This window comes from Pseudomonas sp. CMR5c (assembly GCF_003850545.1).
Lineage (GTDB): Bacteria > Pseudomonadota > Gammaproteobacteria > Pseudomonadales > Pseudomonadaceae > Aquipseudomonas > Aquipseudomonas piscis.
The window spans coordinates 4,174,994-4,290,336 of record NZ_CP027705.1; the positions used below are offsets into that span (position 1 = coordinate 4,174,994).

Sequence of the window (115,343 nt, forward strand, 5' to 3'; positions counted from 1 at the left end):
TCGCGGCACGCTGCAGGGCCACCTGACCGACAATTTCGGCCTGCTCGGCAGCTTCAGCCAGAAGCGCTCGACGATCCCGCTGGGTTTCTACTCCTATAACAACGTCGAGGAAATGGGCTTTCACGAGGAGAAGCAGGAACGGCGTATCGACAACTACTTCCTCAAGTCGGTCTGGCGGGCCAGCGACCAACTCACCGTCGAGACCAGCGTGACCCATGCGCCTGAGGAGAGTCACTACTTTCGCGCCAACGTGGCCAACTCGGGTTACGACAACAAGGCCGGCGGCACCCAACTGAACCTGCGCACCATCTGGGATGGCGACCTGGCGCGGGTCGAACAGAACCTGGCGTGGAGCGGCCAGGAACAGAGCCGCCAGTCGGATTCGGCCGACTACTGGACCTGGCGCAAATCGAGCACCAAGGACTGGGGCATCGGCAGCAAGGCCACCGCCAATACCCTTGAAGGCGGTTGGGGAGATATCGAGCAGCAACAACGTACCTGGCAATACAAGCTCAATGCCGACTGGCGCAGCGTCAACTGGCTGGGCATGACTCATCGCCCGCAAACCGGCTTCGAATTCTCCCGCCAGTACGTGCGCTATGAGCGCCTGACCGATAGCAGCACCTATGTTGCTCCCGCGGCCACCAAAACCTGCACCAACAGCGCCGGGGTTACCGACAACGTCGCCTGCAACATGGGCCAGACCCTGAACGGCTGGGCGGGGCAATACATGAAAAGCCGTACCCGCTACGCCACCGGCGAATTCGACTTCACCACCACCTCCTGGGGCAGCTGGTTGCAGGACGAGATCACCATCGGCCAACTGACCTTGCGCCCGGGCGTGCGCATGGACAACGACGACTACATGGACAAGACCACCTGGGCGCCGCGCTTCTCCCTCGAATATGACCTGTTCGGTGACCGCACCACCCTGCTCAATGCCGGCGTCAACCGTTACTACGGGCGCAGCGTCAGCAGTTGGCAACTGCAGGACGGGCGCAACCGCCTGCGCTTCAACGAAACCCGCGACAGCCTGGACCAGCCCTGGGTGGTCAAGTCCAACGCCGCCAACCAGGTGCGTTTCAATCAGCTGGACATCCCCTACGACGATGAACTGATGCTGGGCGTGGTGCAGCAATGGGCCGGGATCGAATACGCCCTCAAGTATGTCAATCGCAAGGGCCGCGACCAGGTGGTGCAGGTATCCGGCAGGACCTTGGGCGAGCCGTCCACAGACCCGACGCTGGCGAGCAACTACACCACTTACACCAACGACGGCAAGAGCGAGACCGACACCTACACCCTGACGGTCACGCCGTTGCAGCGCTGGACACTGCTGGGCACCCAGACCGGGGGGCAACTGGCGCTCAACTGGACCGACAGCAAGGCCTCGGCACCGACCTACGTCGCCGCTGAAAACCTGTACTACCAGAACAACGTCATCCAGTACCAAGGCAGCTTCATCAACTATGACGACCGACCTGCCAGCAACTTCAACCGGCCCTGGACGGCCCGCCTGACAACCATCACCGAGATCCCCCAAGCCAACCTGCAGTGGAGCAATTTCTGGCGCTATCGCGCCGGCTACAAGCGCATTGGCGACACGGGGCGCAATGTGGACTACATGGGGACCTCGGTGGATGTCTGGGAAGAACAGAAGTTCCAGGCCGCGCTGACCTGGGACACCCGCCTGGGCTGGCGTATTCCCACCGCCAGGGACCAGGCGGTGTTCATCAATGTCGACGTGTTCAACGTGCTCGACAAGAAGTCGGTCAATGCCAACCAGACGATCAACAGCAACTCGGTCTCGACCTATGAGGTGGGCCGCCAGTACTGGCTCGAAGTCGGGTACGCGTTCTGAGATGCGCCGCCACCTGAAGAGTCTTGTGGCCTTGATCGGCATCCTGCTGGTGATTGAATCGGAGCCAGGGCTTGCCTGCGCACTGAGCGAAGTGGCGTGCCTGCGCGAGGCGTACAGCCGCCCCTTCGCGCAGTGGCCGGCGCCCCAGGTGGATGCCGGCGTGGCCTGGCAAGAGCTGGGCCCCTTGCCCGAGCGTGCGCCGTCGCCGGAGCACAACCCCTACACGCAGCAGAAAGCCGATCTGGGCCGTCGGCTGTTCTTCGACCCGCGCCTGTCGCGCTCGGGGCAGATTGCCTGCGCCTCTTGCCATGAGCCGGACCTGGCATTCGCCGATGGGCGTCGCGTTTCCTTCGGGCATGACCGTGCAGCGGGCCGGCGCAATGCGCCGAGCCTGGTGGCCAGCGGCCTGGCCGAGCAGCTGTTCTGGGATGGGCGCGCCGCCAGCCTGGAGATGCAGGCCCTGATGCCGATCGTCGACCCGAAGGAGATGGCTTTCAGCGTGACGCAGCTGGTGGCCCGGCTGCGAGACAGCACGGACTATCCGGCGCAATTCGCCAAGGCCTTTCCCGGACAGGCGTTGGGTGCCGAGCAGGTGGCGGCGGCACTGGCGACTTACCAGCGCGACCTGCTGCGGGTTGCCCAACGTACCCCCTTCGAGCGTTTTCTGCGGGGGCAGGCGAAGGCGCTCAGTGACCAGCAGTTACAGGGCTTGCACCTGTTTCGCACCAAGGCGCGCTGCATGAATTGCCACTTCGGTCCGGCACTGCAGGACAACCGCTTCCACAATGCCGGCCTGACCTTCTATGGGCGTCGCCGCGAAGACCTCGGCCGCTATGAGGTCACCGGGCTGGCGCAAGATGTCGGGCGCTTTCGCACACCATCCCTGCGGCTCGTGAGCCATACCGGCCCCTGGTTTCACAATGGGCTGGCCAGCAGCCTCGATCAGGTGCTGTTGTTCTACAACGCAGGCATGCCTAGACCTGTGCCCAAGGGTGGGCAGTTGCAGGACCCTCTGTTTCCCGTGACGTCGGCGCAATTCGAGGTTTTGGGACTGGACCGGGTCGAACTGAAGGCGCTGAAGGCGTTCCTGGAGGCCCTGTGAAAACCACAAAGAACTTGGGGTGTGCAAATGCTCTGTGCAGGACAGGGCTATCGATGCCTGATGAACGCTTTCAGGTAGCGCTGACATGGTTCAAGAGAACCACCGCTTCTCCCAAAGCACGTTGATACCTGGATTACTTGTTTACCGGGATCGGAAAGGTGCCAGCCACTCGGGAACCTAAAGACTTCGTAAAAACTGCCGCACCCTGGCTGCCAGCCGGCCGTGAATACGCTTGAATGGAAGCTGAGTCGGGCCGCTGGCGCCCGCCTGTCCTGGAGAAGCCCATGGGTAACTTGGCCATGCACCTGCAGGAGGAGGACATCCTCCTTGCCGTCAATCCGTCGAACAAGCACCGGTTGTTCCAGCAGATCGGCCAGCATATGCAACATACCTGGCAGTTGCCGGGCGACTGGGTGGCCGCGAGCCTGGCCCGTCGCGAGGAGGCCGGCAGTACCGCCATCGGCGCCGGCGTGGCCCTGCCCCATGCGCGGCTGGAGGAACTGGACGCGATCCACGTCCTGTATCTGCGCCCCCAGGCGCCCATGGCCTTCGCCGCCCCCGACCAGCAGCCGGTGCGCGACATCCTGGTGCTGCTGGTACCGGCCCCTGCCGAGCAGTCGCACCTGGATCTCTTGGCCGAAACCGCCCGGCTGTTCGCCGACCAGCGCTTCCGCCAGGCCCTGCACGACTGCCGTGAGGCGCGCCAGGTCAAGCAGCTGTTCGACCGCTGGTAGCCTGCCAGGCGCTAAGGTCCGGCGAGCCTACCGGCGGGTGTCTCAGGCCGGTACGCCGAGGATGATGTGCGAGGCCTTGATCACTGCGGTGGCGCTGACGCCCGGGGCCAGGCCCAGTTCGTCCACGGCATCGCGGGTGACGATGGAGTAGACGCGGCTGCCACCGCTGAGCTCGAGCACCACCTCGGCATTGACCGCACCGTCGGTGACGCTGATCACCCGGCCTTGCAGGCAGTTACGGGCAGACAGGCGAATGCCTTCGGCGTCGGTCATCAGCATCACCCACGGTGCCTTGACCAGGGCCAGGGCATCGGTACCTGGCGCGATCCCAAGGCTGCGCAGGCTTTGCAGGGTCACCACCGCCACCAGTTGCTCGCCGCCTTCGAGCGACAGCACCACCTCGGCATTCACCGAACCCTCTTCGACCTGGCTGACCCGGCCTTTGAACACGTTGCGCGCACTGACTTTCATCGAGACTTTCCTTGCTTGATTTCCAGGGTGGATGTTGGCCAGGAATGATCCGCGGCCCGTTGTGTAGAAACAACCATAGCGCGCTGTCATCCAGACCTTACCCCGCTTATCTGCCTGGCTTCAGCCTTGCTCCTGCAAGTGCTCCATGAAGGTGCTGGCGCTATAGCGCTCGCGGAACAGCCCGGCCTGGACCAGCAGCGGTACAACTTGCTCAAGGAAGATCTGCATCGAGCGGATCGAGCCGCCCGGGGCAGCGATGAAACCGTCCATGGCGCCGGCCTCGGCCCAGTCGGCGATCTGTTCGAAGGCATCCTCGGCGGTGCCGATCACTTGCCAGTGGGCTGCGGAAATCACCTCCGGACGCAGCAACAGCTCGTCCAGGCGCAAGGTCTCGCGCTCGATCAAGCGCCGCAGCAGGTTGGTATGGGTACGACTGCCGGGGTTGGACGACGGCGGCGGCAGGTCCGCCGCGCTCACCAGGCGATCCAGTGGCCAGTCGCTGAGGTCCAGGCCGATGGTCTGCTTGATGGAGGCGAACTTGCGGCTGTTGTCCGGGTTGCCGTGGGTCTGCATGAACAGCTGGCGCGCCTCTTCCCGGGTCGGCGCCAGGTACAGGCTCAGGCCCGGCAGCAAGCGGATATCGCGCGGGTCCCGGCCATGGCTCAACGCCCGTCGGGACAGGTCGTGGCGCAGTTCCAGGGCGGCTTCCTTGTCCGGTGTCGGGGCGAACACCAGGTCGGCCACCGAAGCGGCGAAATCACGGCCGGTGTCCGAGGCGCCAGCCTGTACCAGCGGGATTCGCGGCCCGGGATAGGCCGGCAGGTTCAGCGGGCCACGCACCTTGAAATGCGTCCCCTCATGCTCCACCGGATGCACCTGGGAGCGATCGGCGTAGCGACCGTTCTCGCGGTCGATCAACAGCGCGGCGGACGGGTAGCTGGCCCAGAGCTCATGCACCAGGCTGGTGAACTCCGCGGCCCGGGCGTAGCGCTCGTCGGCGCCGGGCATGGCCTCCAGGCCGAAGTTCTCGTGGCCTTGCAGCGCGGTGACAATGTTCCAGCCCGCGCGGCCATTGCTCACCCAGTGCAGCGATTGCAACTGGCGCGCCACCACGTAGGGCGGGAAAAAGGTGGTGGACACGGTGGAAACCAGGCCGATATGCCGGGTCTCCCGAGCCACTGCCGCCAGCAGCACGGTGGGGTCGAGGCTGGCGAAACCCGAGCCGCTTTCCAGGCCGTCCATGTTCAGGTAGCTGACGTCCGGGCGAAACACGAAATCCAGGTGGGCGGCCTCCGAGCGCTTGGCGATGTCCACGGCGAAATCGCAGCTGTAGATGCCCTCGATGTTGCTGTCCGGCTGGCGCCAGGCATCGCCGCTGAGCCAGGTGGGCGCCAGGGACATGCCGATGTGCAGGCGTTTGCGGTTACTCATCTGTTGCCAATCTCCTGTAGGGGAATGAGGCCGGCGGCCCGGGCAGGCGCCGCCGGGGCCGGGTCAGAAAGCGCCCTTGATACCGATACCGAGGGTGCGAGGCTGGGTCATGCTGGCTTCGGTGCCGCCGATGCCGCGGTTCTCTTGCATGTAGGTCGGGGAACGGTCGTCGAACACATTCTTGACGTAGCCGTAGAGCTGGACCTGGTCGTTGAAGCGATAGCTCATGCGGGCGTCGGTGAGGGTGTAGGGCTTGACCGAGTAGCTGGAGGTGTTGGCCACGTCGGAGTAGTAGCCGTCCAGGTAGCGCACCTGGGCATTGAGGTTCAGGCGCTCGGTGATGTCCCAGCTGGGACCAAAGCTCAGGGTGTAGCCCGGCGAGCGGGCGAACTCGTTGTGGGCGTAACCGGCGTTGCTGGAGATCTTGTCGATGCGGGTGCGCAAGGTACCGGCACTGGCCTTGAGTCGCAGGTTGTCCAGCAGGCGGTAGTCGAAGTCCAATTCCAGGCCGTAGGCATGGGCCTTCTCGGCGTTGATGGTGTAGGACTGCGCCACGCCCGGGGAGATCACCACCGGGATGTTGTACTGGGCATCCTTGAAATCCATGTAGAACAGGTTGGTGTTGATCAGCAGCCGGTCGTCCAGCAGGCTGGCTCGGCTGAACAGCTCATAGTTCCAGATCGACTCTTCCTTGAAGTACGCCCATTGCCGGGTACTCAGGTTCAGCGACACGCCGCCGGGATTGTAGCCACGGCTGACCATGGCGCCCACGGTCCACTGCGCGGTCGCGGCGTAGGCCAGCGACACCTTGGGCAGTAGCGCCGAGAAGGTCTTGTCGTAGTTCAACGCCCGTGGCGCCAGCACCGAGTTGCCGTCGCGCTCGACATGGTCCTGCTGGTAGCGCAAGCCTGTGCTCAGGGTCCACAAATCGCTCAGGCGGTAATGCAGCTCGCCGAAGATCCCGAGGTTGGTCTTGGTGTCATCGAACACCGAGCGGCCACGCAGGTTCAGGCTTTCATCGGTACGGGTGCGAGCGTAGTAGACACCGCCCATGCCGCTGAACACATCCTGCTGCTCGCCGAAGCTCAGGCGGGTTTCGTTGGAGCCGTTCCTCTGGCGGATATCCGCATCGCCCTCGCCTGCCGCCCCGGTCACCCGGTGCACCGAAGACAGCGAGTACTGCGCCTGGTTGTGCAGCTTGAGGCCGCCGCCCAGCTCATAGGACACATCGAGGATGCTGGTGTTGGTGTCCTGCTCCCAGGACGGCATGGTGGTGGAGCGGTGGTTGAGCTTGTGGAACGGCGCGGTGGCCGCTTCCTGGGTCGGTCGGTTGCTGTCGGTGTGGGAGAAGGTGAACTTGCTTTCCAGGCCGGGGATGTCCGTGGGCAACCACAACAGCTTGGCCCGGGCATTGAGATTACGAAAATCCTGGTCGGTCTTGCTGCCCTGGAAACGCGGGTTGTCGTAGTCGATGAAAGTATCGCGAGCCGAGTAGTCCACCGCCAGGCGCCCGGCGAAATCCTCGGCCAATGGCCCGGACACCGCCACCGAGCTGCGACGCGAATGGTAGCTGCCGATCTCGGCCTGGTAGGCCGCCTCGGGGACGAAGGTCGGGTCCTTGGTGTTGACGATGATCGCCCCAGCGATGGCGTTGGCGCCCTGGGAAGTGGTCTGCGGCCCGCGGAAGACTTCGATGCTGTCCACGTCCCAGACCGAGGTCGCGCCGAAGAACATCTCGTTGTAGTTCAGGTAGTGGCCATCGAGGTTGATGGTGGCCCGTGGCACGGTGCCGCCCCAGAACACGTTCTGCCCGTTGTTCGGGCCCTGGGTGTCCTGGCCACGAATGATCGGCGCCCCCACCGAGTCGGTGTAGATCACGTTGGGCGTGCCGTTGATCACCTCTGCCACCGACGCATCGCCGGTCTTGCTGCGTTCGATATCACGGTCGGTGATCACCGAAACCGACGACGCGGTGTTCTTCAGGTCTCGCTCGAGTTTTTCCCCCGTGACCACCAGCGACTCCAGGGCCAGGCTGCCCTTCTGTTCGCCCTTGGTCTCTGTCTCGGCCAGCGCCGAGGGCGCCGCCAGCAGGCTCGACAGGGTGAGAACGCCAATACCGTGACTCAATGTGCGATGCGTAAGGGCCATCAAGGCCTCCCTCCAAATGAGAATGATCCTCTTTCACGATTAGGCTATCACGCTGATATCAAATTCCTCAATACAGAATTAATTCTGCAAAACGGAATAGGTTGTGTTCGATGTGCAGGCACAACCCGCCCCAGCAACGCCAGGGAACCGCTATCATGGGCACCGCCGCGCGGCCCCGATCCGCGCAACACCCGCAGCCGGACAGTGGTGAGGAGACCAAGCCGTTGAACACTTCGCAGAACCCGCTGGATGACACCCAGGACCCGCCCTCGGAGAAACGCTCCGGGGTGATCCAGTCGGTTTCCATTGCCGCGCGCTTTCTCAATACCCTGGCCAACGCCGAGGGCGAGCTGGCCCTGGGGGAAGTCGCGCGCCGCACCGGCACCGGCGGTTCCACCGCGCACCGCTACCTGCAGAGCCTGGTCAAGGAGGGCCTGGCCAAGCAGGACCCGGCCAGTGGCCTGTACGACCTGGGGCCGGCGGCCTTGAGCATCGGCATCGGCGCACTCAAGCGCATCGACGCGGTGGATATCGCCGCCCGGCACATGAAGGCCCTGGCCCAGCAACATGCGGCCAGCGGTGGCGTGGCGATCTGGACCGATCGCGGGCCGACCCTGGTGCGCTGGCATCGCAGTGCCTACTTCTCCATCAACCCCCTGGCCCTGGGGGACATCCTGCCCATCGATAACACTGCCTGCGGCCTGGTGTTCCAGGCCTTCCTGCCCAAGGCCGTGATCGATGCCGCGCGCAAGCAGCAGCCGGCGCACTTTCGCGGCACGCCGCCCACTGCCGCGGTGCTGGAGCAAGTGCGCCAGGCGCACTGGGCCGAGATGACCAGCCACCTGCTGTCCAACGTCACCGGGCAGGCCGCGCCGGTATTCGATGCCCAGCAGGAAATCGTCTGCGTGATGACCACCGTCACTGACCTGGGGCAACTGCAGGCCCCCGAAGACCGCCAGGCGCTGTTCCACGAAGCCGCGCTGGTGAACCAGGCCACCGGTGGCCGCATGGTGCCCCAGGTACCGCCCGCCCCTCGGCGCTGAAGCCGCCTCAGGCTCCGGACGAACCCGGGGCCGCTGCCCGGCCCAGGGGTACCATCAGCGGCGTGCCGCTGACCGGGTCGGCGATGATCAGCGCAGGCAATCCGAACACCTCCTGCACCAGCGCCTCGGTGAAGATTCGTGCCGGTGCGCCCTGGGCGACGATGGCGCCGTCACGCAGGGCGATCAGGTGGCTGGCATAGCGGCAGGCCTGGTTCAGGTCGTGCAGCACCGCGACGATGGTGCGGCCCTGGCGATTGAGTTCGGCCAACAGTTCCAGCAGCTCGATCTGGTGGACGATGTCCAGGTAGGTGGTGGGCTCGTCCAGCAGCAGGATCGGGGTTTCCTGGGCCAGGACCATGGCGATCCATACTCGCTGGCGCTGGCCGCCGGACAACTCGTCGAGCAAACGTTCGGCCAGGGTCTCGACCCGGGTCGCGGCCATGGCCGCCAGTACCGCCCGCTCATCTTCCGGCGACCACTGGCGCAAGAACGACTGGTGCGGATAACGCCCCCGGGCCACCAGCTCGGCCACGGTGATGCCATCCGGCGCCATGGCGCTCTGCGGCAGCAGGCCCAGGCGCCGGGCGACCTCCCGGGCCGGCAGTTGGCGGATGTCCTTGCCGTCGAGCACCACCTGGCCCTTGGCCGGGGCCAGCAAGCGCGACAACGCCGCCAGCAGGGTGGACTTGCCGCAGGCGTTGGGGCCGACGATGACGGTGAACGAACCATCGGGGATGGCCAGGGAAAGGTCCTGGGAAATGATTCGCGCGGCGTGGCGCAAGGTCACGGCATCGGCATGCAAGCGGTGGGTCATGGACGAGAAGATTCCTTGGGTGCCTGGGGCGTGAAAAGTTGATTTTGCAGAATTGATTCTACAATATGGAATGCATTGCATGAGAAGCATTATCATATGCCCCATGCAATCCGGGTCCCGCAAGCTCCACCGAAGGCCCTGCCACTGCCAACCCATCACCCGACGGACCCATGATGAATCCACGTTTCGCCACCCGGCTGCTCAGCGCGGCAGTCCTGGCCCTTTGCAGCCAACTGGCCTGCGCCGCTGCCCCCACGCCTGTGCGCATCGTCTCCACCAGCCCCAGCGTCACCGGGATCCTGCTGGCCATGGAGGCACCCCTGGTGGCCAGCGCCGCCACCACCCCCAGCCGCCTCACCGACTCGCGCGGGTTCTTTTCCCAATGGGCGCAAGTGGCCGAGCAACGGGGAGTCCAGGTGCTGTATCGGAACCTGCAGTTCGACATCGAGGCGGTGATCGCCAGCGATCCCGACCTGCTGGTGCTCTCCGCCACCGGAGCCGACAGCGTGATCGCCCAGCGTGGCGAACTCCAGGCACAGGGCATCCGTACCCTGGTGGTGGACTACTCGAACCAGAGCTGGCAGGACATCGCCACCGAGCTGGGCCGGCACACCGGGCTTGAGCGACAGGCCCAGGCCGCGATCCAGCGCTTCGACCAGTACGCCGCGCAAACCGCCGCCGCCATCAAGCCGCCAGCGGGGCCGGTCAGCGTGGTGGGCTACAACATCGCGGGCAGCTACTCCATCGGCCGCCTGAACAGCCCCCAGGCGCGCCTGCTCGGCGCCCTGGGGTTCAAGGTCGCGCCGCTGCCCGAGGCCTTGGCGGCAAGCGTCACCCGCGCCTCGGACTTCCAGTTCATCTCCCGGGAGAACCTGCCTGCCGCCATCACTGGCGACAGCGTGTTCCTGCTCAGCGCCGATGAACAGGATGTGCAGGCGTTTCTTGCCGATCCGGTGCTGGCCAACCTGCCGGCGGTGATCCACAAGCGCGTGTATGCCCTGGGCCCGAGTTCCTTTCGTATCGACTACTACTCCGGGCGCCAGATGATCGATACCGTCGCCGCGCAGTTTCGCTGAGCCATGGACCTGCTCGCCCAGGGCGCTGCTCCAGCGCTGGCGCTTTCACGGCGCCACAAGACTCGTCGCTGGGGCCTGCTGGTCGGGCTGGCGGTCCTCGCCGGCCTGGCCCTGCTGAGCCTGGCCAGCGGCTCGCGCAGCATCGCCCTGGAGGTCGTCTGGCAGGCCCTGTCCGCCGCCGATCCAGGCAACGACCAGCACCTGATCCTGCGTGAGCTGCGCCTGCCGCGAACCCTGGTCGCCCTCCTGGCCGGAATGGCCCTGGGTACCGCCGGGGCGCTGATGCAAGCCGTGACCCGCAATCCCCTGGCCGAACCCGGGCTGCTGGGCATCAATGCCGGCGCGGCCCTGGCGGTGATCAGCGGCGTGGCGCTGGGGCAGTTGACCAGCATGCTCCAATCGCTATGGCTGGCCTTCTGCGGAGCCGGGCTGGCCGGGGCCCTGGTGTTCCTGCTGGGCCGGGCCCATGAGACCGGGACCAACCCGGTGCGCCTGGTGCTGGCCGGAGCGGGGTTATCGGTGATGCTGGCCTCGCTGACGGGGATCATCGTGCTCAACTGCCCACCGGAGGTGTTCGATCATTTTCGCCATTGGGCCTCGGGCTCCCTGGCCAGCACCGGCCTGGCCCTGTTGCCGCTGCCGGCCATGGCCGTCGCCTGCGGGCTGGGGCTGTCCCTGGCCATCGGCCCGCGGCTCAATGCCCTGGCCCTGGGCCACGAGCTCGGCCGGGCCCTGGGCGTGAACCTGCGCCTGACGTGGCTGCTGGCCTGCCTGGCGGTGATGCTGCTGGCCGGCGCGGCCACCGCCATGGCCGGCCCCATAGGCTTCATCGGCTTGGTGGCACCGCATCTGGCGCGGATGCTGGCGGGCCCGGACTATCGCTGGATCCTGCCCTACTCGGCGCTGCTGGCGGCGAGCCTGCTGCTGGCGGCCGACATGCTCGGCCGCGTGCTGGTGGCGCCACAGGAACTGGCCGCCGGGATCATCACCCTGTTGCTGGGTGGCCCGTGCTTCATCGTCCTGGTCAGGCGCTTTCGCCTGAGCCGCCTGTGATGCGCCGCCACGCCCTGCGCCTGGGCTCGCTGTCGGTGGCTTGGCAACCGCGTACGCTGCTGGTCTGTTGCGTCCTGGTGCTGCTGGCCCTGCTGCTCTGGGCACTGTTGCTGGGCAGCGGCAGCCTGGCGCTGTCCCCCGGCGAAGTGCTGGCCAGCCTCCTGGGCCAGGGCCAGGACGCCACCGCTCAACGCGTCATCCAGCGGGTGCGCCTGCCCCGGACCCTGACGGCCACCCTGGTGGGCATGGCCCTGGGCATGGCCGGGGCGATCTTCCAGTCCATTTCCCGCAATGCCCTGGGCTCGCCGGATGTGATCGGCTTCACCACCGGTGCCGCCAGCGGCGCCATCGTGCAGATCATGCTGTTCGACTCCGGCCCCCTGGCCACCGCGCTGGCGGCCCTGGCAGCCGGGCTGTGCACCGCATTGGCGGTGGTGCTACTGGCGCGCAAGGCCGGAACCGCCGGGGGTTACCGCCTGGTACTGGTGGGGATCGGCGTCGGCGCCAGCCTCTCGGGGCTGAACAGCCTGCTGCTGGTGACCGGCAACCTGGACCAGGCGATGTTCGCCCAGCTGTGGCTGGCCGGCTCGCTCAACACCCGCACCTGGTCCCATGTGGTGCCCGCCGCCATCGGCCTGCTGGCGATCGCGCCGATCGCGCTATACCACGCCCGCCAAGTCGACCTGCTGGAGATGGGCGATGCCAGCGCGACCCAACTGGGAATCGCGGTGGAACGCACGCGGCTGACGATGGTGCTGGTGGCCGTCGGCCTGACCGCCATCGCCACCGCCGCCGCTGGCCCCATCGCCTTCATCGCCCTGGCCGGCCCGCAGCTGGCCAGGCGCCTGACCCGTGGCTGCGGGGTACCATTGCTGTCCGGTGCCTTGATGGGTGCGGTATTGCTCCTGATGGCCGATCTGCTGAGCCAGCGCCTGGCTGCCCGTGTCAACCTGCCCATCGGCCTGATGACCGGCCTGCTGGGCGGCTTCTACCTGCTCTGGCTGCTGGTGCGCAGCCGGCGCATCTGAGGAATGCGCCAGCAGGCAATACCCAGGATCACTTGGCCTTGGCGCGCACGAACCGCAGGTTGCGCGCCAGGCTGCTGGTCAGCACCTGGCCATCCTGCTCGAAGCGGATCACCCCCAGGTCCTGGGCGCTGAATCGCTCTGCCGCCAGCGGCTGCATGGGATAGGTGTGCTTGCCGATGCGAATGTAGAGCTTGCCTTGCTTGGGGTAGACCTTGAGCTGTCCGGATGAGGTCTGCAACTTGTAGATCCCCACATACCGCTGGATATCCTGGGGCTTCCAGGGGGCGGCCAGGGTGTAGGTCGAGGCCGGGTTGGTGGACACGATGCGAGCTCCCGAAGTCGCAGCCAGGTAGATCGGCGAGCCGTCGTTATCGGCCGCCATCAGGTGCTCGCTCAGTCGGGATAACGCCAGCGTGTCGGGGAAGGTATTGAGGGTGAAACTGTTGTCGCTGCGTTGCAGCTGGAACTGATGCCCCGAGTCGTCGAGGTAGGTACCGGCCACCAGGGTGTTCAACGGAGCCGGTGAAACGGCCCTGATGCTGGGTACCGGTGGCGGGATATCGTGATCCGGGGACGGACCGTGCGAGCCCAGCACCGCGTCCATCAGCGCATAGCCACGCGCCGAAGCATCCGGGACCGGCGAATTGCACAGCACCACTGTGGCCAGATCCATCTTCGGGTACCAGGCCACATGGGTGTTATAGCCGGCCCAACCACCGCTGTGGGACACCTCATCGAACCCGCGGTAACGCGAGATGCCGACGCCCATGGCGTAGTAGCCGGGGTCGCCGTCGGCCAGCGGTTCGGTCTGGCGCATCTTCTGCGACAGGGCCGGGCCTCCGACCTTCCCCATGGACAAATTACGCATCCAGCGCATTACATCCACCACGGTGCTGTGCACCTGGCCATCGCCGGTCTGCTCCCAGCGCACATCCGCGAACTGGTAGGCCTTGGTCTTGGGGTCCTGCTCGTAGCTCTCGGCCAGGTTCGGCAATTGCAGCGGGTACTGGTCGACGATGCTCGTGCGGGTCATGCCCAGGGGCTTGAAGATATGGACCTGGGAGAAGTTCTTCAGCGACATGCCCGAAACCCGCTCGACGATGCTGGACAGCAGCATGTAGCCGCTGTTGCTGTAGCTGAACTCGACCCCGGACGGGAACATAGCGGTGTTCTGCTTGAACAGCATCTGCAGCGCCTGCTGCTGGGTGAAGCGCTGGGAGTAGCCGATACCGGCCAGCTCGGCCAGGAACATGTAGTCCTGCAGGCCCGAGGTGTGGTGCAGCAGGTGGCGGATCTTGATGTCCTGGGCGTATACCGGCAACTCGGGGAAGAAGCGCCGGACCGAATCGTCCAGGCTCAGGCGCCCCTGGGCCTCGAGCTGGAGAATGGCGAAGGCGGTGAACTGCTTGGACACCGAGGCCAGGTTGAAGAGAGTATCGGTCCTGATCGGCGCACCGGTCTGCAGGTTGGCGATGCCGTAACCGGCACTCCAGATAACCTTGCCATCACGCATGACCCCCGCGGCGCAGCCGGGCTGGTCCGGCTTCAAAGCGCGGAACACCTGGTCAAACGCCGGGGTCGCCGCGGCATTGGCCAGCGTCGTGCTCCCCAGGGAGAGCAACAAGGTTGCAAGCATTGAACGCATGGATGTCTTCCTCTTCTCACGTGGCGGTCCTTCATGCTCTTTCGGAGCCTGGCCAGTATCCCCAGGGCATCCGTTGCAATCTGTCGCAACTCAGTGATTTTCTGTGAAGAAGAGTGCATCGATGCGCAGGCCAGACACCCGTGCCAGGAACGGCCGCTCCCGGTCACGCCTGGGCCTCAGCGCAACAGGCGCCGCAGGCCGGCCTCGAAGGCCCCGGCAAGCGGTGGCGCGCCCTCCCCGGCCAAGGCCAGCGCCAGGGCGTGGCCGTGGGTGTAGTCCACCAGCAGATCGAACAGCAGCTCGGGCTCGGCGTCGAAGCGCTGCACTTCAACACGCAGTTGGTCGCTGAAGGCTGCCAGCGAGCCGCCGAACAGCTGCGGATCGCCGAGGACACACAACGTCAGCGCCGGGTGCCGGCGCACCCGGTCCATGTAGTGCCCGAGCAGCCATCGGACCCGCTCCATCGGCGCGGCCTGCGCCGCCGGCTCGGGCAGCGGCACGCCATGCACCCGCTCCACCAGCAGGCGCAGCAATTGCTGCTGGTCGCCCACGTGGTAAGCCACCGACATCGGGGTGATGCCCAGTTGCCGGGCCAGGGCGCGGATCCCGAAGCCTTGGGGGCCCAGTTCCTCGAGCAGTACCAGGGCGCAGTCCAGCACCTGGTCCAGGTTCAGGGCCCGGCCGGCAGCCGGGCGCCCGCTGCGCTTGCGTACCTCAATCATGGCGATCGCCCCGGGATGGGGATTGCACGCGGTAGCGGCTGCTGACCAGGCCATTGGCGTATTGCCGGGTATCGAGGCAGTGCAGGCGCAGGTCCTGCTCCAGGGGACCGAACAACGGCCGGCCACTGCCGATCAGCACCGGCACCCGGGTCAGGACCATCTCGCCGATCAGTCCCGCCCGGAGAAAAGCCCGGATCAGCGTACCGCCATCGATATAGGCCTGGCGCCAGCCCTCGGCCTGCAACTGCGCCACCAGTTGCACCGGTTCGGCACCACTGATGCGCAGCCGATCGGCCAGGTGCGCCGGCACATCGGCGGGCCCCAGGGTACGGCTCATCACCACCACCGGCTTGGTGAACGGCCAGGGCTCGAACCCCAGCACCGTGTCGTAGGTGCTGCGCCCCATGACGATGCCATCCACCGAGTCGATGAAGGCCGCATAACCATGGTCTTCCCCGGGTTCACCAGGCGGCAGCCAGTCGATGCTGCCATCGTCGCGGGCGATGAAGCCGTCCACCGAAGTGGCGATGAATACCTTGCCGAATGCCATGTCGCGGTGCCTCTGGGGAATAAACATACGGCGCATGATAATTCACTCCCGGGGCATCCTGGCAAGCAGAGACCTCAATTCAAGCTGTAGGACTGCAACACGCCTTGCTTGAAGTACAGCTGCAGCATGTGCGCCGGGCCAGTGGGCTTGCCCATGAGCTGGTTGGTCATGCCGGCCACCACTCCATTGCCCCCCGTGGCCAGGTTGTATTCGTTGGCCGCGGCGCCGGTCACCTCATTGGACGGCACATGGCTCCAGGCCTTGGCGAGCATCTGCTGCATGGTCGAGCGTCCGGGTGCATAGCCGCCGCTGTTCACATCGCTGCGGTAGGTCCAGTACTCGCTGCCATCGGAGGCATAGCGCTTTTCCGGGGTATCGCCGCACAGGCGTTGCACATCGTCCAGCGACGTCTTGCCGACCACGAAGTTGCGCTTGGCGAACGATGCATCGTAGATCTGCGCCTGGGGTCCGGTGCCCTGGGCCATGCCAGGGATATTCAGGCCGCCATTGCCATTGCATGCAGAGACCAGGGCCAGGGTGGCGATGCACATCAGTCGAAGTTTCATAACATCCTCTTCACGTATCCAGGAGCCTTCATGTCCCATGAACGGCTCACCTAGGGGATTCCTTTCGCGGTCGGCCGCACGGCGCGGCCCGGCCTGGGGAATGGGCGAAAAAGATGCTATCAGCGGCCCTCGGGGCCGATTGTCCTGTGGGTCTCCAACACTGTGCTCAGCGTCTCAAACGCACCTGGGTGTCGAGTCGATCAAGTACCTCGAGCAGCGATCCCGGGCCTTCGACGCTCACGGCTCCAGCCTTGGCAGGTAGCGTGGCCGGGCGCCGGTCGCGGGCATCCCGGGGGGAATAGCCGAAGGCCTGGCGAAACACCCGGCTGAAGTGCGACTCACTCTTGAAGCCATGGTCGAAGGCCAGGGCCGAGATACGCTGGTGGGCGCCAAGGGGGCTTTCCAGAATCCGCCGCACCCGGTCCAGGCGGCACTGCTGGATATAGGCGACCACGCCCGACTCCTCGGCGAACAGCCGGTACAACTGGGCCCGGGAAATGCCCACCTCGCGACAGATCAGCTGCGGGCTCAGCTCGGCCGAGCGCAGGTGCGCCTCGATGAACCGCCGCACCCGCTGCAACAACGTGCGATTGATCGGTCCCTCCGCCTCCGCCAGGCTCTGGGCACTGGGCGCCAGCGCCGCTGTGACCATGGCCAGGGTCGCCTGCTCGACGGCGGCCAGCTCTTCACCATGGAACGACGGCAGTTGCCGGCGCAGGCTGCGCATGTAGTCGCCGAGCAGACCGCCCAGTGCGCCCCGGACCAGGCTGCCATGCAGGTTGGCGGCGCGGATGCGTGGGCTCAGCAGGTCCCGGGCCAGGGTCAGGATCACCGTGTCGCCTGCAATGATCTGCGAGTCCAGCTCCCGGGCCAGGTCCAGCACATAGATGCTCGAAGGCCCGGCCTGCAATGGGGTCCGGCCAGCCATGCCGTGCAACGAATGGTTCAATCCCAGGCAGAGGTACAGGTGGTCCAGGCCATCGCGGCGAATCATCTGCTGCGGGCGGCGGACACCATAGGCCACCGGCTCGCCAGCCCCGACCCAGGAGCCGCAACCGATCAGGATCGAGCCCGCGTAGCCGGTGCTCAACTGGTAGTTGAAGCGCGGCGCCAGCGCCTGCTCGATACCGATCTGGAAGATCGCGTTGACCTCGTCGCGCCACACTTCGAAGCGTTGCGCCGGCGGATAGGCCTGGCTGGAGAAATGAAAAAGATGGGGGTTCAAGGCCGCTGTCCCTGGCTGGAGGCTCAGGCTGCCGGACCCGGGCGGGTCCAGCGCCGTCGCACACCATAAACCAGGACCGCGGCCCTTGCCGACTGGTCGCGACGTACGGCCTGTGGCACCGGCCCGCCTAGAGCCGACGCAACAAGGCCTGGTTCCAGCTTATGGATTGGCCAGCAATCCTGAGGCCGGCCGCGGCTGTTCGCGGGCATCGTGGATACAGGCGACGAAGTCTTCCTGGCGCAGGATCACCAGGGCCAGCAGCGAAGCGACCCCGGTCGCCACGTAGAAGTACCAGGGCGCACTGATGTCGCCGGTGACCTTGATCAGCCAGGTGGAAATCAGCGGTGCACTGCCGCCGAACGCCGCCACCGGGATGTTGTAGGCCACCGCGATGCCGGTGGAACGGACGCGCGTCGGCAGCAACTCGCTCATCAGCGCGTAGGTCGAGGAGGCATACAACCCGAACAGGATAGCCACCGCCATCAACGGCCAGAACAGCGTGGCCGGGGTCGCCGTAGGCGCGGCCTTGAAGAACCAGTACATGGCCAGGGTCGCCAGCACGCCGATCACCATCAGGAACGGCTTGCGACCGTAGCGGTCGGTGAAGGCGCCGCCGAAAGGCATCACCAGCGCCGCTGCAAGGCTGGCGACGAACACGTAGAGCAAGGTGGTGCCGCTGTCGAACTTCAAGGTGTTGGACATGTAGGTCGAGGCGAACGTCAGCACCAGGTAGAAGATCGAGCTGTGCAGGGTGATGATGAAGAACACCAGGGCGATGGCCCGCTTCCACTGCCAGACCTCGCGCAGTGGCGCCTTGGACGTCTGCCCCGCTTCGACCAGGGCCAGGAACTCCGGGCTGTCCTCCAGCTTCAGGCGGATGTACAGCGAGATCACGCCCAAGGGCCCGGCGATCAGGAACGGGATGCGCCAGCCCCAGTCCTGCATCACCTCGGCGCCCAGGGTCCAGGTCATGCCATTGGCCACGGCACCGCCCAGCAACAGCCCGAGCACGGCGGTGACCATCAGCCAGCAGGTGGCGAAACCCCGGCGGCCCGGGCCGGCGTACTCGGAAATGAAGCTGGTGATGGTGCCGATCTCGCCCCCGGCGGAGAAGCCCTGCACGCAGCGGATCAGGATCAGGAGGATCGGTGCGGCGATACCGATGCTGGCGTAGGTCGGCAGCAGGCCCAGCAGGCAGGTGGAAGCGGACATCAGCACCAGCACGGTGATCAGGGTCTTGCGCCGGCCGATCTTGTCGGCCAGCGGCCCGAAGCACAGGCCGCCCAGGGGCCGGATGAAGAAACTCAGGGCAAAGGCGGCGAAGCTCGCCAGCAGGCTGCTGGTGGGATCGTCGGAGACAAAGAAGGCCTTGCCGATGTACAGGGCGAGGAAACCGTAGACGCCGTAGTCGTACCACTCGATCAAGTGGCCGGAAGTGGCGCCGATGAAGGCCCGGCGCCGCTGGCGCCGGGAGTTGGAAGGTGGCACGCCCATGTCGGGGACTCCTGTCGTGGTGCTATCCATGGAAAAAAGTTATGTCAGAGCTCGGCCAGTGCCTGTGCAGGGTCCTTGAGCCACTGGCGCAGGCGGGTCTTGAGGATCTTGCCGTAGCTGTTCTTCGGCAGCTCGGCGCAGAACAGGTACTTGCGCGGTTTCTTGAACGAGGCCATGCGCTCCACGAACCACTGGCCGAGGGCCTGTTCATCGAGGCTCGCCGATGAGCGTGCGACCACGAAGGCCACCACCGACTCGCCCCACTCGGCGTCGGCCTCGCCCACCACGCAGACCTCGAACACGCCGGGGTGCTGCATCAGCACTTCCTCGACTTCCCGCGGGTAGATGTTGCTGCCACCGGAAATGATCACGTCCTTGCAGCGGTCGGTCAGGGTCAGGTAGCCCTGCCCATCGAGGAAACCCACATCGCCGGTACGCAGCCAACCGTCCACCAGGGCCGCCTGGGTGGCTTGCGGATTGTTCCAGTAGCCCTGCATCACCGGCGCCCCGCGCACGGCGATTTCTCCCGGTTCGCCGGGCGCCAGGGGCTGGCCCGAGGCATCCAGGACCTGCACTTCGACGCAGGCCTGGGCCCGCCCGACCGAAGCGGCGATGGCCGGCCAGTCGGCCTGGTCACGGTCGGCGATGGTCTCCCGGGACAAGGCGGTGATGGTCATCGGGCATTCGCCCTGGCCGTATATCTGCACCAGCCGTGGGCCGAAGGTATCCAGGGCCGCAGTCAGGTCCGCCAGGTACATCGGGCCGCCGCCGTAGACGATGGTCTTGATTCCCTGCCCGGCGTAACCCTGCTGCCGCGCCTGCTCCACCATGCGCTTGACCATGGTCGGCGCGGCGAACAGGCTGACCTGTCCCAGCTCCTGCGCCAGCTCGAACAGCTCCCGTGCCTGGAAGCCCCGGGACGTCGGCACCACGTGCCGGGCGCCACAGCGTACGTGGATGAAGTTGTACAACCCGGCGCCATGGGACAGCGGCGCGGCATAGACCACCGCGTCGTCCGCCGAGACCGGGTCGACATCCAGCGGGTAGCACAGGGACATGGCCAGCAGGTTGCCATGGGACAGCATCACCCCCTTGGAGCGCCCGGTGGTGCCGGAGGTATAGAACAGCCAGGCCAGGTCGCTGTCCTGTCGCGGGCAGGGCTCCAGGAGCTCGGCACCTGGCGCCTCCCCAGGCAGGGCCGCCGCTACCGCCAGTTCGCGACAGCCCTCTGGCAGCGCCGTACCGTCGAAGACCCGGCCATCGTCGGTGTAGATCAACCGTGCCCCGGCATTACCGGCGATCCAGGCGGCCTCCAGGGCGTGCAGCTTGTGGTTGATCGGCACCGCCACCGCCCCGCTCCACCAGATGGCGTACAGCAGCTCGAGATAGGCGCAGCTGTTCTTCAACAGCAGCGCCACCCGTTCGCCGGGGACGATGCCATGCTGTTGGCGCAGCTCCAGGGCCCGCGACCGGGCTCTGGCGGCAAACGCCTGGTAGTCGGCAACCTGCCGGCTACCCTCGAACAGCGCCGCGCGCTGCGGCCAGCGCTGGGCCGCATCGAGCAGCCATTGGGCGATATTCATCCTCAGGTCCTGACCGCTTGCAGCACGCTGGCATAGTTGGCCACGGCCATGCCGCCCATGTTGAACAGCAGGCCGAATTCGGCGCCGGGCACGCCCAGGCCAATGGGCTCGCCGACCAGCTGGGCAAAGCCCAGGGCATGCATCGATACTCCGGTGGCCCCCACCGGGTGCCCCTTGGCCTTGAGCCCGCCGGACAGGTTCACCGGCAGGCGTCCGCCCTGGCGCACGATGCCGTCGTCGATGGCGCGGTGCCCCTCGCCCTTGGGCGCCAGGCCCATGGCCTCGTAGATCAGCAGTTCGGCGATGGTGAAGCAGTCGTGGACCTCGGCGAAGCTCAGGTCGCCCAGGGTCACCCCGGACTCACGCAGCGCACCATGGATCGCCCGCTGCGGGCCTTCGAAGGCCAGCACGTCGCGGCTGGCCATGGGCAGCAGGTCGTTGACCTGGACCATGGCGCGGATCGCTACCTGGCGCCGCATCGAGCGGGCGCGATGGGACGAGGCCAGGACGATCGCCGCCGCGCCGTCGCTGATCAGCGAGCAGTCGGTCAGGCGCAGCGGCGGCGCGATCAGCGGGTTGCTCTGGGAGACGCTGTTGCAGTGCTCGAAATCCATCAACCGGTGCATCTGCGCCAGGGGGTTGGCCATGGCGTTGGCGTGGTTCTTCACCGCGATCGCCGCCATCGAGGCCAGCGGGCTGTGATAGCGCTCGGTGTACTGCTGCGCCACCTGGCCGAACAACTGGGCGAAGCTCAGGCCGGCCTCCCGCGTATCGTTCTGGTAGCCGGCGCCAGCCAGGGCCCGGGTGACCTCGGCGGTGCTGTTGCTGGTCATTTTCTCCGCGCCCACCACCAGCACCAGTTCGGCGGCGCCACTGCGGATCGCGTTGATCCCGGCCTGGATCGCCGCCGAACCGGAAGCGCAGGCGTTCTCGCAACGGGTGGCAGGCTTGAAGCGCAGTTTGGGATCGGCCTGGAGCATCAGCGAGGCGGGAAAACCATCGGACACCAGGCCGGAGTTGAAGTGGCCGAGAAACAGTGCGTCGATCTCGGCAGCATCGATCGCAGCGTCCGCCAGGGCTTCGCGCGTGACCTTGACGATCAGGTCTTCGAGATTCAGGCCGTCCAGGCGACCGAAAGGGCTATGGGCGGCAGCGACGATGGATACGGAATCGTGGGTCATGGTGATTTTCTTCTGTCCTTGAAGCGGGGATTCCATAGAATGATCCAGCGCCCGAATCCCAAGCTAGTTGGGGCAACTACCTACTCCTGTAAGTAGTGCCCGCCTCCTGGCAAGTGCGCCGACCACCTCGAGGCAGGATGCCCAATGACCCTACATACCCAGCGATTCCAGGACCTCGAGCGCCTGGCGTTCCAGGTTTCCCCCGCACCGCAGTTGATCACCGGGCACCGACGGATACTCGACTGCAACCAGGCCTTCGTCCGCCTGTTCGGTTATGAGCGCGAGCACCTGCGCGACCACCTGACCCTGCTGCTGTACCCCTCGCACGCCGACTACCAGAGCATTGGCGAACGCAGCGAACACTGGCTGCGCAGCGGCCCCAGCGATTCCTACAGCGACGAACGCTTCATGCAGCATCGCAATGGCGAGGTGTTCTGGGCCCGGGCCCAGGGGTTCTCCCTGACCCCGCTGGACCCGTTCGAGCTGATGGTCTGGCACTTCGAGCGCCTGGACCGCCAGACAGCGCCGTCGATCCGACTGACCCCGCGCGAACGAGAGATATCCCTGCATATCGTCAACGGCCTGACCTGCAAGGAGGTGGCGCGCAGGCTGGGCATCTCCCATCGCACCGTGGAAGTGCACCGCGCCCGGCTGATGAAGAAACTTCAGGCCAAGAACAGTGCGGAGCTGGTGTCGAAGATCATCTTCATCGGTTGAGGAGCTAGGCCAGCATCTCGCTGGCACTGATGCGCAGCAATTGCAACGGGCCGACCGTGGCCCCCTGCACACTGCCACCCTCGTGCAGGATCTGGTTCACGGCATCCATCTCGGCGCTGCGGCCGGCGACCAGCTGGTAAGTGCTGCTGGGCAACTCGGCGGTGAAGCCCTGCTCGACGGTCCGGTAGGCCAGGGTCAGCGCGGCGGTGAAGTAATGCTGGCTGGCAACCGGTACCTGTACCTCTTCGTCGTTGTCGTCATAGACGATGAAATGCCCGACGAAGGATGCCACCCCCAGGCGCTTGAGCATGGGCCAGCTCAGGGCCGCAGGCACGAAGGCATTGAGCTTTTCGGCAACGATCGGCGAATAGCCCCGCTCCTGCAGCAGCTCGACGATCCGGTCCTCGTCGGCCTCGGGGTGGGCTCCCATGACTTGCAAGGCATCGAGCACGGCGCGGTGGGCGGTTTCATGATCGACGTCGGGAGAACAATGGGCACAGTCTGGCGGGCAGGTATCGCTCATGGCAGGTCGAAGGTCCATATCGGTGGTGGAAAACGCGCGGCAGGGTAACCCCATGCCTGCTCGAGATGCCAGCGATGCGTCAGCCGGCTACATCGGCCAGCAGGTCACCGGCGCGGATGCGCAACAACTTCAATGGCCCAAGGCTGCCGCCCTCCACGCTCACGTCCTGGGCCAGGGCCTTGTTCACCGCGTTGATCTCGGCACTGCGCCCGATCACACGTTCGTAGGCCTGAAGCGACAGTTCTTCGCTGAAACCCTGCTCCAGGGTGCGCTGGGCCAGTTGCAACGCGGCGATGAAATAGTGCTGGCCGGCAACCGGTATCTGCACTTCCTCATCGTTGTCGTCATAGGCGATGAAATATCCGCTGCAAAGCTCCACGCCCAGGCGCTTGAGTACCGGCCAGCCCAAGGCGGTGGGCACGAAGACATTGAGTTTTTCCGCAGCGATCCGCGAGTGGCCGCGTTCTTGCAGCAGCTCGACGATCCGATCTTCATCGGCCTCGGGATGGGCCGCGATGATCTGCAGGGTCTCGAGTACCGCTCGCTGGGCGCTTTGGTGATCGAGGGAAGAACAATAGACACAGTCTGGCGAGGAGGTATCGGTCACGGGAGGTCGAAGGTCCATATCGGTGGTGGAAACGGGCGGCAGGGTAAACCCTTGGCCGCCCGGACTCCAGCACCCTGGCTGGCGCTACTTGATCACCACCGGGTTCACCGGGGCGCCGCTGCCGCCGACGATCTTCAACGGCGCGGCGGTGTAGAGGAAGGTCCACTGGCCATCGGCCGCGCAGTCCTCGGCCAGCTCCTCGAGCAGCACGATCTCGGTGAAGGCGATGCCCAGGTTGCGCATCAGTGCGCAATGCAGCGGGATCTGCACCCCCGACGCCGGATCGGTGATCACCTCGTTGGCAATGGTATCGGTCACCAGGTTGGGGATCTCCATCTGGTCGAACCACTCCACCAGCTCGCGGCTGTAGGTCAGCCCCGGCTCCACCAGGTCCTTGAAGAACTCGGTCTTGCCGTACTCATAGAAAGCCCCCATGGAGCCGGTGCGGATGATCAGGATGTCGCGCTTTTCGATGACAACGCCCTGGGCCTTGGCCGCGGCCAGCAGGTCCTGGTGATCGAAGGTCTCGCCACGGCCCAGGTACTTCTTGCCCCGGTGGCGGGCCATGTCGATCAGTACCGCACGCCCCACGATCCCGCGTTCGGCGATCGGCAGCACGCTGGCCTTGGCCATGCCACCCACCGTAGTGCTGGCGTCGTAGCCGTTCCACAACTGGTTGTCATACCAGGCATGGCCCAAGGCGTCGTACTGGGTCGAGCCCTGCAACTGCATGAAGATCACGTCGTCGCAATACTCGGCACCGCCGCCCATCGAGGGCTGCTTGCCGGCCTGGTAGTGACTGCGGTCCAGGGTGTTGAAGCGCATGGATGGGCTGCGCGCCGGCCACATCGGATCGCCGCCCGGATGGCCGATCTGCACCTGCAGGGTGAAGGTCTTGCCCTGGCGCACCGCGGCAACGCCACGCAGCACCTCGGCCTGCTGCAGGTAGTTGAGGGCGCCGACCTCGTCGTCTGGCCCCCATTTGCCCCAGTTCCTGGGCAGTCCCTCGAGGAGCCTGGCGATATCGGGCTGGTTGTTGTGGTCGATCCCGCACATATCGATTGCACTCCTTAGCTTGGGTTGGAACAGCCGGACGCCTTCTATACACAACGAGCGCAGTCCAGAGCAAGGTAAGAGTTGCCAGCGCAAGAGCCTCCCGAGCCGTGCCTGCCCGGGGTCCTTTGCGCAACCTCAACGCCCGGAAAAACGCAGGCGCGAGAGCTGGCGCAAGTCGCCTTCCAGGTAGTAGTCGTCGCTCCAGCTATCGTTGGTGGCCAGGGGCTGGACCTGCTTGAGCGCCAATTGCCGGGCGAAGTAACGGAACCGGTAGTGCTCGTAGAAGCGCAGCAGTTCCAGGCCATAGCGGTCCGCCAGGTCGGTATCGCCACGGATGATCAGGAAGTTCTCGTCGTTGCCCTGGCTGGCGCCGACGCTGAGGTTGTGGCTGCCGCTGATGATCACCGGCGCATCGCTGGTGAAATCGGTGACCACCGCCTTGGTGTGCACCAGCAAGTTGCCCTTCTGCCCCTTGAGGCCTTCCTTGAGCCAGCCTTCCAGGCCGTTGTTGAGCAAGGCCGTAGCGGCGAACTCCGCCGTGCGGTCGGCATGGAAACCGGTGATGCGGCTGGCGGTATTCTGCAGGCCATAGCGCAGCACGTCGTCGTGGGGCTGGCCGAGCAAGGCATCGAGGATCCGGTCGGGCAAGGCAAAGGCGGTGACGAACAGCAAGTCACGGCGGGCGCCGTTGATGATCCGCACGAACTCGTCGAGGTCGCCCTGCCCGGTCCGCGGCGAGAAACCGGCGAACAGCGCTGCCGCAGGCTGCATGGGGTTGTGCTGGGTCAACCATTTGCGGGTGGCACCGACATCCGTCGGCGCTGCCCAGATCTGCTCGAACACTTGCAGGTAGCGGCTGGCGATGTCCGTGTTGTCCAGGCAGTGCACCACGTTGGCCTGGCGGTACACGCCATTGGCGGTGAAGTTGGTGCTGCCGCACAGGACCGCGATGTCCTGGCGCTGCCCGCCGGCATCCAGGCGACCGAGGACGATGAACTTGTCGTGGAAAATGGCGTGGGTCACTCGCCCGCGCTTACAAGCCTCGGGCAAGTGCTGCAGGCTGGCCTGGTTCTGCGCCGTGTCATCGTCCCCGGGACCTGCGTGATACAGCACCCGCACCTGCACGCCCCGGTCGAAAGCGGCATTGACCGCAGCGACAATGGCCGGCAACTGGTACTCGTAGATGGCGATATCCAGGCACCAGCTGGCATCGGCGGCCCGCTGGATGAACCCCAGCAGTTGCCCCAGCAGGCCGTTTTCCAGCCATTGCCGGGGCGCGTCCGGCCAGGCTTCGACGGGCAGGTTCTTGTTGGCGCTGAGCAAAGCGTCCAGCTCGGGAAACTTGCGCGAGAACGCCTGGCTGGCAGCCACTGCCCGATTGAAGATCACCCGTTGCCCGGCAGGCAGGCCGTTATCGGCGGTGATGCCAAGTTGCAGCATTTCTCCCAATTGCGGCGCAGCGGCGCTGCCATAGACCAGGTACACCCGGTAATTGAGGGTGGCACCGGGGTGGACGGCGTAGTCGGCCCAACGGAATTTCTGCAACGGCGCCTGGTTGCTGGGCGTGGCGTTGTACTGGGGGAAGGTGTGGGTCTTGCCGGGGAAAGTCAGGCTGTTGAACAGGAACAGCCAGGGCTTGTCGCCGGTCTGTTTCTCGATGGCGAAACCCAGCAAGCCCTGGCGCCGGCTGGCATCCAGGTCCATGGCCAGGAGCACGCCATTGGTGCCAGCGTAGGCCTTGACCCGAAAATCGTCCTTGTCGTTGTGCACCAGTACCCGCATGGCATCGCTCCACTGATTGGCGCAGGCAGTGTAGCTGCCGCTACCGGCCGTGCATGGCTCGATATGAGCCCTGGGACAGCGCTCTTGGAGCAACAGGTAGATCGCGCTACCAAGCCTTGCGGCCACTGCGCGCCCGTACGCAGCCTCGGCACGAGCCACGGGGCTTGGGGTGCTACAGGTCGATATGGTGGTAGTCGGCGCCCAGGCGCTGGGCCAGTTCCCGGGCGCGACCGAGGCGGATCGGGCTGCGCTCGATGTCCAGCAACAGGGTCGGACAATTCAGAGCGTCGACCGGCGGCAGGGTCTTCAAGCGCCCGTCGGTGATCAGCAACACCCGCTGCTGTTCTGCCGGCCAGCGCCGTTGCCGCTGCTCCAGCCACTGCCGGGCCTCGGCCAGGGCCTGGGGCAATGGCGTACCGCCGCCGGCGCCCAGGCCATCGAGCCAGTGCCGCAGGTCCTTGGAAGCCTTGAGCCCCTGGACCTGCCAATGTGGCGCCCGACCGCTGGCGGTGAGCAAGGCCAGGCGCGCCCGCTGCCGGTAGGCATCGTCGAACAGCTGCGCCAGCAGGCCCTTGGCATCGCTCAAGGCGTGATGCCGGCGCGTCGAGGCCGAGGCGTCGACGATCACCAGCCACAACTCATGGGGCGTGCGACTGCGCAGTTGCCACAGCAGGTCCTCGACCACCCGTGGGCGGCCCTTGAGCAAGGTGCCTGGCCAGTTGATACGACCGCAACTCGCCGCCCGGCTGCGGCCTTGTCGTCCCTGGTCCAGGCGCCCCGGCCGGGGCTTGGCATCCGCCCCCAGGCCAGAGCGGGAACGGATGCCTAGGGCTTTTTTGGCCAGCTGGGTACCTCGCGCCGGGCGCCGGTGGGCAGTGCCTGGGCCGGCATGTCACCCCATTGGCCCGCGCCTTCGCGGGCCTCGCGCTGCGCCCCGGACTGCTGCGGTGCCGGCGACTGGGGCTGCTGCGCCGGTGCGGCGGGCGCCTGCCCGCGCCGATGGCGCAAGGCGAATTCCGCCACCGCGTCGATATCCTCCTCGGCGATGGCCGAAGCGCCACGCCAGGCGGCATGGGCCCGGGCGGCCCGCAGCCAGACCAGGTCGGCACGCAAGCCGTCGACCCCGGCGGCGAAACAACGCTCGGTGATCTGCGCCAGGGCCTGGTCATCCAGGGCGATACGCTCCAGCAGCGTCCGCGCCTGCTGGCAGCGCTGGCGCAGTTCGGCCTGGGCCTGGGCCCATTGGTTGCAGAAGCCCTGCGGGTCGCTATCGAAATCCAGGCGCCGACGGATGATCTGCCCGCGTTCCAGAGGCAGGACCTGGCCGCTCAAAGCCACGTTGAGACCGAAGCGGTCCAGCAGTTGCGGGCGCAACTCGCCCTCCTCCGGGTTCATGGTGCCGATCAGCACGAACTTCGCCGAATGCCGATGGGAAATGCCATCGCGCTCGATGAGGTTGGTGCCACTGGCCGCCACGTCCAGCAGCAAGTCCACCAGGTGGTCGGGCAGCAGGTTGACCTCATCGACATACAACACCCCGCCGTCGGCCTTGGCCAGAACGCCCGGGGAGAACTGCGCCCGCCCCTCGCCCAGGGCTGCATCCAGGTCCAGGGTACCCACCAGCCGCTCTTCGCTGGCCCCCAGGGGCAAGGTGACGAACTGCCCGCTGGCCAGCAAATCCGCCAACCCCCGGGCCAGGGTCGACTTGGCCATGCCCCGTGGCCCCTCGATCAACACGCCACCGATCTTCGGGTCGATGGCGGTCAGGCACAGGGCCAGCTTCAGGGCATCGGCGCCGACCACGGCCGACAAGGGGAAATGCGGGGTGTCGCTCATCTGGGGTTCTCGCTTGGGTCTGGGTGTCCCGAAGGACGATTTCGCGAGCCGTCTCGCGATCGAGTGCGCAGCATTCGCCGCCTCAGGGCACCTCTAAAAAACGTAGGCGAGGCAGTCAGCGCAAGGCAAAAACAGGCGAAAAAGCGCAGTTTACAAGGGGTAAATGTGCATTTTGACCGGGCTGGCGCACCAGCCTGTTTTTAACGCAGCGATGACAACGCAGGTAGTTTTCAGAGGTGCCCTCAGGAGTCTTCTTCTATATCCAGCAGCAGATGCTCCAGGGCCTCGCGATAGGCTCCGGGCTCCTGCCACAGGCCGCGCTGCTGGGCCTCCAGCAAACGCTCGGTCATATCGCGCAAGGCGTGGGGATTATGCTGGCGAACGAACTCGCGGGTCGAGTCGTCCAGCAGGTAGGCATCGGCCAGCAAGGCGTACTGATGGTCGTCGATCAGCTCGGTGGTGGCATCGAAGGCGAACAGGTTGTCCAGGGTCGCGGCCATTTCGAAGGCACCCTTGTAACCGTGGCGCTTGACCCCCTCGATCCATTTCGGGTTGACCGCCCGGGAACGGATCACCCGGTTGAGCTCTTCCTTGAGGCTGCGGATCTTCGGCAGGTCGGGCTGGCTGTGATCGCCGTGGTAGCTGGCGACCTTGGCCCCGCCCAGGCTCTCCACCGCCGCCAGCATGCCGCCCTGGAACTGGTAGTAGTCGTTGGAATCCAGCAGGTCGTGCTCGCGGTTGTCCTGGTTCTGCACCACCGCCTGGACCCGGCCCAGGCGAGCGGCGAACTGCTCGCGGGCGGCGGTGCCTTCATCGCTGCCGCCGTAGGCGTAGCCTCCCCAGTTGAGGTAGACCTCGGCCAGGTCCTCGCGGCTCTGCCACAGCCGACCGTCGATGGCGCCCTGGACCCCGGCGCCATAGGCCCCGGGCTTGGCCCCGAAGATCCGCCAGCCAGCCTGGCGCGCCGCTGCTTCCGGGTCCAGGCCGCCAGCCTGCAAGGCTTCGCGTTCGGCACGGACCCTGGCCGCCAGGGGGTTCATGTCGGCCGGCTCGTCCAGGGCCGCCACCGCCTGCACCGCAGCGTCGAACAGGCGGATGAGGTTGGCGAAGGCATCGCGGAAGAACCCGGAAATCCGCAGGGTCACGTCGACCCGGGGCCGGTCCAGCAGGCTCAGGGGCAGGATCTCGAAGTCGTCGACCCGCTGGCTGCCGGTGGCCCAGACGGGCCGCACGCCCATCAGCGCCATGGCCTGGGCGATATCGTCGCCACCGGTGCGCATGGTGGCCGTGCCCCAGACCGACAGGCCCAGTTGCAGCAGGTGATCGCCGTGATCCTGCAGGTGGCGCTCGAGGATCAGGTTGGCCGACTGAAAGCCGATGCGCCAGGCAGTGGTGGTGGGCAGGTTGCGCACATCCACCGAATAGAAATTGCGCCCGGTGGGCAACACGTCCAGGCGTCCGCGACTGGGCGCGCCGCTGGGGCCCGCCGGCACGAAGCGGCCTTGCAGGGCATCGAGCAGGCCGCGCATCTCCGCCGGGCCGCAGGCATCCAGGCGCGGCGCCACCACCTCGCGCAAGCCTTCGATGATACTGCGCACCGGCTCCCAACCGGCTTCGTCCAGTTGCGCCACCGGGCCTTGCAAGGCCGCCTCGATCAGGCGCCCGGCGTAGATTTCCAGGCGCTCGCGCACATCCCCGGCGGTACGCCACAAGGCATCGCTGAGCTGTTGCAGGGCCTGCGGCCGCCGCCCGGTCCAGGGCTCGGCCAGGGCGCAGTCCAGCGGGTCGAACCCCAACTCGAAGGCCTTGGCCAGGGCCCGCAGCAGGCTGGCGTGGGCGCCCTTGCCGTCGCCCCGGGGGATGCGCATCAGGGCCAGCAACGTATCGATGCGCAAGCGCCCTTCTGGCGACTCGCCGAACACATGCAGGCCGTCGCGGATCTGCGATTCCTTGAGATCGCACAGGTAGGTGTCCAGCCGTGGCAGCCAGAGCGCCGCATCGGCTTCGCCTTCCAGTGGTCCGTCCAGTTGCAGCTCGCGGTCGATCTGGGTCTCGCGCACCAGGCGCAAGATGTCCCGTTGCAGCTCCCGCGCGCGGCGCGGGTCGAGCAACTGGGCCTCGTAATACTCGTCGGCCAACAGCTCCAGGTTACGCAGCGGGCCATAGGTTTCGGCGCGGGTCAGGGGCGGCATCAGGTGATCGATGATCACCGCCTGGGTCCGGCGCTTGGCCTGGGCGCCCTCCCCTGGGTCGTTGACGATGAACGGGTAGATATTCGGCAGCGGCCCCAGCAAGGCGTCCGGCCAGCACTGGGCCGACAGGCCAACGCCCTTGCCCGGCAGCCACTCGAGGTTGCCGTGCTTGCCGACGTGGATCACTGCGTGGGCGCCGTAGACCTGGCGCAGCCAGAAATAGAACGCCAGGTAGGCATGGGGCGGCACCAGGTCCGGGTCGTGGTACACCGCGCTGGGGTCGACCTGGTAACCCCGGGCCGGCTGGATGCCGATGAAGGTCAGGCCCAGGCGCAGGCCAGCGACCATCAGCCGCCCGTTGCGGAACATCGGGTCCTGCTCCGGGGCGCCCCAGCGCTCCAGCACCGCTTGGCGGTTGGCCTCGGGCAATGCCTGGAACAGGCGCTGGTAGTCGTCCAGGGCCAGGCTCTGCTGGCAAGGGCGCAGGTCGAGGCTGTCCAGATCGTTGCTGACGCCACCGAGCAATTGCTGGATCAGCTCGGTGCCGCTGGCCGGCAGCTCGCCAGGCAGCGGATAACCCTCGGCCTGCAAGGCCTTGAGAATGTTCAGCGCCGCCGCCGGGGTATCCAGGCCCACGCCGTTGCCGATGCGCCCGTCGCGGGTCGGGTAGTTGGCCAGGACCAGGGCGATGCGCTTCTGGTGGTTGTCCAGGCGGCCCAGCTCGACCCAGTTGCTTGCCAGCCGGGCGACGAAGTCCATGCGCTCGGGCTGGCCGCGGTAGCAGACCACGTCCGACTGGCTGCGCTCGCTGCGCCAGGCCAGGTCCTTGAAGCTGATAGGCCGGCTGATGATGCGTCCATCCAGTTCGGGCAAGGCGATGTGCATGGCCAGGTCCCGTGGGCCCAGGCCCTGTTCGCTGGCCTGCCAGCCCGGCTCGTTGTCCTGGGCGCAGATGGCCTGGATCACCGGGATGTCGCGGCGAAACGGTCGCAGGTGCGGCGCCTCGGGGCTGGACTGGGCGAAACCGGTGGTGTTGAGGATCACTCCGGCACCGGTCTCATCCAGCCAGTCTTGCACCTGCGCCAGGCAGCCGGGCTCCTTGAGGCTGGCCACGGCGATCGGCAAGGGGTTGAGACCGGCAGCCACAAGGCGCTGGCAGAACAGGTCGATGAATGCGGTGTTGGCCGCCTGCAAGTGCGAGCGATAGAACAGCAGCGCCGCCACCGCCTGGCCGGGCTGCCAGTGGGCCTGCCAATCCGCCAGGCTGGCCTGGCTCCTGGCCGGGTGATAGAGCGCGGTGCGCGGCAGCACCTGCGGTTCGCTCCAGGGGTAATCGCGCCCCAGCAAGCCGCTCAGGCAGCGGTAGAAATTCAACGCATTTTCTCGCCCGCCCTGTCGCAGGAACTGCCACAGGCGGTCGCGCTCCACGGCCGACACCGTGCTCAGGTCGCTGAGCTCCGGGTCGGGCCGGTCGTCCCCCGGCACCAGGATCAGCTGCACCCCGCGCCGGGACAGCTCCACCAGTTGCTCGACGCCATAACGCCAGTAGGCGATGCCACCGTGCAGGGAAATCAGGATGACCTTGGCATGGCGCAGCACCTGGTCGACGTAAAGGTCCACCGAGGCGTGGTTCTGCACCTGCATCGGGTTGGCCAGGCGAAAGCTGGGGTAGTCCGCTGGCAGTTGCTCGGCGGCCTCGGCCAGCAGCGCCAGGCTGGAGTCGCCGCTGCACAGGACCACCAGCTCGGCGGGGGTTTGTCCAAGGTCGGCGATGTTGTCATCCGACACGAATCCGCCGGGCTGGGTCCTGAGCAGGTGCATGGGTCAGGCGCCCAGGGCGGCGCGCAGTTGCGCTTCCAGCTGGGTTGCATCCAGTTCCTGGCCGATCAGCACCAGGCGGGTGATGCGTTTCTCATCAGCGCCCCACTTGCGGTCGAAGTGCTTGTCGAAGCGGGTGCCCACGCCCTGGAGCAGCAGGCGCATCGGCTTGCCGGGGATCGCCGCAAAACCCTTGACCCGCAGGATGCCGTGCTTGACCACCAGTTGGGTCAGGGCATCGAGCAGCAGGCTTTCGTCGGCCTCGGGCAGCTCGATGGAGATCGAGTCGAAGGCGTCGTGGTCATGGTCGTCATGATCGTCGCCGTCATGGTGGTGGTCATGGTGGCTGTGACGGCTGTCGATGTGCTCCTCGGAACCGGCACCCACGCCCAGCAGTACGTCCAGGGGCAGGCGCCCGCTGCTGGCCTCGATCACCTTGACCGCCGGCGGCAGCTCCTCGGCCACTTCCTGGCGGACCCTGGCCAGGTCGGCCGGGTCGATCAGGTCGGTCTTGTTGAGGATCACCAGGTCGGCGCTGGACAACTGGTCGGCGAACAGCTCGTGCAGTGGCGACTCGTGGTCCAGGTTGGGGTCGAGCTTGCGCTGGGCGTCCACCTGGTCCGGGAAGGCGGCGAAGGTGCCGGCGGCCACGGCCGGGCTGTCGACCACGGTGATCACCGCATCGACGGTGCAGGCGCTGCGGATTTCCGGCCACTGGAAGGCTTGCACCAGGGGCTTGGGCAGGGCCAGGCCGCTGGTTTCGATGAGGATATGGTCCAGGTCGCCACGGCGGGCCACTAGTTCACGCATCACCGGGAAGAATTCTTCCTGCACGGTGCAGCACAGACAGCCGTTGGCCAATTCGAAGACCCGGCCGCTGGCCTCTTCCTCGGTGCAGCCGATGGAGCACTGCTTGAGGATCTCGCCGTCGATGCCCAGTTCGCCGAACTCGTTGACGATCACCGCGATACGACGGCCCTGGGCGTTGTCCAGCATGTGCCGCAGCAAGGTGGTCTTGCCCGAGCCCAGGAAGCCGGTGACGATGGTGACGGGAAGTTTGGCCAGTGTTTTCATCGGATGCCCTTTTGGCGAAGGAGGCGGGCATACGGGACGACAGGCACGGCGCGGGCCAGGTGCTGATTTCGCCACCGGATCACCCCGCCCGGTTGTAGTGAGAATCTGGGTCGAGGCAGGTCTCCTGGCTGGGGGCTTGCCAGTCCAGGACTGACGCTTCCTGTGCCTTCCCGCCGGCGTCATGGACGCCAGGCAGTGGCCGTGCAGGAATGGAACCCTTCACAGTTGCGGGGGCAGCCGCGGCTTCTACCGCGTTCCCGTCTTAGCTTCGACCGCTGGCCGAAGAACCTCGAAGGCGCAAGGCTACGCAGAGCGCGGAGGACGGTCAATGCACATATGCGGCGGCTTCCCGTGCCAACCGGCGATTGACGGCGCTCCCTTGCCCATGATTTGCTACACAACTTGTTACGGGTGCCCTTCACAGGGTGAAACGGGAAACCGGTGAATCACGCGCTTGCCAGCGGTGACCAGTCCGGTGCTGCCCCCGCAACGGTAAGCGAGCGAAGTGTCAGATCCACTGTGCCCCCGGGCATGGGAAGGCGACACTTGCCGGCATGGCATGACCCGCCCTGCCCCTCGCGAGCCCGGAGACCGGCCCGCAATACACGAATAACAAACCCGCGGTGGGCGGGCGCTGTTGCAAACCCTGCGTGAACGCCACGCGGGGTTTTCCTGCGCCGCTTCCCGCTGACAAACCCAAGGGAACGCGCCATGTCGACCATCAGCAGCACCAGCCATTCCGCCAGCAGCACCGCCACCCTGAGCCAGCGCCTGGTAGCCGCCATCGGTGCCTCGATCCTTGGCGCCTGCCTGGTGTACTTCGCCGGCTTCTCGCATATCGAGGCGGTGCATAACGCCGCCCACGACACCCGCCACAGCGCCGCCTTCCCTTGCCACTGAGACCCGTCCGATGATCAAGCGTATCGCGCAAACCGCGGGCTTCACCGGGCTGCTGGCCGCCCTGCTGCTGACCTTGCTGCAAAGCTTCTGGGTCGCGCCATTGATTCTCCAGGCGGAAACCTACGAAAAGGCCCCGGCCACCGAGGCAGTCCATGAACACGCCCCGGGCGCCATGGCCGGGCACGTCCACGATGAAGAAGCCTGGGAACCGGAGGACGGCTGGCAGCGAGTGCTGTCCACCACCGGCGGCAACCTGGTGGTCGCCGTGGGCTTCGCCCTGATGCTGGCAGGCCTCTACACCCTGCGCGCACCGAGCCGCACTTCCCAGGGCCTGCTCTGGGGCCTGGCCGGCTACGCCACCTTCTGCCTGGCGCCCACCCTGGGCCTGCCGCCGGAGCTGCCGGGCACCGCCGCGGCCGACCTGGTGCAGCGCCAGACCTGGTGGGTCGGTGCCGCCGCGTCCACTGCCGTGGGCCTGGCACTGATCGTGTTCGCCGGCAACTGGCTGCTGAAGTTGCTGGGCGCGGCCATCATCGCCGTGCCCCATGTGATCGGCGCTCCCCAACCGGAAGTGCATTCGATGCTGGCCCCCGAAGCACTGGAGGCACAGTTCAAGATCGCCTCGCAATTGACCAATGCCGCCTTCTGGCTGGCCCTGGGCTTGATCAGCGCCTGGCTGTTCCGGCGCAAGGGCGAGGATGGCCAGCGGGCATGATCACCGAGCCGGCCCTGGTGGTCGGCCTGGGTTGTCGCAAGGGCTGCCCGGCCAGCGCCCTGCGCGCCCTGCTGGACCAGGTGCTGCGGGCCCATGGCCTGGACCTGGGCCAGGTACAGGCCCTGGCCAGCATCGACCTGAAGCAGGATGAACCGGGCCTGCTGGAGCTGGCGCAGCAGTTGTCGCTGCCATTGACCTTCTTCAGCAGTGCCCAACTGGCGCCCTACGACTCCCGCCTGAGCCACAGGTCGCAGGCCGCATTCGAACGCACCGGCTGTCATGGCGTCGCCGAAAGCGCCGCCCTGGCCATGGCCGAATGCCTGCAAGCAGGCTCGGCGCAACTGCTGGTGCCCCGGCAAAAATCCGCCGAAGCCACCCTGGCATTGGCTGTTTGCCCGTAGAATCACCGATAATCCCCGCCCTCGATCATGAGCGATCTTCATCATGAAGCCCGCTCGCCCCCTTTTTCACAGGACATTGCCATGACTGTCTACTTCATCGGCGCCGGCCCCGGCGACCCGGAACTGATCACCGTCAAGGGCCAGCGCCTGATCCATCGCTGCCCGGTGATCATCTACGCCGGCTCCCTGGTGCCCCAGGCGGTGCTCGAGGGACATAGCGCAGTACGGGTGATCAACAGCGCCGAGCTGCATCTGGAACAGATCATCGAGGTCATCCGCGAAGCCCATGCCCAGGGCCAGGATGTAGCCCGGGTGCACTCCGGCGATCCGAGCCTGTACGGCGCCATCGGCGAGCAGATCCGTTGCCTGCGGGAGCTGGGGATTGCTTTCGAGATCGTCCCCGGAGTCACCGCCACCGCCGCCTGCGCCGCATTGCTGGGAGCGGAGCTGACCTTGCCCGATGTCTCCCAGAGCGTGATCCTCACCCGCTACGCGGACAAGACCAGCATGCCGGCCGGGGAAGAGTTCGCCAGCCTGGCGGCCCATGGCGCCACCATGGCCATCCACCTGGGGGTCAACCACCTGGAGCGCATCGTCGCCGAACTGCTGCCCCACTACGGTGCCGACTGCCCGATCGCGGTGGTGCACCGGGCCACCTGGCCGGACCAGGACTGGGTCCAGGGGACCCTGGCGGATATCGCAGCCAAGGTAGCCGCCAAGGGCTTCCGGCGCACCGCGCTGATCCTGGTGGGCCGGGTATTGGCCGCCGATGCCTTCAGTGAGTCGTCGCTGTACCGCGCCGGCCACGCCCACCTCTATCGGCCCTGACCCACTTGTTCACGCCCAGGGGCCTGGTTCCAGGCATAAAAAAACGGCGCTCACGGGGCGCCGTTTTTTTGTGTCGCAGCGAACGCCTTAGTAGTAGGCGTTTTCTTTCTGCGTATGGTCAGTGACGTCACGCACGCCCTTGAGCTCAGGAATACGCTCGAGCAGGGTGCGCTCGATGCCGTCCTTCAAGGTCACGTCGGCCTGGCCACAACCCTGGCAGCCGCCACCGAACTGCAGCACGGCGATGCCGTCTTCGACCACGTCGATCAGGCTGACCTGGCCGCCGTGGCTGGCCAGCCCGGGGTTGATCTCGGTTTGCAGGTAGTAGTTGATGCGCTCGTTGATCGGGCTATCGGCGTTGACCATGGGCACCTTGGCGTTGGGAGCCTTGATGGTCAGCTGGCCGCCCATGCGATCGGTGGCGTAGTCGACGACTGCATCATCGAGGAAACCTTCACTGAAGGCATCGATGTAGGCAGTGAAGCTCTTGAGGCCCAGGGCCTTGTCCTCGGGCTTTTCTTCGCCTGGCTTGCAATAGGCGATGCAAGTCTCGGCGTACTGGGTACCTGGTTGGGTGATGAAGATGCGGATGCCGATCCCCGGGGTGTTCTGCTTGGATAGCAGATCAGCCAGATAATCGTGGGCGGCGTCGGTAATGGTTATGGCGCTCATGATGGTTCCTCGCAGACGTGGGCGCAGTTTACGCCAATCGATGTCGCTGAAAAAGTCCTAGTGTTTTTGTCAGGATAGACCTTGGTCTGAGACGCCCCCGCAGGCTTCTGCGCATCCGGGGGCGGCGACCGCTCTATCTCAGAGGTTTTCGTAGCGGTTCATATCCATGACCCCGGCCTCGACCGGATCGGTTTCCTGCAAGAAGCGGGTCTGGTCATGGAAGTACTGCCAGAACTGCGGATGGCTGCGGCGGATGCCCCAGCGCTCGACGATCTTCTCGAAGCTTTCGGCATCGCGGGCTTCCTGCATGGCCGTGACGAACTCCGGCACCTCGGCGGACGGGATGTCGAACATGAAGTTCGGATAACTGCTGAGAATGCCGGGGAAGATGGTCAGGGTATCCAGCCCCGGCTGGTAGCGCAGCGATTCGCCGAGCATGAAGGCCACGTTGCTGTGGGCCCGGTTGCGCAGCATGCTGTAGAACTGGCGCTTGCCGCCGGGCGTCTGGACCCGTAGCAAGGTGGCCTCAGGCAACTGCTCGATGACCTTGAGCCCGGCCGCCGGCCGCGATGCCAGACCGCTCAGGGCCTGTTCGGCATCCTGCAGGGCCGGGTCGATGTTGGGTCGCGAGCAATAGGCGCTGTCGCAGCGGTTGATCGGGTCCGGCTTGGCATTGAGCTCGCCGTAGCGCGCCAGCAACTGGTTGGCGAAATCCTTCTTCGGATCCTTGGCGTCCAGCTTCAGGGCGCTGCGCTTGCTGTCGTCGATGGACTCGTAGTCCAGCCACATCTTGAACTTGCCGCTGTTCTGGTACCAGTCGTCGAGGAAGTCCTCGCGGGTGCCGGCGGGCATCAGGCGCAGGAAGTTCTGCTCGGCGCCATTGCGGATCAGGTCGAAGTACAGCCGGGTCTGGGCCTGGTGCGAGACGTTGCCGAACACGTCGAAGTTCACTGCCAGCTGGTAATAGGTGCGCTCCAGCAATGGATAGTCGAACAGCCACATCGTCTGCGGAATCTCACCGATCAGGCCCTTGGTCACCGAGGCGCTGTCGAAGTGCCGGAAGATGCTCAACAGCGCGTTGTCGTTGCCGGCCCACAGGGTCGACCAACTGGGCGCCGGGGCCTCGGCGTAGGAATCACGACGCAGGACCTCGTACTCGTTGCGCTTGTCGCGGTAGGCCAGCCACAGGCTGAGCACGCTGCCGACATCGTCGTTCTGCCCCGGCATCGCCAGCAGGGGCGTAGCCTGGCCGCGATAGGCCGGGTCGGTGATGTACAGGTCATGTTCCGGGGCCTGGAACAGCGCCCAGAAGTTGTCGCGGATCACATCGGTGGCGATCTGTCCGCGGCATACCGGGCCCCGGATGAAGGTACGCACGAAGTACTCGGCGTTATCCAGCATGAACTGGTAGCGGGCCTTGGCCGGAATCGCCTCGAAGGTCTCGAACGGGTTGGCCCGGCGCGCCGGCCCATAACCGGGCAAAGCGTTGACCTGCCAGTCGCCGCTGTAGAACAGGGTCTTGACCCGGGCCAGCTTCGCCGCGCCCAACGGGTAAGTGATGTGGGTCTTGTGCACGATCACCCCTTGCACCGGCCACAGGCGGTAGTACACCTGGGTGCCCGGGTCGTCGTTGGGGCGTCGGGTATTGATCAGGTCGATGGGCTGGCCAGTGGGGGTACGCGAACGCACCCACTGGAAGAAATGCCCCGGCTCACCGCCTTCGAAATAGATGTGCGCCAGGAACCAATGCTCGTAGAGCCAGCGCGCCACCAGGCTTTCCCGGGCGCCAGGGGCGTTGAGCAGGTTTTCCCATTGGACCACCTGCAGGCTTTCCCGGGCGCTGGGGGCCAGGCCCTGTTCATCGATCGGCGCGCCGGAAGCCAGCCAGCGCTGTAGCGTCTGGTACTGCTGGCTGGTCAGGCCGGTGACCGCCAGGGGCATGCCTTCCTTGGGATGGGCGCCGGCATACCCGTCGAACTCGGCCGGCTGCGGGCACATGTTTTCCCGGTTCAGGCCCAGGACGATCTCACTGGGCAGCTTGGCATTGGGTTGCAGCGGCGTACGGTGCCCCAATTCCAGCATGCGCGCCATCAGTGCCGCCTGGCTGCCCTGGGCGTCGAGCACCGAATAGAACCCGCGGCTCTGCCAGGCCGCCTTGCCGCTGGCGTCGTAGAACAACCGGGTCGGATCCTGGGCCTTGCTCCGCTCACCGTCGTATACCGGCGCCTTCGACGCGCCACGGGCGGCACCTTCGCCACTGCCCAGGTTGAGCTGGCAAGCCGAGTCGTAGCAGGCATGGCAAGCCACGCATTTCTCGGTGAAGATCGGCTGGATATCGCGGGTATAGGAAATCGCCGGCGCCGGACCTTGCGCCATGCACAGTGAACTCAATAGCAGCAGCACGCTGCTGACGGCAAAACGATACGGCATGTCCCTGGTCCCGAAAGTAAAAACGTCGCGATTCTACCGGTCCGCCCGGCGAACCAACATGAACGATATTCATGCAAAACCGGCACATGCCGCAAAACCATGCAGGTTTGCTATTCTCCACGCCCTCCGTAATGGCCTTTCCAGGTAGCTCCCATGTCTGACCGCAGTGCTCGCCTCCACGCTCTCCAACAAGCCCTCAAGGAGCGCATCCTGATCCTCGATGGCGGCATGGGGACCATGATCCAGAGCTACAAGCTCGAGGAGCGGGACTACCGTGGCGAACGCTTTGCCGACTGGCCCAGCGACGTCAAGGGCAACAACGACCTGCTGGTACTGACCCGTCCGGACGTGATCGGCGCGATCGAGAAAGCCTACCTGGACGCCGGGGCCGACATCCTCGAGACCAACACTTTCAACGCCACCCAGGTGTCCCAGGCCGACTACGGCATGGAAGCGCTGGTCTACGAACTGAACGTAGAAGGTGCCCGCGTGGCTCGCAAGGTGGCCGACGCGAAAACCCTGGAAACCCCGGATAAGCCGCGCTTCGTCGCCGGCGTCCTGGGCCCGACCAGCCGCACCTGTTCGATCTCCCCGGACGTCAACGATCCGGGCTATCGCAACGTCACTTTCGACGAACTGGTGAGCAACTACACCGAGGCCACTCGTGGCCTGATCGAGGGCGGCGCCGACCTGATCCTGATCGAGACCATCTTCGACACCCTCAACGCCAAGGCGGCGATCTTCGCCGTGCAGCAGGTGTTCGAGGAGGACAACGTCGAACTGCCGATCATGATCTCCGGCACCATCACCGACGCCTCCGGCCGCACGTTGTCGGGCCAGACCACCGAAGCGTTCTGGAACTCCGTGCGCCATGCCAACCCGATCTCGGTGGGCCTGAACTGCGCCCTGGGCGCCAAGGACCTGCGTCCCTACCTGGAAGAGCTGTCGACCAAGGCCGACACTCATGTTTCGGCCCACCCCAACGCCGGCCTGCCCAACGCCTTCGGCGAATACGACGAAACCCCGGCGGAAATGGCCGCGGTGGTCGAGGAGTTCGCCGCCAGCGGCTTCCTCAACATCATCGGCGGCTGCTGCGGCACCACTCCGCCGCATATCCGGGCCATCGCCGAGGCCGTGGCCAAACACAAGCCACGGGTCATCCCGGAGATTCCCAAGGCTTGCCGACTGTCGGGCCTGGAGCCGTTCACCATCGATCGCCAGTCGTTGTTCGTCAACGTCGGCGAACGCACCAACATCACCGGCTCCGCCAAGTTCGCCCGGCTGATCCGCGAAGAAAACTACACCGAGGCCCTGGAAGTCGCCCTGCAGCAGGTCGAGGCTGGCGCCCAGGTGATCGACATCAACATGGACGAAGGGATGCTCGATTCCCAGGCCGCCATGGTCCGCTTCCTCAACCTGATCGCCGGTGAGCCGGACATCTCCCGCGTGCCGATCATGATCGACTCCTCCAAGTGGGAAGTGATCGAGGCGGGCCTCAAGTGCATCCAGGGCAAGGGCATCGTCAACTCGATCTCGATGAAGGAAGGCGTCGAGCAGTTCAAGCATCACGCGCGCCTGTGCAAGCGCTACGGCGCGGCCGTGGTGGTCATGGCCTTCGACGAGGTCGGCCAGGCCGACACCGCCGCGCGCAAGCGCGAGATCTGCCAGCGCAGCTACGACATCCTGGTCAATGAAGTGGGCTTCCCGCCGGAAGACATCATCTTCGACCCGAACATCTTCGCCGTGGCCACCGGCATCGAAGAGCACAACAACTACGCCGTGGACTTCATCGAAGCCTGCGCCTACATCCGCGACCACCTGCCCTACGCCCTGTCGAGCGGCGGGGTCTCCAACGTGTCGTTCTCGTTCCGTGGCAACAACCCGGTGCGCGAGGCGATCCACTCGGTGTTCCTCTACCACGCGATCCAGAACGGCCTGACCATGGGTATCGTCAACGCCGGCCAACTGGAGATCTACGACGAGATCCCGCCGGCCCTGCGCGACAAGGTCGAGGACGTGGTGCTCAACCGCACTCCGGAAGGCACCGACGCGCTGCTGGCCATCGCCGACGACTACAAGGGTGGCGGCGCCAGCAAGGAAGTCGAGGACGAGGCCTGGCGTTCACTGCCAGTGGGCAAGCGCCTGGAACACGCGCTGGTCAAGGGCATCACCGCCCATATCGTCGAGGACACCGAGGAGTGCCGCCAGCAGTGCGCGCGGCCGATCGAGGTCATCGAAGGCCCGCTGATGAGCGGCATGAACGTGGTTGGCGACCTGTTCGGCGCCGGCAAGATGTTCCTGCCCCAGGTGGTCAAGTCGGCCCGGGTGATGAAGCAGGCCGTGGCCCACCTGATCCCGTTCATCGAAGCCGAGAAAGGCGACAAGCCCGAGGCCAAGGGCAAGATCCTCATGGCCACGGTCAAGGGCGATGTGCATGACATCGGCAAGAACATCGTCGGCGTGGTGCTGGGCTGCAACGGCTACGACATCGTCGACCTGGGCGTGATGGTGCCGGCCGAGAAGATCCTGCAGACCGCCCGCGACGAGAAGTGCGACATCATCGGCCTGTCCGGCCTGATCACCCCGTCGCTGGACGAGATGGTCCATGTCGCCCGCGAGATGCAGCGCCAGGATTTCCACCTGCCGCTCATGATCGGTGGCGCCACCACCTCCAAGGCCCACACCGCGGTGAAGATCGAACCCAAGTACAACAACGACGCGGTGATCTACGTCACTGACGCCTCCCGCGCCGTGGGCGTGGCCACCCAGCTGCTGTCCAAGGAACTCAAGCCCGGTTTCGTCGACAAGACCCGCCAGGAATACGTGGAAGTGCGCGAGCGCACCGCCAACCGCAGCGCCCGTACCGAGCGCTTGAGCTACCCGCAGGCGATCGCGGCCAAGCCGCAATATGACTGGGCGGCCTACCAGGCCACGACCCCATCCTTCACTGGCGTGAAGATGCTCGACAACATCGACCTGCGCGAGCTGGCCGAGTACATCGACTGGACGCCGTTCTTCATCTCCTGGGACCTGGCCGGGAAATTCCCGCGCATCCTCACCGACGAAGTGGTCGGCGAGGCAGCCACGGCGCTGTACAAGGATGCCCGCGAGATGCTCGACAAACTGATCGACGAGAAGCTCATCAGCGCCCGGGCGGTATTCGGCTTCTGGCCGGCCAACCAGGTCAACCATGACGACATCGAAGTCTACGGCGACCACGGCCAGACCCTGGCCACCCTGCACCACCTGCGCCAGCAGACCATCAAGCCCGACGGCAAGCCCAACCTGTCCCTGGCCGACTTCGTGGCGCCCAAGGACAGCGGCGTGACCGACTACGTCGGCGGCTTCATCACCACCGCCGGCATCGGCGCCGAGGAAGTGGCCAAGGCCTACCAGGACAAGGGCGACGACTACAGCTCGATCATGGTCAAGGCCCTGGCCGACCGCCTGGCCGAAGCCTGCGCCGAATGGCTGCACGAACAGGTGCGCAAGGAGCACTGGGGTTACGCCAGGGACGAACACCTGGACAACGAGGCACTGATCAAGGAGCAGTACAGCGGTATCCGCCCTGCCCCGGGCTATCCGGCGTGCCCGGACCACACCGAGAAGAGCACCCTGTTCGCCCTGCTCGACCCCGAGGCCAGCGAAGGCAAGGCCGGGCGCAGCGGCGTGTTCCTCACCGAACACTTCGCCATGTTCCCGGCGGCGGCGGTCAGCGGCTGGTACTTCGCCCATCCGCAGGCGCAGTACTTCGCCGTGGGCAAGGTCGACAAGGACCAGGTGCAGAGCTACACCCAGCGCAAGGGCCAGGACCTGGCCGTAAGCGAACGCTGGCTGGCGCCGAACCTGGGTTACGACGACTGATCGCAGCCGCTTGTGCAGGGGGTGCCAAGCACCCCCTGATGCCCGCCGGTATTGTCTATGCTCTGTTGACACCCAACCGTGTCGAGGGATTTATGGACGATCCAAGCAACAACCAGCCACCGACCTTCCTGCAAATGCTGCAAAGCGTCCTGGCGGCAGCCTTCGGCGTACAAAGCGGGAAGAATCGCGCCCGCGACTTCACCCACGGCAAGCCCAGCCACTTCATCGCGCTGGGCATCCTGTTCACCACCTTGTTCGTCCTGGTGCTGCTGGGCATCGCCAAGCTGGCGATGCACCTCGCGGGAGTCTGAAGCGCTAGTGCAGCAGCAACTGCAACCCGAAGGGGTAGCGATAGGCGTCCGGCTTGCCCTGGGCGGACAAGGCGCGGAAATTCACCCCGCTCCCGGCACGGTCTCCCAGGCGCAGCAATTGCTGCGCCTGGCCCGGGGTCAGCGGCTGCAATAGCGGCAAGCGCCAATCCGGCCCGCCCTGGCGCCGGGTGTCGAGGCCCAGCGCGTCGTCGTGGAGCGTCACCAAGGCCCAGCCGCCCAGGGTGAAGTGCCCGGCGACCAGGACCGACAATTGCCCATCGATCAAGGCCTGCAGCGCTTGCGGCGAGCTGTTGAGGCCGCTGAACAGCACGTCCTTGCCGGGCTTCAGGCCCAGCTCGCGGGCCGCACTCATGGCCCCCAGGGCCATCTCATCATTGGCCGACCAGACCAGCCGGGCCTGCGGGTAACGCCGCAGCAACTGCTGGGCCTGGCGGTAGGCACGCTCACGGTTCCATTCGCCATAGACCAGCTGGCGCAGATGCACCTGCGGGAATTCGGCCAAGGCCCGGCGCAGGCCTTGCTCGCGCAATTGCGCCGAGGGCGTGACCTTGAGACCGGAAAACGCCAGCAACTCGACGCTCTGCCCCGCAGGCACCGGGCCATGCTGGCGCAGCAATTCCTTGAGCATCAGGTAGCCGGCCTCTTCGTCGTTGCCGAGCATGCTGCCGATCCAGTCTGAATACTTGTGCCGGCTCTGGCCGATCAGCTCACGCTGATCCTGGGTCAATGCGCTGTTGACGATGAACAGCTTGATCCCGGTGCCTTGGGACAAGCGCAGGATCTGCGGGGCGATGTACTGCTCGTTCACCAGCACCAGGTAGTCCGGTCGATGTTCGCCCTGGATCACCTGCCGCGCCTGCTCCAGGGTCCGGCCGGCGTCGCGCTCGGCATAGAGGATGCGCAAGTCCATGCCCAGGTCGCGAGCGGCGGCCTGCATGAAATGCGAATAGCTGACCCAGAAGGTTTCGGTCGAGTTGCCGGGATTGAGGAAGACCACCGAGGTCGCCTGAGCCATGCTCCAGAACGGCAGGCTCAGCCACACCACGCACTTGCACAACAGCTTGAACATCACGAAAAGAGCCCCAGAATGATCCCAGCAGTATAACTGGCAAGATGCTGGCCAATAGCGGTAAATTGTCGTGATTGTCCGACAATCCAGGCTCTGTAAGGCCTCTCTACTACTGGTGGCTGACCCAGAACACGGCCGTACCCACGACCAGTATGATCAGAAAGAGAATGGCCCAAGCATCGACACTGCTGTCACTTTTCCTGGCTTTGGTTGGATGGCTCATAGCATCGCCTCTAGTGGATTTTATCGGTGACTGCTCAAAGACACGCCCACAGTTAAGACCAGGATTTCCCACACCACAAATGTGGATACTGAGAAAGCCCTACCGTTAGTCGTTTTGGTTCTTTGCATATACTCAAACATCACTTTTGCGCATAACCGCAAACTGGTATCGTTCGGCGGCTCCGATCGGAGTGCGCGGCCGTGCGCGCAGATTTGCTTACGTAGGTGGTGTTGAGCGTCAACGAAGGCAAGACGAGGTGGATGCGGTGACAGACCGCGATCGACTCCAGTCAAAGCGCCCTGAGCACCTGTTCACCGCAGTATTTGCCGAGTGCGCCTGCAAGCCACCTGTAGCCTGAGAACTGGACCTATATGTACGTATACGACGAGTACGATCAGCGGATCATCGAGGACCGCGTCAAGCAGTTCCGTGATCAGACCCGACGCTATCTGGCAGGCGAGCTGAGCGAAGAAGAATTCCGCCCCCTGCGCCTGCAGAACGGGCTTTATATCCAACGCTTCGCCCCGATGCTGCGGGTCGCCGTGCCTTATGGCCAGCTGAACTCGCGCCAGGCGCGAATGATGGCCAAGATCGCCCGTGACTACGACAAGGGCTACGCGCACATCAGTACCCGGCAGAACGTGCAGTTCAACTGGCCGGCCCTGGAAGACGTGCCGGAGATCCTGGCCGAGCTGGCCACCGTGCAGATGCATGCCATCCAGACCAGCGGCAACTGCCTGCGCAACGTCACCACCGACCAGTTCGCCGGCGTCGCTGCAGATGAACTGGTAGACCCGCGCCCGTGGTGCGAGATCGTCCGCCAGTGGACCACCTTCCACCCCGAATTCGCCTACCTGCCGCGCAAGTTCAAGATCGCCATCAATGGCTCGACCGCGGACCGCGCGGCCATCGAGGTGCACGACATCGGCCTGGAGCCGCACTACAACGCCGCCGGCGAGCTGGGCTTCCGGGTCCTGGTGGGCGGTGGCCTGGGCCGGACCCCGGTGGTCGGCGCCTTCATCAACGAGTTCCTGCCCTGGCAGGACCTTCTGAGCTACCTCGACGCCATCCTGCGGGTCTACAACCGCTACGGCCGGCGCGACAACAAGTACAAGGCGCGGATCAAGATCCTGGTCAAGGCCCTGACTCCCGAAGTGTTCGCCGAGAAGGTCGAGGCCGAGATGGTCCACCTGCGCGGCGGCCAGACCACCCTGACCGAGGCCGAAGTGCATCGCGTGGCCCGGCACTTCGTCGATCCGGACTACAAGGCCCTGGACAACCAGGATGCCGCCCTCGCCGCCCTGGACCAGGAGCACCCGGGTTTCGCCCGCTGGCGCACCCGCAACACCCTGGCCCACAAGAAGCCGGGTTATGTCGCCGTGAGCCTGTCGCTCAAGCCCACCGGCGTGGCCCCTGGAGATGTCACCGACAAGCAGTTCGATGCCATCGCCGACCTGGCCGACCGCTACAGCTTCGGCTTGCTGCGCACTTCCCACGAGCAGAACGTGATCCTCGCCGACGTCGAGCAGAGCCAGCTGTTCACCCTCTGGGGCGAACTGCGGGAAAACGGCTTCGCCACGCCGAACATCGGCCTGCTGACCGACATCATCTGCTGCCCTGGCGGTGATTTCTGCTCCCTGGCCAATGCCAAGTCGATCCCGATCGCCGAATCCATCCAGCGCCGTTTCGACGACCTGGACTACCTGTTCGACATCGGCGAGCTGGACCTCAACATCTCCGGTTGCATGAACGCCTGTGGCCACCACCACGTGGGCCACATCGGCATCCTCGGCGTCGACAAGAAAGGCGAGGAGTTCTACCAGGTCTCCCTGGGTGGCAGCGCCAGCCGCGACGCCAGCCTGGGCAAGATCCTCGGCCCGTCCTTCGCCCAGGACGACATGCCGGACGTGATCTCCAAGCTGATCGACGTGTACGTGGAACAGCGTACCGAGGACGAGCGCTTCATCGACACCTATCAACGTATTGGCATCGACCTCTTCAAGGAGCGCGTCTATGCAGCGAATCATTAAGAACAACGAGGTCGTCGACGAAACCTGGCACCTGCTGCCCAAGGACGCGACCCTCGACGGCATCTCCAACTGCGACGACCTGATCGTGCCGCTGGCACTGTGGCGCGACCACGGCCACGCCCTCAAGGCCCGTGACGGCGGCCTGGGCATTTGGCTGGACGCGGACGAAGAAGCCGAAGAAATCGGCGACGATGTCCATAACTTCCAGGTAATCGCCCTGAACTTCCCGGCGTTCACCGATGGCCGCAACTACTCCAACGCCCGCCTGCTGCGCGACCGCTATGGCTACAAGGGCGAACTGCGAGCCATCGGCGACGTGCTGCGCGACCAGCTGTTCTACCTGCGGCGCTGTGGTTTCGACGCTTACGCACTGCGGGCCGACAAGGACCCCTACGAAGCCCTGGAAAGCCTCAAGGACTTCTCGGTGACCTACCAGGCCTCCACGGACCAGCCACTGCCGCTGTTCCGCCGCCGCTAGGCCTGCGCCAACAAAAAGCCCTGGAGCGGTTTCCCGCTCCAGGGCTTTTTTGTATCTGTCGTCTTCTAGACCGTCATCGCGAGCAAGCTCCTACAGAAGGGTTCGAGCCTTGTTGCAGGAGCAAGGCTTGCCCGCGATCGCTCACCAGAAGAGCACCAACGGCAAGCTCGCGCGCAGCATTACCAGAAACGCTGCTGGGTCAGGCGGCTCCACCAGGTCAGCAACACACGGTCGACCGAACCGCTGGCCGCCAGCCCTACCCGCTCCTGCAGGCTCTTGCGCTCGGCGTAGTGCAGGTGGAAGACCTCCGCCGCCTTGGCTTTCTCGGCCAGGTACTCATCGCTGGTCTGCAACTCGTCCACCAGTTGTTTTTCCTGGGCGGCCACACCCAGCCAGACCTCGCCGGTGGCCACTTCGTCGATGGCCAGTTGCGGGCGATAGCGGGCCACGAAGTTCTTGAACAATTGATGGGTGACGTCCAGGTCCTCCTGGAACTTCTCCCGGCCCTTCTCGGTGTTCTCGCCGAACACCGTCAGGGTGCGCTTGTACTCGCCGGCGGTGAGTACCTCGAAGTCGATGTCGTGCTTCTTCAGCAGGCGATTGACGTTGGGCAACTGCGCCACCACGCCGATGGAGCCGAGGATGGCGAAGGGGGCGCTGATGATCTTCTCACCGATGCAGGCCATCATGTAGCCGCCGCTGGCCGCGACCTTGTCGATGCACACCGTCAGCGGTACCCCGGCCTGGCGAATACGCGCCAGCTGCGAGGAGGCCAGGCCATAGCTGTGGACCATGCCGCCGCCGCTTTCCAGGCGCAGCACCACTTCATCCTTGGGCGTGGCCAGGCTCAGTACCGCGGTGATCTCATGGCGCAGGCCCTCGGTGGCCGACGCCTTGATATCGCCGTTGAAATCCAGCACGAACACCCGCGGCTTATCCTCGGCGGGCTGTTTCTTCTGTTTCTTCTCGGCCTTGCCCTTGGCCTTGCGCAAGGCCTTGAGCTGCTCCTTGTCCAGCAGGCTCTGCTCCAGGCGCTCGCGCAGGTCCTTGTAGAAATCGTTCAGCTTGCTGACCTGCAACTGCCCGGCCCCCTTGCGCCGGCCCTTGCTGCGCAGCGCGGCAGCGGTGATCAGCACCACCAGGATGGCGACCACCAGGGTCACGGTCTTGGCCAGGAAACTGGCGTACTCGATGAAAAACTCCACGGAAACTCCTTACGCATGATCGCCACCCACCGGCGGCGCAATGGGCCCAAGCATACCGACGCGACCGGTCGGCCACCAGTCGCGAAACCTTGTGGGGCCGCGCTCCAACAATCATTTCAAACAAGCGTATGTTTTTTCATTGACAGCTCACCGGCATCCTCATAACCTCGCAAAACTTTCAACGTACCGGGATGACGCGGACGTGGGCAGCATCTATCTGATTCGACATGGCCAGGCCTCTTTTGGTGCAGACGACTACGACGTGCTGTCGCCCATCGGCGTGCGCCAGGCCACCGTCCTCGGCGATCATCTGGCGGCCCTCGGGGTGAACTTCGATCGCTGCCTGTCCGGCGACCTGCAACGCCAGCAGCATACCGCCCAGGCCACCCTGGAACAGCTGGCTGTCGCTGGGCTGGCCACGCCGGCCCTGGAGATCGACCCGGCGTTCAACGAATTCAATGCCGACGCCATCATCCGCGCCCTGTTGCCCGACCTGCTGCCCCAGGAACCCGAAGCGCTGCACACCCTGCGCAACGCCGCGCAAAATCGCGGCGAATTCCAACGCATCTTCGCCCTGATCATCCAGCGCTGGCTGGCCGGCACCTACGACCCGCCCGGCCTGGAAAGCTGGCTGGGCTTCGTCGAACGGGTCCAGGGTGGCTTGCAGCGCATCCTCGAAGCGGCGGACAACCGGCAGAAGATCGCCGTGTTCACCTCCGGCGGCACCATCACCGCCCTGCTCCACCTGATTACCCGGATGCCTGCCCAGCAGGCCTTCGAACTGAACTGGCAAATCGTCAACACTTCGCTCAACCAGCTGAAGTTCCGCGGTCGCGAAGTGTCCTTGGCCTCCTTCAACGGTCATACGCACCTGCAACTGTTGAAGGCACCGGAGCTCATCACTTTCCGCTGAGCCCGGCTTACCGTGAACCCTTGCTGTAACCACCCATAAAAGGATCGAACCATGACCTCCGTAGCTGACGCCGTACAAGCCATGCAAGCCAAGTTCAACCCAGCTGCCGCTGCCGGCCTGGACCTGGTCTTCGGTTTCCGCATCGATGACACCAAGCACTTCTCGCTGGTGGTGAAAGACAGCACCTGCGAACTCAAGGAAGGCGAGAACCCAGACGCCCAAGTCACCCTGGTGATGGACGGCGAAACCCTGGACGGTATCGTCAGCGGCGAAACCGACGGCATGCAGGCCTTCATGGGCGGCAAGCTGCGCGCCGAAGGCGACATGATGCTGGCCATGAAACTGAGCGAGCTGTTCCCAGCCTAAGACCCCGCAAGGTCCGGCCATCCACGAATCCCGCCCCCTGGCGGGATTCGTCGTTTTCAGCCCGCGCCAGCTGGCAACGGCGCCACCCCGGACGCTGCCAGCAGCTCACGGGTATAGGGATGTCGCGCCGCCGCGAACAGCTGCTGGGTCTGGCCGCGCTCCACCACCTGGCCGTCCTTCATCACGATCAGGTCATGGGCCAGGGCCTGGACCACTGCCAGGTCGTGGCTGATGAACAGGTAGGTCAGGCCATGCTCCTGTTGCAAGCGCCGCAGCAACGCCACCACCTGCTTCTGCACCGTGCGATCCAGGGCCGAGGTCGGCTCATCCAGCAGGATCAGCTCAGGCTTGAGCACCAGGGCCCGGGCGATGGCGATGCGCTGGCGCTGGCCACCGGAGAACTCGTGGGGATAACGGTGCCGCGCGGCCGGGTCCAGGCCCACTTGCTCCAGCACCTCGATCACCGCCCGCTCCTGTTGCCCAGAATCCAGGTCGGTGTGTACCCGCAAGCCCTCGGCGATGATCTGCTGCACGCTCAGGCGCGGGCTGAGGCTGCCGAAGGGGTCCTGGAACACCACCTGCAGTTGTCGGCGCAGCGGCCGCAACCGCGCCCCGTCGAGCGTCTCCAGGGCCTGGCCATTGAAACGGATGCGCCCTTGTGCAGCGATCAGCCGCAGGATCGCCTGGCCCAGGGTCGACTTGCCCGAGCCGGACTCACCGACGATGCCCAGGGTTTTGCCCCGTTGCAGTTGCAGGTCGATGCCATCCACCGCCTTCAGGTAACGCCGTGGCCGCCACCAGCCGCCGCCCTGGCCGAACCAGACCTTCAACTGCTCCACCGCCAGCAGGGTTTCACTGCTGCCCCGGGGCAGCGCCTGGCCGCCGGGCTCGGCATTGAGCAATTCCAGGCTGTAGGGATGTCGCGGTGCCTGGAACAGCTGCTGGCAATCAGCCTGTTCGACAATGCAGCCGTCACGCATCACCGCCACGCGCTGGGCAATGTGGCGTACCAGGTTCAGGTCATGGCTGATGATCAGCAGCGCCATGCCCAGGCGCTGTTGCAACGCCTGGAGCAACAGCACGATCTTGCGCTGCACGGTCACGTCCAGGGCGGTGGTGGGCTCGTCGGCGATCAGCAACTCCGGTTCGCAGGCCAAGGCCATGGCGATCATCACCCGCTGGCGCTGGCCGCCGGACAACTGGTGCGGATAGGCCCTGAGCCGTTCCCGGGGGTTCTGGATACCCACCAGCTCCAGCAGTTCGAGGATCCGCTCCCGGGCCTGGGCACCGGCCAGGCCCTTGTGCAGGCGCAGGGTCTCGCCCAACTGCCGCTCGACGCTGTGCAGCGGATTGAGCGAGCTCATGGGCTCCTGGAAGATCATCGCGATGCGGTTGCCGCGCAGTTGGCGCAATCGGGCCGGCGCTACCCCCAGCAGTTCCTCCCCGCGATAGCGGATGCTGCCCGCGATCCGCGCCGCACGCGGGTCGAGCAATTGCAGGATGCTGTGGGCGGTCACCGACTTGCCGGAGCCGGACTCGCCCACCAGCGCCAGGCATTCACCGGGACGGATCTGAAGGTCCAGGCCACGCACCACCTCGGTGGCACCGAAGGCCACCTTCAGGCCACGCAGTTCAATCAGGGCTTGGGTCATCTTGGGTACTCGCAGTTTCAACTCTTGGGATCGAAGGCATCGCGACAGCCTTCGCCGATGAACACCAGCAACGACAGGATCAGTGCCAGGACGAAGAACGCCGTCAGCCCCAGCCAGGGCGCTTGCAGGTTGCTCTTGCCCTGGGCCACCAACTCGCCCAGCGACGCGCTGCCAGCCGGCATGCCGAAGCCGAGGAAGTCCAGGGCCGACAAGGTGGCGATGGCTCCGGTGAGAATGAACGGCAGGTAGCTCAGGGTGGCGTTCATGGCATTGGGCAGGATGTGCCGGCCCATCACCTGCAGGTCATCCACCCCCAGCGCCCGGGCCGCCTTGACGTACTCCAGGCTGCGGCTGCGCAGGAACTCGGTACGCACCACATCCACCAGGGCCAGCCAGGAGAACAGCGCCATGATCCCCAGCAGCCACCAGAAGTTCGGCTCGACGAAACCGGACAGGATGATCAGCAGGTACAGCACCGGCAGACCCGACCAGACCTCCAGCAAGCGTTGCCCCCAGAGATCGACCCAGCCGCCGTAGTAGCCCTGCAAGGCGCCGGCAACGATGCCGACCAGCGCACTGATGGCCGTCAGCGACAAGGCGAACAACAACGACACCCGCACCCCGAAGATCACCCGCGCCAGCACGTCCCGGGCCTGGTCGTCGGTGCCCAGCCAGTTGTCGCCACTGGGCGGGCTGGGGGCCGGCTGCGTCAGCTCGTAGTTGATGGTGTCGTAGCCGAAGGGAATCGGCGCGAACAACAACCAGCCGCCCTGTCCCTCGATCAACTGGCGAACCGCAGCGCTGCGGTAATCCGGCTGGAACGGCAACTGGCCGCCGAAATCCTGTTCGGTGTAGCGCTTGAAGGCCGGGAAATACCACTGCCCCTGGCACGCCACCAGCAACGGCTTGTCATTGGCGATCAGCTCGCCGCCCAGGCTCAGGGTGAACAGGCCGAGGAACAGCCACAACGACCACCAGCCACGCCGGTGCGACTTGAAACGTTGCCAGCGCCGCCGGCCAAGGGGAGACAGGGGCATCAGAGCTTCCTCGCCGCGAAATCGATGCGTGGGTCGACTAGGGTGTACGCCAGGTCGCCCAGCAGTTTTATCAACAAGCCGAACAAGGTGAAGATGAACAACGAGCCGAACACCACCGGGTAATCCCGGGATACCGCCGCCTCGTAGCTCATGCGTCCCAGGCCATCGAGGGAGAAGATCACCTCGATCAGCAGCGAACCGCCGAAGAACACCGTGACCAGCGCCTGGGGCAGCCCCGCCACCACCAGCAGCATGGCGTTGCGAAACACATGGCCGTACAACACCTGGCGCTCGGTCAGGCCCTTGGCCCGCGCGGTGACCACGTACAGCCGCGAGATCTCGTTGAGGAAGCTGTTCTTGGTCAGCAGGGTCAGGGTGGCGAAACCGCCGACCACCAGCGCGCTGACCGGCAGCACCAGGTGCCAGAAATAGTCGGCGACCTTGCCCAGGGTGCTCAGTTGGTCGAAGTCGTCCGAGACCAGGCCGCGTACCGGGAACCAGTCCAGCAGGGTGCCGCCGGCGAACACCACGATCAGCAACAGGGCGAACAGGAACCCCGGCATGGCGTAGCCGACGATGATCGCCGCGCTGCTCCAGACATCGAAACCCGAGCCGTTGTGCACCGCCTTGCGAATCCCTAAGGGAATCGACACCAGGTAGGTGATCAGGGTCGCCCACAGGCCCAGGGACAAGGTCACCGGCAACTTGTCCAGGATCAGGTCGGTGACCGTGGCGCCACGGAAGAAGCTCTTGCCGAAGTCCAGCCGGGCGTACTGCCCGAGCATCAGCCACAAGCGCTCGCTGGCGGGCTTGTCGAAGCCGTACTGGCGCTCGATGTCCGCCAGCAGCTTGGGGTCCAGGCCCCGGCTGGCCCGGGACTCGCCGGCCACGCTCTCCACATGCCCGCCGCCCACCGCGGCATTGGCGCCGATACCCTGCAAACGGGCGATGGCCTGCTCCACCGGTCCTCCGGGAGCAGCCTGGACGATGACGAAATTGACCAGCAGGATGCACAACAAGGTCGGCACGATCAGCAGCAGGCGCCGCAGGCTATAACCCAGCATGGACCACCTCCGCGCTGCGCTTGTGCATCTGGCCCTGGGTCAGCGCCGTCGGGCTGATCTCCCACCAGCCGTCCAGTCCGGCGTCATACAGCGGGGCGACCGCCGGGCGACCGAAGCGATTCCACCACACCGTGGAGATGCCCGGTGGGTAATAGTTGGGAATCCAGTAGTAGCCCCACTGCAACACCCGGTCCAGGGCCCGGGCATGGGCCAGCATGCTGCTGCGGCTGTCGGCCCGGACCAGGCCTTCGAGCAAGGCATCCACCACCGGGCTCTTGAGCACCATGTAGTTGTTCGAACCCGGATCGTCGGCCCCCTCGGCGCCGTAGTAGTTGAACAGCTCGCGCCCCGGAGCCTGGGACACCGGGTAGCCGACGACGATCATGTCGTAGTCGCGGCTGCGCACCCGGTTGGTGTACTGCGCGCTGTCCACCTGGCGAATGTCGAAGCCGATGCCGATCTGCGCCAGGTTGCGCTTGAACGGCAACAGCAGGCGCTCGAAGCCCTTCTGGCCATTGAGGAAGGTGAACTGCAGCGGCTCGCCGGCGGCATTTACCAGACGATCGCCGCTGGGGGTCCAGCCGGCCTCGCGCAACAGTTGCAGCGCCTGCAACTGCTGGCCACGGACGATCCCGCTGCCATCGGTCCTGGGCGCCTCGAACACCTGGCTGAAGACCTCATCCGGGACCTGAGCGCGCCAGGGTTCGAGGATCTGCAACTCCTCTGCCGAGGGCAGGCCCACCGCCGCCAGTTCGCTGTGGGAGAAGAAGCTGCGCTGGCGCAGGTACATGCCGCGCATCATCTGCCGGTTGCTCCACTCGAAGTCCCACAGCAAGGCGATGGCCTGGCGTACCCGGCGATCCTGGAACAGCGGCCGCTGCAGGTTGAAGACGAACCCCTGGGTGCCCTGGGCCGCGCCAGGGGCCAGGTGCTCGCGCTGCAGGCGGCCATCGTCCAGGGCGGCACCGGCATAACCGATGGTGTAGGCAGTGGCGGAGAACTCGCGGTTGTAGTCATAGCCGCCGGCCTTGAGGATCTGCCGCGCCACATCGGTATCGGAAAAGAACTCCAGGCGCAGGCGATCGAAGTTGTAGCGCCCGCGCGCCACCGGCAGGCGCTCGCCCCACCAGTCCTTGACCCGCTCGAAGGTCACGCTGCGCCCGGCATCCACCTTGGCCACTCGGTACGGGCCACTGCCCAGGGGCGGCTCGAAGCCACCGCCATCGGCAAAATTGCGTCCGCGCCACCAGTGTTCCGGCAGCACCGGCAACGACGCCAGGTCCAGGGGCAAGGTGCGGCTCTCGGCATTCTTGAACACGAAGCGCACCTGGCTCGGCGACTCCACCAGGACCTCGGCCACATCGGCGAACTGCTGGCGGTACTTGAGGCTGCCCTGGGTCATCAACAGTTCGAAGGTGAAGCGCACATCGCTGGCGCTGATCGGCCGGCCATCGGCGAAGCGCGCCGCCGGGTTCAGGTACAACCGCAGCCAGCGCCGGTCCGGGGCCAGCTCCAGGCCCTGGGCCACCAGGCCGTACACCGTGTAGGGCTCGTCCTGGGAGCGGTAGGCCAGGGGCGCGTAGACCCAGCCGTCGACCTCGGCCACCCCGGTGCCCTTGTCGATATAGGGCACCAGGTGGTCGAACGGCCCGCTCTCCAGGGAAGAACGGCGCAAGCTGCCGCCCTTGGGCGCGTGCGGATTGACGTAGTCGAAGTGACTGAAGCCTGGCGGATACTTCGGCGCCTCGCCGTACACCGTCAACGACGGTTGCACGGCGGCCGACACTGCCGGGCTCAGCAGCACCCACAGCCAGAGCAAGAAGATGGTTCGCAACGGCATTGCAACAAGCCCCTCTGGACAGTGCCCGGGGGGCTCGCCGGCCTTGATGGCCCGCGTGCCAGGTTCCCGGTCACGGTTCTCGATGATCGCAACGCCCCGCTCCTGCCTGTGTTGTGCAACCAGGCCGGCATTTTTATAGAGCGGGGTCTAGATCCATTGGTTACTAAAAAGCCTTCGGACTGCCGTTATCGGCTCGTTTCAGAAGCTGTAGCTGAGCCGGGTATACAAGGTCCGCCCGAAGGGGTCCGAGTAACGCGGGTCGTAGCCGCTCTGGAAGGTGTAGGTCTGGTTGCTGAACGGCGGCTCGCGGTCCAGCAGGTTCTTCACCCCCAGGGTGACGGCCAGGGACTTGCGCCAGGTGTAGGTGCCCGCCAGGTCCCAGACGCTGTAGGCGCCGACGCTGTGGTGGGTGCTGGGGTCCGAGTCGTGATAGCCGCTGGTGTAGCGGTTGGTCAGGCTGGCGCCCAGCGGCCCCTGGTTCCAGGTCGCGGTCAGGCTGTGGCGCCAGCGCGCCACCGCACCGGCGGAGGAGAAATCACCGCCGCGAAAATCCCCCAGCTTGTCGATGAAGGCGCCCTTGAGCTCTTGCTGGTACTCGTAGCGGTTGACGTAGGTGCCTTGCAACGCCACGCCGAAATGGCCCCAGGCCAGGGCCGGCAGGCGGTAGTCGAAGTTGACGTCCACCCCTTCGGTCTTCAGCTTGCCCAGGTTGGACAGGCCGGTGACCACATGGTCGATGGAGCCATCGGCCTTGCGCACCAGGCGATCGGGATACAGGCCGGGGTTCTCGAACGGCGAGGACTCGGGGAATTCGGCGATCTGGTTGGCGATATCGATCCACCAGAAATCCAGCCCGGTGGTCAGGCGCTCGAACGGCTGGTAGACGAAACCCAGGGTCACGTTGCGCGCGGTCTCGGGCTTGAGGTTGCGGTTGCCGCCAGAGCTGCGGTTGAACTGCTGGGCGCAGTCGCGGTTGGCGATCCCGCCATTGCTCGGATTGCCGCCGGCGCACAGCACCGGATCGTTGTAGTTGGCGTTGGTGAAGGTGGTATAGCTCGGGTTGTACAACTCGTACAACGAAGGGGCGCGGAAACCTTCGCTATAGGCACCACGAACCACCAGCTCGCGAAACGGCTGGAAGCGGAACGAATACTTGGGGTTGGTGGTGCTGCCGAAATCGCTGTACTTGTCATGGCGCACCGCCGCCGACAGCTCCAGGCTGTCGAGCACCGGTACGTTGAGCTCGGCGTACTGGGCCTGCACGCTGCGATCGCCCGTCACGGCACCATTGGGATCGACTCCCAGGTTCTGCAAGTCGCCGGCAAAGGCCGCGAAATCCTGATGAAAATCCTCCTTGCGATACTCGCCCCCCAGGGCCAGGCCGGCCGGCCCCGCGCCGAACCAGTCGCCGATCTCGCGGCTGGCACGCCCGTCGATGGACTTGACCCGGCCCACAGCGGTGCCGTAATCGCCGCTCACCGTGTTGGCCGCCAGCAAGGCTTGGCCTGCGCTGGTCTGGGGCCCGAAGGGATTGATCACCCCGTCGGCGATCCCCTGGCGCACCGCCTGATCGAGCACATAACCACTGCGGATGGTGTTGGTCACCTTGTTCTGGTTGTAGGCCGCGCCCAGGTTGTAGTCCCAGCCGGCCACGTTGCCGTCGAAGCTCAGCAACAAGCGCTGGTTGCTGTTGTCGTCTTCATGCCGGCGGGCGCCGACCGGGGCTTCGCGCCAGTTCACCGATACCGGCTGCGAGGGGTCGAGAACAAAGTCGCTGGGCCCCGGGGTGATGCCATTGCCCGGGTAGAACGCGGTACCCGGGTTGACCTGGTTGCCCATCAGGGTGCCGGGGCCGATCTGGGTGCGGTTCTGGTTGCGCGCCCAGAAGTACTCCAGGCTGACGTTATGTTCATCGCCAAGTTTGCCGGTGGCCTTGGCGAAGGCCGAGGTCTTCTCGGTTTCCGGCACCAGGTCCAGGTAACTCCACAGGCTCTGCCGGCAGATGCCATTGCGCGACAGCAACCCCGGGGCGTTGCAGCCGGAACCGGCCAGGGGGTTGGTCGCGTTGCTGCCCTGGCTCCAGTTGGCCGGGAAGGCCGTGCCCGAGGTGTAGTCCAGGCCGCGACCGGGCTGGTAGTTGTAGGTGTAGCCACGGTCCTTGGCCGCCAGGCGTTCCTGCTTGTCGTGGCTGACCACGCCAAAGACATTGAAGCGATCTTCCTCCAGGTCGCCGAACCCCCAGCTGCCGCTGAAGTTCTTGCTCTGGCCACCGCCCGAATGGGTCGGGGTGTCGTAGCTGGTGCTGACCTGGCCGGTGGTGAGGCTGGTCTTGGTGATGAAGTTGATCACCCCGCCGATGGCATCGGTGCCGTACAGCGCCGAAGCACCGTCACGCAGGACCTCGACCCGATCGATGGCGGCGAAGGGAATGGTGTTCAGGTCCACCCCGGAACCGTTGCTGGAGCTGGTGGCGTTGTTGCTCAGGCGCCGGCCGTTGAGCAGCACCAGGGTCTTGTTCGGGCCGATGCCACGCAGGTCGGCGAAGGCCGCTCCGCCGCTGCTGGAGCCCACCGAACGCCCGGAGCCCACCGAGGACTGGTTGGCGGAAATGCGGTTGATCAACTCCTCGGTGCTGGTCACCCCCTGCTCACGCAGCTTCTCGACCCGCAGGATGGTGACCGGCACCGTGGTCTCGGCATCGACCCGGCGGATCGCCGAACCGGTGACTTCGACCCGCTGCAACTGGGTGGTGGGCTCGGCGAAGGTCGCCGGGGTCGGCGCCACGCTGGCGGCCGGGGTCGCTGCGGCGCTGATCACCACGCCCTGGGCGCCCTCCTCATCCTTCAGGCCAGTGCCTTGCAACGCCAGGGCCAGGGCCTGGTTGTGGCTTAGCTGGCCCTTGATCGCCGGGGCGGTATGCCCGGCCACCAGCGCCTGGGAAAAAGAGATCGGCAGGCCGCTCTGGCGCGAGATGCTCAGCAGCGTCTGGTCCAGCGGGCCAGCGGGCAGGTCGAACGACTCGCTGGCGGCCCAGGCCGGCACAACCTGCAGAGACAGCAGCAAGGCCAGGCTCAAGGGGGATTTACGGGGTACAGACAGACTCATGGATAACCATCCCTGCGTTAGGTTTATGCAGGGATGTGCAATGGCCAGCGGTTTTTTATAGGCCCGGTTTAGACCGTTGGGAGCTGACCTTATACCCACCGGGAATGCATCGCTCGCCCCAGCGCTGAAGGTCCTGCGGACCTTGGCGCAGCCTCGCAGGCTCGGCAGCGGCTACAAGAACCGCCGCTGGCTGCGCAGGGCCACGGGGATTCAACTGCCGAAGTGGTAGCTCAGGTCCAGCCACCATTGGCGCCCGTAGGCGTCGTAGTTGCCGGTGGGGTAATAGGGCCAGCCAGCGGAATCATCGTGCTTGTACTGGTTGAGCAGGTTGTTGACGGTCAGGCCGAGGCTGGCGCGGTCGTTGATCTTGTAGCGGGCGCTGGCGTTGAACACCGTCCAGGGCGACAGCCGGCCATCGCCGTTGCCATTGGTGACGCTGCCGTAGCGGATACCCATCAGGGTCGCGCTGTAGTGCGCATAGTCCCAGGTCAGGCTGGCGTTGGCCTTGCTGCGCCAGTCATGGTTGCTGCGGTCGGAGCGCAAATCCAGGCTCGCGGCCTGGTCGGACTCCTTGTAGTAATGCGAAAGCACCAGGGTGTAGCCCAGGGTCGAGCTGAATGCCCCGTAGTCGCCAGCGCCCCAGCGAATGTTGCTCTTGAGATCCAGGCCGCTGACCCGCTCGCTGGCGGCGTTGATGGTATTGACCCGCACCTGCTGCAGCTTGTTGGGGTCCACCGCGGCATTGCCGGGGTTGCGCTGGACCCGCGCCAGCACCGTCTGGCAACTGGCCGAGTTGATGTCCTGGGCGCCGCTGCGGCAGGCGTTCTCTTCCTGCAACAGGCGGTTCTGATCCACGCTCGTCAGCAAGTCGTCGATCTGCACCCGCCAGTAGTCGGCGGAAATATCGAAGTTGCGCGACGGCGACCAGACCAGGCCATAGGTCCAGGATTTGCCGCGCTCGGACTTGAGGTCGCTGGTGCCACTCTGCACGTAGTCCACCCGCCCGCGATCGCAGGCGCCCTCCACGCCCTTGCTGCAGCCGTAGTAGTCGATCTGGTCGGGGTAGTAGCCGTTGTTGTCGGCCTGGTAGATGTAGTTCAGGTCCGGCGCACGAAAGCTGGTGCCATAGCTGCCGCGTACCAGCAGGCTGGTCAGCGGGCGCCATTCCAGGCCCAGGTTGTAGGTCTTCTGCTGCTCGCTGCGATCGGCGAACTTGTACTGGTCCCAGCGTCCGGCCAGGGACGCCAGCACGCTATCGGTGACCGGCACGCTGAACTCGCCGCCCAGGGCGTAGCGCTTGCGCGAGCCACCGGACTCCTGCGCCGGTGCAGCACCGTAGAACAGCCCCTCGTTGAGCCCCGAGTCGGGCTCGATGCGATACGACTGCTTGCCCATTTCCAACACCCCGGCGAACCCCACCGGCCCGGCCGGCAAGTCGAACAGGTCACCGTTGATCGAGGCGTTGTAGGTCTGCGACACCGAGCGGCTGGTCTCGGTCTGGTTGCGACGAAACTGGCGCCACTCGTCGGGAGTCAGCGGCCGGTCCAGGCGCGCCGGGTCCGGAGCGAATACCGGGTGGCCATCCTGGGTACCCAACTGCGGCCCCAGGTAGAAATCGCGGATGGTCGACAACGGCCGGTAGCGGGTGCTGCGCACACTGCGATATTCCGAGCGGTTGGCCGCCAGCTCGTAGCTCCAGCCACTGTCGCCGAGTTGGTCGGACAGCCCCAGGGTGCCAGTCCAGGAAGTCTCCCGCCATTTGCTGTTGTTGCTGGTGCGCCCGCCGATCTCCTCCTCGGAGAAGCGCCGGAACCAGCGCTCGAGGTTGCCGGTGTTGGCGTTGATGAAATCCGGCGAGGTGAAGGTCGGGCCGCGGGTGTTGTTCTGGATATGGTCCAGGCCGTACATCAGGTCGGCGTACAACTGGCCGCTGTCGCTGAAGTGCCAGGTACCGCGGGTGTAGCCGTCGTAGTTTTCCTTCTGGGTCTGCAAGGTCCAGTAGTCGTTGTACATCTGGTCGGTGGTACAGCGCCCGCTGCTACCGCCCAGGTGATTGCCGAAGGTGCCCTGGTAGGCGCCACACCCGGGGCCCAGGTAGCGGCCGGTATCGAGGTTGCGCCGGTAGCCGACGTCCACCGCCGGGCTGCTGTCCATGAACCCGCGATCGTCGGCCCAGATCGGTTCGCGCCGGGTCAGCTCCAGGCCGAACAGGCCATCGAAGTCGCCCCAGCTGCCGCCACCGCTCAATTGCAGGCGCTGGTTGTCGCCACCGCCACGCTCGCTGGTGCCGCCACGCAGGTTGAGGTCGATGCCGTCGATCTTCTTCTTGAGGATGATGTTGACCACCCCGGCGATGGCATCCGAGCCGTAGACCGCCGAGGCCCCGCTGCTGAGGATCTCGATGCGCTCGATGACCGCCGAAGGAATGTTGGCCAGGTTGGTGAAGTTGACCTGGCCGCCATAGGCGGTCGGATAGTCCGCCACTCGCCGGCCGTTGATCAGCACCAGCGTATGGTTGGGACCCAGGCCGCGCAGGTTGAGGGCACTGGCGGCTGGCTGCCAGGTGTTGCCGTAGTCCTCGCCCTGGGTCATGCCGGTGTTCTGGGTCTGGGTCGCCAGGGCGTCGTAGACATTGCGATAACCCCGGGCCTCCATCTCCTGCTGGGTGATCACGGTGACCGGAGTCGCACCGTCGGTCTGCGCCCGGGCGATGCGCGAGCCGGTGACCGTGACCTTCGATAGCCGTGGCTCGCTGGCACTGGCGGAGCTATCGGCGCGGACCGCAGCCGGGGCAGGCTTGGCCGCTGCCGGGCGCAAGACCAGGCCCTGGTCGCTGGCCTCCACTTCCAGGCCGCTGCCTTGCAACGCCCGCTCCAGCGCCTGGCGAGTTTCCAGCGCGCCACGAATGGCCGGCCCCTGCTTGCCTTGCACCAGGTCCTGGCGAAAGGAGATCGGTACCCCGCTCTGGCGCGAGATATCCAGCAGCACCTGGTCCAGCGGCCCCTTGGTGATATCGAAGGAGAAGACTCCGGCCGCCGGTTCCTGGGCCAGAAGCGGCGCCGGGCAACTGGCGATGCCCAGGACTACGGCCAACGACAATCGGCATAGATGCCGGAGCGGACGGTTGAAACAGTTCTGTGAAGACATCCCGAAGCCCTTCCCTGTTGAATGCAGTTGCAGGGAATGAGCAGCGGCAGGCGGTTTTTTATAGGCCGTGGGTTAGGCCAAGGGGCTATGAGCTTATAACCCGCCTTGGCGCGGCTCGATGCTGACCCAGTAGGGGCTGTGGTAACGCACCCGGATCGGCAGCGAGCGCTCCAGCAGTTGCAGGGTGCGATCACTTTCGTCCAGCGGATAGAGGCCACTCAAGCGCAAGCCGGCGACCTCAGGATCGACCCGCAGGATGCCGCGTCGGTAACGGCGCAACTGCTCGACGATTTCCCCCAGCGGCCGATCGCGCGCCTCCAGCAGGCCCCGGGTCCAGGCGCTTTCATAGCCCTTGGCTGCCTCCAGGGCCAACAAGCCCTGGCCGTCGAAACGCAGGCTCTGCCCCGCCGTCGCCACTTGCCGGGTGCCATTGGCCGTCAGCACCTCCACCTGGGAATGCAGCATCACCAATTGGGTCGAGGCTTCGTCGCGACGCACCAGGAAACGGGTCCCCAGGGCACGCATGCGGCCATGCTCGGTCTGCACCACGAACGGTCGCGACGGATCCCTGGCCACGTCCACCTGCAACTCCCCACTGCACAGTTCAAGGTGGCGCTGGGCCTGGTCGAAATGCGCCAGCACCCGGGTCTGGGCATCGAGCAGCAGCGCACTGCCGTCGTCGAGGGTCAGGCTGCGACGCTCGCCCACGCCGGTATACAGCGCGCCGGCGGGCGGCCACCAATCCAGCTGGCGCCCCAGCAGCCCCGTTGCCAACGCCGCGCCCAGCAGGCCCAGGCTGCTGCCGATGAAGCGCCGCCGGCTCGAGGGGGCATTGAGGCTGTGCAGCAGGCTGTCGCGACTCAGCTGGCGCAGGGCATTGTGCTGCAGGGCCGCGAACCCGCCGCCCATCAGGCCGATGACCTGCTCATGCTCAGGGTCGGCGCTGCGCCAGGCGGCGAACGCCTCGGCTTGCACCGCGCTCATCTGCCCCGACTGCAACAGGGCCATCCACTGGGCGGCCTCGTCCACCACCGCCGGGTCGATCCGCGAGCGGCTCATGTTTCCACCAATGCCAGGTAGCAACGCTTGAACGCCTCGGCCATGTACTGCTGCACCCGGCTGGTGGACACCTCCAGCAAGGCGCCGATCTGGGCATAGGTCAGGCCGTCCAGCTGGTGATAGAGGAAGGCCGCCTTGGCCTTGGCCGACAGGCCATCGAGCAGACGGTCCACCGCCAGCAACGCCTCGATCAGCAAAGCCCGTTCTTCGGGCGACGGGTGCACCGGCGCAGGCGCCAGCGCCAGGCTTTCCAGGTAGGCGCGCTCCAGGTCCTGACGGCGCCAGCCTTCGTAGACCAGGCGCCGGGCGATGGTGGTCAACAACGCCCGTGGTTCACGAATGGCGCTCGGATCGGGCAACGCCAGGACCCGCACGAAGGTTTCCGAGGCGATGTCCTGGGCGCTGTGGTGACAGCCCAGGGCCCGGGCGACGGAGGCGCACAACCATTGGTAGTCCTTTTTGAACATCTGCCCGATCAGCGGGTAATGAGGGTTCGGATTCGTACCCATGCCTTGCTCCCTCGGCAGGCGCTCGAGCGCCTGGCACACCGATGATTGCGCCGGGCCAGTCCCGGTCCCGGATTGAGGCAGCGACTGTGCAACAGCGTCGACCCTGTTTTGAAGTAATTAAAAATTCTCTGAAGATAACTAAAAAACATAAACCATCCAGCGGCCTCTGCACCCTGGGTGCCGCTTGATTGATCTCGGTCAGCAGGTGGTTGCCTGTGCCCCCCTACTCTTGCGCCTCCATCACGGCCACGGACGGCTCATCGGGAGCCGCCAGCCCCATCACTCAAGGAAGAGTCTTGTCATGCGATCACTGAAGATCATCCTGCTGTCCACCGCTTTCAATGGCCTCACTCAACGCGCCTGGCTCGACTTGCGCCAGGCCGGGCATCGTCCCAGCGTCGTGTTGTTCACCAGCGAAGAGGAAGTCTGCCGGCAGGTCGAGGACGCCGGCGCCGACCTGGTGATCTGCCCCTTCCTCAAGGACCGGGTGCCGCAGCAGCTGTGGAGCAACCCCAAGCGGCCGGTGGTGATCATCCACCCGGGCATCGTCGGCGATCGGGGTGCCAGCGCCCTGGACTGGGCCATCAGCAAGGAACTCAAGCGCTGGGGCGTCACTGCCCTGCAGGCGGTGGAAGAAATGGACGCCGGGCCGATCTGGGCCACCCACGAATTCAACCTGCCGGCCGGGATGCGCAAGTCCGAGCTGTACAACGGTCCGGTCAGCGATGCGGCGATCCACTGCATCCGCGATGTGGTGGAAAAGTTCCGCAACGGCTACACCCCCGAACCACTGGACTACGACAAGCCCTCGGTGCTCGGCCGCCTGCAACCGAACATGAAGCAGGCGGACCGCACCTTCAGCTGGCATGACTGCGCCCAGTTCATCAAGCGCAGCATCGATGCCGCCGATGGCCAGCCCGGAGTCCTGGCCAGCCTCGCCGGCGGCCAGTACTACGTGTACGACGCGCACCTGGACCCGCGCACCGGTACCCCGGGGGAACTGCTGGCGGTACACGACGACGCGATACTGGTGGCCTGCGGCGACAGCAGCCTGTGGATCGGCTCCCTGCGGCTCAAGCCCCAGCCCGGCGAAGAGACCTTCAAGCGCCCGGCGCGCCATGTGCTCGGCGAACGCCTGGCCGCAGTGCCGGTACTGGACTGGTCGGTGGCCAGCACGCCGTTCAGCGCCGAGGCCTACCAGCCGATCCGTTATCGCGAATCCGGCAAGGTCGGCGAGCTGACCTTCGAGTTCTACAACGGCGCCATGAGCACCGAGCAATGCCAGCGCCTGGTCAGCGCCCTGCAATGGGCCAAGGCCCGCGACACCCAGGTGTTGCTGGTGCGCGGCGGCCGTGGCGCATTCTGCAATGGCGTGCACCTGAACGTGATACAGGCGGCAGATGAACCGGGCCTGGAGGCCTGGGCCAATATCCAGGCCATCGACGATGTCTGCCGCGAGCTGCTCACCGCCCGCCAGCTGGTGGTCAGCGGCCTGACCGGCAATGCCGGTGCCGGCGGGCTGATGCTGGCCCTGGCCGCCGATGTGGTCCTGGCCCGGGCCGATACCGTGTACAACCCGCATTACAAGAGCATGGGCCTGTTCGGTTCCGAATACTGGACCTACAGCCTGCCCCGCGCCGTGGGCCAGCCCCTGGCCCGCCAGTTGACCGAGGCCTGCCTGCCCATCAGCGCCCTCCAGGCCCTGCAGATGGGCATGGTCCAGGAAGTGGGTCCACGGGATCCCGAAGAGTTCGGCCTGTGGCTGCTGCAACGGGCCAACGCCGTGCCCAGCGACCCGCGCTATCAGCACCTGCGCCAGCGCAAGCTCGACGCCGACCCGCAGTTGATGCAGCACTGCCGCAATGCCGAGCTGGAAGAAATGCACATGGACATGGTGCAGAACCGCAAGGGCTTCGCCGAGAAGTGCCGCAATTTCGTGTACAAGCGCAAGACCTGCTGCACCCCCGAGCGCCTGATAGAAAGCTGGGCCAAGCCCCAGGACATCGCCCTGGTGGGTTGAACCGCGTTCCCCTCCTGAGCCGTCGCCCGGCTTGCCGGGCGGCGACTTCAGGCCCCCGGCTGCAACAGCAGCGCCACCAATGCGGTCCAGCCGGTCTGGTGGCTGGCCCCCAGCCCGCGTCCGTTGTCGCCATGAAAGTACTCATGGAACAGCACCAGGTCACGATCCCGGGCATCGGCCTGCAACTGCGGGTAGCCGCTCATGGACGGCCGCCGCCCGTCTTCGTCCAGCATAAACAACCGGGTCAGGCGCTGGCCCAGGCTGTCGGCCACTTCTTGCAGTGACGCCAGGTAACCCGAGCCCCGGGGATATTCCACCGAGAAGTTGACGTCGTAGTAGCGATGGAATTCGCGCAGGGATTCGATCAGCAAGTAATTGATCGGCATCCACAGCGGCCCGCGCCAATTGGAGTTGCCGCCATACAGGCGCGAACCGGACTCGGCCGGCTCGTAACGGGCGCACAGCTGCTTGCCGTCGACCTGCAGGGCGAATGGCTGCTCGAAGACCCTGGACAGCGAACGAATCCCGAACTCCGAGAGGAACTCGTTCTCGTCGAGCATGCGCTTGAGCAAATCCTTGGTTCGTTCCCCGCGCAGCAAGGCCAGCAGCAGGCGGTTGCCCTTGCCCGGCTCGTACCAGCGCGACACCAGGTTGGCCAGGTCCGGCCGATGGTGCAAAAAGCCCAGCAGGCGCTGGGCCAGCCCCGGCAGGCATTCATGTTCGTGCTGTTCCAGCACCTGCACCGCGAACAACGGCAACAGGCCGACGATGGAGCGCAGGCGCAGCGGCTCGCTGCGGCCGTCGGGACGTTGCAGCACATCGTAGAAGAACTGGTCCTGTTCGTCCCACAGGCCCTCGGCGCTGTCGTCCACCCGGTTGATGGCCCCGGCGATGTACAGGAAATGCTCGAAGAACTTCACTGCGATATCCACGTATACCGGGTTGCGCCGGGCCAGTTCCAGGGCGATGCGCATCAGGTCCAGGGCATAGGCCGCGACCCAGGCGGTGCCGTCGGCCTGGTCCAGGCTGTACCCCGGCGGCAAGGGCGCGGAACGATCGAACAGGGCGATGTTGTCCAGGCCGAGAAAACCACCCTGGAACAGGTTGCGGCCCTCCGAGTCCTTGCGATTGACCCACCAGGAGAAGTTCAGCAGCAGCTTGTGCAGGACCCGTTCGAGAAAGTCCATGTCGCCCTCGCCCGTGAGGGCCTTCTCCTGCTGGTAGACCCGCCAGCAGGCCCAGGCATGCACCGGCGGGTTGGCGTCGTCGAAACGCCATTCGTAAGCCGGCAACTGCCCATTGGGGTGCATGAAGCGGTCCTTGACCAGCAACAGCAGTTGCTGCTTGGCGAACCCCGGGTCGATCAGGGCGAACGCCACCGCCTGGAAGCCCAGGTCCCAGGAGGCGTACCAGGGGTATTCCCAGGTGTCGGGCATGCTGACGATGTCGCAGTTGGACAGGTGTCGCCAATGGCTATTGCGCAAGTGCTGGTGCGATTCGGGCGGCGCCGGTTGCCCGGGGTCGCCGTCGAGCCACTGGTTGACGTCGAAGTAGTACAGCTGCTTGGACCACAGCAGCCCGGCCAGGGCCTGACGCTGCACATTGCGCGCATCGGCGTCGGTGATGCCCTGCTGCAAGGCCCCGTAAAACTGGTCGGCCTCGGCGCGGCGCTGCTCGAACAGGCGACGGGCATTGACCGGCCCGCTGCCCGCCGGGGCGAAGCGCAGGTATAGGCTACGGCTCTGGCCGCCGGCCAGTTCCAGGGCGAAATGCGCGGCGGCCTTGGAGCCGGAGTCGAAGGTCACCGCCGTGGCTTGGCCGTGCACCAGGTAATCGTTGATCCCGTCCTTGAACGGCCCCGGGCAGGCCAGGCCCTCGAGCCGCTGGAAATTGCTCTGGTTGTGGCAGAACAACCACTGGCAGGGCTCGGCTCCCCAGGCGCTGACCTCACGCTCGGGCAGCTTGGGATGCCGGGCCAGCAGTCGTTCACCCTCCAGGCGCAAGCTCGGCCGGGGCTGGCCACCACCCCAGCTCCAGGTATTGCGCGCCCAGACCTGGGGCAAGACCCGCAGGCGCGCCGGCTGGTGGTAGCGGTTGTGCACCGTGACCCGCATCAACAGGTCGTCTACGGTGTGCTTGGCATACTCCACCGTTACATCGAAGTAGCGGTCGTCCTCGAAGATCCCGGTGTCGAGGATTTCGTACTCTGCATCATCCAGGCCACGGCGGGCGTTTTCCGCCACCAGGTCGGCATAGGGAAAGGCACCCTGGGGGTACTTGTAGAGCATGCGCATGTAGGCATGGCTGGGCACGCCGTCGAGGTAGAAGTACAGCTCCTTGACGTCCTCGCCATGGTTGCCCTCGGCATTGTCCAGGCCGAACAGGCGTTCCTTGAGAATGCCGTCACGCTCGTTCCACAACGCCAGCCCCAGGCACCAGTGCTGGTCCTTGTCGGAGAACCCGGCCAGGCCATCCTCGCCCCAGCGATAGGCGCGGCTGCGGGCGTGGTCATGGGGGAAGTACTTCCAGGCTTCGCCGTCGGCGCTGTAGTCCTCGCGGACCGTGCCCCATTGCCGTTCGCTCAGGTAAGGCCCCCACTGACGCCAGTGTTCGGCGTCCGGTCCGTGCAGGCGCTGGCCTTCGGGGGTGTCGAGGATGCTGCTCGGGGATCTTGCCGGCATGGGGAATGTCCTTGGCCACGGGAACCCATGGCAGTGTAGAAGCAGACGCACCCGGGGCCGGTGACAAATCCTTCATGTTCGAGCCCGGAGCAAAGCGGTTAATTGCCCGGCGCCTGCTTCGTTATAATCGGCAACCCCTTTTATGGCAGTGCGAAATCGATGATGTTCAGTTGCAAAGCGTTTTTCCCGGGACTGTTGTTGGCGGCGCTGGCTGTCCCGGCCCAGTCCCAAGGGCTCGACCTCAAGTATCCCGAACCGCCACTGGCGGCTCCCAGCGCCCGGCCCCAGGCACCGGAACCGACCGTTCCAGGCCTCAAGCTGTCGGTCAAACCTTCGGTGAGCTACGAATACAAGTGCAGCGGGCAATGCACCTACGAAACCGATATCGACCAGTTGCACGACCGCGAGACCCGCCACAGCACCAGCATCGGCTTCGACTGAACACCAGTGACTGGCCCGATGCACCGCCCCACGCAACCTTGCGGCCGCTACGCGCCCGGGCGCAGTCTCGACAGCGGCTACGGGTGGGAAGTTCGGCATTGATCTGTGGGGCTCGCGTGCCTACGCTGCTACACAAACCCGCTTGCCCGCCCAAGGATCACCCATGCTCCCCCTGCCCCGCACTGCCCTGCTCATCACGCTCGCCGCCAGCCTGCTCGGCGCCTGTACCAGCGTGACCCGGGAAATCGAAAGCGAACCCACGGTTACCTCCGCCGGGATCCTGGCCTTTCGCGATATCTGCCTGAAATCCGCTCCGTCCTTCAACGGCGCCGCCACCGCTGCTCGCGAGCATGGTATCGGGGAGTTGAACGACGCAGGGTTCGCCAGGATGGGCATGAACCAGGACCAGAGCCTTGGGGTCCAGGTGCGGGCCAACCAGGAATGCGCCGTCACCACCCCGAGCCAGAACGACAGCTCCCTGACCCGGCAATTCCTCAGCGTTGCCGGCAAGTTCTCCAGCACGCCGGTGGCACAGACCCTGCCCGCCAAGCTCACCATCGACGGCAAGGTATTCCTGTTGATGCACGATCGGCGTGGCGGCGAAGCCTATGTGATGCTCAAGGCGCCTTGAGCAAGCCGCCTGGCCCTAGCGACTCCTGGTGCAATCCCCGAGGGGCCGTATCCTCCGTGCCCAGCAAGCGCAGCAGGCTGGCGCCATCCATGGGCTTGTGGAACAGGTAGCCCTGGGCCGCGCCAACCCCCAGGCGCCGCAAGTGTGCCCGCTGCCCCGGGGTCTCGACACCTTCGGCCACCAGTTCCAGCTCGAGGGATCGGGCCAGCCTGACCACGGCCTCGATGATCAGGCTTTGCTTGGGCCCCAGGGCATTGCCGATGAGCCCTGCATCGAGCTTGACCTGGCTGAAGGGAATGTCCGCCAGGCGGGTCAGCGAGGAATACCCGCAGCCAAAGTCATCGAGGGACAGGCGTACCCCGCTTTTCACCAGGAGGCTGATGTTCTCGATGCTCTGCATATCCAGGACCAGGGCCCCGCGCTCGGTGATCTCCAGGGTCACCTGGCTGGCCGGCACCGCGGCGGCCTCGATCCGCTGCAGAATCTGCGGGGCGAGTCCTGGCTCGCGTAACTGGCTGGCCTCAAGATTGTAGGAAAACACCAGCCCAGCCCCCTGACCAGCCGGCAACCGGCGTTGCAAGTCCAGGCCCTGTTGCAACAGGTCATGGAACAGCTGGAGCTGTTGCTCGGGTCGCTCGAACAGAGCGAGAAAAACACCAGGCCCCAACACGCCCCGGCTCGGATGCAGCCAGCGCACCAGGGTCTCGGCCCCAGTGATGCGTTGGGTCTTGAGGCACACCTGGGGCTGGAAAAAAGCCACGATCTGTCGTTGCTCCAGGGCCAGCAGCGCCTGCTCTTGCGTGAGCGGCTCGCGCGGCACCAACTGCCAGTGGTCCTGGCCGGCCCTCCTGGACTTGAGAGCCAGGGCCTTGAGCAGCAACTCGCCAAGCTGGGAGGCGTCCGGCTCATCGAAACTGCCCAGGTCGTGCTTGCCCGAATACTCAAGGAAATTCGCCAGGCCCCAGCGGATCGAGGCCTCCAGGGTAGTGCTCGCGACCATCGAGAAGAATGGGTAGTGCTCGCAGAGCCGACGTAGGTAATGGATAGCCCTAGTGGCTGGCAGGGAGTCGCAGACCACCAGGTCCGGGGCCTGCGTACAAGGGGGAAAGCAGGTCCAATCGTCGTCGCTACAGACCACCTGGAGCTGCACGAAGGCGGCGCTGTCGAGTATCCGGGCAAAGCGCCGGGCCCTGAAGGTGTTCGAACACAACAGCAATACGTTCAGGGTCTTCATGGACTGCGGCTCCGGGTAAAAACCCATGCTAGCCAAAGCGCCCTCGAGCTGAATTCAAGATACATCCTGAATAGAGGTAGGAAAAATCTCTGGCCTGGACTACACAGGCAAGCCCCGTAGAGGGCGACGCTAGCTGCCAGGCCCCTGGCTCGCCAGAGCCCCGATCTCGCCACGCAACCATTGCAGCCCCGGCGCATGTTGCTGCTGGCGGTGCCAGATCAGGCTGACCTGCACCGGCGCTGCCAGCAACGGCAAGCTGGCGATGCGGATCGGCAGCAGCGCGGCGAAATGTTCCGCCAGGTGCCGTGGCACCGTGCCCAGAAGATCGGATTGCGCCACGATCAGCGGGATGCTCAGGTAGTTGGGTACGAACAGCTGCACCTGGCGCCTGACCCGCGCCGAGCCCAGCACGATCTCCAGCGGCGAACCACGCCCGCCACGATCGGGAATCGCCACATGCTGGCAACCCTGGTAGGCCGCCAGGTCCAGCTCGGGAACGAAGGCCGGATGGCCGGCGCGACCGATCACCACCAACTGCTCCTCCAGCAATGGCTGGTAGCACAGGTCCGGGTTGTCGAAATACAGGTAGTCCACCGCCAGGTCGAGCATGCCCGCACTGAGCCAGGCCGCCAGCGAGTCGGCGCTGTCGCTGCGCACCGCCAGCCGTACCCGCGGCGCCACCTCCTGCAAGTGCCGCGATAGCGCCGGCAACAGGCGAGCCTGGGCGTAGTCGTTCATCGACAGGGTGAACAACTGGTCGGCCGCCGCAGGATCGAACTCGGCAGCCGGGTCCAGGCCCTGTTGCAGCAGATGCAGGGCCTGGCGCACCAGCACATGCAGGCCCTGGGCCCGGGAAGTCGGTTGCATGCCCCGGGCCGTGCGGACGAACAACGGCTCGTCCAGGTGCCGGCGCAGGCGCGCCAGGGCATTGCTCACCGCCGGCTGGCTGAGATTGAGCCGCAAGGCGGCCCGGGACAGGTTCTGCTCCTGCATCAAGGCATCGAACACCCGCAGCAGGTTGAGGTCCAGGCGCTGGATATTCAGCTTCATGAATAATGCTCATTCCTACTATCCATTGGCTGGATAATTCTCCCGGAGCTAGGCTGCAGTCAATAAAAACAACAACGGGAGCAGTGCCATGCGCGACACCACCCAGCACTTTCGCCAGCAATACCGGGCCGCAGTCAGCCCGCGCTACAACCCATGGCTGCACGGCGGCTTCGTCCTGGCCTACGGCCTGTTGTGCATCGGCCTGCTGTGGAGCACCCTGGACCGGGTACAGCCGCTGGAATGGCTGGCGATACCGCTGGCGCTGCTGTTCTTCAACCTGTGCATCTATGTGGTGCACCGTTGGCTGGGGCACCACAAGCGGCGCCTGGGACGCCTGTTCTACGCCCGGCATACCGGCGATCACCACAGTTTCTTCACCCCGGGGCTGATGGCCTACGAAGGCTTGCGGGATTGGCGGGTGATCCTGTTCCCGGCCTGGCTGATCGTGCTCCACAGCCTGCTGTTCGCCCTGCCCCTGTGGGGGCTGCTGCGCCTGTGGAACGCCAATGTCGCGGCCTTGTTCGCCAGCTGCACGCTGATCGGCTACCTGGCCTACGAGATCTTCCATGCCTGCGAACACTTGCCGGCCGGCCATCCCCTGGCGCGCCTGCCCTGGATCCGCCAGATGCGGCGCCTGCACGAACTGCATCACCGCCGCGAGCTGATGCAGGAACGCAACTTCAATATCGTCCTGCCCTTGATGGACTGGCTGTTCGGCACTTTGTACTGGCAGCCGGAGCAAACCCCGGCACAGTCCCACAGCGTGCCCAGGTCCACACCCCTGACCCGCATGCAGCATCAGGTCGACATCCCCCGCAGCAGCGCCAGCACCCTGGCCTATGCCGCCAGCCCAAGGTGCTGGCCGCAATGGCATCCCTCCTCACTGCGGGTCGAGGGCGCCGCAGGTCCCCTGGCCGGCGGCCAGGGCTTCGAGGAGGACATCCACGCCGGCGGGCGCAGCGGCCACCTGAGCTGGCGGGTCGAGGAGTACCTACCGGGGCAGCGCTGGCGCGCCACGGCCCGGGGCGATCATGGTCTATGGTTGCAGGTCACCTACCAATGCCAGCCCCTGGCAGGCGGACACACCCGTTTCGTGCGCACCCTGGAATATGGCTTCGACAACCTGCTGATGCGCCTGGGTAATCGGTTGCTATTCAAACGACGGATAGAACGGGAGTCCGCGGCCTCGATGCAGGCATTGTGCAAGATGGCCCAACAAACCATCGCAGCGCAGCCCGCCGCGCCGGCTGCCAGCCCGTCCTGAACCGCACACCGACAGGAGTCATTGCATGAACCAGATCGCCCCTCGCCGCTTCGGCCTCGGCCGGATCATCCTGCTGCTGGTAATCGCCATCCTGGCCTTCCTGCTGCTGGCGCCGACCAAGGTCCAGCCAGTGGCCTGGCAGCCCTCGCCTGCGCCATCGATGAGCCAGGGCCCCTACGCCGAGAACCAGAAGCTCAAGGCCGTGCAGGCGGTCGGTGCCCGGGATATCGCCGGCCCCGAGGCGCTACTGCTGGAAAACGACCAGTTGCTCACCGGCCTGCATGATGGCCGGGTGATCCAGACCAGCCTCGACGGCACGGCCCTCAAGGTACTGGCCAATACCGGTGGCCGGCCCCTGGGCCTGGCCCGGCATCCGGACGGCCGCCTGATCATCGCCGACGCCATCAAGGGCCTGCTGGCCCTGGACGGACAGGGCCAGATCCAGGTCTTGAGCGACACGGCCAATGGCCTGAAATTCGGCTTCACCGACGATGTCGCGGTGGATGCCGCCGGTCGCTACGCCTATTTCAGCGACGCCAGCAGCCGTTGGGGTTATGGCCACGACGGCGAGGCGGTGATCGAACACGGTGGCGATGGCCGCCTGTTGCGCTACGACTTCCAGAGTGGCCGGACCGAGGTCCTGCTCGACGGCCTGGAGTTCGCCAATGGCATCGCCCTGGGCCCGGACGAGGCCTTCGTCCTGGTCAACGAGACCGGCGCCTACCGCATCAGCCGCTACTGGCTCAAGGGCGACAAGACCGGCCGGCACGACCTGTTCATCGATAACCTGCCGGGGCTGCCGGACAACCTCAGCTTCAATGGCCGTGATCGTTTCTGGGTAGCCCTGTATGCGCCGCGCAACGCCCTGCTGGACGGCACCGCCGCCTACCCTTTCGTGCGCAAGATGCTGGTGCGGGCCATGCAGGTATTGCCCAAGCCGGTGGAAAAGCGCGGCTTCGTGCTGGGCCTGGACACCCAGGGCCGGGTGATCGCCAACCTGCAGGATGGCAGCAGCGGCAACTATTCGCCGATTACCACGGTGCGCGAGTACGGCGATGCGTTGTACCTGGGCTCCTTGAGTGCCCGGCACATGGCGCGCTTGCCATTGCAGCAAGCGTTGGAACACTGAGGCCTGGGGCCGCCCCGTGGGGTCAGGCGGACGCGCTGAATTGCGGGTCGCTGAAGGTTCTGCGGACCTTGGTCCGGCCCCGCAGGCTCGGCGGCTGCAGGCAGGGGCCCTCTCGCCGTTGCCGCAGGGATACAAGGAAATGGAGGTCGGTTATCGGCGGCCTGTGGTCGAACCACAGGCGCCAAGGGCGGGAGGTCAGGAACGGGCGGTGAGTTTCTGGGAGATCTCATCCTTGATCAGCAGGCGTTTTTCCTTGAGCTTCCTTACTTCATCGTCTGCGGCGGCCGCTGCTTCGGCCTTGAGCACCTGGTCGTCGATACTGTTGTACTTGTCGAACAGTGCATTGAGGTGGGGATCCTTGGCCCGACGCTGTTGAATGTCTTCTTTGCTGCAGCTCAGGTCCTGGTAAAGATCGTGGGTCACCGGCATGGAACACCTCCGTGGTTGATCGGCAGCAGGGGCGTCCTCACGCCCCTGCCAGCCATCAGCATGGCCTTGGCTCCCCGGGTCTGTCGACCGCCAATCAGACCAGCGGTAACCGTTCGTCGCCGTCGGCTGCCCTGGATCAATTCCCGCCCAGGGCCGCCGCCAGGAACGGCGCGGTACGGCTTTCACCCTGCCTGGCCACCTGCTGCGCAGTGCCGCAGGCCACCAGGCGACCACCCTGGTCGCCCGCGCCCGGGCCGATATCGATGACCCAGTCGGCCCTCGCCACCACGCGCATTTCATGCTCGACCACCACCACGCTGTGTCCTGCGGCCACCAGCTTGTCCAACTGCTCCAGCAGCCGGTCCACGTCCCTGGGATGCAGGCCCGTAGTGGGCTCGTCCAGCACATAGAGGGTGGCGCCACGGGCATTGCGTTGCAGTTCGGTGGCCAGCTTGATGCGCTGCGCCTCGCCACCGGACAGCTCGGTGGCCGGCTGGCCCAGGCGCAAGTAGTCCAGGCCGATGTCGCTCAGCACCTGCAGGGCCCGCAGGATCGCCGGCTGCTCGGCGAAGACCGGCAAGGCCTGCTCGACGTTCAATTGCAGGACCTGGGCGATGTTCAGGCCCTGCCAGGTCACTTCCAGGGTCTGCGGGTGATAACGCGCGCCATGGCAGGTCGGGCATGGCGCGAAGACGCTGGGCATGAACAGCAGTTCGACGCTGACGAAACCCTCGCCCTCGCAGGCCGGGCAACGGCCCTTGGCGACGTTGAAGGAAAACTGCCCGGCGTCATAACCCCGGGCCCGGGCCTCGGGGGTAGCGGCGAACAGTTTGCGCACCTGGTCGAACAAGCCGGTGTAGGTCGCCAGGTTGGAGCGTGGAGTACGCCCGATGGGCTTCTGGTCCACCTGTACCAGGCGCTTGACCCGTTCCATGCCCGCCACCACCCGCCCGCCGCTGGCAACGGGAACCTCGTCCTCCAGGTCCAGCTGCGCGGCCTCCTCAGCGGCAGGCATCTTGCCCAGGTGGGCGCCGACCAGCTCCAGCAGCGCCTGGCTGACCAGGCTCGACTTGCCGGAACCGGAAACCCCGGTCACGGCGGTGAAGCAGCCCAGGGGAAACTCGACGTCCAGGTCCTTGAGGTTATTGCGGGTGATGCCGGCCAGGCGCAACCAGTCCCGGGGCTGGCGCGGGGTATGCACCACCGGGGCCTGCCCGGCGAACAGGTAGGGCCGGGTTTGCGAGGCCTCGATGGTCGCCAGCCCCGCCGGTGGCCCGCTGTACAGCACCTGGCCACCGCGCTCGCCGGCCGCCGGCCCGACATCCACCAGCCAGTCGGCCCGGCGCATGGTCTGCAGGTCGTGCTCCACCACGAACAATGAGTTGCCCGCGGCCTTGAGGCGCTGCAAGGCTGCGAACAGGGCCTCGGCATCCGCTGGATGCAGGCCCGCTGAGGGCTCGTCCAGCACATAGATCACCCCGAACAGCTGCGAGCCCAGCTGGGTCGCCAGGCGCAAGCGCTGCAACTCGCCGGGGGACAGGGTCGGCGTGCTGCGCTCCAACGCCAGGTAGCCCAGCCCCAGGTCCACCAGGGTGGCGACCCGTTCCAGCAGATCCTGGGCGATGCGCTGCGCCGCCAGGCGCTTCTCCGGCGACAGCTGCACAGCGTCCTGCGCTACCTGCGTGCCGGCGGCCACCGGCGCAAGCACCTCGGCCAGTTGCAGCAGCGGCATGCGCGCCAGCTCGCCGATATCCAGCCCGGCGAAAGTCACCGCGAGCGCCTCGCGCTTGAGCCGCTTGCCGTCGCACAAGGGGCACTGGCTGCCGCGCATGAACTGCGCCACGCGCTTTTTCATCAAGGCGCTCTGGGTATGGGTGAAGGTGTGCAGCACATAGCGCCGGGCGCCGCTGAAGGTGCCCATGTAGCTGGGCTCCTGCTGGCGCGCCAGGGCCTGGCGGGTCTGCTCCGGGGTGAGCCCGGCATACACCGGCACCGTCGGCGTGTCTTCGGTGAACAGGATCCAGTCGCGCTGCTCCCTGGGCAGGTCGCGCCAGGGAATGTCCACGTCGTAGCCCAGGGTCACCAGGATGTCCCGCAGGTTCTGCCCCTGCCAGGCCAGGGGCCAGGAAGCCACCGCGCGCTGGCGGATGGTCAGCGATGGGTCGGGGACCATGCTCGCCTCGTCCACCTCGTACACCCGGCCCAGGCCATGGCATTGCGGGCAGGCGCCCTGGGGGGTGTTGGGCGAGAAGTCCTCGGCATACAGCATCGCTTGCCCGGGCGGGTAGCTGCCGGCCCGGGAGTACAACATGCGTACCAGGCTGGACAAGGTGGTCACGCTGCCCACCGAGGACCGCGTACTGGGGCTGCCGCGCTGTTGTTGCAGGGCTACCGCCGGGGGCAGGCCGTCGATGCGGTCCACGTCCGGCACCCCGACCTGGTCGATCAAACGCCGCGCATAGGGCGCCACCGATTCGAAATAGCGTCGCTGGGCCTCGGCATACAGGGTCGAGAACGCCAGGGACGACTTGCCCGAACCGGACACGCCGCTGAACACCACCAGCGCATCCCGGGGAATGTCGACGTCGACGTTGCGCAGGTTGTGCTCGCGGGCGCCACGCACCCGCACGAACCCGGAACTGTGGGTTGCTGCGGTGCTGTCCGGGGAATCAGCGGAACGATCGGACGAAGAAATCATGGACCTGCCTTGTCTGGGGAATCATGAAATGCGAGGAGCGCGACCACCGATCATCACATATCCCCCAGGGCCCAGGGCAAGCCCGGTGGCCAGCGGCTACTCAGCGCCGTAGCGGTTGCCCGGTGCCCTGCTCCGCCGCCAGTCCGGTGTGCCGCAGGTCGTAGCGCAGTTCGGTGATCAGCTCGCAGATGGCCCGGGAGCTGGTCAGGGAACGAGTGGAGATACCGGTCACGAACAGGTCGACGCGGCCAGAGGCCGGATCGCAGATGCGCACGGTCATGGCGCCGTCATGGCCGATGGTGCATTGGCAGTGCAGGGGCAGGAAGCTGGTTTCGATGATTCTGCGCAGTTCGAGGGTAGAGATCACGGGCAGAGGATCCAAAGAGGTTGAAAGGAAAAAACCGCGCAAGACAAGCATTGTTGTTGTGGGATCAGGCGGTCGGTGCCCCTGTCCTTGGTCATCGGCCAAATAGTACAAGTTCATTCAATTCGGTACAGACTAGAAGCCTGGCGCCAGTTTGTCGTCAGGCCGATTGGATTTTCATGCGCCGCGTCACACTGGCGCCGTCAGGTCCCCAGCAGCGAGCGCACCATGGCGCTCAAGTCCTCGGGTCCGTAGGGCTTGCTCAACAGGTAAGTGTCCGGGCTGAGCAAATGGTCCCGCGAGATCAGGTCGCGAGTGTGCCCGGAGGTGAACAGCACGGCGATCGGCGGGGCCTGGGTCTTGGCCCAGGTGGCAAGTTCGGTGCTCTTGATCAAGCCGGGCATCACCACGTCGGTGAAGATCAGGTCCACCTTGAGCCCCTCCAGCAACATCTGCATGGCGACATCGCCGCTGGCCGCGGTACTGACCCGGTATCCCTCGAGCCTGAGCATCTCCACTGCGGCGCTGCGCACATCGACGTTGTCCTCCACCACCAGGATGCTCTCCTGGCCGCCCGCGCCCTGGCCATGGGGCTTGCGTGCGCTGGCCACTTCGCGATCGGGGCAACGGGCGAAATACATCCGGACCCGGGTCCCCTGCTCGGGGCTGCTGAGGATCTCCACATGGCCGCCGCTTTGCTTGACGAAACCGAACACCATGCTCAGGCCCAGGCCGGTGCCATGGCTATCGCTCTTGGTGGTGAAGAACGGCTCGAAGGCCTGCGCCAAGACCTCGGCCGACATGCCACCACCACTATCGGCCACGGTCAGGCACAGGTACTGGCCCGGCTCGATGTCCTTGCCCAGGCATTGCTCGCGCTCCAGCACCAGGTTCTCGGCGCGGATCAGGATGCTGCCCTCGCCGCCCATGGCATCCCGGGCATTGAGCACCAGGTTGAGCACCGCATTCTCCAGCTGGTTGCGGTCGACATGGATGCACCAGGGGTCTGCGGGCAACTGCACTTCGATGCTGATGGTTTCCCCCAGGGCGCGTTGCAACAGTTCGCCCAGGTCTTCATACAGGTGGCGCGGATCGTAGACCGCCGGGGACAACGGCTGGCGCCGGGCGAAGGCCAGCAGCTGCGCCGACAGCTTGGCCCCGCGCTCCACCGCCGCCAGCGCGGCCCCGGTCCGTCGTTGCACATTGGCGTTATCCGGCTCGTGGCGGGCCAGCAGGTGCAGGTTGCCGGAGATCACCTGCAACAGGTTGTTGAAGTCATGGGCCACGCCACCGGTGAGCCCGCCGATGGCCTCGAGCTTCTGCGCCTGGCGCAGGCGCTCCTCGGCGCTCAACCGCGCGTCGACCTCCTTGAGCACCCGCTGCTCCAGGTCGCGGGTCAACTGGCGCAAGGCTTCTTCGGCGAGCTTGCGCTCCTGGATATCGATCAGCACCCCGGGAAAGCGCAAGGCCCGGCCCTGGTCGTCGAGCTCGCAACGACCGCAGGCCAGCACCCAGCTGTAGCTATCGTCGGCGCGACGTATCCGATATTCCGCGTTGTACGCGCCGCCATGGGTCAGGCTGTAGTCCACCAGTTCGCGAATGCGTGGCAGGTCATCGGGATGGATGCGGCTTTCGGCGACGGCGATCGGCAAATCGTCCAGGGCTTGCCCGACCGGGTAGGAAAAGGTCCGGGCAAAACGCTCGTCGCTGGAAAACCTGTCGTGCTGGATGTCCCACACGAAGGAACCGAGCAACGCCCCGGCGTTCAAGGCCAGCTGGACTCGCTCGTTCTCGGCGCGGTAGGCCGCCTCGGCAGCCTGCCGGCGCTGCTCGGAAATCACGTGGGCGGTGGTTTCCACGACGACGGCGATGACCCCGGCCGGGGCCTGGTCATCATCGGCCACCGGGCTGTAGTAGAGGTCCAGCCAGACACTCTCCGGCGCCCCGTTGCGCAGCAGCACCAGATCCTTGTTGTGGTAGGTCAGGGTGCCGCCGCTCAGGCAGGTGTTCATCACCCCGCGATTGAACTCGGCCACTTCCGGCCAGCCGCGCTCCACCGCGCAACCGAGCAGGTAGGGATGGCGTCCGCCGGCGAAGACCGCATAGGCGTCGTTGTAGATCATGTAGCCCAGGGGGCCCCAGAGCATCACCATCGGCACGGGCGAACCGAGCATCAGTTGCACCGTGCTGCGCAGGCTGTGGCTCCAGTGCTGCAACGGGCCGAGGCTGGTCAGGGACCAGTCGAAGGCGCGGATGCGACTGGCCATCTCGCCTTTCCAGCCCTGGCACCCGTGATGATCGGATAAGAACGGCATGAACGGACTCTGTGAAGAACGTGGCACGGCATGGATTGGCAAAGGGCTGCACACCGCCCTCGAGCCTTGGAGGCCTGGCCGGGGCAATGGTTTCCAGATTTCACCTGGACCTGCGTACCCGGCAAGACTGAACAGACAGGATAGGCGATGCCGGCCAGTCCAGGCGGACGCTCGCGGCGCCGCCTGGTAGGGGGCGGATTGCCCGCCCCGGGTGAATCAGTCGGTGCCGTATTTCGGCGAATGCGGACCGTACAGCAGGCCGTTGTGTTGCCCGGCCGACAGCAGGCGCTGGCTGGTGACACCGGCGATCGGATGGCCGGCGTCGGTGGAGGTGTTGACGATCTGCTTCACCGCGGCGGTGATCAGCATGCCCACCAGGCCCCCGCTGTTGTTGTTGCCTTCCTCGCTCGAAGCCCGGGCGCTGCCGGTCCACAGGGTGGTGCCGGTCTTGAGGTCGACCAGGGTGGCGCTGGCGGTCACCGCGGTCTCGCTGCTGATCAGCATGTAGCTGGTGCCGTACTCCTTGACGGTGATGTACAGGCCGGCATCGGCGCCGAAGATTTCGTTGAGCTTGGTGGGCGGCAGGCCGTGGATATCCGCCGGGTTGGTCAGGCCGTTATGACGGAAGGTTTCGTCCACCACCGCGATCGGCATCACGTAGTAACCGGCTTCGGCCAACGGCAGCGTCACCTGGGACAGCATGCTGTAGGTGGCCTTGACGTCCGGCGACTCGTTGAGCGGCGGCAGCACCAGGATCGACTTCGGCCTGGCTTGTTTGTAGGCCGCGTAGTCCACGGTCTTGGGGGCGGCGCAGCCCACCAGCAGGCTGACCGTCAGCAGGCCCAGGAGGTTGCGCAGGGTCGACAGGTTCATTGCGCGGCCCCCTGCTTGGCGTTCTTGAGCAGGAAGTCCATGTACTTCGCCGACTCCGGAAACAGCGCCTTCTCGGTGTTGAACTGCTGCACCATCTGGTCATCCTTGCCCAGGCCGGCGTAGAGCATGCCCAGGTGTGCGTGGTAACCCGGCGGCACCGCCTTGCCGGTGGACTTGATTTTCTGCAGGTCGCGCTCCAGCGCCTCGACCTGGGCCTCGCGGGCGCCCTCGCCCTTGAAGTACTCGTAGGTCTGGGACTGGTAGCTTTCCCACTGGTACAGCGTCTTCGGCCCGCTGCAGCCGGCCAGCAATACGCTGCCCAGCACGACAGCGGCCAGCGCTGGCCGGGCCATCATGATCTTGAACATATGTGCACTTTCCCTGTTGGCAGTGGTGATCAGCGACCTGGTTTCCAGGCGCCGGCGTCGATGGCCTCGACCATGCGGTTGACCGCCTCGCGCATGGCCAGGTCCAGGACCTTGCCGTTGAGGGTCGAGTCGTAGGAGGCCGTGCCGCCGAAGCCGATCACTTCACGGTTGGACAAGGCGTATTCGCCGGCGCCCTGGGTGGAATAGACCACTTCGGAGGTGCTGATATTGACGATGTTCAAGGCCACCTTGGCGTAGGCCACCTGGGTCTTGCCACGGCCGAGAATGCCGAACAGCTGGTGATCGCCGGTTTCCTTGCGGCCGAACTCGGTAACGTCGCCGGTCACCACGAAATCCGCGCCCTTGAGCTTCTGTGCGTGGCCCTTGATCGCCGCTTCCTGCTGGATCTCGCCCATGTTGTCGCGATCCAGCACGTTGAAGCGGTTGGTCTGCTGCAAGTGAGTGATGAGGATGGTCTTGGCCTGGCCGCCGAGGCGGTCGACACCATCGGAGAAAATCCCGCGCATGTAGCTGGAGCGGTTATCGAACTTGCCCACCGCCATCGGCACCCGGGTACCACTCCAGGCCTGGCTGGCGCTCTGGACCTTTTCCACCGGCAAGGCCCGGGAGCTTTCCGTGGCACAACCGCTCATACCTGCCAGCACCGCCACTGCAGCGCCCGACAACATCAACTTCGAGATCACTCTCACTCTATGTTCCTTTTTGAGTATCCAACTGCTCTTGCACCCACCAACCACCGCGAATCCGTATAGGCACGGGTTCGAAAAAGACGGTTCGGATGTTCTGGATCTTGACGCGGGGGGCGTCACCGGCGGCGATTATGCCAAAGCGCTATCATCGCGAAAAGGAATAAAAAAGCCTTGACGCCAATGGATTGGCAGAGCATTTCCAGGTATCCAGGCAAGCCCTTGATCGTTCAACGAAAATCCCGGCTGGGTACCTTGATCCCGGCCAGCAGCGGGGTCAGGTCGCTCAAGCGCCCGGCCACCAGGTGGCGTACCTCGCCCTCGGTCTCCAGGGTGCCGTCGACCCGCAGCAACTGCGCGCCCACCAGCACCCGGCGCTGGCGTTCGGCCAGATCGCGCCAGACCACCACGTTGAGATTGCCAAACTCGTCCTCCAGGGTGACGAAGGTCACTCCGCTGGCGGTGCCCGGGCGTTGGCGCCCAGTGACCAGCCCGGCCACGCTCACCGCCCGCCCATGCTCCACCCCCTGCAAGTCCCGGGAGCTGCGGCAGCGCCGGGCCGTAAGCTGCGGCCGGAGCAAGGCCAGGGGATGCGGCCCCAGGGTAGTGCCCAGGCTGTGGTAATCGGCATACAGGTCCTCGCCGACACTGGGCCGGGGCAGGTTCACCGGCGCCTCCTCCTGGCCTGGCAAGCCGGCGAACAGCCCCAACTGCTGCTGCACCCCGGCCACCTGCCAGCGGGCCTGGAACCTATTACCGGCCAGGCCCTGCAGGGCCCCGGCATCGGCCAGCAATTCCTGGGCCCGCAGATCGAGCCGGGCCCGCTCCCCGAGGTCGGCGATATCGGCAAAGGCCCGCTGGTCCCGGGCCTGCTCGATACGCAGGGCGTCCTCCTGACGAAAACCCTTGATCATCCGCAGCCCCAGGCGCAGGGCCGGCTGGCCAGGTACACGGTCCTGCGCAGCGCCTGCCGCCCCAGCGCTGGCGCCCTGCTCATCACGCCCGGAGCGGTGGACCGGCTCCAGGCTGCAATCCCAGCTGCTGGTGCGAATATCCACCGGGCGGATCTCCAGGCCATGGCGGCGAGCATCCTGGAGGATCTGGTCCGGACTGTAGAAGCCCATGGGCCAACTGTTGATCAGGGCGCAGGCGAAGGCCGCCGGCTCATGGCGCTTGAGCCAGCAGCTGGCATAGGTCAGCAGGGCGAAACTGGCGGCATGGGACTCGGGAAAACCATAGCTGCCAAAGCCCTTGATCTGCTCGAAGATCTGCGCCGCGAATTCCTCGCTGTAGCCCTTGCCCGTCATGCCCTTGAGCAAGCGCTGGCGATGGGGCTCCAGCCCGCCATGGCGCTTCCAGGCCGCCATGGAACGACGCAGCTGATCGGCCTCGCCCGGGGTGTAGTCGGCCGCCACTACCGCGATCTGCATCACCTGCTCCTGGAACAGCGGCACCCCCAGGGTACGCACCAGCACCTCTTGCAGTGCTGGCGAGGGATAGGTCACCGGTTCCTTCTTATCGCGCCGGCGCAGGTACGGGTGGACCATGCCGCCCTGGATCGGCCCGGGGCGGACGATGGCCACCTCGATCACCAGGTCGTAGAACTTCTTCGGCTTGAGCCGGGGCAGCATCGACATCTGCGCCCGCGACTCGATCTGGAACACGCCGATGGTATCGGCCCGGCCGATCATCGCGTAGGTCGCCGGGTCTTCGCTGGGAATGCTGGTGAGGCTATAGCGCTGGCCGCGATAGCCATGGATCAGGTCGAAACAGCGGCGGATGGCGCTGAGCATGCCCAGGGCGAGGATATCCACCTTGAGCAGGCCGACCATGTCCAGGTCGTCCTTGTCCCACTGGATCACCGTGCGCTCGGCCATGCTGGCGTTCTCCACCGGCACCAGGCTGTCCAGGGGCTGCTCGGAAATCACGAAGCCACCGGGGTGCTGGGACAGGTGCCGGGGAAAGCCGATCAACTGCCCGGTCAGGCTCAGGACCCGGCGCAGCAGCGGGTTCTCGGGGTCGAAACCGGCTTCGCGCAGGCGTTCGAGATCAGGCGCGCTATCGCTCCAGCGGCCACAGCAGGCGGCCAGGGCATTGACCTGGTCCGGCGGCAGGCCCAGGGCCTTGGCCACGTCGCGCACCGCCCCGGCGCCGTGATAGGTGCTGACCACCGCCGTCAACGCCGCGCGATGCCGGCCATAGCGCCGGAACACGTACTGCAGCACCTCTTCGCGGCGCTCGTGCTCGAAATCGACGTCGATGTCCGGCGGTTCGTTGCGCTCCCTGGACAGGAACCGCTCGAACAGCATCACCGAACGATCCGGGTCGATCGCGGTGATGCCCAGGACGAAACACACCACCGAGTTGGCCGCCGAGCCGCGGCCCTGGCAGAGAATGTGCCGCTCGCGGGCGAACGCGACGATGTCATGCACCGTGAGGAAGTAGCTCTCGTAGCCCAGCTCGCCGATCACCTGCAACTCGTTCTCGATCTGCGCCAGCACCTCGGGCCGGGCCCCGGCGGGCCAGCGCCGGGCAATTCCTTCGCGGACCAGGACCCGCAGCCAGGAACCGGCGTCGTGGCCCTCGGGCACCAGCTCCCGGGGGTACTGGTAGCGCAACTGGCCGAGGTCGAAGTGGCAGCGCTCGGCAATCACCAGCGACTCATCGAGCAGCGCCTGGGGGTACAGGCCTTGCAGTACCGGCAGCGGCCGCAGGTGGCGCTCGCCATTGGCGAACAGGCGCTGCCCGGCCTCGGCCACCGGCAGGTGGTGGCGGATCGCGGTCATGGTGTCCTGCAGGGCCCGGCGTCCACGCACATGCATGTGCACATCACCGCAGGCCACCGCTGGCAGGCGCAGTTGCCGGGCCAGGGCCAAGCGTTGCTGCAACCGCCGGGCATCGTCCTGGCCGCAATGCAGTTCCACCGCCAGCCACAGCCGCTCGGGGAACACCTGGCGCAACCAGGACGCCGCATCGGGGTCGTCCTTCTCATCGCCTTTCTCATCGACCAGCCACAACGCCAGCAACCCGGGCAAGGGCTCGGCGAAATCCTCCCGCAACAGGCGATAACACCCCTTCTCGGCCCGGCGCCGGGCCCGGGTGATCAGCCGGCACAGGGCCTGGTAACCGGCCAGCTCTTGCACCAGCAGCACCAGGCGCGGGCCCTCCTCGACCTGCATTTCACTGCCGACGATCAGCTTCAAGCCAGTCTCGCGGGCGGCCTGCCAGGCCCGCACGATACCGGCCAGAGTGCATTCGTCGGTGATCGCCAGGGCCTGGTAGCCCAGGGCCTGGCCGCGCTCGAACAACTCCCGGGCACTGGAGGCGCCACGCTGGAAGCTGAAATTGGACAGGCAATGCAGCTCGGCGTAGCCGCTCATGCGAACCAGCCTTGCAGCAACAGCGGCCCGGGTTCGCCTACCTGGCGATAAGCCCAGCCCTGCTGGCCAGCGCGGGTCTGGACCAGGTAATAGTCGCGGCGCACATCGGCACCGTCCCACCAACCGGACTCGATGCGCTCCGGGCCCATGACGATTTGCACCGAACCTTCGCCCAGTGGCTGGGGTTCGGTCAGCAGCCAGCCTGGGCGACGCAAGCCCGGGTTGGCCGGACACGGACGCGGATCGGCCTGGGGCTGCCAACTGAGCTCCGGGCGGTGGTCGGCGCGATAGCCCAGGCCCTGTACCGCATCGTCCCCCAGGCGCGCCCGCAGCCGTTCGCGCAATTGCTCCCAGGGCAGGTTCTGCTGTGGCCGCTCCTCGAACAGCTCCGTATGCCGGGGCACGAACAGTGGCAAGTCCTCGGCCACCAGGCGCAGGTTGCGCACCGCAGCGGGCACCTGGATCTGCTCCAGGCGCCCGCGGGCCAGCTCGAAGAGCAGCGCCGGGTCGCGCTCGGCACCCAGCAGCCCTACCGGGACCAGGGTGTTAGCGCCTTCGGCGTGCTCCAGGTGCAGGACGAAGCGCTGCACGCCACTGTCGCGGCCACAGAGAAAAGCCGCCAGGTCGGCGGTCAGGCGACGCAGGGGAAACAGCAGCGCCTGGTGGGACTGCACATCGAAGTTCAGCTCGATGCGCAGGTCGAAACGATCCGGCGGCTGGTAGAAGGCCAGCCCCAGCGCACGTTCGCCAAGCAGGGTATCGAGTTGCTTGAGCAAGCTGGCGTCGAAGCGCCGGGCCAGGCTCTGGCGCGGCAACTGCCGGAGCTGGGCGAAGCTGCGCACGCCCATGCGCGACAAGGCCGTGGCCTGCTCTGCTGCCAACCCCAGGCGCTCGATGGGCATCGGCCCCAGGGCCTGGTGCAGGTCCTGCTCGCCGGCCACCGCCAGGCCATCGTAGGCATTGGCCAGGACCCGGGCCGCCGCCGGGTTCGGAGCCGCGACGATGCGATGGCGAAAGCCCAATGCCTGCAGTTCCTGGCGCAGGCGAGCCTGCAACTGTGGCCAAGGCCCGAACAGGCCCAGGCTCGATTCGATTTCCAGCACCAGGGTGCGCGGATAGGCCACGCTGACCTGGGAGCTGAAGCCATAGGCCCAGGCGGCAAGGAACTGCTGCCAGTGATCGATCTGCTGGGGGTCGTACTCGGCACAGGCGAAATCCTGGGTCAGGGCCTGGGCGGCCGTCAGCGATTGCCCGGGACGCAACCCCAGCTCGCGGGCGGCGTCGTTCACCGCCTGGATCACTCGGCGTTGCGGGCTGCCGCTGAACAGCGCCAGCGGCGCCTGGGGCTCGGCGCGCTGGCGCAGTACCGCGTCCAGCGCCAATTGCGGGAACAGGATGCACACCCAGCGCATGTCGGCCTCAGTGCCCGGCCTGCAGGGCAATCGGTTGTGGATGGGCCAGGCCACCCCGGCACTTGAGAATCCGCAACTGCGCAGGATGGCCCTGCAAGGTCAGGCGCAAGGCCGCTGGCGACGGATTGTGCGCGGCCTCCAGGGGACGGTAGGCGAAGGCCAGGGTCTGGCCGCTTTCGGCCGCCACCTGCAAGCGCCGCAGGGCCCGGTCGTCGGCCTGTTGCGGCCAGCACAACACCGCGCCGCAACTGCCCGAGCGCAGGCACTGTTCAGCGGCCCACAAGGCATCGCGCTCTGCGGCCTGGATGATCGACAACTGGCGCAGATCCACCCCGGCGTTCTGCCAGGCCAGGGGGAAAGGCACGAACGGCGGCGCCACCAGGACAATGCGCTCCCCCGCCGCCGCCAGCCGCGCCAGGCTCGGCCAGAGCAATTGCAACTCGCCCAGGCCCTGGGCGGCGACAAGGATTTCCGTCAACGCCGCTTCCGGCCAGCCGCCACTGGGCAGCACCGCATCCAGGGCCGCGTGGCCGGTGGCATGCACACTGGCGGGCACGGCCGCCGGGCGACCCTTCCAGACCTGCCCGGCATTGAACAGCGAGTCCAGTGCGACCACGGCGCCCATCAGCCCTGCCTCACCAGGCCACAGAACACGCCTTCGATGAACAGCTCGTGGTCGGCCGTGACCTCGATCGGCTGGTAGGCCGGGTTGCGTGGCAGCAGGCGAATGCCCTGGCCCTTGCGCTCGAAGCGCTTGATGGTCACCTCGCCATCGAGCCGGGCGATCACCGTCTGGCCATTGCGTGCCTCGGCGCTGCGGCGTACCGCCACCAGGTCGCCGTCGAAAATGCCGTCGTCGATCATCGAGTCGCCCTGGACCCGCAACAGGTAGTCGGGCGTGCGTGAGAACAACCCCGGGTCCAGCAGCAACTGGCCGTGGATCTCGGCATCGACGCCGATCGGCGCACCGGCGGCGACCCGGCCCAACACCGGGATCTCCAGCAGCTCGGGGCGTGGCGCCTGGTTGAGCAGGCGGATACCCCGCGCCTGATGCGAGTTGACCTCGATGAAACCGGCCTCGGTCAAGGCCAGTACATGCTTGCGCGCCACGCTACGCGAGGCGAAACCGAAGGCCTCGGCGATCTCGGCAAGGCTCGGCGGCTGGCCGCGATCGGCGATGCGTTCGCGGATAAAGGTCAGGATGGCACTGCGCCGGGGAGATAAAGTCGTCATGGAGTACATTTGTACTCTTCTCGGAATTTTCTGACAAGAACCGCCAATCAGTCCAGGCCACAGCTACTCAAAAAACCGCTGACATAGGCGATGAACGCCTGCACTTTGGCCGTCGCTCGACGGTGGCTGGGATAGACCGCAAGTGATGTGCGGCCCGAAGCTGTCCAGGTCGATTTCATAGCCGGCCATCAAACGTACCAGGCGCCCGTCGGCCAGATAAGGCGCGACGCTCCACAACGGGGTGTGCAACACACCGCGTCCAGCCAGGGCATTGGCCACGAACATCTTCAAGGCATTCAACTTGTCCATGATTTTTCCATTCAGGCAAAAATGTTTTTCATGAATCGTCCGTTCTACCCACTGCGGACCGCTCCTAATTTGGCGATCAGACGCAATGACAGGGAAACACTCAATGAAAAGATTGACCCCGACGCTGTTGCTTGTCGCCATGAGTTTTGCCTCCTTGGAAGCCATGGCTGCCGCCGACCTGGTGCTGTTCAACGGCCAGACTTTCAGCGCCGACCACGCTAGACCCAAGGCCCAAGCCCTGGCAGTGGAAAACGGCAAGATCCTGCAAACCGGCAGTGACCCGCAGATCAAGAACCTGATCGACAGTCATACCCGGGTCGTCGACCTGGGTGGCAAGACCCTGATGCCAGGTCTGATCGACACCCACTCCCATGCGATCTTCGGTGGCCTGGAAATGACCAGCGCCAATATGCAAGACGAAGTGGTCAGCCTCCACGAACTGGAAAAACGCTTGCGTGCCTGGCGTGACGACGGCACCGCCAAGCATGCCGATGTCCTCAGCCTCGCCGGCATAAGCTCGGCTTATTGGGCTCAGGCAGAGGCCCTGGGCCGACGATTCAACCAGGAAGAATGGGCCAGTGTGCCGGTGGTATTCACCGGCAGCGATCACCATACCGCTTGGGCCAATGACATCATGCTAAAGCGCGCCGGGGGCCCGAAAGGCGGGCGCCCCGGGATCAGCCGCGCTGCAGGATCCGGTCCATCACCCGGTCGGTCTTCAGGGCTTCGCTGGCCAGGGCCGGGTGCCAGGCCTGGCCGCGGATATGGGCGTTCATGCCCTGCACGTGATGCCACTGGATGTGCTCGGGCGTATCAATGAACAGGCTCAGGGTCTCTTCGGCTTCGAGTTGCAACGGCTGCTCGTCGAAAACCGAAAAGCTGATGCGCCCCTGGCTGCCGATGATTTCCACCCGATCCACCCGACGGTCGGCGACGAAGTTCCAGGCACCGCTGCCCAGCGCCCCACAGGCGAAACGCCAGCTGGCGCTGACCGCATCCTCGGCGGCATACAGCCCGGCCTGGCGGGTGCTGAAGCCGGCCACCTCGACGATATCGCCCAGCAGGTACTGGAACAGGTCCAGGCCATGGCTGGCCAAATCGGCGAAATAGCCGCCGCCAGCCACTTGCGGGTCGGTACGCCAGTTGGCCGCGCCGCTGCGGTCGGCCTCGGAGGCAGCCTTGCTCAGGCTCCAGTGCAGGTGCCGGACCGTACCGATGCGCCCATCCGCCAGCCATTGCCGCACCTGCGCAAAGCGCGGCAAGGAACGCCGGTAATAGGAGACGAACAGATGCAGCCCGGCCTGCTCGAAGGCCTGCTGCATGGCCAGGCTTTGCCCGGCATGCAGGGCCATGGGTTTTTCCACGCAGCAATGCTTGCCGGCAGCGGCCACTTGCAGGCTGTAGGCGTAATGGCTATCGGGGGGCGTGGCGATGTACACCGCGTCCACCTCGGGGTCGTCGATCAGGGCCTGGGCATCGGTGTACCAGCGGGCAATGCCGTGGCGCTGCGCATAGTCGCGCACCGCCTCGGCCCGGCGCCCCATCACCGCAACCAGCGCCGACCCCGGAACCTTGTAGAAGGCCGGGCCGCTCTTGCGCTCTGTGACACTGCCGCAACCGATCATGCCCCAGCGCACGGTCCGCAGCGGCTCGGCCCCGGTGTTCATTTCGACGCTTGCAGCGCGCGCAGGTCGAGCTGGCCATTGTGCAGCGGTGGGCACCAGTAGTAGCCACCGGTGATCGGCCGGCTCATGCGGTACAGGCCATCGGTGATGCCGTCTTCCAGGCCGCTCATGCGCCGCAGCTGGGCTTCGAAGGCACTGAAGGAGTGGCCGAAGGCGAGGAACATCAGGCCGCCCTTGTCACCTTCCAACCACGGCATCGAACGCCGGACGAGGAAGGCTTCAGGGGCGAAGCTTTCCTGGGCCGTGCGCTTGACGTGGGCCGAGACCGGGGCGTCGTCCAGTTCCTCGTTGTCGCTCAGGCGCCGGCCCATGATGTTGTCACGCTCTTCGGGCTGCATGGCGGCAAACCCCTTGAAATCATGCTGCCACTGCTGGATCGCGGCGAAGCTGCCACCGCGCAGCCCGGCCTCGCCAACGGCCAGAGCCGCCGTGGCTGCTGCCTCGTCCTGGGGGTTCTCGGTGCCGTCTTCGTAGCCGGTCAGGTCATGGCCGGTCTTGTGGCGGAAGGCCTCGTTCATCTGCACCAGGCGAAAGGCCGGGGCCAGCGCGGCCTCCAGTTCATTGCTGCGGTGCATCAGCTCGCCACGTTCGTCGCCATGCAACCAGATCCACAGGGCGTGCTGGGTCGAAGGGTTATCGACGCCGACCCCGGTCAGTCCGGGGAAGGCCTTCAGTCCTTGCACACGAGCCCCCAGGGCCTTGACCAGCGAGGCACCGAACCCGGCCACGGCGCTGGCGCCATCGATCCGCGCCAGCAATTGGTCGAGCGCCTGGGGCAACGCCGCGATGGACTCGAGGGCGAAAAACAGGTGGCGGGCCTGGGACGGAACGGGGGCAGCGAGGATGCCGGACTGGTAGTAACTCATGGGAACTCCTGAATGAAAGCGCGGAGTTTACCGCCGCCGCAGGCCGTGCGCGACCCGCAGGATCACCTGGATCTTACGATTGCTGAAGGGCCTGCGGCCCTTGACGCAGCCTCGCCCTGGCTCGACAGCGGCTACACCGGATTCGCGTAGCCGCTGCCGCAGGCTGCGTACGGGCGCGCAGCGTCCACAGAAAAACGCCAAGCCTGCTCAATGCAGCGCGGCGTCTCCGCGAAAGGCGCTGGGGCTCAGGCCGGTCCAGCGCTTGAAGGCTCGGCGGAAGCTGCGCACGTCGCTGTAGCCCACCTCTTCGGTGATGCGCTCGATGGACAGCTCGGGGTTGCCCAGCAGGTTCAGGGTCCGCGCCTGGCGCACCCGTTCCAGCAGGGTCTCGAAAGTCAGGCCGTGCTCGGTCAGGCGCCGACGCAAGGTGCGCCCGCTCATGTTCAGGTCCCCCGCCACCTGCTCGATATGGCTGCCGGAGCGCAAATCCCGGGACAAGGCCCGCTCCACCGCCTGGATCAGGTCCATCTTCTGGTGCACCTGGGCGCTTTCCAGCTCCAGCAGCTTGAGGGCCTGGCGCAGCGCCACCGGATGGTGATTGGGCAACCGCGCCTGCAACCAGCGGGCCTCGATCACCATGCGCGCGTGCAGGCAACCGAAGTGCACGTTCGGTCCCAGCAACTGGGTGTAGAGCCCGGCATAGGCCGGCGCGGCATGCATGAACTCCACCCGCAGCGCCTGGAAGTCGGCGCTCAACAGGGCCCGGCCATAGATCAGCAAGCTGGCGAAGAACTCCTCGGCGGCGAAGATCTGCACCTCGCCGTAGGGCAACCGGCATTGCAGCTCGACGAAGAACTCCTCGCCCTGGCGCCCGATGTCGGCACTGACGATGGTGCCCGAGGTGTGCTGGTGGCGGATGCCCAGTTCGAAGGCGTCGCCCAGGGTCCGGCACAGGGACAGGGCATGGCCCAGCAGGCCCAGGGTGCCCAGCACGTTGCGGCTGCCGACCCACAGCCCCAGCCCTTGCTGGGGCAACGCGTCCAGGGCCCGCTCGATCATCGCCACCGCCTGGCGGTAGGAGATGCGCAGGGTCGGGTCCTGCAGGTCCTCCAGGGTGAATCCCAACCCACGGCACAGGCGCTCGGCGCTGATGCCCTTGTCGTTGGCGACATCGGCCAGGGTCTGCAGCAGGAAGGGTGAAACCAGTGCCAACTGGTCATGGGGATCGACGGCTTTGTTCATGGAGGCGATTCCGGGCCGCTTGGGCGGCTGTTCTTATTTTGTCGGGACAACACCGCTGCCAAGGCTGCACCGGCCTGGCCAAGCATATCCCTTCCCACAGGCTTTGGCGGAGGAATGTAACAAGGCATTGCAAAGTGTCCGGCAAAGTCCCCCTGAGTGGCCGCCAATACCCTGCCCCACGGGCCGGCCAGGGCTTATTTCTATGGGGCGGCCGGTGCCCCCGCCGCAGCCCTCCTACTAACAATAAGAATGAGCCCAACCATGCACCCGACCCGTCCCAGTTTTCCCCTGCGCCCAGGCCTGGCCCTGGTCCTGGCCACTTGCTGCGTGAGCGCCCAGGCCACCGAGTCCGGCGTCGACAACATAGGTCCCGGCACCGACGGTTTCTACGTCCTGCCGCTAGGGTCCGACCAGCTTCCGGACCACATGTTCTCCTTCAACCTCTACTACAACCACTACCAGGCGAAGAAGCTCGACATCAGCTCCATGGGCGGCAAGGTCCCGGGGGTCAAGATCACCTCCGACGCGATCATCCCGCGCCTGGACTACCTCAGCCCGATACGCATCTTCGGCGGGCGCCTGGGCGGCTACGCGGCCCAGCCCTACCTGCGCCAGCAAGTGGCGATGTTCGGCCAGAGCGACCGCCGCGAGAGCATGGGCGACACCACCCTGGCGCCGATCATCCTCTGGGACATGGGCCCCGACCTGACCCTGGCCGCCGCCGTGGAGGTGACCCTGCCCACGGGGGAATACGACAAGGAGCGGATGGCCAACACCAGCAACAACTTCACCACCTACAAGCCGCTGTTCTCCATGACCTGGCTGCCCACCGAGCGCACCGAGCTGTCGCTCAAGAGCACCTACAGCTTCAACAAGGAGAACCACGCCACTCACTACCGCTCCGGGCAGATCTTCCACTTCGACTACTCGGCCAGCTACCGGGTGACCGATGACCTGAGCCTGGGGCTCAACGGCTACTACCTGAAGCAGACCACCGACGACAAGCAGTTCGGCAAGACCGTGACCTTCATGGGCGAGGACGTCAGCGACGGCGTGCGCGGCCAGGTGTTCGCCATCGGCCCGGCGCTGCACCTGCGGTTTCTCAAGTACGCCAGCGCCGAGATCCGCTGGGCCAAGGAGTTCGACGTGCAGAACCGCCCCGAGGGCGACATGTTGTGGGCCAAGCTGACCATTCCTTTCGCCTTGTAAACCCGCGGGCGGCTACAGGTTTCGTGTAGCCGCTGCCGCAGGTTGCGCATGGCCCGCAGGGCCACGGCGGTCTTGGCATCGCTGAAGGTCCTGCGGACCTTGGCGCAGCCTCGCCGTGGCTCGATAGCGGCTACAGGCTTTGTGTAGCCGCGCCATGGGGGTCAGGCGTAGACCGGCCAGCGCTCGACGATGCGCCCGCCGCGCAGGGCCAGCAGGTCGCCGAACTGCAGCAGCACCGCTTCGCTCTGGTGCGGGCGCAGGAAGACATGGTCGTCCACCGCCAGGCCCACGGAACTTGAGCCGTTGACCATTTCCTGGTTGGAGCTGCGACCGAACAGGCCGTTGCTCTGCAACCCCGCCGGCGATTCGAAATCCGCCAGCCAGTGCCCGCCGTAGATGAAGAAGGTCTCGCGCTGGTTGCTGTCCCACCAGGACAACAGCCGTGACTTGTCATCCAGGGCCGGGATCCGCACCGGCCCGGTGCTCTTGAGCACCGGGGTGGCGATGAACGCCGCCGGCTGGTGCTGTTCCAGGGATGGCAGGTCGTAGTGGCTGGGCTTGAGCATCGCCGTGCCCACCGAGACCTCGGTGCTCAGGGATTCCTGCTCGTGCCGCCGATAGCTGGGGCTACCGGCAGTGTTCAGGGTCAGGCCCGCGTGCCATAGCGCCGGGTACTGCTGGCGGGTGAAATCGACGAAGCCTGTGTAGATCGCCATGACCTTGGCGAACAGGCTTTGCGGCGAGCCGAGAATCCCCGGCACGCCCATGTCGACGAACGGGTCGTACCCCATGAACCCGGCGAACTCCAGGTGCTGCGGGTGAGCGGCGATCAACGCCAGCATCCGCCCCAGGGCCGCGTTGTCCGCCACCCCGCCACGGTGCAGGCCCACATCCAGCTCGATATTGATGCGCATCCTGGTACCCAGGCCCTGGGCCAGCGCCAGGTATTGCTGCAGGCGCTCGGGAGTATCCAGCAGCCATTGCAGTTGCCGGGCCGGATCGAACGGTCCCTGGTGCTGCTGGTAGAACAATTCGGCGGCGCGCACCGGCAGCGGCTTGCCCAGGAGGATGTCGGCGTCGGCGAAGACCTGAGCATCGTGGTTGAGGAACGGCTGGTGGAACGACATCAAGCGCCGAGTCCCGGCACGCTGGGCGATATAGGCCAGCAGCCCGGGCGACGGCAGTGATTTCTCCACCAGGCGCAGTTGCTTGCCGCCGCGCTGCACCGATTGCATGACCACGTCGATGTTGTGGTCCAGGCGATCGAGGTCGATCAGCATCACCGGCTGCATCGGCCCGTTGGCCTTGAGCTCGCGATTGAGCCCGGCGAAATAGGCATCGTAGGGCGCGCCCCGCTCGCCCGGCCGCAGCCAGGCGCCGACACCCGCCAACAAGACGCCGGCACCCAGGGTGCCGGCCATGAAACGACGACGGTTCATGGTTCTGATCTCCGCTTCATGCCACCCCCAGCACCGAGGCCAGGTGGGCGTTGATGAATGTGCCGCGTGGGTCCAGCTCCTGGCGTACCTTGGCGAAAGCCTGCCATTGCGGGTACAGCGCCTGGAGGTTGCGGGCGTTGAGGCTGTGGTGCTTGCCCCAGTGTGGGCGCCCCTGGTACTTCCAGAAGATCGGCTCCACCGCGGCGAAGAAGTTGTGGTGGTCCATGCTGTAGTGCTGGTGCACCGAGATCGAGCAACTGTCGCGCCCCTCGAACATGCTCAGGGGAATGTCGTCGGCCTTGACGTAGCGGTACTCGATGGGAAACCAGGTGCGCAGGTCCTTGTCATGGATCAGCGCGAGGATCTCGCGCAGGCAGGCCGGCCCCAGGTGCGCCGGCACCGAGTACTCCATCTCGTTGAAGCGCACGCTGCGCACGTTGGCGTAGACCTGGTAGGAATCGCCCACCCGTTCGTCGAAGCTCGCCAGCCAGCGCAGGCTGTTGAGCAGGTGGCGCCGGGTATCGGGAAAATCGCTGACGTACTTGTCCAGGTTCTCGATCAGGCTGACGAACTCGTTGCCGCCCTCCTCGGCCGGATCGCGAGGCGGGGTGGCCGGGTCCGTGGTTTCGTTCAGCGCCACCGCCAGGGCGTAGTCGGAATGGGTGACCACGAGCATTTCCCAGTGCTGGTTGCTGCGGGTCAGGTGGTCCATGTCCTCCAGCAGTTCGTCGGTCTTGGCGATCCACTGCTTCTCCCGCAGGCGATAGGCCTCGCGGTTCTGCAAGCGCACCCGGGTCGTCACCCCCAGCGCCCCCAGGGACGCCCGCGCGGCATGGAACACCTCGGCGTTACGCTGGCGATCGCAGTCCAGCACCTGGCCAGCGGCGGTCACCAGTTGCAACCCGCAGACCTGGCTCGAATAGGAACCGAAGCCGACCCCGGTGCCATGGGTCGAGGTGGCAATCGCCCCGGCCAGGGTCTGGTAATCGATATCGGCCATGTTCCACAGGGCCTGCCCCACCTCCTTGAGCGCCGGCCCCATGAGCGACATCGGCGTACCGCCGGCGAACTCCGCCTGCAGGGTCTTGGGATCGTGCTCCAGCAGGCCGTTGAAATAGGCCAGGGACAGCAAGGTGCCGTCGGTGGGCACCAGGGCGCTGAAGGAGTGCCCCGAGCCCACCGGGCGGATCTTGCCCGGGGCCTTGCGGATCACCTGGACCAGCTCGTCCAGGTCCTTGGGCGCCAGGCGTGCCTCGGGCAGGCAGCTTTGCGCGCCGGACCAGTTGCGCCAGGGAATCAGCCGCGGGGCGCGGACCAGTTCGGCCATCAGCGGGTTGCTGCACAGCGCGGTGAATGCGCCGAGGGCGCCGGCCCCTTGCAACAGGCGACGGCGAGAGAGGTGCATGACCATGGAAGGTGACCTTGTATTTTTATTGGAATGAATGGCCGGACATAAAGCTGATCAGCGCCAGGAACTGCTCTTCGGAACACTGCATGCACTGGCCCATGGGCGGCATGCCCTGGTAACCGTTGATGCTGTGGTCCAGCAGGGTATCGGCGCCCTGGGCCAGCCGCGGCGCCCAGGCCTTGGCATCGCCGGCCAGCGGCGCGCCGGAAGCCGGGTTGGCATGGCACAGCTTGCAGCTGCTGTCGTAGATCCGCGCCAGATCCGGGTCGGCCGGGCTCTGGCGGGCCGCGTCAAGGCGCCCGGGCGCCGGCGGCTCGGCATCGCCGCAAGCGCCCAGGGACAAGCCCAGGGCCAGTACCAGGGCGCCGCGACAGGCCGGGGCGAGCAAGCGCCGCAACGGGGGGGAAAACGCAAGGGTGACGCTAGGCATAGGCAGTCCTCGGGGCAGCCGGGCAAAGGGTCGATCCCGGCCACGGGACCCACCTCACAGGGCAACACTAAGGCACCGGCGTCCCCGGGTTGAGGGCATTGGCGGCCAGCCAAGGGGACTTGGCCGGACAGCCGGCCAGAGCGCCCGGCCTGTGTTCGGACAGCCTGAGGCCAAGGCTTGGCGCAGGCCGCCGAGAACAGTTGCCGGGCATTCGCTGAAACGTTTAATCTCGAACCATGACCGCCTGCCGGCTGAGCGCAGAAACTGCTGAAGAACCCGGCCGTTCAGGCGTATAACAGACCGTTGAAAAACCTAGGCGAGGCAGCCAGCGCAAGGCGAAAACAGGCGAAAAAGCGCAGTTCACCCGTGGTAAATGAGCATTTTGACCGGGCTGGCGCACCAGACTGTTTTCAACGCAGCGATGGCAACGCAGGTAGTTTTTCAACGGCCTGATAAACCCAGGAACGACGAATTGCCCGTCATCCGCGCCAGAGCCATTTCCAACACGGGGTAGAGTCATGACCACAGCCAAAGTCCTCAGCAATCTGTTTCCTGCCGCCAGCGACATCCCCGAAGCCTATCGCCTGCCCGACCCGGTGGAGCAGCGCGACTACCTGGTGGATGGCCAGCTGCGCATCTGGAACGGCCCCCTGGCCCAGGTCCGCAGCCCGATCTACCTCACAGGCGCCGACGGCGACCAGCAGGTGATCCTCGGCAGTACCCCGTTGCTGGATGCCGACACCGCACTGCAGGCCCTGGACGCCGCCGTGCGCGCCTACGACCGGGGCCAGGGCGCTTGGCCAACGATGCGCGTGGCCGAGCGCATCCAGCATGTGGAAGCCTTCCTGGCGCGCATGCGCGAGCAGCGCACCGCGGTGGTCAAGCTGTTGATGTGGGAGATCGGCAAGAACCTCAAGGATTCGGAGAAAGAATTCGACCGCACCTGCGACTACATCGTCGACACCATCGGCGCGCTCAAGGAACTGGACCGGCGTTCCAGCCGCTTCGAACTGGAGCAGGACACCCTCGGCCAGATCCGCCGCGTGCCCCTGGGCGTGGCCTTGTGCATGGGGCCCTACAACTACCCGCTCAACGAGACCTTCACCACCCTGATCCCAGCGCTGATCATGGGCAACACCGTGGTGTTCAAGCCGGCCAAGCTCGGCGTGCTGCTGATCCGCCCATTGCTGGAGGCGTTCCGCGACAGCTTCCCGGCCGGGGTGATCAACGTCATCTACGGCAGCGGCCGCGAGACCGTCAGCGCCCTGATGGCCAGCGGCAAGGTGGACATCTTCGCCTTCATCGGCACCAACAAGGCCGCCAGCGACCTGAAGAAACTCCACCCCAAGCCGCACCGCCTGCGCGCGGCCCTGGGCCTGGACGCGAAGAACCCGGGGATCGTGCTGCCCGATGCCGACCTGGACAACGCCGTCAGCGAAGCCCTGACCGGCGCCTTGTCGTTCAACGGCCAGCGCTGCACCGCGTTGAAGATCCTGTTCGTCCACGAAGCGGTGGTGCAGCGCTTCATCGAGCAATTCAATGCCAAGCTGCAAAGCCTCAAGCCGGGCATGCCCTGGGAGCCCGGCGTCGCCCTGACCCCACTGCCGGAGAACACCAAGGTCGACTACCTGCAGGGCCTGGTGGCCGATGCCCAGGCCCATGGCGCGCAGGTGGTGAACCCCGATGGCGGCGTGTCCCGGGCCTCGTTCTTCTACCCGGCGGTGCTGTACCCGGTGAACCCGCAGATGCGCGTGTACCACGAGGAGCAGTTCGGCCCGGTGGTGCCCATCGTGCCCTATCGCGACCTGGAGACGGTGATCGACTACGTGCTGGAGTCGGACTTCGGCCAGCAACTGAGCCTGTTCGGCAGTGACCCGGCGCAGATCGGCAAGCTGGTGGACGCCTTCGCCAACCAGGTGGGGCGGATCAATATCAACGCCCAATGCCAGCGCGGCCCGGACACCTTCCCCTTCAACGGGCGCAAGAACTCCGCCGAGGGCACGCTATCGGTCCATGACGCGCTGCGCACCTTCTCGATCCGCACCCTGGTGGCCACCAAGTTCCAGGCGCGCAACAAGGAGCTGATCAGCGACATCATCCGCAACCGTGACTCCAGCTTCCTGACCACCGACTACATTTTCTAGCAAGGCCCGGGGGCCTGCCTGGCAGGCTCCCCCCACTCGCTGCCTTTCACCCACCACAGGAGAAACCGGTCTGGGCCCGTTCAAACACCTGCGGGGCACACGCCTGCCCTCCTGGCTGCACCATCTGCTACGGCCAGTGCTCGACCCGTACCGGCGCTATCGCCATGCGCGGCTGATCCACGCGGTGCGGGTGGTCCTCGGGCTGATCGCCACGATCCTCCTGACCACCGGCCTGAACCTGCCCCACGGCGAATGGGCTTCGGTGACCATGCTGGTGGTGATCGGCGGCCTGCAGCACCACGGTAATATCGGCAAGAAAGCCACCGAACGGGCGATCGGCACCCTGGTAGGCGCCGGGGTCGGCCTGTTGCTGATCGTGCAGCAGGCGTACTTCGGCCAGCCCTGGCTGACTTACCTGGGCATGTCGGCGGTCTGCGGTTATTTTTCCTACCACGCCATCGGCAAGGGCGGCTACACCGCGCTGCTGGCGGCGATCACCGTGTTCATCGTCGCCGGCCATGGCGACAACCAGGTCAGCGACGGCCTGTGGCGGGCGGTGGATATCCTGATCGGCATCGCCCTGGCCCTGGCGTTTTCCTTCGCCATCCCGCTGTACGCGGTGTACTCCTGGCGCTACAACCTGGCCGGCGCCCTGCGCGACTGCGCGCAGTTGTACGGACGGATCATCAAGGGCCAATCGGTGACCGACGACGAGCACCTGAGGCTGCTCGGACGGGTCAACAGCGCCATGCTGCAACTGCGCTCGCTGATGCCTTCGGTGTCCAAGGAAGTGCGGATTTCCATGACCGAGCTGGACGCCATCCAGCGCAACCTGCGCATGTGCATCAGCACCCTGGAGATCCTCGGCAATACCCGCCCCGATGCTGGCGACCGCCAGGCCATGGCGCAGATGCAACTGGGCCTCAAGGCCGAGCACCGGCAGATCCGCATGCACCTGGTGGGCATGGCCCGGGCCCTGCAGTCAGGCATTACCCAACGCCTGGAAAAACCCCTGGAGGCCAGCCCGGGCAATGCCCTGGAAGCACCGGCGCACTCGGCACCGGATGGCTACCGGCTGCTGACCCGGCAGTTGGTGACGACCCTCGCCGAGATGCGCCAGCGCCTGGCCAAGAGCGCCCGGCACTGGAAGATCTAGAACAGCTCGCTGAACGGAATGAAGCGCGCCAGATCCCCAGCCTGCAGGGTCCGCCCTTCGGGGATCTCCACCAGGCCATCGGCCCAGCAGGCACCCAGCAGCACCCCGGAGCTCTGGTTCGGATAGAGCACCGCGCGCCCCTGCTCCAGGCGCGCGCGCAGGTACTCTCGACGACTGCCGGCCCGGGCCCAGTCGAAGGCCACCGGCACCATGACGCCCAAAGGCTCGACCTCGCCCACGCCCTGGATGCGCAGCAGGTAGGCACGGGCCAGCAGGCCGAAGGTCACCAGGGCCGAGGCCGGGTTGCCCGGCAGGCCGATCACCGGCACCTGGCCGAAGTAGCCCACGGTCAACGGTTTGCCAGGCTTGATCGCCAGTTTCCAGAACAGCGGCCGGCCACTGTCGCGCAGCACCTGGCCCAGGCAGTCGGCATCGCCCGCGGACACTCCGCCCGTGGTGAGGATCAGGTCGGCCCCGTGCTGCAGTTGCTCGAGCCGTAGCCGGGTCTGCTGCGGCTGGTCCGGCAGGATCCCGGCATCGATCACCTCGCAGCCCAGGGCATCGAGCCAATGCCGGAGCAAGGTGCGGTTGCTGTTGTAGATGCAGCCTTCGCGCAGCGCCATGCCCGGCTCCAGCAGCTCGTCACCGGTGGACAGCAGCGCCACCCGGGGCTTGCGCACCACCGGCAACCGGGTACAGCCCTGGGCGGCGGCCACCGCCAACTCGAAGGGTCCAAGGCGCGTGCCGGCCTCGAGCAGCACCTGGCCGGCGCGGTTCTCCTGGCCCTGGGGGCGGATGTTCTGCCCCGGCTTGAGCGCCTGGGTGAAACGCACCCGACCATCATCCAGCAGCTCGACGTTCTCCTGCATCTCGACGCAGTCGGCGCCGGCGGGCACCGGGGCGCCGGTAAAGATCCGCGCGCAGGTGCCCGGCTGCAGCGGCGTACCGGGCCGGCCGGCGAACACCGTCTGCGCCACCAGCAGTGGCTGGCCGTCCCAGTGGGCAAGGTCCAGGGCATAGCCGTCCATGGCGCTGTTGGGCCAGGGCGGCAAATCCAGGGTCGCCACCAGGTCGCAGGCCAGGACCCGCTGCCGGGCCTGGTCCAGGGCCAGCTCCTGGCTCTGGTCCAGCTGCCGGGCATCGGCCATGGCCAGCAGGCTGGCTAGCGCCTCCTCTACCGGCATCAGCTTGCCCTGGCTCATCCGCGGGACTCGCAGGCCTGCACCGGCTTGAGGTGCGGGACGAAGTTGCACGGCCGGTGCCGGGCATCCAGCTGCTCGGCGAGGATGCCTTCCCAGGCGGTCCGGCAAGCGCCGGTGGAGCCCGGCAGGCAGCACACCAGGGTGCCGTTGGACAGCCCGGCCAGGGCCCGGCTCTGCACCGTGGAGGTGCCGATATCGAGGATCGAGATCGCGCGGAACAACTCGCCGAAACCATCGATGCGCTTGTCCAGCAGGCAACCCACGGCTTCCGGGGTGCTGTCGCGGCCGGTGAAGCCGGTACCACCGGTGATCAGCACCACCTGGATGCGCTCGTCGGCGATCCAGGTCGCGACCTGGGCGCGGATCTTGTACAGATCGTCCTTGAGCAGGTTGCGCTCGCTCAGGGTATGCCCGGCTTCGAGCAAGCGGCTGACCAGCAACTGCCCGGAGGTATCGGAGGCATATTCCCGGGTATCGCTGACCGTCAGCACGGCAATATTCAAAGGTACAAACAACGCATCCGCCTTCACGCTCATGTCACTCTCCGACCGCCAAGATAAAAATCATGAACCCAGGCTAAAGGCCGCAAAGCGCGGCTGTCTAATCGTTCTGGCTGACCGGATTATCGACCCGCTCTATCGTCGCCAGGCCCGTGCCAGGGCCTGATAAGCCTGATCGATCAGCCATTCGAATGTTCCGATTGGACGTCGCGGACAGACAATGAGATCGTGCACGCCATCGACCTGACATGCCCGTGACCAATGACCCCGACCCGACCTGCCATCGCCACTCCCCTGCCCTGCTCGATCCTGCTGCTGGCAGGCGGGCGCGGATTGCGCATGGGCGGCCGGGACAAGGGCCTGGTGCCCTGGCGCGGCCGGCCGCTGATTGCCCATGTGCACGACGTGGTGCGGCCCTTGAGCGACGACCTGATCATTTCCTGCAACCGCAACGCCGAGCAGTATCGGCCCTACGCCGATCAGTTGGTGGCCGATGCCCAGCAGGATTTTCCCGGCCCGCTGGCCGGTGTCCTGGCCGGCCTGGCCCAGGCCCGGCACCCCTGGCTGCTGGTGCTGGCCTGCGATGCACCATGCATCGATGGCGCCTTGATCGAGGCCCTGTGGCAAGCCCGCAGCGCTGGCGAACAACCGGTGATGGTGCAGCAGGACGGCCAATGGCAACCCATGTTCAGCCTGTTGCCGACGCGGCTGCTGGGCGATCTGCGCCAGGCCTGGGACCAGGGCGAACGCAGCCTGCTGCGGGCCCTGCGCGTACAGGGCCTGACGCCCCTGCACTGTGCTGCCGACGATCCCCGGCTGAGCAATTTCAACAGCCCTGAACTACTGTCTGAAACGCCCCCCGGCTCCCCGGCCTGAAGGCTGGCGGAACAGCCCGGGACGATCTTCGGGTCTTCCCACAGCTTGAACCTCTGCGTTAATACTGACGACGACCCTCCCACGACAGGTGCCATTGTGGACATCAAGCAACTGAAGTTTCTGATCGCGCTGGAACAGACCCGCCACTTCGGCCAGGCTGCCGCGCGCTGCCACATCACCCAGCCGACCTTGTCCATGCGCCTGCGCAACCTGGAGGACGAGCTGGACCTGATCCTGGTGACCCGGGGCCAGCGTTTCGAGGGTTTCACCGAGGCCGGCGAACGGGTGCTGGCCTGGGCCAAGACCCTGCTCGCCGCCCACGACGGGCTGTTCGCCGAAGCCGCCGCCTGCCGCGGGCAACTGGTGGGTAACCTGCGCCTGGGCCTGGTGCCCCTGAGCGGCTTCAACCCGATCGGCTACGTGCAGAAGCTGTCGGCGAGTTTTCCCGAGCTCAAGTTCAGCCTGTCGTCCGGAAGCTCCGACCGCATCATCGAGGAGATCGGCAACAACCAGCTGGACCTCGGGGTCTGCTACCTGGACCACGTCAATCCCAACTACCTGGACTTCTTCGAGATCGGCGAGACCCGGGTCGGCCTGCTGTACGACACCCGGCACTTTCATTTCGAAGGCAGCGAGATGAGCTGGGAAGATGCCGCTGAACTGCCGCTGGGCATGCTCAGCACCGGCATGCACTATCGCAAGTCCATCGACTTGAGTTTCCGCAGCCGCGGCCTCAACCCGCAGCCGATCCTGGAAAGCGATTCGACCTACCAGCTGTTCCAGGCCATCCACGAAGGCTTCTGCTGCTCGATCATGCCCCTGGACAGCGGCCTGGATTCTCCGATCGAGAACCTGGCCTTCATCAACTTGCCCGACGCCAGCGTGCTGGCGCCCCTGGGCATGGTGATGCGCAAGACCGAACCACGTTCGGCGATTGCCGAGAAGTGTTTCGCCGAAGCTCGCAAGCTGTTCGCGATCAAGGGCGAATGACCGTTTAGCGCGCCTGCGGGCGCACCAGTAGCAAGAGGTGGATGCATGGTTTGCCGGATCGAACAAGCGGATCAACAGCCCGAGGCCAACGCACCGGCCCCGGCGCCGCAAAGCGTGGCCTATCGCGAATACGGCTCGCCGCAAGAGGCCCACGCGCCCCTGGCCGCCGAGACCGCCCTGGCCATCACCTACAACGGCCTGAGCCAGGCAGTGATGATGGTGTCTCCGGGCAACCTGGAGGATTTCATCCGTGGCTTCAGCATCACCAACGATATCGTCACCGGCCTGGACGAGATCTACGACATCCGCCTGAGCCATTTCCCCCAGGCCTGCCAGGCCGACGTGCAGATTTCCAGCCGGGCCTTCTGGGCCCTCAAGGACCATCGCCGGCAACTGGCCGGGACCAGCGGCTGCGGCTTGTGCGGGGTCGAGGCCCTGGAGCAGGCCCTGCCGCAGCTACAGGTGCTGGAACCGACGCCACTGCCGCCGGTGGAACACCTGCAGGGCCTGCGCGAGCGCATCGAGCAAGCCCAGCTTATGGGTCGCAGCAGCGGCGCCCTGCATGCGGCGCTGTACTTCGATGAACAGGGAGAGGTGCGCCTGTGCCAGGAAGACATCGGCCGCCATAACGCCCTGGACAAGCTGATCGGCGCCCTGCTCCATGCCGGGATCGATACGCGCCTGGGCTTTACCGTGGTCACCAGCCGCTGCAGCCTGGAGCTGATCCACAAGGCCGTGCGGGCACGCCTGGGCACCCTGGTCAGCCTCTCGGCGCCCACCGCCCTGACCGTGCAGTGGGCCAACAAGCACCACCTCAACCTGATCCACGTCCCCCACCGCAGCCCGCCACGGATCTACAGCCCGGTGTGATCGCTGGGCATTCCTGTAACGCGAGAAGTTGCTCGCACTGCAAGGCGCAGCCTTGCCATCCGCTTGGGCAGGCGCTCGATCAGGTATAGCGAGGATTCGGGTTTACGGCTTGCGCTGCCGGGCGGCAGCGAGCGCTCTCGCCACCCAAAGTCGGTTCCAGATCTACCGCAGGTGATCAGGGTTGCTACCAGCGACTGGCGGCCTGCTGGTCGCTCGCACGGCCTTCGACCCAATGTTCGCCGCTGTCGGTGACTTCGCGCTTCCAGAACGGCGCGCGGGTCTTCAGGTAATCCATGATGAAGTCACAGGCCTCGAAGGCGGCCTGGCGATGGGCGCTGGCCACACCGACGAAGACGATGGGCTCGCCAACCCGCAGCAGTCCGACCCGATGCACCAGCTCGACCCGCAGCAGCGGCCAGCGCTGCTCGGCCTGTGCCACGATGCCTCGCAAGGAGCGCTCGGTCATGCCCGGGTAATGCTCGAGGAACAGGCTCTGCACCGCCTGCCCCAGGTTCAAGTCGCGGACGTAGCCGACGAAGGTCACCACCGCCCCCACCGCCGGATCGCCAGCCTGCAGGGCGGTATTCAAGGCATCGAGGCTGAAGGCCTGTTGCTGGACCTGGACACCCATGCCTCAGCCCCCCGTCACTTGCGGAAAGAAGGCGATCTCGTCGAAGTCCTCGATGGGCGCGTCGAGCTTGCACAGGTCCTGGTTCAGCGCGCACATCAGGCTGTTCTCCCCCAGTACCCGAGCCCAGTTTTCGTCCCGGGCCATGAGCAACCGGCGCACATCGCCGACCGTGCGCAGCTCGGCATGCAGCGCCAGCTTCTCGCCGCCGCTGCCCAGCTGTTCGCGGTAGCGGGCAAAGTAGTTGATGAGGATCATGGCTGTTCTCCTGCGATGAATGAGCCGGACTTGCCGCCGTGCTTCTCCAGTAGCCGCACGCCCTCGATGACCATGCCGCGATCCACCGCCTTGCACATGTCGTAGACAGTCAGGGCGGCGACGCTGGCGGCGGTCATCGCTTCCAGCTCGACCCCGGTGGCACCGTTGAGGCGGCAACGGGTGGTGATTCGCACCCGGTCCGGCGGCGCCGCGGCGAGCTCGACGCTGACCCTGGTGAGCAGCAAGGGGTGGCACAGGGGGATCAGCTCGTGGGCCTTCTTCGCCGCCATGATCCCGGCGATCCGAGCCACGGCGAACACGTCGCCCTTGGGATGGCCGTTGTCCTCCAGCAATTGCAGGGTGGCCGGGTGCATCCGCACCCAGGCCTCGGCCAGGGCCTCACGGTCAGTGGCGGGCTTGGCGGTGACATCCACCATGTTGGCCCGGCCCTGGGCGTCCAGGTGGGTCAACGCGGGACTGGCGACAGCGTCGTTCATGTTCAACCTCAGGCAAGGGAAAGCCTGGCGACCCGGGGCGGATCAGCTCAGGACGTAGTCCACCGGTTCGAGTACCGGCGGCAGTTCGGTGACTCCCAGGGCATCGAGGATCTCGCGCTCGATGTTGCGCACGATGGCGTCCAGGGGCAGGTCGTTCTCGTCACGACCGAAAGGGTCTTCCAGCTCGTCGCCGATGGCGTCCAGGCCGAAGAAGGTGTAGCTGACGATGGCGGTGAAGATCGGTGTCAGCCAGCCCAGGGGCTCGGCCATGGCAAAGGGCAGCAGGATGCAGAACATGTAGCTGGTGCGGTGCAGCAGCAAGGTGTAGGGAAACGGCAACGGCGTGGCCTTGATCCGCTCGCAGGTGGTCTGCGCCGTGGTCATGCCCGCCAGCAGGTTGGCGATCAGCATGTAGCGCCACTCGCTCAGGCGGCCCGATTCGGCCAGGCCCGAACATTGGCGCGAGACCAGGCGCAGTACGTTGTCGCTGACGTTCGGGGTCGCCGCCGGCGGCCGCTGGCTGAGCCAGGTGCCCGCGGCCCCCAGCTCGTCCTCCAGGCGCAGCCGAGCCTTGAGGGCATGGGCGAAACCGCACAGGTTGCGCAGGATCGCCCCGCGCTCCTGGGCATCGCCGATCACCTGGGTCTCGCGGATCAGCGAGCGCACGTCCGTGACGATACTGCCCAGGGCCTTGCGCGCCTCGTACCAGCGGTCATAGCAGGCGTTGTTGCGAAAGCTCATGAAGATCGACAGCGACAGCCCGAGCAAGGTGAAGGGCGTGGCGTTGACCTTGGAGAAGAACGCCGGGTGCAGGGTCTCGATCAACACGATGGCGGCGGCCAGCAGGGTCACCAGCAGGCTGCGCAGGGCGATGCGCTTGGCGATCGAGCCCTTGAGCGAAAACAGCACGCCGAGCAGGTTGGGTTTGGATCTGACGATCATCGAAGGACGGCCTCTGGACGATTCGGGCAAGCAAGGGATGGGGCCGGTCAGCCGCCGGTCATGTTCATGAAGCGCACTACCTGCACCTCATCGTTGAGCTCGAAGTGATGGCGATAGGGCTTGAGCTTCATGGCCTCGACGATGGCCTGTTCCAGGCGCTGGGTATCGCCCGGGTGGGCACGCAGCACGGCCTTGAGGTCCATCGAGTGTTCGTTGCCCAGGCACAGCAGCAAGCGCCCTTCCACGGTCAGCCGCACGCGGTTGCAGGTGCCGCAGAAGTTGTGGCTGTGGGGCGAGATGAAGCCCAGGCGGATCTGCGGTGCCTCGGCCAGGCGCCAGTAGCGCGACGGCCCCTGGGTCGATTCCGCCGACTCCATCAGGGTGTAGCGCTCGGCGATGCGCTCGCGCACCTCGGCGCTGGAAAAGAAGGCATCGCTGCGGCTGTGTTCGCTGATGGCGCCCAGGGGCATCTCCTCGATGAAGGAGATGTCCAGGCCACGGTCGATGGCGAAGGCCACCAGGTCGTTAATCTGGTGGTCGTTGCGGCCCTTCATCACCACGCAGTTGAGTTTGGTGCGGGTAAAACCAGCGGCGTTCGCCGCATCGATCCCGGCCAGCACCTGGGACAGCTCGCCGGTGCGGGTCAGTTGGCGGAACAGCTGCGGGTCGAGGCTGTCCAGGCTGATGTTCAGGCGCTTGACTCCGGCATCGAACAAGGGCGCGGCCAGCTTGCCCAGTTGCGAGCCGTTGGTGGTCATGCACAGCTCGCGCAGGCCCGGCAGCCGCGCAATGCGCCGGCACAGCTCGACCACCCCGGAACGCACCAGCGGCTCGCCACCGGTCAGGCGGATCTTGCGGGTGCCCAGGGCGACGAAACGCTCGGCCAGCTGGTACAGCTCTTCCAGGGTCAGGATGCGCTGGCGCGGCAGGAACTGCATGTCCTCGGCCATGCAATACACGCAACGAAAATCGCAACGGTCAGTCACCGACATGCGCAGATAGTCGACCCGGCGAGCAAAGCCATCCACCAATACTTGATCTGCCATCACAGCCTCTGTCGCCGATGCGAACTCATTCAATATTAGTTGAACTCCGACAGTGCAGCCGCGCTTGTCGCGAGTTATTGGCGGCAAGATTAAGAGCCATTCAAAAGGCCGTCCAATCGCTATTAACAACTGGTTGATCAAAAACATCTATCAAGCGAAAAACCATCAAGACAACTCAGTCAACACATTGATTTTCAATGAATTAATACCCTGATAGAGGTTCTCGATCAACTGGTCATTAATTGCGATTAGACAGCCTGCACGGACGCCGAATAGGCTTTATTCGTGGCCCAAAAAAGGTCGCGAAAGTTACTCCACGCAAACAAACAGAACGGGGCTTATAACCAGTCCCAGCAAAATCGCATTTAGCCTGAGCAGTAAGAAACTATCGACATCCATTGAATGTCGGGCGGTTCCCTGCGTGCGATGTATTGGAGAAATATCATGAGCGAAGTTGATCGATACAAACCCTACAAGGGCGCGGCCGCCGGTTGGGGAGCACTGATGGCGGTGACCCGCAACTGGCTGGGCAGCGAGAACGCCTTCAAGAACATCCGCGCCATGCTCAAGACCAACCAGAATGGCGGTTTCGACTGCCCGGGCTGCGCCTGGGGCGAGTCGCCGGAAAACGGCATGGTCAAGTTCTGCGAGAACGGCGCCAAGGCGGTCAACTGGGAAGCCACCGGGCGCCTGGTGAACCCGGCATTCTTCAATAAGTACACGGTCTCGGCCCTGGCCGCGCAAAGCGACTACTGGCTCGAATACCAGGGCCGCCTGACCCATCCGATGCGCTACGACGCCACCCAGGACCGCTATGTGGAAACTACCTGGGACGAGGCCTTCGACCTGATCGCCAGCCACCTCAAGGGCCTGGACTCGCCGAACCAGGCCGAGTTCTACACCTCGGGCCGGGCCAGCAACGAAGCGGCCTACCTGTACCAGCTGTTCGTACGCGCCTACGGCACCAACAACTTCCCCGACTGCTCGAACATGTGTCATGAAGCCAGCGCCGTGGGCATGTTCGAGAGCGTCGGGGTGGGCAAGGGCACCGTGGTGTTCCACGACCTGGAGCAGGCCGACGCGATCTTCGTCATCGGCCAGAACCCCGGCACCAACCATCCGCGGATGCTCGAACCGCTGCGCGAGGCGGTCAAGCGCGGCGCCCAGGTTATCTGCTTCAACCCGCTCAAGGAGCGTGGCCTGGAACGCTTCCAGCATCCGCAGCACCCGCTGGAGATGCTCACCAACGGCTCCGAACCCACCTCCTCGGCCTATTTCCGTCCGGCCCTGGGCGGCGACATGGCGGCCTTTCGCGGCATCGCCAAGTTCCTCCTGCGCTGGGAGCGTGAAGCCCTGGCCAGCAATGGCGAAGCGGTGTTCGACCGGGCCTTCATCGCCGAACACACCTCGGGCCTGGACAGCTACCTGGCCGAGGTCGACGCCACGTCCTGGAGCCACATCGTCGAGCAATCCGGCCTGTCCCTGGCCGATATCGAACTGGCCGCCCGCATGTATCGCAAGGCCAAGCGCGTGATCATGTGCTGGGCCATGGGCCTGACCCAGCACACCCATTCGGTGCCGACCATCCAGGAAGTGATCAACGTGCTGTTGCTGCGCGGCAACATCGGCCGCCCGGGCGCCGGCCTGTCACCGGTGCGCGGCCACAGTAATGTGCAGGGCGATCGCACCATGGGCATCAACGAACTGGCGCCCACCGAGTTGCTGGACGCCCTGGAGGCGCGCTTCGGCTTCAAGCCGCCACGGGAGCACGGCCACAACACGGTGATGGCGATCTCGGCCATGGAGCAAGGCAAGGCCAAGGTGTTCATCGGCCTGGGCGGCAACTTCGCCCAGGCGACCCCGGACACCCCACGCACCCACGCCGCCCTGCGCAACTGCGAGCTCACCGTGCACATCGCCACCAAGCTCAACCGCAGCCACCTGGTGACCGGTCGCGAAGCGCTGATCCTGCCGTGCCTGGGCCGTACCGATATCGATATCCAGGCCAACGGCCCCCAGGGCGTCACCGTGGAGGACACCTTCAGCATGGTGCACATCTCCCATGGCCAGCTGCGGCCCAAGTCGGCGCACCTGCGCTCGGAACCGGCGATCATCGCCGGCATCGCCAACGCCACCCTGGGCCCGCGCCCCATCGACTGGCTGTGGGTGATCGAGGACTACGGGCGCATCCGCGACCTGATCGCCGATACCATCCCGGGCTTCAGCGACTTCAACCTCAAGCTGCTCCACCCCGGCGGTTTCCACCTGGGCAACGCCGCGGCCGACCGACGCTGGAACACCGCCACCGGCAAGGCGCAGTTCACCCCCAGCGAACTGCCAGCGGACCTGGTAAACCCCGGGGTGCGCAAGCTCAAGGAGCAGCCGCAGCTGATCCTGCAGACCATGCGTTCCCACGACCAGTACAACACCACCCTGTACGGCCTGGACGATCGCTATCGCGGGGTCTATGGCATGCGCGAGGTGCTGTTCGCCAACGAACAGGACATCCGCAAGCTGGGCTACGAACCGGGGCAGAAGGTGGACATCGTGTCCCTGTGGGAAGACGGCCGCGAACGCCGGGTCAGCGGTTTCACCCTGATCGCCTATGACATCCCCGCCGGCCAGGCCGCCGCCTACTACCCGGAGACCAACCCCCTGGTGCCACTGGAGAGCTACGGCGACCGCACCTATACGCCGACTTCCAAGTTCATCGCCATCCGCCTGGAGGCGGCCCAGGCCAGCAACCTGATCCAGTCCGTCGGCGTCTGACCGGGCCCGGCGCCCCGGCCTCCACTCGCAGCCCCCGCCCCCGTAGCGCGAACCCTTGCGATTCGCGGCGAACGGGCGGCGGCTGCACGGCATCCAGCCTTTACGAGGGTATCGTCATGTTTGATCTACAGGCACTGGACCTGGCGCGCATCCAGTTCGCGTTCACGGTCTCGTTCCACATCATTTTCCCGGCCATCACCATCGGCCTGGCCAGTTTCCTGGCCGTGCTCGAAGGGCTTTGGCTCAAGACCCACAACAACACCTACAAGGACCTGTATCACTTCTGGTCGAAGATCTTCGCCGTCAACTTCGGCATGGGCGTGGTCTCCGGACTGGTCATGGCCTATGAGTTCGGCACCAACTGGAGTCGTTTCTCGGACTTCGCCGGCAGCATCACCGGCCCCCTGCTGACCTACGAGGTACTCACCGCGTTCTTCCTCGAAGCGGGTTTCCTCGGGGTCATGCTGTTCGGCTGGAACCGGGTCGGCCGCGGGCTGCACTTCTTTTCCACGGTGATGGTGGCCATCGGCACCCTGATCTCGACCTTCTGGATCCTGGCCTCCAACAGCTGGATGCAGACGCCCCAGGGCTTCTCCATCGTCGATGGGCGGGTCATGCCCATGGACTGGCTGGCGATCGTCTTCAACCCGTCGTTCCCCTTCCGCCTGGCGCACATGGCCATCGCCGCGTTCGTCTCCACGGCGTTCTTCGTCGGGGCCTCCGGCGCCTGGCACCTGCTGCGCGGCAACGACACGCCGCAAGTGCGCAAGATGCTGTCGATGGCGCTGTGGATGGCGCTGATCGTCGCGCCGATCCAGGCGGTGGTCGGCGATGCCCACGGCCTCAACACCCTGGAACACCAGCCGGCGAAGATCGCCGCCATCGAAGGGCACTGGGAAAACCACGGTGACGAGCCCTCGCCCCTGGTGCTGTTCGGCCTGCCCAACATGGACAGCGAAAAGACCGACTACGCCCTGGAGGTGCCGTACCTGGGCAGCCTGATCCTGACCCACAGCCTGGACAAGCAGATCCCCGCGCTCAAGAGCTTCCCCAAGGAAGACCGACCCAACTCGGCCATCGTGTTCTTCAGTTTCCGCATCATGGCCGGGCTCGGCATGCTGATGATCCTCACCGGGGTGCTGGGCCTGCTGCTGCGGCGCAGCGGCGCGCTGTACCGCAACCGCTGGTTCCTGCGCCTGGTCCTGCTGATGGGCCCCACCGGGCTGATCGCCATGCTGGCGGGCTGGATCACCACCGAAGTCGGTCGCCAGCCCTGGGTGGTCTACGGCCTGCTGCGTACCAGCGATGCCGCGTCCAACCACAGCGTGATGCAGCTGAGCGTGTCCCTGGCGTTGTTCGTGCTGATCTACTTCTCGGTATTCGCCGTGGGCATCGGCTACATGATGAAGCTGGTGCGCAAGGGCCCGCAGCCCCACCACGAGCACCTGCCCGAAGCCACGCCGGCCCAGGAGCCGACCCCGCGTCGTCCGCTGTCCGCCATCTCCGAGACGTTCGCGTCCGGCGATCACCACAACTGAAACAAGGGAAACGATCATGGCTATTCAAGGCATAGATCTATCGTTGATCTGGGGCGTCATCATTGCCTTCGGGGTGATGATGTACGTGATCATGGACGGCTTCGACCTGGGGCTCGGCATTCTCTTCCCGCTGATCCCCGACGCCCGGGAACGGGACGTGATGATGAACACCGTGGCTCCGGTCTGGGACGGTAACGAGACCTGGCTGGTGCTCGGCGGCGCGGCGCTGTACGGCGCCTTCCCGCTGGCCTATTCGGTGATCCTCGAGGCGTTGTACCTGCCGCTGGTGTTCATGCTGGCGGGGCTGATCTTCCGTGGCGTGGCCTTCGAGTTCCGCTTCAAGGCCAGCCCCGAGAAGCGGCATATCTGGGACCTGGCCTTCATCGGCGGCTCGCTGCTGGCGACCCTGTGCCAGGGCATCGTGATCGGCACCTATATCAGCGGCATCCCGGTGGTCGATCGCCAGTTCGCCGGCGGCGCCCTGGACTGGCTGGCGCCCTTCCCGCTGTTCTGCGGCCTGGGCCTGGTGGTGGCCTATGCGCTGCTGGGCAGCACCTGGCTGCTGGTCAAGACCGAAGGCATGCTCGAAGCACGCATGCGCCACTACACCCGGCCACTGGCGTTCGCCCTGACGGCGGTGATCGCGGTGCTGTGCGTGTGGACGCCCATGCTACATCCGGAGATAGCCACCCGCTGGTTCGGCCACGCCCATATCGTGATCTTCGGCGCGCTGCTGGTGCTGGGCCTGCTGGCGTTCTGGGGCTTGCTCGGAACCTTGCGCCAGCATCATTCGCATTGGCCGTTCGTGTTCACCCTGGTGCTGGTGTTCCTGGGCTACATCGGCCTGGCCTTCAGTATCTGGCCGAACATCGTGCCGCCGTCCATCAGCCTGTGGCAAGCGGCCTCGCCCCTGACCAGCCAGTTGTTCATCCTGATCGGCACGCTGTTCATCCTGCCGATCATCCTGATGTACACCTGCTGGAGCTACTACGTGTTCCGCGGCAAAGTGAGGATCGGCGATGGCTACCACTGAAAACCCAACCCTGCACGAAACCCTGGCCCGCCTGCCCTTGCACCGCCAGGTGGCACAACTGAGCCTGCTGTATCTGGGGGCGATACTGACACTGGCCTGCACCACGGCCCTGGTCCTGGAGCTGGCCCATGGATAAGACACAAGTCACACGCCCCGCTCCGGGGTGGCGGCAACTGTTGTGGATGGCCGGCATCTGGTTGGCCAGCGTGGTCAGCCTGGGGCTGGTGGCCGGGTTGTTGCGGCTGCTGATGCAAGCCGCGGGCATGCGCAGCCACTGATAGGGGCCCATTACCCACACGCCCCCGGCACGCACTTGCGTGTCGGGGGCGTGTGCGTTCAGAGGGGCGTTGGCTCGCGTTCGGCCAAGTCTTCGAACAGCTCGGCCGAAGGCACGAAGAACAAGCCGCCGGTCACTGCCGTGCTGTAGTCCAGCAGGCGATCGTAGTTGCCCGCTGGCCGTCCGACGAACATGTTTTCCAGCATTTGCTCCACCGGCTGTGGCGAGCGCGCGTAGCCGATGAAGTAGGTGCCGAACTCCCCGGCCCCTGGCCGGCCGAACGGCATGTTGTCGCGCAGGATCTTCACCTCTTCGCCGTTCTCCTCGAGGGTGGTCAGGGAGCTGTGGGAACAGCTGGGCTTGACCCCATCGGCCAACTCGATGTCGTCCAGCTTGGTCCGGCCGATGATGCGTTCCTGGGCCTCAACGGTCAGTTCATTCCAGGCGCTCATGTTGTGCAGGTACTTCTGCACCAGGACGTAGCTGCCATTGGCGAACTGCGGGTCCTCGTCGCCCACCAGGGTGAAGTCCACGGCTTCGCGGCCCACCGGGTTCTCAGTGCCATCGACGAAACCCACCATGCTGCGCATGTCGAAGTAGCGAAAGCCCTGGACCTCGTCCACCACTTCGATCGCAGCACCCAACGGCTTGAGCAACTGGGTGGCGAGTTCGAAGCACAGGTCCATCTGTTCGGCGCGGATATGCAGCAACAGGTCGCCCGGGGTGGACGGTGCCAGCCGCCCCGCTACCCCCACTTCACGAAACGGATGCAGCGCGGCCGGGCGCGGCCCGCCGAACAACCGATCCCAGGCGGCGGAGCCGAAACCACAGACGCAGGTCAGGTTGCCCGCCGGTACCCGCTTGCCCACCGAGCGCACTCGCCCGGCGACATCGGCGCACCACTCGCGCAGGGTTTGCGCCGCTTCGGCACCGGGCGCCAGGGTGGCGACGATGAAGATCGCGCTGCGGGTAATGGGGCTGCAGACAGCTTGGGGCTCGGGCAAGCGCCCGGCCGAGGATGAAGGTGTCGTCATGTTGGATTCCACAGGCTACGGTCAAAAAATCACCCACGGAAATTAGCAGATTGTGCCGCCGTAGCCACCCATTCCTGTGGTCGCTATCGAGCCTGCGCAGTTGCGCCTGGATTCGCAGGACCTTCTGGGGGATCGGACGGCCAATCCAGGGGCGACCGCTGCGCGCCCGGGCGCAGCCTGCGGCAGCGGCTACACGAAGCACCTGTAGCCGCTGCTGAGCTTGCGAAGCTGCGCCAAGCTCCGCAGGACCTTCCAGGGGATCGGCTGCCCAACCTGGCGGCTAAACGCCCGCGCGCAGCACCCGCACCGGTACCGACTTGTAGGACGGCGTGCCGCTGTCGACGTCCAGGTAGTCCAGCGGCACCAGGCGGTTGGCCTCGGGGTAATAGGCGCCGACGGTGCCCGGGGCGATCTTGTACTCGATGGCGGTGATGTTCTCGTAGCGCAGGCGCCGGCCGTCGGTCACCGTCTCGATGTCCACCAGGTCGCCATGGGCCAGGCCCCGGGCCGCGAGGTCCGCCGGACTGATGAACAGCACGTCGCGACGACCGAAGACCCCACGATAGCGATCGTCCAGGGCATAGATGGTGGTGTTGTACTGGTCGTGGCTGCGCAGGGTGACCAGGCGCAGGACATCGGCGCCATCCACTTCCTTGTCTTCGTGCAAGCCGGGGAAGACGAAGAACTCGGCCTTGCCCGAGGGTGTCAGCCATTGGCGCTCGGCCGCCGCCAGGGGCATGCGGAAGCCTCCGGGAACGCGGATCCTGGCGTTGTAGTCGTCGAAGCCAGGGACGGTCTTCTCGATCAGGTCGCGGATCTTGTCGTAGTCGGTCACCAGTTCCAGCCACGGCACCTTGCTCGCGGTCAGCGTCGCCTTGGCCATGCCGGCGACGATCGCCGGTTCCGACATCAGGGCTTGCGAGGCCGGGGCCAGCTTGCCGGCCGAGGCATGGACCATGGACATCGAATCCTCGACGGTGATCGCCTGGCGCATACCGTCCTGCACGTCCATTTCAGTGCGGCCCAGGCAGGGAAAAACGTAGGTTTCCTTAGCTACAAGCAGATGGCTGCGGTTGAGCTTGGTGGCGATGTGCACGCTCAGGTCGAGCTGGGCCATGGCCGGGAAACACTGGCCCGGGTCCGGCAGGGCCACAGCGAAGTTGCCCCCCAGGCACAGCAAGGCCTTGGACTGGCCGGCGATGATCGCCTGCATCGCTTGCACCGCGTCATGGCCATGGCTGGCCGGTGGCTTGAAGCCGAACACCTGCTCGAGCTTGTCGAGGAACGCTTGCGCGGGTTTTTCGGTGATGCCCACGGTGCGGTTGCCTTGCACGTTGGAGTGGCCACGCAGCGGGCAGATTCCGGCCCCGGGCTTGCCCAGGTTGCCTCGCAGCATCAAGAGGTCGCAGATCAGCCGCACATTGGCGGTGCCTTCGTTGTGCTGGGTGATGCCCATGCCATAGGTGACGATGGTGGCATTGGACTTGGCATAGGCCGCGGCGACCATTTCCAGGTCGCTCTGCTTGAGGCCACTGGCCTGTTCGATATCCACCCATTGGGTGGCGTGCAGGTCGGCCTCCAGGGCGGCGAAGCCC

General features: G+C 65.7%; 95 protein-coding genes, 2 pseudogenes and 2 riboswitches (2 of these 99 running past the window's edge). Of the genes and pseudogenes, 35 read left to right on the forward strand and 62 right to left on the reverse strand.

Annotated features, from left to right (window positions below; all coding sequences use genetic code 11):
• The 3 genes from C4K40_RS19115 to C4K40_RS19125 all read left to right on the forward strand — a co-directional run.
• Positions 1-1,861, forward strand: partial view of a TonB-dependent receptor gene (locus tag C4K40_RS19115; protein ID WP_172681621.1) — the 3' portion only. Its footprint begins 857 nt before the window's first position; only the last 1,861 of its 2,718 coding nucleotides appear in the window; its start codon lies off the left edge, out of view; the stop codon is at positions 1,859-1,861.
• Between the two features lies 1 nt (position 1,862).
• A complete protein-coding gene (locus tag C4K40_RS19120) occupies positions 1,863-2,963 on the forward strand; it encodes a cytochrome-c peroxidase (RefSeq protein ID WP_053131121.1) in 1,101 nt (366 codons plus the stop codon).
• Positions 2,964-3,247: 284 nt separating this feature from the next.
• A complete protein-coding gene (locus C4K40_RS19125) occupies positions 3,248-3,697 on the forward strand; it encodes a PTS sugar transporter subunit IIA (RefSeq protein WP_022639380.1) in 450 nt (149 codons plus the stop codon).
• 42 nt (positions 3,698-3,739) lie between these two features.
• Here C4K40_RS19125 and C4K40_RS19130 read toward each other — a convergent pair whose 3' ends face one another.
• The 3 genes from C4K40_RS19130 to C4K40_RS19140 all read right to left on the reverse strand — a co-directional run bounded on the left by C4K40_RS19130 (position 3,740) and on the right by C4K40_RS19140 (position 7,750).
• Positions 3,740-4,168 carry a molybdopterin-binding protein gene (locus tag C4K40_RS19130; RefSeq protein ID WP_022639381.1) on the reverse strand — a complete coding sequence of 143 codons (429 nt, stop codon included), beginning with the start codon at positions 4,166-4,168 and terminating at the stop codon, positions 3,740-3,742.
• Positions 4,169-4,288: 120 nt separating this feature from the next.
• Entirely contained in the window at positions 4,289-5,599 is a 1,311-nt protein-coding gene (locus tag C4K40_RS19135) for an NtaA/DmoA family FMN-dependent monooxygenase (RefSeq protein WP_022639382.1), read from the reverse strand.
• A gap of 63 nt (positions 5,600-5,662) precedes the next feature.
• Complete coding sequence (locus tag C4K40_RS19140) at positions 5,663-7,750, reverse strand: TonB-dependent receptor (protein WP_124421340.1); 2,088 nt, start codon at positions 7,748-7,750, stop codon at positions 5,663-5,665.
• Positions 7,751-7,971: 221 nt separating this feature from the next.
• Here C4K40_RS19140 and C4K40_RS19145 point away from each other — a divergent pair, with 221 nt between their 5' ends.
• Positions 7,972-8,790 (forward strand): IclR family transcriptional regulator, encoded by an 819-nt coding sequence (locus C4K40_RS19145; protein WP_031320051.1) that lies wholly within the window; start codon positions 7,972-7,974, stop codon positions 8,788-8,790.
• Between the two features lie 7 nt (positions 8,791-8,797).
• Here the strand turns inward: C4K40_RS19145 and C4K40_RS19150 are convergent, their stop codons facing one another.
• Complete coding sequence (locus tag C4K40_RS19150; RefSeq protein ID WP_053131125.1) at positions 8,798-9,604, reverse strand: ABC transporter ATP-binding protein; 807 nt, start codon at positions 9,602-9,604, stop codon at positions 8,798-8,800.
• Between the two features lie 170 nt (positions 9,605-9,774).
• Here C4K40_RS19150 and fepB point away from each other — a divergent pair, with 170 nt between their 5' ends.
• Genes fepB through C4K40_RS19165 form a run of 3 tightly spaced genes read left to right on the forward strand, consistent with a single transcriptional unit; the run spans position 9,775 to position 12,761 of the window.
• The gene (fepB, locus tag C4K40_RS19155; protein WP_053131127.1) at positions 9,775-10,680 is read left to right on the forward strand and encodes a Fe2+-enterobactin ABC transporter substrate-binding protein; all 906 of its coding nucleotides are present in this window, start codon (positions 9,775-9,777) and stop codon (positions 10,678-10,680) included.
• Positions 10,681-10,683: 3 nt separating this feature from the next.
• Entirely contained in the window at positions 10,684-11,733 is a 1,050-nt protein-coding gene (locus tag C4K40_RS19160) for an iron ABC transporter permease (RefSeq protein WP_053131130.1), read from the forward strand.
• A complete protein-coding gene (locus tag C4K40_RS19165) occupies positions 11,733-12,761 on the forward strand; it encodes an iron chelate uptake ABC transporter family permease subunit (RefSeq protein ID WP_053131133.1) in 1,029 nt (342 codons plus the stop codon). The genes C4K40_RS19160 and C4K40_RS19165 overlap by 1 nt, the downstream gene beginning before the upstream one ends.
• Positions 12,762-12,789: 28 nt before the next feature.
• On the opposite strand, the gene C4K40_RS19170 is transcribed toward C4K40_RS19165, so the two are convergent.
• The 8 genes from C4K40_RS19170 to C4K40_RS19205 all read right to left on the reverse strand — a co-directional run bounded on the left by C4K40_RS19170 (position 12,790) and on the right by C4K40_RS19205 (position 21,727).
• Complete coding sequence (locus C4K40_RS19170; RefSeq protein WP_053131135.1) at positions 12,790-14,406, reverse strand: serine hydrolase; 1,617 nt, start codon at positions 14,404-14,406, stop codon at positions 12,790-12,792.
• 176 nt (positions 14,407-14,582) lie between these two features.
• Positions 14,583-15,128: a TetR/AcrR family transcriptional regulator gene (locus C4K40_RS19175; protein WP_022639390.1), complete on the reverse strand. Its 546-nt coding sequence runs from the start codon at positions 15,126-15,128 to the stop codon at positions 14,583-14,585.
• Positions 15,121-15,678, reverse strand: a complete 558-nt coding sequence (locus C4K40_RS19180) for a dihydrofolate reductase family protein (protein WP_053131138.1) — start codon at positions 15,676-15,678, stop codon at positions 15,121-15,123. Before C4K40_RS19180 ends, C4K40_RS19175 begins: the two co-directional genes overlap by 8 nt.
• 74 nt (positions 15,679-15,752) lie before the next feature.
• Entirely contained in the window at positions 15,753-16,244 is a 492-nt protein-coding gene (locus C4K40_RS19185; protein ID WP_124421342.1) for a hypothetical protein, read from the reverse strand.
• 166 nt (positions 16,245-16,410) lie between these two features.
• On the reverse strand, positions 16,411-17,469 hold the full coding sequence (locus tag C4K40_RS19190) for a helix-turn-helix domain-containing protein (RefSeq protein WP_053131141.1): 1,059 nt from the start codon (positions 17,467-17,469) through the stop codon (positions 16,411-16,413).
• Between the two features lie 159 nt (positions 17,470-17,628).
• Positions 17,629-18,963, reverse strand: a complete 1,335-nt coding sequence (locus C4K40_RS19195; protein ID WP_053131144.1) for an MFS transporter — start codon at positions 18,961-18,963, stop codon at positions 17,629-17,631.
• A 44-nt stretch (positions 18,964-19,007) separates the two neighbouring features.
• Positions 19,008-20,546 (reverse strand): class I adenylate-forming enzyme family protein, encoded by a 1,539-nt coding sequence (locus tag C4K40_RS19200; protein ID WP_053131147.1) that lies wholly within the window; start codon positions 20,544-20,546, stop codon positions 19,008-19,010.
• 2 nt (positions 20,547-20,548) lie between these two features.
• Positions 20,549-21,727: an acetyl-CoA acetyltransferase gene (locus C4K40_RS19205; RefSeq protein WP_031320057.1), complete on the reverse strand. Its 1,179-nt coding sequence runs from the start codon at positions 21,725-21,727 to the stop codon at positions 20,549-20,551.
• A gap of 144 nt (positions 21,728-21,871) precedes the next feature.
• Here C4K40_RS19205 and C4K40_RS19210 point away from each other — a divergent pair, with 144 nt between their 5' ends.
• Complete coding sequence (locus C4K40_RS19210) at positions 21,872-22,444, forward strand: response regulator transcription factor (protein WP_022639398.1); 573 nt, start codon at positions 21,872-21,874, stop codon at positions 22,442-22,444.
• A gap of 4 nt (positions 22,445-22,448) precedes the next feature.
• On the opposite strand, the gene C4K40_RS19215 is transcribed toward C4K40_RS19210, so the two are convergent.
• From C4K40_RS19215 to cobW, 8 genes are all read right to left on the reverse strand, one after another.
• Positions 22,449-22,967, reverse strand: a complete 519-nt coding sequence (locus tag C4K40_RS19215) for a hypothetical protein (RefSeq protein ID WP_022639399.1) — start codon at positions 22,965-22,967, stop codon at positions 22,449-22,451.
• 79 nt (positions 22,968-23,046) lie between these two features.
• Positions 23,047-23,574: a hypothetical protein gene (locus tag C4K40_RS19220; RefSeq protein WP_246196038.1), complete on the reverse strand. Its 528-nt coding sequence runs from the start codon at positions 23,572-23,574 to the stop codon at positions 23,047-23,049.
• Positions 23,575-23,658: 84 nt separating this feature from the next.
• On the reverse strand, positions 23,659-24,630 hold the full coding sequence (locus tag C4K40_RS19225; RefSeq protein WP_053131153.1) for a cyclase family protein: 972 nt from the start codon (positions 24,628-24,630) through the stop codon (positions 23,659-23,661).
• Between the two features lie 135 nt (positions 24,631-24,765).
• Positions 24,766-26,412 (reverse strand): phospholipase D-like domain-containing protein, encoded by a 1,647-nt coding sequence (locus C4K40_RS19230; RefSeq protein WP_022639402.1) that lies wholly within the window; start codon positions 26,410-26,412, stop codon positions 24,766-24,768.
• 172 nt (positions 26,413-26,584) lie between these two features.
• The gene (locus C4K40_RS19235; RefSeq protein ID WP_031320058.1) at positions 26,585-27,184 is read right to left on the reverse strand and encodes a VWA domain-containing protein; all 600 of its coding nucleotides are present in this window, start codon (positions 27,182-27,184) and stop codon (positions 26,585-26,587) included.
• A gap of 53 nt (positions 27,185-27,237) precedes the next feature.
• Positions 27,238-28,248 carry an ATP-binding protein gene (locus tag C4K40_RS19240; RefSeq protein WP_053131159.1) on the reverse strand — a complete coding sequence of 337 codons (1,011 nt, stop codon included), beginning with the start codon at positions 28,246-28,248 and terminating at the stop codon, positions 27,238-27,240.
• Between the two features lie 242 nt (positions 28,249-28,490).
• Positions 28,491-32,261: a cobaltochelatase subunit CobN gene (gene cobN, locus C4K40_RS19245; RefSeq protein WP_053131161.1), complete on the reverse strand. Its 3,771-nt coding sequence runs from the start codon at positions 32,259-32,261 to the stop codon at positions 28,491-28,493.
• 3 nt (positions 32,262-32,264) lie between these two features.
• Entirely contained in the window at positions 32,265-33,332 is a 1,068-nt protein-coding gene (gene cobW / locus C4K40_RS19250) for a cobalamin biosynthesis protein CobW (RefSeq protein ID WP_053131163.1), read from the reverse strand.
• 96 nt (positions 33,333-33,428) lie between these two features.
• Positions 33,429-33,639: riboswitch (cobalamin riboswitch) on the reverse strand.
• Between the two features lie 85 nt (positions 33,640-33,724).
• A riboswitch (cobalamin riboswitch) is annotated at positions 33,725-33,947 on the forward strand.
• Positions 33,948-34,043: 96 nt separating this feature from the next.
• Between cobW and C4K40_RS19255 the strand changes: the two genes are divergently transcribed.
• The 4 genes from C4K40_RS19255 (at position 34,044) to cobM (ending at position 36,176) form a co-directional block, all read left to right on the forward strand.
• Positions 34,044-34,232 carry a CbtB-domain containing protein gene (locus C4K40_RS19255; RefSeq protein ID WP_022639454.1) on the forward strand — a complete coding sequence of 63 codons (189 nt, stop codon included), beginning with the start codon at positions 34,044-34,046 and terminating at the stop codon, positions 34,230-34,232.
• A 10-nt stretch (positions 34,233-34,242) separates the two neighbouring features.
• Complete coding sequence (locus C4K40_RS19260) at positions 34,243-34,947, forward strand: CbtA family protein (RefSeq protein WP_022639453.1); 705 nt, start codon at positions 34,243-34,245, stop codon at positions 34,945-34,947.
• Positions 34,944-35,348 carry a cobalamin biosynthesis protein gene (locus tag C4K40_RS19265; RefSeq protein ID WP_053131165.1) on the forward strand — a complete coding sequence of 135 codons (405 nt, stop codon included), beginning with the start codon at positions 34,944-34,946 and terminating at the stop codon, positions 35,346-35,348. Before C4K40_RS19260 ends, C4K40_RS19265 begins: the two co-directional genes overlap by 4 nt.
• 81 nt (positions 35,349-35,429) lie before the next feature.
• On the forward strand, positions 35,430-36,176 hold the full coding sequence (gene cobM / locus C4K40_RS19270; protein WP_022639451.1) for a precorrin-4 C(11)-methyltransferase: 747 nt from the start codon (positions 35,430-35,432) through the stop codon (positions 36,174-36,176).
• A gap of 87 nt (positions 36,177-36,263) precedes the next feature.
• Here cobM and nfuA read toward each other — a convergent pair whose 3' ends face one another.
• Positions 36,264-36,848, reverse strand: a complete 585-nt coding sequence (gene nfuA, locus C4K40_RS19275; protein ID WP_022639450.1) for a Fe-S biogenesis protein NfuA — start codon at positions 36,846-36,848, stop codon at positions 36,264-36,266.
• Between the two features lie 138 nt (positions 36,849-36,986).
• A complete protein-coding gene (locus C4K40_RS19280) occupies positions 36,987-39,278 on the reverse strand; it encodes a fatty acid cis/trans isomerase (RefSeq protein WP_022639449.1) in 2,292 nt (763 codons plus the stop codon).
• Between the two features lie 153 nt (positions 39,279-39,431).
• Between C4K40_RS19280 and metH the strand changes: the two genes are divergently transcribed.
• Both metH and C4K40_RS19290 read left to right on the forward strand, forming a co-directional pair.
• The gene (metH, locus tag C4K40_RS19285) at positions 39,432-43,142 is read left to right on the forward strand and encodes a methionine synthase (protein ID WP_053131168.1); all 3,711 of its coding nucleotides are present in this window, start codon (positions 39,432-39,434) and stop codon (positions 43,140-43,142) included.
• A 92-nt stretch (positions 43,143-43,234) separates the two neighbouring features.
• On the forward strand, positions 43,235-43,453 hold the full coding sequence (locus C4K40_RS19290; protein ID WP_022639447.1) for a DUF2970 domain-containing protein: 219 nt from the start codon (positions 43,235-43,237) through the stop codon (positions 43,451-43,453).
• Between the two features lie 4 nt (positions 43,454-43,457).
• Here the strand turns inward: C4K40_RS19290 and C4K40_RS19295 are convergent, their stop codons facing one another.
• Complete coding sequence (locus C4K40_RS19295; RefSeq protein WP_053131171.1) at positions 43,458-44,543, reverse strand: ABC transporter substrate-binding protein; 1,086 nt, start codon at positions 44,541-44,543, stop codon at positions 43,458-43,460.
• A gap of 594 nt (positions 44,544-45,137) precedes the next feature.
• Here C4K40_RS19295 and C4K40_RS19300 point away from each other — a divergent pair.
• Both C4K40_RS19300 and C4K40_RS19305 read left to right on the forward strand, forming a co-directional pair.
• Positions 45,138-46,796, forward strand: coding sequence for a nitrite/sulfite reductase (locus C4K40_RS19300; protein ID WP_053131174.1), 1,659 nt, complete (start codon positions 45,138-45,140; stop codon positions 46,794-46,796).
• Positions 46,780-47,274: a DUF934 domain-containing protein gene (locus tag C4K40_RS19305; protein WP_022639406.1), complete on the forward strand. Its 495-nt coding sequence runs from the start codon at positions 46,780-46,782 to the stop codon at positions 47,272-47,274. Before C4K40_RS19300 ends, C4K40_RS19305 begins: the two co-directional genes overlap by 17 nt.
• A gap of 179 nt (positions 47,275-47,453) precedes the next feature.
• On the opposite strand, the gene sohB is transcribed toward C4K40_RS19305, so the two are convergent.
• A complete protein-coding gene (gene sohB, locus C4K40_RS19310) occupies positions 47,454-48,479 on the reverse strand; it encodes a protease SohB (protein ID WP_022639407.1) in 1,026 nt (341 codons plus the stop codon).
• Between the two features lie 202 nt (positions 48,480-48,681).
• On the opposite strand from sohB, the gene C4K40_RS19315 reads away from it, so the two are divergent.
• Both C4K40_RS19315 and C4K40_RS19320 read left to right on the forward strand, forming a co-directional pair.
• Positions 48,682-49,392 carry a histidine phosphatase family protein gene (locus C4K40_RS19315; protein WP_022639408.1) on the forward strand — a complete coding sequence of 237 codons (711 nt, stop codon included), beginning with the start codon at positions 48,682-48,684 and terminating at the stop codon, positions 49,390-49,392.
• Positions 49,393-49,443: 51 nt separating this feature from the next.
• A complete protein-coding gene (locus C4K40_RS19320; protein ID WP_022639409.1) occupies positions 49,444-49,758 on the forward strand; it encodes an SCP2 sterol-binding domain-containing protein in 315 nt (104 codons plus the stop codon).
• 56 nt (positions 49,759-49,814) lie between these two features.
• Here the strand turns inward: C4K40_RS19320 and C4K40_RS19325 are convergent, their stop codons facing one another.
• The 8 genes from C4K40_RS19325 to C4K40_RS19360 all read right to left on the reverse strand — a co-directional run bounded on the left by C4K40_RS19325 (position 49,815) and on the right by C4K40_RS19360 (position 63,171).
• Positions 49,815-51,410 carry an ABC transporter ATP-binding protein gene (locus tag C4K40_RS19325; protein ID WP_022639410.1) on the reverse strand — a complete coding sequence of 532 codons (1,596 nt, stop codon included), beginning with the start codon at positions 51,408-51,410 and terminating at the stop codon, positions 49,815-49,817.
• Positions 51,411-51,427: 17 nt separating this feature from the next.
• Positions 51,428-52,450 carry an ABC transporter permease gene (locus C4K40_RS19330; protein WP_053131443.1) on the reverse strand — a complete coding sequence of 341 codons (1,023 nt, stop codon included), beginning with the start codon at positions 52,448-52,450 and terminating at the stop codon, positions 51,428-51,430.
• Positions 52,447-53,511, reverse strand: coding sequence for a microcin C ABC transporter permease YejB (locus tag C4K40_RS19335; protein WP_053131177.1), 1,065 nt, complete (start codon positions 53,509-53,511; stop codon positions 52,447-52,449). Before C4K40_RS19335 ends, C4K40_RS19330 begins: the two co-directional genes overlap by 4 nt.
• The gene (locus tag C4K40_RS19340; protein ID WP_053131180.1) at positions 53,498-55,351 is read right to left on the reverse strand and encodes an extracellular solute-binding protein; all 1,854 of its coding nucleotides are present in this window, start codon (positions 55,349-55,351) and stop codon (positions 53,498-53,500) included. The genes C4K40_RS19335 and C4K40_RS19340 overlap by 14 nt, the downstream gene beginning before the upstream one ends.
• A 198-nt stretch (positions 55,352-55,549) precedes the next feature.
• Positions 55,550-58,456 carry a TonB-dependent receptor gene (locus C4K40_RS19345; protein ID WP_256223926.1) on the reverse strand — a complete coding sequence of 969 codons (2,907 nt, stop codon included), beginning with the start codon at positions 58,454-58,456 and terminating at the stop codon, positions 55,550-55,552.
• Between the two features lie 210 nt (positions 58,457-58,666).
• A complete protein-coding gene (locus C4K40_RS19350) occupies positions 58,667-61,603 on the reverse strand; it encodes a TonB-dependent receptor (RefSeq protein WP_053131183.1) in 2,937 nt (978 codons plus the stop codon).
• A 93-nt stretch (positions 61,604-61,696) separates the two neighbouring features.
• On the reverse strand, positions 61,697-62,662 hold the full coding sequence (locus C4K40_RS19355) for a FecR domain-containing protein (RefSeq protein WP_053131186.1): 966 nt from the start codon (positions 62,660-62,662) through the stop codon (positions 61,697-61,699).
• The gene (locus tag C4K40_RS19360) at positions 62,659-63,171 is read right to left on the reverse strand and encodes a sigma-70 family RNA polymerase sigma factor (protein ID WP_022639416.1); all 513 of its coding nucleotides are present in this window, start codon (positions 63,169-63,171) and stop codon (positions 62,659-62,661) included. The genes C4K40_RS19355 and C4K40_RS19360 overlap by 4 nt, the downstream gene beginning before the upstream one ends.
• 301 nt (positions 63,172-63,472) lie before the next feature.
• On the opposite strand from C4K40_RS19360, the gene C4K40_RS19365 reads away from it, so the two are divergent.
• The gene (locus C4K40_RS19365; protein WP_053131189.1) at positions 63,473-65,191 is read left to right on the forward strand and encodes a hydrogenase maturation protein; all 1,719 of its coding nucleotides are present in this window, start codon (positions 63,473-63,475) and stop codon (positions 65,189-65,191) included.
• A gap of 47 nt (positions 65,192-65,238) precedes the next feature.
• Here C4K40_RS19365 and C4K40_RS19370 read toward each other — a convergent pair whose 3' ends face one another.
• On the reverse strand, positions 65,239-67,872 hold the full coding sequence (locus C4K40_RS19370; RefSeq protein ID WP_053131192.1) for a glucosidase: 2,634 nt from the start codon (positions 67,870-67,872) through the stop codon (positions 65,239-65,241).
• Positions 67,873-68,034: 162 nt separating this feature from the next.
• Between C4K40_RS19370 and C4K40_RS19375 the strand changes: the two genes are divergently transcribed.
• Both C4K40_RS19375 and C4K40_RS19380 read left to right on the forward strand, forming a co-directional pair.
• Positions 68,035-68,313 carry a hypothetical protein gene (locus C4K40_RS19375; RefSeq protein WP_172681622.1) on the forward strand — a complete coding sequence of 93 codons (279 nt, stop codon included), beginning with the start codon at positions 68,035-68,037 and terminating at the stop codon, positions 68,311-68,313.
• 163 nt (positions 68,314-68,476) lie between these two features.
• Entirely contained in the window at positions 68,477-68,944 is a 468-nt protein-coding gene (locus C4K40_RS19380) for a hypothetical protein (RefSeq protein ID WP_053131198.1), read from the forward strand.
• On the opposite strand, the gene C4K40_RS19385 is transcribed toward C4K40_RS19380, so the two are convergent.
• The gene (locus C4K40_RS19385) at positions 68,931-70,178 is read right to left on the reverse strand and encodes an EAL domain-containing protein (protein WP_083456896.1); all 1,248 of its coding nucleotides are present in this window, start codon (positions 70,176-70,178) and stop codon (positions 68,931-68,933) included. The two genes, C4K40_RS19380 and C4K40_RS19385, sit on opposite strands and share 14 nt — an antisense overlap.
• A gap of 129 nt (positions 70,179-70,307) precedes the next feature.
• Complete coding sequence (locus tag C4K40_RS19390) at positions 70,308-71,228, reverse strand: LysR family transcriptional regulator (RefSeq protein ID WP_053131202.1); 921 nt, start codon at positions 71,226-71,228, stop codon at positions 70,308-70,310.
• An 88-nt stretch (positions 71,229-71,316) separates the two neighbouring features.
• Here C4K40_RS19390 and C4K40_RS19395 point away from each other — a divergent pair, with 88 nt between their 5' ends.
• Positions 71,317-72,492 (forward strand): SRPBCC family protein, encoded by a 1,176-nt coding sequence (locus tag C4K40_RS19395; protein WP_022639426.1) that lies wholly within the window; start codon positions 71,317-71,319, stop codon positions 72,490-72,492.
• Positions 72,493-72,517: 25 nt separating this feature from the next.
• On the forward strand, positions 72,518-73,621 hold the full coding sequence (locus tag C4K40_RS19400; RefSeq protein WP_022639427.1) for an SMP-30/gluconolactonase/LRE family protein: 1,104 nt from the start codon (positions 72,518-72,520) through the stop codon (positions 73,619-73,621).
• 195 nt (positions 73,622-73,816) lie between these two features.
• Here C4K40_RS19400 and C4K40_RS19405 read toward each other — a convergent pair whose 3' ends face one another.
• The 12 genes and pseudogenes from C4K40_RS19405 to C4K40_RS19460 form a co-directional block, all read right to left on the reverse strand.
• Positions 73,817-74,050: a DUF465 domain-containing protein gene (locus C4K40_RS19405; RefSeq protein WP_022639428.1), complete on the reverse strand. Its 234-nt coding sequence runs from the start codon at positions 74,048-74,050 to the stop codon at positions 73,817-73,819.
• A 136-nt stretch (positions 74,051-74,186) separates the two neighbouring features.
• Complete coding sequence (locus tag C4K40_RS19410; RefSeq protein ID WP_053131205.1) at positions 74,187-76,748, reverse strand: excinuclease ABC subunit UvrA; 2,562 nt, start codon at positions 76,746-76,748, stop codon at positions 74,187-74,189.
• A gap of 100 nt (positions 76,749-76,848) precedes the next feature.
• Positions 76,849-77,115: a DUF1652 domain-containing protein gene (locus C4K40_RS19415; RefSeq protein ID WP_022639430.1), complete on the reverse strand. Its 267-nt coding sequence runs from the start codon at positions 77,113-77,115 to the stop codon at positions 76,849-76,851.
• Positions 77,116-77,315: 200 nt separating this feature from the next.
• Positions 77,316-79,427 carry a PAS domain-containing sensor histidine kinase gene (locus C4K40_RS19420; protein WP_053131209.1) on the reverse strand — a complete coding sequence of 704 codons (2,112 nt, stop codon included), beginning with the start codon at positions 79,425-79,427 and terminating at the stop codon, positions 77,316-77,318.
• A 216-nt stretch (positions 79,428-79,643) separates the two neighbouring features.
• A complete protein-coding gene (locus C4K40_RS19425) occupies positions 79,644-80,300 on the reverse strand; it encodes a DUF799 domain-containing protein (protein ID WP_022639432.1) in 657 nt (218 codons plus the stop codon).
• The gene (locus tag C4K40_RS19430; RefSeq protein WP_022639433.1) at positions 80,297-80,668 is read right to left on the reverse strand and encodes a DUF4810 domain-containing protein; all 372 of its coding nucleotides are present in this window, start codon (positions 80,666-80,668) and stop codon (positions 80,297-80,299) included. Before C4K40_RS19430 ends, C4K40_RS19425 begins: the two co-directional genes overlap by 4 nt.
• A 29-nt stretch (positions 80,669-80,697) precedes the next feature.
• Complete coding sequence (locus C4K40_RS19435; RefSeq protein WP_164485054.1) at positions 80,698-81,357, reverse strand: CsgG/HfaB family protein; 660 nt, start codon at positions 81,355-81,357, stop codon at positions 80,698-80,700.
• 248 nt (positions 81,358-81,605) lie between these two features.
• Complete coding sequence (locus tag C4K40_RS19440) at positions 81,606-84,755, reverse strand: error-prone DNA polymerase (RefSeq protein ID WP_053131215.1); 3,150 nt, start codon at positions 84,753-84,755, stop codon at positions 81,606-81,608.
• A complete protein-coding gene (locus C4K40_RS19445) occupies positions 84,752-86,167 on the reverse strand; it encodes a DNA polymerase Y family protein (protein WP_053131218.1) in 1,416 nt (471 codons plus the stop codon). Before C4K40_RS19445 ends, C4K40_RS19440 begins: the two co-directional genes overlap by 4 nt.
• A 7-nt stretch (positions 86,168-86,174) precedes the next feature.
• Positions 86,175-86,792, reverse strand: a complete 618-nt coding sequence (imuA, locus tag C4K40_RS19450; protein WP_053131221.1) for a translesion DNA synthesis-associated protein ImuA — start codon at positions 86,790-86,792, stop codon at positions 86,175-86,177.
• Positions 86,792-87,409: a transcriptional repressor LexA gene (lexA, locus tag C4K40_RS19455; protein ID WP_053131223.1), complete on the reverse strand. Its 618-nt coding sequence runs from the start codon at positions 87,407-87,409 to the stop codon at positions 86,792-86,794. Before lexA ends, imuA begins: the two co-directional genes overlap by 1 nt.
• Positions 87,410-87,447: 38 nt before the next feature.
• Positions 87,448-87,685 (reverse strand): annotated as a pseudogene (locus C4K40_RS19460) (LysR substrate-binding domain-containing protein); the annotation flags it as partial.
• Positions 87,686-87,812: 127 nt separating this feature from the next.
• Here C4K40_RS19460 and C4K40_RS19465 point away from each other — a divergent pair.
• Positions 87,813-88,361, forward strand: a pseudogene (locus C4K40_RS19465) (amidohydrolase family protein); the annotation flags it as partial.
• A 25-nt stretch (positions 88,362-88,386) separates the two neighbouring features.
• Here C4K40_RS19465 and C4K40_RS19470 read toward each other — a convergent pair.
• The 3 genes from C4K40_RS19470 to C4K40_RS19480 form a co-directional block, all read right to left on the reverse strand.
• Positions 88,387-89,355 carry a Gfo/Idh/MocA family protein gene (locus C4K40_RS19470; protein WP_172681630.1) on the reverse strand — a complete coding sequence of 323 codons (969 nt, stop codon included), beginning with the start codon at positions 89,353-89,355 and terminating at the stop codon, positions 88,387-88,389.
• Between the two features lie 17 nt (positions 89,356-89,372).
• The gene (locus C4K40_RS19475) at positions 89,373-90,260 is read right to left on the reverse strand and encodes a Dyp-type peroxidase (protein ID WP_022639441.1); all 888 of its coding nucleotides are present in this window, start codon (positions 90,258-90,260) and stop codon (positions 89,373-89,375) included.
• Between the two features lie 207 nt (positions 90,261-90,467).
• Positions 90,468-91,502, reverse strand: coding sequence for an AraC family transcriptional regulator (locus C4K40_RS19480; protein ID WP_022639442.1), 1,035 nt, complete (start codon positions 91,500-91,502; stop codon positions 90,468-90,470).
• Between the two features lie 261 nt (positions 91,503-91,763).
• Between C4K40_RS19480 and C4K40_RS19485 the strand changes: the two genes are divergently transcribed.
• Positions 91,764-92,711, forward strand: coding sequence for a transporter (locus C4K40_RS19485; RefSeq protein WP_053131229.1), 948 nt, complete (start codon positions 91,764-91,766; stop codon positions 92,709-92,711).
• 161 nt (positions 92,712-92,872) lie between these two features.
• Here the strand turns inward: C4K40_RS19485 and C4K40_RS19490 are convergent, their stop codons facing one another.
• The 3 genes from C4K40_RS19490 to C4K40_RS19500 all read right to left on the reverse strand — a co-directional run bounded on the left by C4K40_RS19490 (position 92,873) and on the right by C4K40_RS19500 (position 95,988).
• Complete coding sequence (locus C4K40_RS19490) at positions 92,873-94,081, reverse strand: DSD1 family PLP-dependent enzyme (RefSeq protein ID WP_162165115.1); 1,209 nt, start codon at positions 94,079-94,081, stop codon at positions 92,873-92,875.
• A gap of 85 nt (positions 94,082-94,166) precedes the next feature.
• On the reverse strand, positions 94,167-95,477 hold the full coding sequence (locus C4K40_RS19495; protein WP_371263423.1) for a D-arabinono-1,4-lactone oxidase: 1,311 nt from the start codon (positions 95,475-95,477) through the stop codon (positions 94,167-94,169).
• Between the two features lie 103 nt (positions 95,478-95,580).
• The gene (locus tag C4K40_RS19500; RefSeq protein ID WP_053131236.1) at positions 95,581-95,988 is read right to left on the reverse strand and encodes a cytochrome c5 family protein; all 408 of its coding nucleotides are present in this window, start codon (positions 95,986-95,988) and stop codon (positions 95,581-95,583) included.
• A 518-nt stretch (positions 95,989-96,506) separates the two neighbouring features.
• Here C4K40_RS19500 and C4K40_RS19505 point away from each other — a divergent pair.
• Both C4K40_RS19505 and C4K40_RS19510 read left to right on the forward strand, forming a co-directional pair.
• Positions 96,507-98,132 (forward strand): NADP-dependent glyceraldehyde-3-phosphate dehydrogenase, encoded by a 1,626-nt coding sequence (locus C4K40_RS19505; RefSeq protein ID WP_053131239.1) that lies wholly within the window; start codon positions 96,507-96,509, stop codon positions 98,130-98,132.
• Positions 98,133-98,235: 103 nt separating this feature from the next.
• Positions 98,236-99,288, forward strand: coding sequence for an FUSC family protein (locus C4K40_RS19510; RefSeq protein ID WP_371263424.1), 1,053 nt, complete (start codon positions 98,236-98,238; stop codon positions 99,286-99,288).
• Here C4K40_RS19510 and glp read toward each other — a convergent pair.
• Entirely contained in the window at positions 99,285-100,490 is a 1,206-nt protein-coding gene (glp, locus tag C4K40_RS19515; RefSeq protein ID WP_053131245.1) for a gephyrin-like molybdotransferase Glp, read from the reverse strand. The two genes, C4K40_RS19510 and glp, sit on opposite strands and share 4 nt — an antisense overlap.
• Positions 100,487-101,026, reverse strand: a complete 540-nt coding sequence (gene moaB, locus C4K40_RS19520; protein ID WP_053131249.1) for a molybdenum cofactor biosynthesis protein B — start codon at positions 101,024-101,026, stop codon at positions 100,487-100,489. The genes glp and moaB overlap by 4 nt, the downstream gene beginning before the upstream one ends.
• A gap of 225 nt (positions 101,027-101,251) precedes the next feature.
• Here moaB and mobA point away from each other — a divergent pair, with 225 nt between their 5' ends.
• From mobA to fdhD, 3 genes are all read left to right on the forward strand, one after another.
• Positions 101,252-101,866: a molybdenum cofactor guanylyltransferase MobA gene (gene mobA, locus C4K40_RS19525; RefSeq protein WP_022639461.1), complete on the forward strand. Its 615-nt coding sequence runs from the start codon at positions 101,252-101,254 to the stop codon at positions 101,864-101,866.
• Positions 101,867-101,962: 96 nt separating this feature from the next.
• Positions 101,963-102,856 carry a LysR family transcriptional regulator gene (locus C4K40_RS19530; protein ID WP_053131253.1) on the forward strand — a complete coding sequence of 298 codons (894 nt, stop codon included), beginning with the start codon at positions 101,963-101,965 and terminating at the stop codon, positions 102,854-102,856.
• 45 nt (positions 102,857-102,901) lie between these two features.
• The gene (gene fdhD, locus C4K40_RS19535) at positions 102,902-103,726 is read left to right on the forward strand and encodes a formate dehydrogenase accessory sulfurtransferase FdhD (protein WP_053131256.1); all 825 of its coding nucleotides are present in this window, start codon (positions 102,902-102,904) and stop codon (positions 103,724-103,726) included.
• Between the two features lie 184 nt (positions 103,727-103,910).
• Here the strand turns inward: fdhD and moaE are convergent, their stop codons facing one another.
• From moaE to moaA, 5 genes are read right to left on the reverse strand one after another with little or no spacing between them, the layout of a single operon-like run.
• Positions 103,911-104,357, reverse strand: coding sequence for a molybdopterin synthase catalytic subunit MoaE (gene moaE / locus C4K40_RS19540; protein ID WP_053131259.1), 447 nt, complete (start codon positions 104,355-104,357; stop codon positions 103,911-103,913).
• A 3-nt stretch (positions 104,358-104,360) separates the two neighbouring features.
• Positions 104,361-104,612, reverse strand: a complete 252-nt coding sequence (locus C4K40_RS19545) for a MoaD/ThiS family protein (protein WP_022639465.1) — start codon at positions 104,610-104,612, stop codon at positions 104,361-104,363.
• Positions 104,609-105,109 (reverse strand): cyclic pyranopterin monophosphate synthase MoaC, encoded by a 501-nt coding sequence (gene moaC, locus C4K40_RS19550; protein ID WP_053131262.1) that lies wholly within the window; start codon positions 105,107-105,109, stop codon positions 104,609-104,611. The genes C4K40_RS19545 and moaC overlap by 4 nt, the downstream gene beginning before the upstream one ends.
• 42 nt (positions 105,110-105,151) lie before the next feature.
• A complete protein-coding gene (locus tag C4K40_RS19555) occupies positions 105,152-106,051 on the reverse strand; it encodes a bestrophin family protein (RefSeq protein WP_053131265.1) in 900 nt (299 codons plus the stop codon).
• 47 nt (positions 106,052-106,098) lie between these two features.
• Positions 106,099-107,097, reverse strand: a complete 999-nt coding sequence (gene moaA / locus C4K40_RS19560; RefSeq protein WP_053131268.1) for a GTP 3',8-cyclase MoaA — start codon at positions 107,095-107,097, stop codon at positions 106,099-106,101.
• A 444-nt stretch (positions 107,098-107,541) separates the two neighbouring features.
• Between moaA and C4K40_RS19565 the strand changes: the two genes are divergently transcribed.
• From C4K40_RS19565 to C4K40_RS19580, 5 genes are all read left to right on the forward strand, one after another.
• A complete protein-coding gene (locus C4K40_RS19565) occupies positions 107,542-109,866 on the forward strand; it encodes an FdhF/YdeP family oxidoreductase (RefSeq protein WP_022639469.1) in 2,325 nt (774 codons plus the stop codon).
• A gap of 116 nt (positions 109,867-109,982) precedes the next feature.
• Positions 109,983-111,404, forward strand: a complete 1,422-nt coding sequence (locus tag C4K40_RS19570; protein ID WP_053131271.1) for a cytochrome ubiquinol oxidase subunit I — start codon at positions 109,983-109,985, stop codon at positions 111,402-111,404.
• 16 nt (positions 111,405-111,420) lie between these two features.
• Positions 111,421-112,437 (forward strand): cytochrome d ubiquinol oxidase subunit II, encoded by a 1,017-nt coding sequence (cydB, locus tag C4K40_RS19575; RefSeq protein WP_031320074.1) that lies wholly within the window; start codon positions 111,421-111,423, stop codon positions 112,435-112,437.
• Positions 112,424-112,573 (forward strand): hypothetical protein, encoded by a 150-nt coding sequence (locus C4K40_RS31600; protein ID WP_164485031.1) that lies wholly within the window; start codon positions 112,424-112,426, stop codon positions 112,571-112,573. Before cydB ends, C4K40_RS31600 begins: the two co-directional genes overlap by 14 nt.
• The gene (locus C4K40_RS19580) at positions 112,566-112,715 is read left to right on the forward strand and encodes a DUF2474 domain-containing protein (RefSeq protein WP_083456887.1); all 150 of its coding nucleotides are present in this window, start codon (positions 112,566-112,568) and stop codon (positions 112,713-112,715) included. The genes C4K40_RS31600 and C4K40_RS19580 overlap by 8 nt, the downstream gene beginning before the upstream one ends.
• A 58-nt stretch (positions 112,716-112,773) precedes the next feature.
• Here the strand turns inward: C4K40_RS19580 and C4K40_RS19585 are convergent, their stop codons facing one another.
• Both C4K40_RS19585 and C4K40_RS19590 read right to left on the reverse strand, forming a co-directional pair.
• Entirely contained in the window at positions 112,774-113,748 is a 975-nt protein-coding gene (locus C4K40_RS19585; RefSeq protein WP_031320076.1) for a Dyp-type peroxidase, read from the reverse strand.
• A 280-nt stretch (positions 113,749-114,028) separates the two neighbouring features.
• Positions 114,029-115,343, reverse strand: partial view of an FdhF/YdeP family oxidoreductase gene (locus tag C4K40_RS19590; protein ID WP_053131274.1) — the 3' portion only. Its footprint extends 956 nt past the window's final position; 1,315 of the gene's 2,271 nt are visible here — the last part of the coding sequence; its start codon lies off the right edge, out of view — the gene reads right to left on this strand; the stop codon is at positions 114,029-114,031.

Coding starts and splice junctions, on each gene's coding strand:
- C4K40_RS31600 (WP_164485031.1), top strand. CDS start 112,424: ATGGCTACCACTGAAAACCCAACCCTGCACGAAACCCTGGCCCGCCTG.
- C4K40_RS19265 (WP_053131165.1), top strand. CDS start 34,944: ATGATCACCGAGCCGGCCCTGGTGGTCGGCCTGGGTTGTCGCAAGGGC.
- C4K40_RS19290 (WP_022639447.1), top strand. CDS start 43,235: ATGGACGATCCAAGCAACAACCAGCCACCGACCTTCCTGCAAATGCTG.
- C4K40_RS19335 (WP_053131177.1), bottom strand. CDS start 53,511: ATGCTGGGTTATAGCCTGCGGCGCCTGCTGCTGATCGTGCCGACCTTG.
- C4K40_RS19240 (WP_053131159.1), bottom strand. CDS start 28,248: ATGAGCGACACCCCGCATTTCCCCTTGTCGGCCGTGGTCGGCGCCGAT.
- C4K40_RS19170 (WP_053131135.1), bottom strand. CDS start 14,406: ATGCGTTCAATGCTTGCAACCTTGTTGCTCTCCCTGGGGAGCACGACG.
- C4K40_RS19405 (WP_022639428.1), bottom strand. CDS start 74,050: ATGCCGGTGACCCACGATCTTTACCAGGACCTGAGCTGCAGCAAAGAA.
- C4K40_RS19355 (WP_053131186.1), bottom strand. CDS start 62,662: ATGAGCCGCTCGCGGATCGACCCGGCGGTGGTGGACGAGGCCGCCCAG.
- C4K40_RS19390 (WP_053131202.1), bottom strand. CDS start 71,228: ATGAAGCTGAATATCCAGCGCCTGGACCTCAACCTGCTGCGGGTGTTC.
- C4K40_RS19385 (WP_083456896.1), bottom strand. CDS start 70,178: ATGAAGACCCTGAACGTATTGCTGTTGTGTTCGAACACCTTCAGGGCC.
- C4K40_RS19365 (WP_053131189.1), top strand. CDS start 63,473: ATGCGATCACTGAAGATCATCCTGCTGTCCACCGCTTTCAATGGCCTC.
- C4K40_RS19425 (WP_022639432.1), bottom strand. CDS start 80,300: ATGAACCTGTCGACCCTGCGCAACCTCCTGGGCCTGCTGACGGTCAGC.
- C4K40_RS19500 (WP_053131236.1), bottom strand. CDS start 95,988: ATGCCTAGCGTCACCCTTGCGTTTTCCCCCCCGTTGCGGCGCTTGCTC.
- C4K40_RS19280 (WP_022639449.1), bottom strand. CDS start 39,278: ATGCCGTATCGTTTTGCCGTCAGCAGCGTGCTGCTGCTATTGAGTTCA.
- C4K40_RS19375 (WP_172681622.1), top strand. CDS start 68,035: ATGTTCAGTTGCAAAGCGTTTTTCCCGGGACTGTTGTTGGCGGCGCTG.
- C4K40_RS19570 (WP_053131271.1), top strand. CDS start 109,983: ATGTTTGATCTACAGGCACTGGACCTGGCGCGCATCCAGTTCGCGTTC.
- moaB (WP_053131249.1), bottom strand. CDS start 101,026: ATGAGCGTGAAGGCGGATGCGTTGTTTGTACCTTTGAATATTGCCGTG.
- C4K40_RS19305 (WP_022639406.1), top strand. CDS start 46,780: ATGCAGCGAATCATTAAGAACAACGAGGTCGTCGACGAAACCTGGCAC.
- C4K40_RS19545 (WP_022639465.1), bottom strand. CDS start 104,612: ATGATCCTCATCAACTACTTTGCCCGCTACCGCGAACAGCTGGGCAGC.
- C4K40_RS19395 (WP_022639426.1), top strand. CDS start 71,317: ATGCGCGACACCACCCAGCACTTTCGCCAGCAATACCGGGCCGCAGTC.
- C4K40_RS19555 (WP_053131265.1), bottom strand. CDS start 106,051: ATGATCGTCAGATCCAAACCCAACCTGCTCGGCGTGCTGTTTTCGCTC.
- C4K40_RS19165 (WP_053131133.1), top strand. CDS start 11,733: ATGCGCCGCCACGCCCTGCGCCTGGGCTCGCTGTCGGTGGCTTGGCAA.
- C4K40_RS19200 (WP_053131147.1), bottom strand. CDS start 20,546: ATGAATATCGCCCAATGGCTGCTCGATGCGGCCCAGCGCTGGCCGCAG.
- C4K40_RS19475 (WP_022639441.1), bottom strand. CDS start 90,260: ATGAGTTACTACCAGTCCGGCATCCTCGCTGCCCCCGTTCCGTCCCAG.
- C4K40_RS19175 (WP_022639390.1), bottom strand. CDS start 15,128: ATGATTGAGGTACGCAAGCGCAGCGGGCGCCCGGCTGCCGGCCGGGCC.
- C4K40_RS19180 (WP_053131138.1), bottom strand. CDS start 15,678: ATGGCATTCGGCAAGGTATTCATCGCCACTTCGGTGGACGGCTTCATC.
- C4K40_RS19480 (WP_022639442.1), bottom strand. CDS start 91,502: ATGAACAAAGCCGTCGATCCCCATGACCAGTTGGCACTGGTTTCACCC.
- glp (WP_053131245.1), bottom strand. CDS start 100,490: ATGAGCCAGGGCAAGCTGATGCCGGTAGAGGAGGCGCTAGCCAGCCTG.
- fepB (WP_053131127.1), top strand. CDS start 9,775: ATGATGAATCCACGTTTCGCCACCCGGCTGCTCAGCGCGGCAGTCCTG.
- C4K40_RS19120 (WP_053131121.1), top strand. CDS start 1,863: ATGCGCCGCCACCTGAAGAGTCTTGTGGCCTTGATCGGCATCCTGCTG.
- C4K40_RS19400 (WP_022639427.1), top strand. CDS start 72,518: ATGAACCAGATCGCCCCTCGCCGCTTCGGCCTCGGCCGGATCATCCTG.
- C4K40_RS19160 (WP_053131130.1), top strand. CDS start 10,684: ATGGACCTGCTCGCCCAGGGCGCTGCTCCAGCGCTGGCGCTTTCACGG.
- C4K40_RS19325 (WP_022639410.1), bottom strand. CDS start 51,410: ATGACCCAAGCCCTGATTGAACTGCGTGGCCTGAAGGTGGCCTTCGGT.
- metH (WP_053131168.1), top strand. CDS start 39,432: ATGTCTGACCGCAGTGCTCGCCTCCACGCTCTCCAACAAGCCCTCAAG.
- C4K40_RS19205 (WP_031320057.1), bottom strand. CDS start 21,727: ATGACCCACGATTCCGTATCCATCGTCGCTGCCGCCCATAGCCCTTTC.
- C4K40_RS19225 (WP_053131153.1), bottom strand. CDS start 24,630: ATGTGCGGGATCGACCACAACAACCAGCCCGATATCGCCAGGCTCCTC.
- C4K40_RS19130 (WP_022639381.1), bottom strand. CDS start 4,168: ATGAAAGTCAGTGCGCGCAACGTGTTCAAAGGCCGGGTCAGCCAGGTC.
- fdhD (WP_053131256.1), top strand. CDS start 102,902: ATGGTTTGCCGGATCGAACAAGCGGATCAACAGCCCGAGGCCAACGCA.
- imuA (WP_053131221.1), bottom strand. CDS start 86,792: ATGGGCGCCGTGGTCGCACTGGACTCGCTGTTCAATGCCGGGCAGGTC.
- cobW (WP_053131163.1), bottom strand. CDS start 33,332: ATGAAAACACTGGCCAAACTTCCCGTCACCATCGTCACCGGCTTCCTG.
- C4K40_RS19445 (WP_053131218.1), bottom strand. CDS start 86,167: ATGCGCTGGGTGTGCATCCTGTTCCCGCAATTGGCGCTGGACGCGGTA.
- C4K40_RS19410 (WP_053131205.1), bottom strand. CDS start 76,748: ATGATTTCTTCGTCCGATCGTTCCGCTGATTCCCCGGACAGCACCGCA.
- C4K40_RS19420 (WP_053131209.1), bottom strand. CDS start 79,427: ATGCCGTTCTTATCCGATCATCACGGGTGCCAGGGCTGGAAAGGCGAG.
- C4K40_RS19565 (WP_022639469.1), top strand. CDS start 107,542: ATGAGCGAAGTTGATCGATACAAACCCTACAAGGGCGCGGCCGCCGGT.
- C4K40_RS19350 (WP_053131183.1), bottom strand. CDS start 61,603: ATGTCTTCACAGAACTGTTTCAACCGTCCGCTCCGGCATCTATGCCGA.
- C4K40_RS19580 (WP_083456887.1), top strand. CDS start 112,566: ATGGATAAGACACAAGTCACACGCCCCGCTCCGGGGTGGCGGCAACTG.
- C4K40_RS19195 (WP_053131144.1), bottom strand. CDS start 18,963: ATGGGCGTGCCACCTTCCAACTCCCGGCGCCAGCGGCGCCGGGCCTTC.
- C4K40_RS19230 (WP_022639402.1), bottom strand. CDS start 26,412: ATGCGGGTACTGGTGCACAACGACAAGGACGATTTTCGGGTCAAGGCC.
- C4K40_RS19485 (WP_053131229.1), top strand. CDS start 91,764: ATGCACCCGACCCGTCCCAGTTTTCCCCTGCGCCCAGGCCTGGCCCTG.
- C4K40_RS19150 (WP_053131125.1), bottom strand. CDS start 9,604: ATGACCCACCGCTTGCATGCCGATGCCGTGACCTTGCGCCACGCCGCG.
- C4K40_RS19345 (WP_256223926.1), bottom strand. CDS start 58,456: ATGAGTCTGTCTGTACCCCGTAAATCCCCCTTGAGCCTGGCCTTGCTG.
- C4K40_RS19495 (WP_371263423.1), bottom strand. CDS start 95,477: ATGGCCGAACTGGTCCGCGCCCCGCGGCTGATTCCCTGGCGCAACTGG.
- cobM (WP_022639451.1), top strand. CDS start 35,430: ATGACTGTCTACTTCATCGGCGCCGGCCCCGGCGACCCGGAACTGATC.
- mobA (WP_022639461.1), top strand. CDS start 101,252: ATGACCCCGACCCGACCTGCCATCGCCACTCCCCTGCCCTGCTCGATC.
- moaA (WP_053131268.1), bottom strand. CDS start 107,097: ATGGCAGATCAAGTATTGGTGGATGGCTTTGCTCGCCGGGTCGACTAT.
- C4K40_RS19340 (WP_053131180.1), bottom strand. CDS start 55,351: ATGCCGTTGCGAACCATCTTCTTGCTCTGGCTGTGGGTGCTGCTGAGC.
- C4K40_RS19300 (WP_053131174.1), top strand. CDS start 45,138: ATGTACGTATACGACGAGTACGATCAGCGGATCATCGAGGACCGCGTC.
- C4K40_RS19125 (WP_022639380.1), top strand. CDS start 3,248: ATGGGTAACTTGGCCATGCACCTGCAGGAGGAGGACATCCTCCTTGCC.
- moaC (WP_053131262.1), bottom strand. CDS start 105,109: ATGAACGACGCTGTCGCCAGTCCCGCGTTGACCCACCTGGACGCCCAG.
- C4K40_RS19295 (WP_053131171.1), bottom strand. CDS start 44,543: ATGTTCAAGCTGTTGTGCAAGTGCGTGGTGTGGCTGAGCCTGCCGTTC.
- moaE (WP_053131259.1), bottom strand. CDS start 104,357: ATGGGTGTCCAGGTCCAGCAACAGGCCTTCAGCCTCGATGCCTTGAAT.
- C4K40_RS19440 (WP_053131215.1), bottom strand. CDS start 84,755: ATGAGCGGCTACGCCGAGCTGCATTGCCTGTCCAATTTCAGCTTCCAG.
- cobN (WP_053131161.1), bottom strand. CDS start 32,261: ATGCACCTGCTCAGGACCCAGCCCGGCGGATTCGTGTCGGATGACAAC.
- C4K40_RS19585 (WP_031320076.1), bottom strand. CDS start 113,748: ATGACGACACCTTCATCCTCGGCCGGGCGCTTGCCCGAGCCCCAAGCT.
- C4K40_RS19215 (WP_022639399.1), bottom strand. CDS start 22,967: ATGAGCGATACCTGCCCGCCAGACTGTGCCCATTGTTCTCCCGACGTC.
- C4K40_RS19435 (WP_164485054.1), bottom strand. CDS start 81,357: ATGTTGTCGGGCGCTGCAGTGGCGGTGCTGGCAGGTATGAGCGGTTGT.
- C4K40_RS19360 (WP_022639416.1), bottom strand. CDS start 63,171: ATGGGTACGAATCCGAACCCTCATTACCCGCTGATCGGGCAGATGTTC.
- C4K40_RS19135 (WP_022639382.1), bottom strand. CDS start 5,599: ATGAGTAACCGCAAACGCCTGCACATCGGCATGTCCCTGGCGCCCACC.
- C4K40_RS19210 (WP_022639398.1), top strand. CDS start 21,872: ATGACCCTACATACCCAGCGATTCCAGGACCTCGAGCGCCTGGCGTTC.
- C4K40_RS19260 (WP_022639453.1), top strand. CDS start 34,243: ATGATCAAGCGTATCGCGCAAACCGCGGGCTTCACCGGGCTGCTGGCC.
- C4K40_RS19185 (WP_124421342.1), bottom strand. CDS start 16,244: ATGAAACTTCGACTGATGTGCATCGCCACCCTGGCCCTGGTCTCTGCA.
- nfuA (WP_022639450.1), bottom strand. CDS start 36,848: ATGAGCGCCATAACCATTACCGACGCCGCCCACGATTATCTGGCTGAT.
- C4K40_RS19255 (WP_022639454.1), top strand. CDS start 34,044: ATGTCGACCATCAGCAGCACCAGCCATTCCGCCAGCAGCACCGCCACC.
- cydB (WP_031320074.1), top strand. CDS start 111,421: ATGGCTATTCAAGGCATAGATCTATCGTTGATCTGGGGCGTCATCATT.
- C4K40_RS19430 (WP_022639433.1), bottom strand. CDS start 80,668: ATGTTCAAGATCATGATGGCCCGGCCAGCGCTGGCCGCTGTCGTGCTG.
- C4K40_RS19370 (WP_053131192.1), bottom strand. CDS start 67,872: ATGCCGGCAAGATCCCCGAGCAGCATCCTCGACACCCCCGAAGGCCAG.
- C4K40_RS19320 (WP_022639409.1), top strand. CDS start 49,444: ATGACCTCCGTAGCTGACGCCGTACAAGCCATGCAAGCCAAGTTCAAC.
- C4K40_RS19505 (WP_053131239.1), top strand. CDS start 96,507: ATGACCACAGCCAAAGTCCTCAGCAATCTGTTTCCTGCCGCCAGCGAC.
- C4K40_RS19380 (WP_053131198.1), top strand. CDS start 68,477: ATGCTCCCCCTGCCCCGCACTGCCCTGCTCATCACGCTCGCCGCCAGC.
- lexA (WP_053131223.1), bottom strand. CDS start 87,409: ATGTACTCCATGACGACTTTATCTCCCCGGCGCAGTGCCATCCTGACC.